The organism is Vibrio echinoideorum (assembly GCF_024347455.1).
In the GTDB taxonomy this organism is placed as follows: Bacteria; Pseudomonadota; Gammaproteobacteria; order Enterobacterales; family Vibrionaceae; genus Vibrio; species Vibrio echinoideorum.
The window spans coordinates 287,991-403,333 of the sequence record NZ_AP025484.1; the positions used below are offsets into that span (position 1 = coordinate 287,991).

99 protein-coding genes, 6 tRNA genes, 3 rRNA genes and 1 pseudogene (1 of these 109 only partly in view) are annotated in these 115,343 nt (G+C 43.4%); 51 read left to right on the plus strand and 58 right to left on the minus strand.

What is annotated here, in order from left to right:
* Nucleotides 1–32: 32 nt before the first annotated feature.
* The 3 genes from OCV36_RS17575 to OCV36_RS17585 form a co-directional block, all read right to left on the minus strand.
* Nucleotides 33–395 carry an MmcQ/YjbR family DNA-binding protein gene (locus OCV36_RS17575; RefSeq protein WP_135457101.1) on the minus strand — a complete coding sequence of 121 codons (363 nt, stop codon included), beginning with the start codon at nucleotides 393–395 and terminating at the stop codon, nucleotides 33–35.
* Between the two features lie 66 nt (nucleotides 396–461).
* A complete protein-coding gene (locus OCV36_RS17580; RefSeq protein ID WP_017075912.1) occupies nucleotides 462–1,187 on the minus strand; it encodes a sulfite exporter TauE/SafE family protein in 726 nt (241 codons plus the stop codon).
* A gap of 225 nt (nucleotides 1,188–1,412) precedes the next feature.
* Nucleotides 1,413–2,618, minus strand: coding sequence for an MFS transporter (locus OCV36_RS17585; protein ID WP_135457103.1), 1,206 nt, complete (start codon nucleotides 2,616–2,618; stop codon nucleotides 1,413–1,415).
* 29 nt (nucleotides 2,619–2,647) lie between these two features.
* Here OCV36_RS17585 and OCV36_RS25485 point away from each other — a divergent pair, with 29 nt between their 5' ends.
* On the plus strand, nucleotides 2,648–2,797 hold the full coding sequence (locus OCV36_RS25485) for a hypothetical protein (RefSeq protein ID WP_186437217.1): 150 nt from the start codon (nucleotides 2,648–2,650) through the stop codon (nucleotides 2,795–2,797).
* Nucleotides 2,798–3,257: 460 nt separating this feature from the next.
* Nucleotides 3,258–3,872 carry a YitT family protein gene (locus tag OCV36_RS17595; RefSeq protein WP_029222369.1) on the plus strand — a complete coding sequence of 205 codons (615 nt, stop codon included), beginning with the start codon at nucleotides 3,258–3,260 and terminating at the stop codon, nucleotides 3,870–3,872.
* Nucleotides 3,873–4,007: 135 nt separating this feature from the next.
* Here the strand turns inward: OCV36_RS17595 and sigZ are convergent, their stop codons facing one another.
* Together sigZ and OCV36_RS17605 are read right to left on the minus strand one after the other, a co-directional pair.
* Nucleotides 4,008–4,637: an RNA polymerase sigma factor SigZ gene (sigZ, locus tag OCV36_RS17600; protein WP_135457105.1), complete on the minus strand. Its 630-nt coding sequence runs from the start codon at nucleotides 4,635–4,637 to the stop codon at nucleotides 4,008–4,010.
* Nucleotides 4,621–4,917 (minus strand): ArsR/SmtB family transcription factor, encoded by a 297-nt coding sequence (locus tag OCV36_RS17605; protein WP_004733042.1) that lies wholly within the window; start codon nucleotides 4,915–4,917, stop codon nucleotides 4,621–4,623. The genes sigZ and OCV36_RS17605 overlap by 17 nt, the downstream gene beginning before the upstream one ends.
* Before the next feature lie 232 nt (nucleotides 4,918–5,149).
* On the opposite strand from OCV36_RS17605, the gene OCV36_RS17610 reads away from it, so the two are divergent.
* On the plus strand, nucleotides 5,150–6,250 hold the full coding sequence (locus tag OCV36_RS17610; protein WP_135457107.1) for a permease: 1,101 nt from the start codon (nucleotides 5,150–5,152) through the stop codon (nucleotides 6,248–6,250).
* Between the two features lie 88 nt (nucleotides 6,251–6,338).
* Here the strand turns inward: OCV36_RS17610 and OCV36_RS17615 are convergent, their stop codons facing one another.
* Nucleotides 6,339–7,541, minus strand: coding sequence for a hypothetical protein (locus tag OCV36_RS17615; protein ID WP_135457109.1), 1,203 nt, complete (start codon nucleotides 7,539–7,541; stop codon nucleotides 6,339–6,341).
* A gap of 251 nt (nucleotides 7,542–7,792) precedes the next feature.
* Nucleotides 7,793–8,392, minus strand: a complete 600-nt coding sequence (gene trmY / locus OCV36_RS17620; protein ID WP_054546299.1) for a tRNA (pseudouridine(54)-N(1))-methyltransferase TrmY — start codon at nucleotides 8,390–8,392, stop codon at nucleotides 7,793–7,795.
* 257 nt (nucleotides 8,393–8,649) lie between these two features.
* Between trmY and OCV36_RS17625 the strand changes: the two genes are divergently transcribed.
* From OCV36_RS17625 to OCV36_RS17670, 10 genes are all read left to right on the plus strand, one after another.
* Nucleotides 8,650–9,174, plus strand: a complete 525-nt coding sequence (locus OCV36_RS17625; RefSeq protein ID WP_135457111.1) for a DUF3087 family protein — start codon at nucleotides 8,650–8,652, stop codon at nucleotides 9,172–9,174.
* Nucleotides 9,175–9,761: 587 nt separating this feature from the next.
* Nucleotides 9,762–11,316 (plus strand): 16S ribosomal RNA (locus OCV36_RS17630).
* A gap of 123 nt (nucleotides 11,317–11,439) precedes the next feature.
* A tRNA-Glu gene (locus OCV36_RS17635) sits at nucleotides 11,440–11,515 on the plus strand.
* 20 nt (nucleotides 11,516–11,535) lie between these two features.
* Nucleotides 11,536–11,611 (plus strand) — tRNA-Lys (locus OCV36_RS17640).
* A gap of 26 nt (nucleotides 11,612–11,637) precedes the next feature.
* Nucleotides 11,638–11,713 (plus strand) — tRNA-Val (locus tag OCV36_RS17645).
* A gap of 25 nt (nucleotides 11,714–11,738) precedes the next feature.
* A tRNA-Ala gene (locus OCV36_RS17650) sits at nucleotides 11,739–11,814 on the plus strand.
* Nucleotides 11,815–11,879: 65 nt separating this feature from the next.
* Nucleotides 11,880–11,955 (plus strand) — tRNA-Val (locus tag OCV36_RS17655).
* Nucleotides 11,956–12,373: 418 nt separating this feature from the next.
* A 23S ribosomal RNA gene (locus OCV36_RS17660) occupies nucleotides 12,374–15,267 on the plus strand.
* A gap of 134 nt (nucleotides 15,268–15,401) precedes the next feature.
* Nucleotides 15,402–15,517 (plus strand): 5S ribosomal RNA (gene rrf, locus OCV36_RS17665).
* The 16S, 23S and 5S rRNA genes sit together here with 6 tRNA genes alongside, the layout of an rRNA operon.
* A gap of 104 nt (nucleotides 15,518–15,621) precedes the next feature.
* Nucleotides 15,622–15,712: transfer RNA gene (locus OCV36_RS17670), tRNA-Ser, on the plus strand.
* A 200-nt stretch (nucleotides 15,713–15,912) separates the two neighbouring features.
* Here OCV36_RS17670 and OCV36_RS17675 read toward each other — a convergent pair.
* The 5 genes from OCV36_RS17675 to OCV36_RS17695 all read right to left on the minus strand — a co-directional run bounded on the left by OCV36_RS17675 (nucleotide 15,913) and on the right by OCV36_RS17695 (nucleotide 21,692).
* Complete coding sequence (locus tag OCV36_RS17675) at nucleotides 15,913–17,235, minus strand: CoA-disulfide reductase (RefSeq protein ID WP_135458375.1); 1,323 nt, start codon at nucleotides 17,233–17,235, stop codon at nucleotides 15,913–15,915.
* A 77-nt stretch (nucleotides 17,236–17,312) separates the two neighbouring features.
* On the minus strand, nucleotides 17,313–18,719 hold the full coding sequence (locus tag OCV36_RS17680) for a cation:dicarboxylate symporter family transporter (RefSeq protein ID WP_135458373.1): 1,407 nt from the start codon (nucleotides 18,717–18,719) through the stop codon (nucleotides 17,313–17,315).
* 37 nt (nucleotides 18,720–18,756) lie between these two features.
* Nucleotides 18,757–19,140 carry a RidA family protein gene (locus OCV36_RS17685; protein WP_135458371.1) on the minus strand — a complete coding sequence of 128 codons (384 nt, stop codon included), beginning with the start codon at nucleotides 19,138–19,140 and terminating at the stop codon, nucleotides 18,757–18,759.
* 24 nt (nucleotides 19,141–19,164) lie between these two features.
* Nucleotides 19,165–19,830 carry a helix-turn-helix transcriptional regulator gene (locus OCV36_RS17690; protein WP_181257031.1) on the minus strand — a complete coding sequence of 222 codons (666 nt, stop codon included), beginning with the start codon at nucleotides 19,828–19,830 and terminating at the stop codon, nucleotides 19,165–19,167.
* A gap of 527 nt (nucleotides 19,831–20,357) precedes the next feature.
* Complete coding sequence (locus OCV36_RS17695; protein ID WP_135458369.1) at nucleotides 20,358–21,692, minus strand: MATE family efflux transporter; 1,335 nt, start codon at nucleotides 21,690–21,692, stop codon at nucleotides 20,358–20,360.
* A 321-nt stretch (nucleotides 21,693–22,013) separates the two neighbouring features.
* On the opposite strand from OCV36_RS17695, the gene OCV36_RS17700 reads away from it, so the two are divergent.
* Nucleotides 22,014–23,129, plus strand: coding sequence for a hypothetical protein (locus tag OCV36_RS17700; protein ID WP_135458368.1), 1,116 nt, complete (start codon nucleotides 22,014–22,016; stop codon nucleotides 23,127–23,129).
* A gap of 59 nt (nucleotides 23,130–23,188) precedes the next feature.
* Here the strand turns inward: OCV36_RS17700 and OCV36_RS17705 are convergent, their stop codons facing one another.
* Nucleotides 23,189–24,208 (minus strand): helix-turn-helix domain-containing protein, encoded by a 1,020-nt coding sequence (locus tag OCV36_RS17705; protein ID WP_135458366.1) that lies wholly within the window; start codon nucleotides 24,206–24,208, stop codon nucleotides 23,189–23,191.
* A gap of 93 nt (nucleotides 24,209–24,301) precedes the next feature.
* Between OCV36_RS17705 and OCV36_RS17710 the strand changes: the two genes are divergently transcribed.
* Nucleotides 24,302–25,687, plus strand: a complete 1,386-nt coding sequence (locus tag OCV36_RS17710; protein WP_135458364.1) for a serine hydrolase domain-containing protein — start codon at nucleotides 24,302–24,304, stop codon at nucleotides 25,685–25,687.
* Nucleotides 25,688–25,753: 66 nt separating this feature from the next.
* Entirely contained in the window at nucleotides 25,754–26,545 is a 792-nt protein-coding gene (locus OCV36_RS17715; protein WP_135458362.1) for a hypothetical protein, read from the plus strand.
* Between the two features lie 74 nt (nucleotides 26,546–26,619).
* Here OCV36_RS17715 and ppsA read toward each other — a convergent pair whose 3' ends face one another.
* The gene (gene ppsA / locus OCV36_RS17720) at nucleotides 26,620–28,992 is read right to left on the minus strand and encodes a phosphoenolpyruvate synthase (RefSeq protein ID WP_017076551.1); all 2,373 of its coding nucleotides are present in this window, start codon (nucleotides 28,990–28,992) and stop codon (nucleotides 26,620–26,622) included.
* A 178-nt stretch (nucleotides 28,993–29,170) separates the two neighbouring features.
* On the opposite strand from ppsA, the gene ppsR reads away from it, so the two are divergent.
* Nucleotides 29,171–30,004, plus strand: coding sequence for a posphoenolpyruvate synthetase regulatory kinase/phosphorylase PpsR (gene ppsR / locus OCV36_RS17725; RefSeq protein WP_017076552.1), 834 nt, complete (start codon nucleotides 29,171–29,173; stop codon nucleotides 30,002–30,004).
* A 113-nt stretch (nucleotides 30,005–30,117) separates the two neighbouring features.
* Here ppsR and grxB read toward each other — a convergent pair whose 3' ends face one another.
* The 3 genes from grxB to OCV36_RS17740 form a co-directional block, all read right to left on the minus strand.
* On the minus strand, nucleotides 30,118–30,750 hold the full coding sequence (gene grxB, locus OCV36_RS17730) for a glutaredoxin 2 (RefSeq protein ID WP_135458360.1): 633 nt from the start codon (nucleotides 30,748–30,750) through the stop codon (nucleotides 30,118–30,120).
* 280 nt (nucleotides 30,751–31,030) lie between these two features.
* The gene (locus OCV36_RS17735) at nucleotides 31,031–31,189 is read right to left on the minus strand and encodes a hypothetical protein (protein ID WP_017076554.1); all 159 of its coding nucleotides are present in this window, start codon (nucleotides 31,187–31,189) and stop codon (nucleotides 31,031–31,033) included.
* A gap of 164 nt (nucleotides 31,190–31,353) precedes the next feature.
* Entirely contained in the window at nucleotides 31,354–32,334 is a 981-nt protein-coding gene (locus OCV36_RS17740) for a Gfo/Idh/MocA family protein (protein ID WP_135458358.1), read from the minus strand.
* Between the two features lie 208 nt (nucleotides 32,335–32,542).
* On the opposite strand from OCV36_RS17740, the gene OCV36_RS17745 reads away from it, so the two are divergent.
* Nucleotides 32,543–33,025, plus strand: a complete 483-nt coding sequence (locus tag OCV36_RS17745; protein ID WP_102553217.1) for a GNAT family N-acetyltransferase — start codon at nucleotides 32,543–32,545, stop codon at nucleotides 33,023–33,025.
* Nucleotides 33,026–33,027: 2 nt separating this feature from the next.
* On the plus strand, nucleotides 33,028–33,798 hold the full coding sequence (locus OCV36_RS17750; RefSeq protein WP_135458355.1) for a L,D-transpeptidase family protein: 771 nt from the start codon (nucleotides 33,028–33,030) through the stop codon (nucleotides 33,796–33,798).
* Nucleotides 33,799–33,866: 68 nt separating this feature from the next.
* On the opposite strand, the gene OCV36_RS17755 is transcribed toward OCV36_RS17750, so the two are convergent.
* The 4 genes from OCV36_RS17755 to OCV36_RS17770 form a co-directional block, all read right to left on the minus strand.
* Nucleotides 33,867–34,604: a sulfite exporter TauE/SafE family protein gene (locus OCV36_RS17755; protein WP_102553208.1), complete on the minus strand. Its 738-nt coding sequence runs from the start codon at nucleotides 34,602–34,604 to the stop codon at nucleotides 33,867–33,869.
* 160 nt (nucleotides 34,605–34,764) lie between these two features.
* The gene (locus OCV36_RS17760) at nucleotides 34,765–35,484 is read right to left on the minus strand and encodes a glycerophosphodiester phosphodiesterase family protein (RefSeq protein ID WP_017076559.1); all 720 of its coding nucleotides are present in this window, start codon (nucleotides 35,482–35,484) and stop codon (nucleotides 34,765–34,767) included.
* A 224-nt stretch (nucleotides 35,485–35,708) separates the two neighbouring features.
* Nucleotides 35,709–36,311 (minus strand): 2OG-Fe(II) oxygenase, encoded by a 603-nt coding sequence (locus tag OCV36_RS17765; protein ID WP_102553206.1) that lies wholly within the window; start codon nucleotides 36,309–36,311, stop codon nucleotides 35,709–35,711.
* Between the two features lie 170 nt (nucleotides 36,312–36,481).
* On the minus strand, nucleotides 36,482–37,519 hold the full coding sequence (locus OCV36_RS17770) for an L-dopachrome tautomerase-related protein (RefSeq protein WP_017076561.1): 1,038 nt from the start codon (nucleotides 37,517–37,519) through the stop codon (nucleotides 36,482–36,484).
* 357 nt (nucleotides 37,520–37,876) lie between these two features.
* On the opposite strand from OCV36_RS17770, the gene OCV36_RS17775 reads away from it, so the two are divergent.
* The gene (locus OCV36_RS17775) at nucleotides 37,877–38,665 is read left to right on the plus strand and encodes an MBL fold metallo-hydrolase (RefSeq protein ID WP_135458353.1); all 789 of its coding nucleotides are present in this window, start codon (nucleotides 37,877–37,879) and stop codon (nucleotides 38,663–38,665) included.
* A gap of 70 nt (nucleotides 38,666–38,735) precedes the next feature.
* Here the strand turns inward: OCV36_RS17775 and OCV36_RS17780 are convergent, their stop codons facing one another.
* Both OCV36_RS17780 and rimK read right to left on the minus strand, forming a co-directional pair.
* Nucleotides 38,736–39,164, minus strand: a complete 429-nt coding sequence (locus tag OCV36_RS17780) for an ATP-dependent zinc protease family protein (RefSeq protein WP_017076563.1) — start codon at nucleotides 39,162–39,164, stop codon at nucleotides 38,736–38,738.
* A gap of 32 nt (nucleotides 39,165–39,196) precedes the next feature.
* Nucleotides 39,197–40,102, minus strand: coding sequence for a 30S ribosomal protein S6--L-glutamate ligase (rimK, locus tag OCV36_RS17785; RefSeq protein ID WP_017076564.1), 906 nt, complete (start codon nucleotides 40,100–40,102; stop codon nucleotides 39,197–39,199).
* Nucleotides 40,103–40,704: 602 nt separating this feature from the next.
* Here rimK and OCV36_RS17790 point away from each other — a divergent pair.
* Nucleotides 40,705–42,489 carry an SgrR family transcriptional regulator gene (locus tag OCV36_RS17790; protein ID WP_135458351.1) on the plus strand — a complete coding sequence of 595 codons (1,785 nt, stop codon included), beginning with the start codon at nucleotides 40,705–40,707 and terminating at the stop codon, nucleotides 42,487–42,489.
* A gap of 165 nt (nucleotides 42,490–42,654) precedes the next feature.
* A complete protein-coding gene (locus OCV36_RS17795; RefSeq protein WP_135458349.1) occupies nucleotides 42,655–43,716 on the plus strand; it encodes an MBL fold metallo-hydrolase in 1,062 nt (353 codons plus the stop codon).
* A gap of 196 nt (nucleotides 43,717–43,912) precedes the next feature.
* On the opposite strand, the gene OCV36_RS17800 is transcribed toward OCV36_RS17795, so the two are convergent.
* Nucleotides 43,913–44,338 (minus strand): MarR family winged helix-turn-helix transcriptional regulator, encoded by a 426-nt coding sequence (locus OCV36_RS17800; protein WP_016769096.1) that lies wholly within the window; start codon nucleotides 44,336–44,338, stop codon nucleotides 43,913–43,915.
* Nucleotides 44,339–44,436: 98 nt separating this feature from the next.
* Between OCV36_RS17800 and OCV36_RS17805 the strand changes: the two genes are divergently transcribed.
* From OCV36_RS17805 to OCV36_RS17820, 4 genes are all read left to right on the plus strand, one after another.
* The gene (locus OCV36_RS17805) at nucleotides 44,437–44,928 is read left to right on the plus strand and encodes a DUF2798 domain-containing protein (protein WP_135458347.1); all 492 of its coding nucleotides are present in this window, start codon (nucleotides 44,437–44,439) and stop codon (nucleotides 44,926–44,928) included.
* Nucleotides 44,929–44,962: 34 nt separating this feature from the next.
* Complete coding sequence (locus tag OCV36_RS17810) at nucleotides 44,963–45,268, plus strand: DUF3861 domain-containing protein (protein WP_135458345.1); 306 nt, start codon at nucleotides 44,963–44,965, stop codon at nucleotides 45,266–45,268.
* A gap of 207 nt (nucleotides 45,269–45,475) precedes the next feature.
* Nucleotides 45,476–46,240 (plus strand): hydratase, encoded by a 765-nt coding sequence (locus OCV36_RS17815; RefSeq protein ID WP_135458343.1) that lies wholly within the window; start codon nucleotides 45,476–45,478, stop codon nucleotides 46,238–46,240.
* Between the two features lie 230 nt (nucleotides 46,241–46,470).
* Nucleotides 46,471–47,829 (plus strand): Na+/H+ antiporter NhaC family protein, encoded by a 1,359-nt coding sequence (locus tag OCV36_RS17820; RefSeq protein WP_135458341.1) that lies wholly within the window; start codon nucleotides 46,471–46,473, stop codon nucleotides 47,827–47,829.
* A gap of 148 nt (nucleotides 47,830–47,977) precedes the next feature.
* On the opposite strand, the gene OCV36_RS17825 is transcribed toward OCV36_RS17820, so the two are convergent.
* Nucleotides 47,978–48,538, minus strand: a complete 561-nt coding sequence (locus tag OCV36_RS17825) for a cysteine hydrolase family protein (RefSeq protein ID WP_135458338.1) — start codon at nucleotides 48,536–48,538, stop codon at nucleotides 47,978–47,980.
* An 89-nt stretch (nucleotides 48,539–48,627) separates the two neighbouring features.
* Here OCV36_RS17825 and OCV36_RS17830 point away from each other — a divergent pair, with 89 nt between their 5' ends.
* Together OCV36_RS17830 and OCV36_RS17835 are read left to right on the plus strand one after the other, a co-directional pair.
* Entirely contained in the window at nucleotides 48,628–49,608 is a 981-nt protein-coding gene (locus OCV36_RS17830; RefSeq protein WP_135458337.1) for a GlxA family transcriptional regulator, read from the plus strand.
* Between the two features lie 112 nt (nucleotides 49,609–49,720).
* On the plus strand, nucleotides 49,721–50,788 hold the full coding sequence (locus OCV36_RS17835) for a helix-turn-helix domain-containing protein (protein ID WP_135458335.1): 1,068 nt from the start codon (nucleotides 49,721–49,723) through the stop codon (nucleotides 50,786–50,788).
* An 8-nt stretch (nucleotides 50,789–50,796) separates the two neighbouring features.
* Here OCV36_RS17835 and OCV36_RS17840 read toward each other — a convergent pair whose 3' ends face one another.
* The 4 genes from OCV36_RS17840 to OCV36_RS17855 form a co-directional block, all read right to left on the minus strand.
* Nucleotides 50,797–51,822, minus strand: a complete 1,026-nt coding sequence (locus OCV36_RS17840; RefSeq protein ID WP_135458333.1) for an alpha/beta hydrolase family protein — start codon at nucleotides 51,820–51,822, stop codon at nucleotides 50,797–50,799.
* A 125-nt stretch (nucleotides 51,823–51,947) separates the two neighbouring features.
* A complete protein-coding gene (locus tag OCV36_RS17845; RefSeq protein ID WP_449364431.1) occupies nucleotides 51,948–53,144 on the minus strand; it encodes a multidrug effflux MFS transporter in 1,197 nt (398 codons plus the stop codon).
* A gap of 337 nt (nucleotides 53,145–53,481) precedes the next feature.
* Nucleotides 53,482–53,862, minus strand: coding sequence for a hypothetical protein (locus OCV36_RS17850; protein WP_135458331.1), 381 nt, complete (start codon nucleotides 53,860–53,862; stop codon nucleotides 53,482–53,484).
* Nucleotides 53,863–54,068: 206 nt separating this feature from the next.
* The gene (locus tag OCV36_RS17855) at nucleotides 54,069–55,781 is read right to left on the minus strand and encodes an RluA family pseudouridine synthase (protein ID WP_135458330.1); all 1,713 of its coding nucleotides are present in this window, start codon (nucleotides 55,779–55,781) and stop codon (nucleotides 54,069–54,071) included.
* A gap of 298 nt (nucleotides 55,782–56,079) precedes the next feature.
* Here OCV36_RS17855 and OCV36_RS17860 point away from each other — a divergent pair, with 298 nt between their 5' ends.
* Nucleotides 56,080–56,532 (plus strand): NUDIX hydrolase, encoded by a 453-nt coding sequence (locus OCV36_RS17860; RefSeq protein ID WP_135458328.1) that lies wholly within the window; start codon nucleotides 56,080–56,082, stop codon nucleotides 56,530–56,532.
* A gap of 48 nt (nucleotides 56,533–56,580) precedes the next feature.
* Here OCV36_RS17860 and OCV36_RS17865 read toward each other — a convergent pair whose 3' ends face one another.
* Complete coding sequence (locus tag OCV36_RS17865) at nucleotides 56,581–57,006, minus strand: bifunctional diaminohydroxyphosphoribosylaminopyrimidine deaminase/5-amino-6-(5-phosphoribosylamino)uracil reductase RibD (RefSeq protein ID WP_135458326.1); 426 nt, start codon at nucleotides 57,004–57,006, stop codon at nucleotides 56,581–56,583.
* Nucleotides 57,007–57,131: 125 nt separating this feature from the next.
* Here OCV36_RS17865 and OCV36_RS17870 point away from each other — a divergent pair, with 125 nt between their 5' ends.
* On the plus strand, nucleotides 57,132–57,257 hold the full coding sequence (locus OCV36_RS17870; protein ID WP_261887540.1) for a hypothetical protein: 126 nt from the start codon (nucleotides 57,132–57,134) through the stop codon (nucleotides 57,255–57,257).
* Here OCV36_RS17870 and OCV36_RS17875 read toward each other — a convergent pair.
* From OCV36_RS17875 to OCV36_RS17915, 9 genes are all read right to left on the minus strand, one after another.
* Nucleotides 57,243–57,791 carry a nucleotidyltransferase family protein gene (locus tag OCV36_RS17875; RefSeq protein WP_135458324.1) on the minus strand — a complete coding sequence of 183 codons (549 nt, stop codon included), beginning with the start codon at nucleotides 57,789–57,791 and terminating at the stop codon, nucleotides 57,243–57,245. The two genes, OCV36_RS17870 and OCV36_RS17875, sit on opposite strands and share 15 nt — an antisense overlap.
* Nucleotides 57,792–58,079 (minus strand): putative quinol monooxygenase, encoded by a 288-nt coding sequence (locus OCV36_RS17880; protein ID WP_135458322.1) that lies wholly within the window; start codon nucleotides 58,077–58,079, stop codon nucleotides 57,792–57,794.
* Between the two features lie 916 nt (nucleotides 58,080–58,995).
* Nucleotides 58,996–59,853, minus strand: a complete 858-nt coding sequence (locus OCV36_RS17885) for a hypothetical protein (RefSeq protein ID WP_017076580.1) — start codon at nucleotides 59,851–59,853, stop codon at nucleotides 58,996–58,998.
* Nucleotides 59,853–60,707, minus strand: a complete 855-nt coding sequence (locus OCV36_RS17890) for an ABC transporter ATP-binding protein (protein WP_102552750.1) — start codon at nucleotides 60,705–60,707, stop codon at nucleotides 59,853–59,855. The genes OCV36_RS17885 and OCV36_RS17890 overlap by 1 nt, the downstream gene beginning before the upstream one ends.
* A complete protein-coding gene (locus OCV36_RS17895) occupies nucleotides 60,704–61,075 on the minus strand; it encodes a GntR family transcriptional regulator (protein WP_135458320.1) in 372 nt (123 codons plus the stop codon). Before OCV36_RS17895 ends, OCV36_RS17890 begins: the two co-directional genes overlap by 4 nt.
* A 308-nt stretch (nucleotides 61,076–61,383) precedes the next feature.
* On the minus strand, nucleotides 61,384–63,126 hold the full coding sequence (locus OCV36_RS17900; RefSeq protein ID WP_135458318.1) for an EAL domain-containing protein: 1,743 nt from the start codon (nucleotides 63,124–63,126) through the stop codon (nucleotides 61,384–61,386).
* Between the two features lie 786 nt (nucleotides 63,127–63,912).
* The gene (locus tag OCV36_RS17905) at nucleotides 63,913–64,392 is read right to left on the minus strand and encodes a type II secretion system protein (protein ID WP_017076585.1); all 480 of its coding nucleotides are present in this window, start codon (nucleotides 64,390–64,392) and stop codon (nucleotides 63,913–63,915) included.
* A 222-nt stretch (nucleotides 64,393–64,614) separates the two neighbouring features.
* The gene (locus OCV36_RS17910; protein ID WP_135458317.1) at nucleotides 64,615–66,624 is read right to left on the minus strand and encodes a putative bifunctional diguanylate cyclase/phosphodiesterase; all 2,010 of its coding nucleotides are present in this window, start codon (nucleotides 66,622–66,624) and stop codon (nucleotides 64,615–64,617) included.
* Nucleotides 66,625–66,740: 116 nt separating this feature from the next.
* On the minus strand, nucleotides 66,741–67,298 hold the full coding sequence (locus OCV36_RS17915) for a hypothetical protein (protein ID WP_135458315.1): 558 nt from the start codon (nucleotides 67,296–67,298) through the stop codon (nucleotides 66,741–66,743).
* 535 nt (nucleotides 67,299–67,833) lie between these two features.
* On the opposite strand from OCV36_RS17915, the gene OCV36_RS17920 reads away from it, so the two are divergent.
* A complete protein-coding gene (locus tag OCV36_RS17920) occupies nucleotides 67,834–68,523 on the plus strand; it encodes a response regulator transcription factor (protein ID WP_029225272.1) in 690 nt (229 codons plus the stop codon).
* Nucleotides 68,516–69,865: a sensor histidine kinase gene (locus OCV36_RS17925; protein ID WP_135458313.1), complete on the plus strand. Its 1,350-nt coding sequence runs from the start codon at nucleotides 68,516–68,518 to the stop codon at nucleotides 69,863–69,865. Before OCV36_RS17920 ends, OCV36_RS17925 begins: the two co-directional genes overlap by 8 nt.
* A 275-nt stretch (nucleotides 69,866–70,140) precedes the next feature.
* On the opposite strand, the gene OCV36_RS17930 is transcribed toward OCV36_RS17925, so the two are convergent.
* Entirely contained in the window at nucleotides 70,141–70,677 is a 537-nt protein-coding gene (locus OCV36_RS17930) for a GNAT family N-acetyltransferase (RefSeq protein WP_135458310.1), read from the minus strand.
* A gap of 224 nt (nucleotides 70,678–70,901) precedes the next feature.
* Here OCV36_RS17930 and OCV36_RS17935 point away from each other — a divergent pair, with 224 nt between their 5' ends.
* Nucleotides 70,902–72,167: an HD-GYP domain-containing protein gene (locus OCV36_RS17935; protein WP_135458308.1), complete on the plus strand. Its 1,266-nt coding sequence runs from the start codon at nucleotides 70,902–70,904 to the stop codon at nucleotides 72,165–72,167.
* Between the two features lie 191 nt (nucleotides 72,168–72,358).
* Here the strand turns inward: OCV36_RS17935 and OCV36_RS17940 are convergent, their stop codons facing one another.
* The 4 genes from OCV36_RS17940 to OCV36_RS17955 all read right to left on the minus strand — a co-directional run bounded on the left by OCV36_RS17940 (nucleotide 72,359) and on the right by OCV36_RS17955 (nucleotide 75,102).
* Complete coding sequence (locus OCV36_RS17940; protein WP_167853055.1) at nucleotides 72,359–72,808, minus strand: PTS sugar transporter subunit IIA; 450 nt, start codon at nucleotides 72,806–72,808, stop codon at nucleotides 72,359–72,361.
* A complete protein-coding gene (locus tag OCV36_RS17945; RefSeq protein WP_135458304.1) occupies nucleotides 72,805–74,061 on the minus strand; it encodes a PTS ascorbate transporter subunit IIC in 1,257 nt (418 codons plus the stop codon). Before OCV36_RS17945 ends, OCV36_RS17940 begins: the two co-directional genes overlap by 4 nt.
* A gap of 10 nt (nucleotides 74,062–74,071) precedes the next feature.
* Nucleotides 74,072–74,341 (minus strand): PTS sugar transporter subunit IIB, encoded by a 270-nt coding sequence (locus tag OCV36_RS17950; RefSeq protein ID WP_017076594.1) that lies wholly within the window; start codon nucleotides 74,339–74,341, stop codon nucleotides 74,072–74,074.
* 284 nt (nucleotides 74,342–74,625) lie between these two features.
* Nucleotides 74,626–75,102, minus strand: a complete 477-nt coding sequence (locus OCV36_RS17955) for a hypothetical protein (protein ID WP_135458381.1) — start codon at nucleotides 75,100–75,102, stop codon at nucleotides 74,626–74,628.
* A 611-nt stretch (nucleotides 75,103–75,713) separates the two neighbouring features.
* On the opposite strand from OCV36_RS17955, the gene OCV36_RS17960 reads away from it, so the two are divergent.
* The 8 genes from OCV36_RS17960 (at nucleotide 75,714) to OCV36_RS17995 (ending at nucleotide 86,320) form a co-directional block, all read left to right on the plus strand.
* Entirely contained in the window at nucleotides 75,714–76,922 is a 1,209-nt protein-coding gene (locus OCV36_RS17960; protein ID WP_017076597.1) for a NupC/NupG family nucleoside CNT transporter, read from the plus strand.
* 349 nt (nucleotides 76,923–77,271) lie between these two features.
* The gene (locus OCV36_RS17965) at nucleotides 77,272–77,541 is read left to right on the plus strand and encodes a hypothetical protein (protein ID WP_017076598.1); all 270 of its coding nucleotides are present in this window, start codon (nucleotides 77,272–77,274) and stop codon (nucleotides 77,539–77,541) included.
* A gap of 113 nt (nucleotides 77,542–77,654) precedes the next feature.
* Nucleotides 77,655–79,103, plus strand: a complete 1,449-nt coding sequence (locus tag OCV36_RS17970; protein ID WP_135458302.1) for a TolC family protein — start codon at nucleotides 77,655–77,657, stop codon at nucleotides 79,101–79,103.
* The gene (locus OCV36_RS17975) at nucleotides 79,100–80,383 is read left to right on the plus strand and encodes an efflux RND transporter periplasmic adaptor subunit (protein WP_135458301.1); all 1,284 of its coding nucleotides are present in this window, start codon (nucleotides 79,100–79,102) and stop codon (nucleotides 80,381–80,383) included. Before OCV36_RS17970 ends, OCV36_RS17975 begins: the two co-directional genes overlap by 4 nt.
* Nucleotides 80,384–80,385: 2 nt before the next feature.
* Nucleotides 80,386–83,574 (plus strand): efflux RND transporter permease subunit, encoded by a 3,189-nt coding sequence (locus OCV36_RS17980; protein WP_135458299.1) that lies wholly within the window; start codon nucleotides 80,386–80,388, stop codon nucleotides 83,572–83,574.
* 174 nt (nucleotides 83,575–83,748) lie between these two features.
* Nucleotides 83,749–84,459, plus strand: a complete 711-nt coding sequence (locus OCV36_RS17985; protein ID WP_135458297.1) for a response regulator transcription factor — start codon at nucleotides 83,749–83,751, stop codon at nucleotides 84,457–84,459.
* On the plus strand, nucleotides 84,456–85,709 hold the full coding sequence (locus OCV36_RS17990; RefSeq protein ID WP_135458295.1) for a sensor histidine kinase: 1,254 nt from the start codon (nucleotides 84,456–84,458) through the stop codon (nucleotides 85,707–85,709). The genes OCV36_RS17985 and OCV36_RS17990 overlap by 4 nt, the downstream gene beginning before the upstream one ends.
* Complete coding sequence (locus OCV36_RS17995) at nucleotides 85,709–86,320, plus strand: class I SAM-dependent methyltransferase (protein WP_135458379.1); 612 nt, start codon at nucleotides 85,709–85,711, stop codon at nucleotides 86,318–86,320. The genes OCV36_RS17990 and OCV36_RS17995 overlap by 1 nt, the downstream gene beginning before the upstream one ends.
* A 142-nt stretch (nucleotides 86,321–86,462) precedes the next feature.
* On the opposite strand, the gene OCV36_RS18000 is transcribed toward OCV36_RS17995, so the two are convergent.
* Nucleotides 86,463–87,665 (minus strand): DUF3541 domain-containing protein, encoded by a 1,203-nt coding sequence (locus OCV36_RS18000; protein ID WP_135458293.1) that lies wholly within the window; start codon nucleotides 87,663–87,665, stop codon nucleotides 86,463–86,465.
* A 285-nt stretch (nucleotides 87,666–87,950) separates the two neighbouring features.
* On the opposite strand from OCV36_RS18000, the gene OCV36_RS18005 reads away from it, so the two are divergent.
* Nucleotides 87,951–89,306 carry a diguanylate cyclase gene (locus OCV36_RS18005; protein ID WP_135458291.1) on the plus strand — a complete coding sequence of 452 codons (1,356 nt, stop codon included), beginning with the start codon at nucleotides 87,951–87,953 and terminating at the stop codon, nucleotides 89,304–89,306.
* 163 nt (nucleotides 89,307–89,469) lie between these two features.
* Nucleotides 89,470–91,035, plus strand: coding sequence for a DEAD/DEAH box helicase (locus OCV36_RS18010; protein WP_135458289.1), 1,566 nt, complete (start codon nucleotides 89,470–89,472; stop codon nucleotides 91,033–91,035).
* Between the two features lie 656 nt (nucleotides 91,036–91,691).
* Here the strand turns inward: OCV36_RS18010 and OCV36_RS18015 are convergent.
* Nucleotides 91,692–93,125: a DUF3612 domain-containing protein gene (locus tag OCV36_RS18015; RefSeq protein ID WP_029225275.1), complete on the minus strand. Its 1,434-nt coding sequence runs from the start codon at nucleotides 93,123–93,125 to the stop codon at nucleotides 91,692–91,694.
* Between the two features lie 268 nt (nucleotides 93,126–93,393).
* Between OCV36_RS18015 and OCV36_RS18020 the strand changes: the two genes are divergently transcribed.
* Nucleotides 93,394–93,990, plus strand: a complete 597-nt coding sequence (locus tag OCV36_RS18020) for an aldolase/citrate lyase/malate synthase family protein (RefSeq protein WP_135458287.1) — start codon at nucleotides 93,394–93,396, stop codon at nucleotides 93,988–93,990.
* Between the two features lie 152 nt (nucleotides 93,991–94,142).
* On the opposite strand, the gene OCV36_RS18025 is transcribed toward OCV36_RS18020, so the two are convergent.
* The 6 genes from OCV36_RS18025 to OCV36_RS18050 all read right to left on the minus strand — a co-directional run bounded on the left by OCV36_RS18025 (nucleotide 94,143) and on the right by OCV36_RS18050 (nucleotide 101,044).
* On the minus strand, nucleotides 94,143–95,159 hold the full coding sequence (locus OCV36_RS18025) for a GGDEF domain-containing protein (RefSeq protein ID WP_135458285.1): 1,017 nt from the start codon (nucleotides 95,157–95,159) through the stop codon (nucleotides 94,143–94,145).
* Between the two features lie 501 nt (nucleotides 95,160–95,660).
* Nucleotides 95,661–95,873, minus strand: coding sequence for a transcription antiterminator/RNA stability regulator CspE (gene cspE, locus OCV36_RS18030; protein ID WP_102553711.1), 213 nt, complete (start codon nucleotides 95,871–95,873; stop codon nucleotides 95,661–95,663).
* 359 nt (nucleotides 95,874–96,232) lie between these two features.
* Nucleotides 96,233–97,510 (minus strand): cytosine deaminase, encoded by a 1,278-nt coding sequence (locus tag OCV36_RS18035; protein WP_135458283.1) that lies wholly within the window; start codon nucleotides 97,508–97,510, stop codon nucleotides 96,233–96,235.
* Nucleotides 97,511–97,519: 9 nt separating this feature from the next.
* Nucleotides 97,520–98,758: a cytosine permease gene (codB, locus tag OCV36_RS18040; RefSeq protein ID WP_032497875.1), complete on the minus strand. Its 1,239-nt coding sequence runs from the start codon at nucleotides 98,756–98,758 to the stop codon at nucleotides 97,520–97,522.
* 718 nt (nucleotides 98,759–99,476) lie between these two features.
* On the minus strand, nucleotides 99,477–100,700 hold the full coding sequence (locus OCV36_RS18045; RefSeq protein ID WP_135458281.1) for an HlyD family secretion protein: 1,224 nt from the start codon (nucleotides 100,698–100,700) through the stop codon (nucleotides 99,477–99,479).
* Nucleotides 100,694–101,044 carry an MFS transporter gene (locus tag OCV36_RS18050; RefSeq protein ID WP_102553707.1) on the minus strand — a complete coding sequence of 117 codons (351 nt, stop codon included), beginning with the start codon at nucleotides 101,042–101,044 and terminating at the stop codon, nucleotides 100,694–100,696. The genes OCV36_RS18045 and OCV36_RS18050 overlap by 7 nt, the downstream gene beginning before the upstream one ends.
* Before the next feature lie 133 nt (nucleotides 101,045–101,177).
* On the opposite strand from OCV36_RS18050, the gene OCV36_RS18055 reads away from it, so the two are divergent.
* Nucleotides 101,178–102,185: an AraC family transcriptional regulator gene (locus OCV36_RS18055; protein WP_135458279.1), complete on the plus strand. Its 1,008-nt coding sequence runs from the start codon at nucleotides 101,178–101,180 to the stop codon at nucleotides 102,183–102,185.
* Between the two features lie 8 nt (nucleotides 102,186–102,193).
* Here the strand turns inward: OCV36_RS18055 and OCV36_RS18060 are convergent, their stop codons facing one another.
* Nucleotides 102,194–103,123, minus strand: a complete 930-nt coding sequence (locus OCV36_RS18060; protein WP_135458277.1) for an urea transporter — start codon at nucleotides 103,121–103,123, stop codon at nucleotides 102,194–102,196.
* Between the two features lie 70 nt (nucleotides 103,124–103,193).
* Nucleotides 103,194–103,853 carry a pyridoxamine 5'-phosphate oxidase family protein gene (locus tag OCV36_RS18065; protein ID WP_135458276.1) on the minus strand — a complete coding sequence of 220 codons (660 nt, stop codon included), beginning with the start codon at nucleotides 103,851–103,853 and terminating at the stop codon, nucleotides 103,194–103,196.
* Nucleotides 103,854–103,943: 90 nt separating this feature from the next.
* Between OCV36_RS18065 and pdxR the strand changes: the two are divergent.
* Nucleotides 103,944–105,437 (plus strand): annotated as a pseudogene (pdxR, locus tag OCV36_RS18070) (MocR-like pyridoxine biosynthesis transcription factor PdxR).
* Nucleotides 105,438–105,517: 80 nt separating this feature from the next.
* Here pdxR and yjeH read toward each other — a convergent pair.
* Nucleotides 105,518–106,783: an L-methionine/branched-chain amino acid transporter gene (gene yjeH, locus OCV36_RS18075; RefSeq protein ID WP_135458274.1), complete on the minus strand. Its 1,266-nt coding sequence runs from the start codon at nucleotides 106,781–106,783 to the stop codon at nucleotides 105,518–105,520.
* Between the two features lie 244 nt (nucleotides 106,784–107,027).
* Here yjeH and OCV36_RS18080 point away from each other — a divergent pair, with 244 nt between their 5' ends.
* The 3 genes from OCV36_RS18080 to OCV36_RS18090 all read left to right on the plus strand — a co-directional run bounded on the left by OCV36_RS18080 (nucleotide 107,028) and on the right by OCV36_RS18090 (nucleotide 109,250).
* Nucleotides 107,028–107,489, plus strand: coding sequence for an Lrp/AsnC family transcriptional regulator (locus tag OCV36_RS18080; protein WP_029225160.1), 462 nt, complete (start codon nucleotides 107,028–107,030; stop codon nucleotides 107,487–107,489).
* An 84-nt stretch (nucleotides 107,490–107,573) separates the two neighbouring features.
* Nucleotides 107,574–108,494 (plus strand): LysR family transcriptional regulator, encoded by a 921-nt coding sequence (locus OCV36_RS18085; RefSeq protein ID WP_135458272.1) that lies wholly within the window; start codon nucleotides 107,574–107,576, stop codon nucleotides 108,492–108,494.
* Nucleotides 108,495–108,635: 141 nt separating this feature from the next.
* Nucleotides 108,636–109,250 carry a LysE family translocator gene (locus OCV36_RS18090; protein ID WP_029225158.1) on the plus strand — a complete coding sequence of 205 codons (615 nt, stop codon included), beginning with the start codon at nucleotides 108,636–108,638 and terminating at the stop codon, nucleotides 109,248–109,250.
* Nucleotides 109,251–109,343: 93 nt separating this feature from the next.
* On the opposite strand, the gene OCV36_RS18095 is transcribed toward OCV36_RS18090, so the two are convergent.
* Together OCV36_RS18095 and OCV36_RS18100 are read right to left on the minus strand one after the other, a co-directional pair.
* Complete coding sequence (locus OCV36_RS18095; protein WP_135458270.1) at nucleotides 109,344–110,507, minus strand: alpha/beta hydrolase; 1,164 nt, start codon at nucleotides 110,505–110,507, stop codon at nucleotides 109,344–109,346.
* A 48-nt stretch (nucleotides 110,508–110,555) separates the two neighbouring features.
* Nucleotides 110,556–110,786 carry a hypothetical protein gene (locus tag OCV36_RS18100; protein WP_135458268.1) on the minus strand — a complete coding sequence of 77 codons (231 nt, stop codon included), beginning with the start codon at nucleotides 110,784–110,786 and terminating at the stop codon, nucleotides 110,556–110,558.
* A 275-nt stretch (nucleotides 110,787–111,061) separates the two neighbouring features.
* Here OCV36_RS18100 and hcp point away from each other — a divergent pair, with 275 nt between their 5' ends.
* Both hcp and OCV36_RS18110 read left to right on the plus strand, forming a co-directional pair.
* Nucleotides 111,062–112,723: a hydroxylamine reductase gene (hcp, locus tag OCV36_RS18105; RefSeq protein ID WP_017075855.1), complete on the plus strand. Its 1,662-nt coding sequence runs from the start codon at nucleotides 111,062–111,064 to the stop codon at nucleotides 112,721–112,723.
* 122 nt (nucleotides 112,724–112,845) lie between these two features.
* Nucleotides 112,846–113,925: a hybrid-cluster NAD(P)-dependent oxidoreductase gene (locus OCV36_RS18110; RefSeq protein WP_135458266.1), complete on the plus strand. Its 1,080-nt coding sequence runs from the start codon at nucleotides 112,846–112,848 to the stop codon at nucleotides 113,923–113,925.
* Between the two features lie 263 nt (nucleotides 113,926–114,188).
* Here the strand turns inward: OCV36_RS18110 and OCV36_RS18115 are convergent, their stop codons facing one another.
* Nucleotides 114,189–115,343 carry the 3' portion of a glyceraldehyde-3-phosphate dehydrogenase gene (locus OCV36_RS18115; protein ID WP_017075853.1) on the minus strand. The gene runs 282 nt beyond the window's last position, so only the last 1,155 of its 1,437 coding nucleotides appear in the window; its start codon lies off the right edge, out of view — the gene reads right to left on this strand; its stop codon occupies nucleotides 114,189–114,191.

The window sequence follows — 115,343 nt, forward strand, 5'->3', positions numbered from 1 at the left end:
AGAGGGCTCAGATTAGCAATACGTGATAAACGTTATTGATTGAGCCCTAGTTCTGCTTGTTTCTTTTTGGTTAGCCCTAATGAAACAATTCGGTGTGATTCAGTGATGTAGTATCTCAGCTCCTCATCCCTTTCTGATGTGCTTTCAAAAAGTTGAATCCACTTCATTCCGCGCGAAGCAAAGTAGGGCGCGGGTTTATAGCCCAGTTCCTCCTTCAGAAAGTCGAAGTTCTGATCGGATGCCTTAAAGATAAACGCAGGCTCGTCGTTAGGCCCCCAACCACCAATCGCAAACACCTTCCCACCTACTTTCCAAACGTGAGAGTTATTCCACTGCATCACATAGCTGGTGGCAGGTAGTGACTCGCAGAATGCATTGAACTCGTCGTATGTCATAGGAGTGTCCTTTCAATAGATGGGTGTGTTGGAACGGTTCTTATTTATCAGTGTTTTCGTTATGAACTAGCCTGCTAAGCCCTGCCAGATAGCAGTAAAGCCACTGATAGAACATAACAATAAAGAACCGATACGTATCTTCTCTTTTGGAATGCTTTGCGTTGTCATTAACGCCACTTTGTAACCCAACCAAGCCGCAGGAAGCAACGGGATTGTGATAATCAAATGGTGCATCGTGAAGAAGCCAATTGGGATCTGTACCAGTAATGAAATGATAGAACTAAACACGAAAAACGCAGAAAGGTTACCACGAAGTTGATTGGCATCTTGGTGCTGAAGTAGTAACGCCATTGGTGGACCACCAATACCTGAACTGGTGCCAAAGAATCCTGAGAAGAATCCAGCAATGCCCATCTTGGTCGGTGTTGGCTCTAACCTAAACGGCAGCAAGCTGACAATCACCGCAAATACCACTAATAAGCCTAACCACAGAGACAACACGCTCGTTGAAACCATCACTAACAAAGCACCACCTGCAATAGACCCCGGAATGCGTCCAAGCAGTGCAATTTTTAATCCGCCGATAGAAATGTTTGCTCGGTGTTTAAACGCATTGAATATAGAAATGAACAGGCCAACGAGACAGATAGGCGCGGGTACGTAGTCAGGTGAGACTAAAAACAGCAGTGGGGCTGCCACAATAGCCAAGCCAAAGCCGATTGCGGTTTGCACAAACGAGCCGACAAAAATGAGTGCCATCGCGATAAGTACTGTCTGATCTATGTATTCCATAAGCCTGCGGATTAATTTTAAAGGAGCTAACGAATACTATAAATTAAAACGAAAAGAATAGTCTTATTATTCAGTGAGGTTTATGCAAATATCGACCTTTATTATTGTCGATATAACGGGCAACGAAAAAGAGAGCGAATACCTCAGGATGTTATCCTTCAATACTCACTCTCTTTATTGGAATGACTGTTGGTTTTTAGCTGATGGGGGAGTCAGCGTTAAACGTTAAGCCATTGCCAATTTCAGGCGTTCAATAGGCTTGTCATTAATTGGTAAATGGATAAGCGCAGCCGCAAATGCCAGTATCACTGTTGACCACCAGATTGGCTCGTAAGATCCGTAGTAATCGTAAATACGACCACCAACCCAAGCGCCTAAGAAACTACCCACTTGGTGAGTAAAGAAAACCAAACCGTACAGAGTAGATAGGTAACGCGCACCGAAGATCTGACGAACTAGTCCAGAGGTGAGTGGTACCGTTCCTAACCAACAGAAACCAATCGCCGCACCAAAGATAGCAGCCGTTGATTCAGTTACTGGAAGAGTCACAAACGCACCAATAACTACAGTACGAACTAAGTACAGTGCCGACATTACATGACGCTTGCTGAACTTATCGCCCATCACACCCCAGAAATAAGACCCGAAGATGTTGAAAATACCCACATAAGCCAGTGCCATTGCTGCACTGCTCGCGGGTAGGTTTTTGTCGGCTAAGTAGCTCGGTAAGTGCGTTGCGATGAACATCACGTGGAAACCACAAACGAAGAAGCCTGCGTGAATTAACCAATAACTTTTGTTCGAAAATGCTTCAGACAGCGCTTCTTTTAGTGTCTGAGTGTCTTCTACTTGTTTATTGGTTGCCGACTTCGGCGCTCGCATAAACAGGGCAAAAGAGATCATGAAACAACAAAGCACGCCAAATACTTGCATCGCACTTTGCCAGTCGAATTCGTTCAACATGTATTGTGCACCTGGAATCACAGCGAACATGCCAAACGAACCTGCTGCTGTGGTTAAACCAAATGCCTTAGCCGCGTGCTCTGCAGGTACTACTTTTGCTACTGCACCTAACACGATCACATAGCTTGTCGCACTCAATCCAAGGCCAACGAGTGCGCCCAATGAAACGTAAAGCATGCTTGATTCGGTAGAAATTGAGGTAAGAAGTAAACCCAAACCGTAAGCACATGCGCCAGCAATAATGATGCGTCTTGCTCCCCATTTGTCTGCGGCCATACCCACAAAAGGTTGGAACACACCGAACAGCAGGTTTTGTAGAGCAATAGCGAAGCTGAAAAACTCTCGCCCCGTGCCGAAATGCTCTGAAATTGGCATCATGAAAATGCCGAATGATTGTCTGATCCCTAGACTGATAATAAGTGTGCCGATCCCAAGCCATACCAGTAAAGGAAAACGGAAAATGCTCATTCTAATACTCTTAAATTAATGGTGGTGATGTGAGTGGTCTTGCGCTGACATGTGTTGGTCAGTCATCTCATGGTGATGTTCGTGTCCAGAATGCTCATGCGCTGACTGCTGGTGGCATCCACTGCTCACGGCATGCTGAGCCAAGAGATCAATCAATGGCTGACTGTGATGCACAATAACCAAACTAATGACGAGGAATAGCGTCATTCTGGCCAGTTGGGCAAAAAGAGATTGTGAAAACATAAGGTGTTTACATGCGCTCAATGTTGTAAGAAGTCGCGCATCATAATGACGAGTAGTGTATGTATCAAATGACCTTTTGTGATTTAGTCTATGCGTTTTATGCATAGATTTAAGCATCGTTAGAATTAGGGCGAAACGTGACCAATAAAGAGGAAAACTCGAAGCTCACTCATTCAGTGATAGAAACATGCAATTAATAATGAGAGCCTGACTTCAGGTTTTTAACTATCTGTTTAATTGAAGATTTCACAAAACTGTAAAAACTAATATACAAACTAATCACTAAGTAACATTGGCCGTTCACTCGACTTATCTGTCAAACATCGTAAATTTGGGCGTAAATCGTTTCAAAACTACTGAAATGCGATGTTCAAAGATTCAGGGAGAGTCATTCACATGGATAAAGATCATAATCTTCGCGAAAACTTACTGGCACTGCTCTTAGGTAGCGCACTGGTTTCACTTGGCGTTATCTTTTTCAATCAAGTCGGTTTGCTCACCGGAGGCACGGCTGGTCTAGCGATCTTCATTACCAAAGTAACAGATCTAAGTTTTGGTCAAGTGTTCTTCGCGCTCAACTTACCTTTCTATATTTTGTCGGTTGCTCGTATGGGCTGGCGTTTTACCATCAATACCTTTATCGCGGTTTCGATTGTTTCGTTCGCTGTGGACCATTTGTATCACGTGATTCAGATTGCCGAAATTCATGCACTGTATGCAGCTTTAATCGGTGGTGGCTTGATTGGTACCGGCATGCTGGTGATCTTCCGTCATAAGATGAGTTTGGGTGGCTTCAACATTTTGGCGTTATTCTTACAAGAACGTTTTGGTATTCGAGCGGGCAAAGTTCAGATGGCGTTAGACTGTACGATTGTAGTGCTTTCACTGTTTATTGTTGACGTGTCACTGGTTCTATTGTCTGTGCTTGGTGCGATAGTCACCAACTTGATTCTAGCGATGAACCATAAACCGGGGCGCTATCAACCGGTCGTCAAAGCGGAAGCAGCGTAGTAAGTGGAAGCAGAGTAGTTAGGTTCGCTCAAGCACTAGGTTAGCTTAAGCAAAGTGATTTGCAGATTATAAAAACAACAAAGCCAGCATCAATTGCTGGCTTTGTTCATTTCAATAACTATTTCGATGTAGCCATTAGCAGTTGCTGCAATCGTTGTCTGGCTTGAGCTCGCAGTCAATCACATTGCCTTGTTGATCAAGTGACAGGTTACAACACTCTTCAAACAGGTTTTTAAGATCCCCGCGACTTTTCTGAACACGAGACTTAACGGTCGAGTAGCTGATGTTTTGAGCCTCTGCGATCTCTTTTTGGCTTTGGCCTTTGATGTCGACAGCAAGCAGTAATGATGAACTTTGTTCAGGTAGCGCCTGAATAAAGGGTTCAATACATAATGAAAGCTTCTGTTTGAACTCAGAATTGTGGTCTAAATTGGTAAACCATAGATCTTCAGCATCAATTTGGCTGTCACGTTGTTGTCTAGCATGCTTACGATAGAAGTCGATAATGGTGTGATTGGCTAATTGGAATAGCCACGATTTTACGCTGCTTGTATCTTGGACTTTGTCTAGGTTTTGATAAGTCTTAATCAAGATCTCTTGAAGCAAGTCGTCTACATCGGCGGTGTTGCTCACCTTAGAATGCAAGAATGACTTTAACGCTTGCTGATACTCAGCCCAAACCTGTTCTAAGTCCAAAGATGCCCTATTCAAAGATGCCCTATTCAAAGGTGCTCCGTTCAAAGGTGCATTAGTTGCACTGTTCATTTACGCAACACTCGTCTTGTAAGAAATCAATCACGCCTTCTAGACATTCATACTCCGCCACGCAGAATAACGTTCTTCCTTCTCGTCTTTGGCTGATTAGTCCTGCCGATGCCAAGCTTGATATGTGGTGAGAAAGGGTAGACCCCGGAATTCCGAGCTCTTCTTGTAAGCCGCCAACCGCAATGCCTTGGTAGCCAGCTTTAACGACACTCTTATAAATAGTTAGGCGAATAGGGTGACCCAACTCTTTAAGTGCTTTCGCAACGACTTCTAAGTTCATATTAACTCCTCAAGATTTAATTTCGATATTAGTCGAAATATAGTCCGAATACAAATGTAAAAATAGTGATTCTATAACTTATTGAAAATTATTCCTTTTAAAAGTTAATTCGATTTTTATCGAAATAAATCTTGATCTGTTATGAAATATTTCTATAATTCGAGAATATTCGAAATTAAGGGTTGGTTACTTTCCTCATAGAGTCCCGCCTTAAATCCAGTTTGGAGTTATTATGAGCAATGAAATGTTAACAATGCTAAAAGACGCACTTGATATGTTCGCTTTCTTAGCAGTAGAGCTAATCATCCTTTTTTTGGCGATCAGCTACATTGTTGGGATTCTGCAAGAGTTTCTTACGCCAGAAAAGATTCAATCTATCTTGAGCTCACGTAACGGTAAGGGCTATGTGGTTGCAGCACTATTGGGTGCGATTACGCCTTTCTGTTCATGTTCGACGATTCCTTTCCTAAAAGGATTGCTGCGTGCAAGAGCAGGTTTTGGTCCAATGATGGTGTTCCTATTCGGTAGCCCACTCTTGAACCCGGTGATCATTGGCTTGTTCGTGATTACGTTCGGCTGGCAAGTAGCTGTGTTCTACTTCTTAGTAGCAATGACGGTATCGGTAGTGGCAGGTTACGCACTTGAGAAGCTTGGCTTTGAGCGTTACGTAAAACCTGAAGCTTATGAATCGACAAGTTCTTCTTCAAGCTGTGGGACTAGCTGTGATGATTCTGCTCCTAAGAAAGCAGCGCCAGCGAAGGAAGAATCTTCATGTGGTACAAGTGCATGTGGTGAACCTGCACCTGTAATGGCTAAAGAGACATCTTGCTGCGATTCGAAAAAAGAAGAGCCACAAGTTACTGTTTCATGCTGCTCAACGGATGGAAGCGCGACGGCCGAAATCGTAGAGAAGAAAGAACCTAGCCGTTGGATGAGAATTTGGTTCTCAACTTGGAAAGACTTCAAACAAGTATTCCCTTATCTAATGATGGGTATCGCGATTGGTTCATTCATCTACGGCTTCATTCCTACAGACCTCATTGCACAGTACGCTGGTGAGGGTATGTGGTATGCGATTCCTGTAGCGGCTGTGATTGGTATTCCACTGTACATTCGTGCTGAAGCGGTAATTCCATTAAGTGCTGCTCTAGTTCAGAAAGGTATGGCGTTAGGCTCGGTAATGGCATTGATCATTGGTAGTGCCGGTGCAAGTTTGACAGAAGTTATTCTGCTTAAATCAATATTCAAAAATCAAATGATTGCAGCATTTCTATTCGTTATCCTAAGTATGGCGATGGGTGCAGGTTTCCTATACAGCTTTATTTTTGCTTAATAAAAAATAGCAAAATAGCAAAATAGAAAGATAGATAGCAGAAAAATTAAAGAGCTCACGATTGTGAGCTCTTTTCTATACCGGTGACCTATATAGAACAGGATAGCGCTGCGGATATGCCTTTGGTTGCGAATGCATTAGCTGAAAGTACATCGCAATGATGACGGTTAACAGTATCTCCGTAACTGTTGGTTATGCCTGGAAACTGGAATCGATACATAGGAATTCCAAATCGTCTTTCCTTTTGTTGGCCAATCCTATTCTTACCAGTCCATAACACTCGGTTCTTAGCGGTGTAAGTGATTTTGTGCATTGCATCAAAATGTTCTTCATGACGTTGCATTTGATCGTACAACTCGACAACGCGTTGTCTGGTGAAGTTTAAAGTAGTCGATGGTTTTAGCTTTGTTCCCCAACCAATTAATACTTTCTCCATAAAGTCTCGGGTGACCAATCCCGGCCCTGTGAGTAATCCACTGCCTTTGCTACCGCCAGAGGTATTTGCATTGCCTACCAAAGTTGAATGTCGGCCAGGCATAAAAGTGGTGTAGTACTTGGTTGAACTATCTAGTCTTGGCATCCGTGCTTTGAATGCGAGTGAACGTTCATCTTCCGCAAAAACACACACCAGTTGTTTTACATTCTTACCGAGTGATTTGTAGTCTTTGAATGAGTTTAGTCCGCCAGGAACAGGATCACAGGCAAAGATGTTGACGGAGATATCGCGAAGCTTCGGGTCTTTTAGCATGCGATTGGCAAGTTCGAAACAACTGACACCACCACGACTCCAACCGACAATGTTTACCTGACTGATTGGTTTACTTTGGCGCTCTAGAGCTAAGTTTTGTTGTCGAGCAGCAAGACCGTGTTTTAAATCTGCTGCGAGCACCTTTGATTCTTTTACCCATTCTTGATATTGCTTGTTAGCGGCAAACGGCCATGCTGATTTTTCAGGACGAGTTTCACTGAGTAATCCTTTCGCTCGTGTTACGTAGTCGTTTTTATCTTTTTGAGTCCCGCGCATAATATTAAGTACATGACGCATGTTGCTATCGATGCCTTTGCCTTGCAGCGTTCCTCTAATCGTTGAATACGTGTCGTCTTTGGCTTGCTTCAACCATTCGTTTTGGTTCCCACTACCAACTCCATCGACTTGAATGTAGTCGATCATATCTCTGCCCGTTGCATTCTTCGCGAGCGTCGAAATCAATTCGCCAGAAACATAGTTTTTATGATTGTTGTCTTCTGAGTTTGAGCCTGTGCCACAGAAGAATACGGTTAATACGCTCATCCTTTGCCTTTAACGCGATTAATTAAGATTGGAATCAGTATAGAAGTGATATGAGAAATTTATAAGATTGAATGAGTTAGAGAGAGGCATTGCTCCGAAATTCGATGCAACGAAGTGGAACTCGACCTAATAATTACAGGGAACTATGAAGTAAACGGAAAGGAAATTGAGAACGTTATGGAATGCAAACAAAAAGCCCGACAGAATGCCGGGCTTAAGAACAAGATTATGTTTGAGGTAATGATTAAAAATCAAAAGCCTCTTATATCTAGCTCATTGTTGATCAATACAACACACTGAGAAGCAAACAGCATGTTTGGACCTAAGCTGATTTTCTCTGTCCCTAAACGCTTTAAGCTGTTGTAGCTTTTCTTCGGCATAGGGATATGGTCAGTTAGAAGGAAACATGGGTTTTCCGCAATCTCGGCATCACGGATAAAATCGCCTTTCTTATCCATCATGTACAGCTGATGGTCTTCAGCCAGTTCTTTAACCAATTTTTCAAAGCTCATTGTACGAACAGTGATGCCAGCTTCAACCTGACGTGTCTGTTCTTTTGTCATACCTTGAGAAGCGTCAACCGCTCTTACTACCGCTGATAACAATGCCGATTCATGAAAGCCACCAATGTTGGTGATCTCGTTTGAATCGAATGTAATGGTACGTGAAAAGTCTTTAGTACTTTCTAACACAAGGTGCACGGTCACATTCTCACGGTGAGATTGAGCAACGAAGATCGTGTTCATCAGAGTATGAGCCAGAATCTCGGTATGAGCATCTTGACCAACACCTTCTAAGATAAGTTTACTCTCTGTAGGGGCTGCGCGAGCGCGTAATACAAATGAACGCATGGAATGTACCTTGTCAGTATGTGATAAAGTGAAACAGGCTTTATCAACATGAATTGATGAATAACCAAAATTTATGGCGGTATGTAACTCTTTTCTATTAATGAAGTCAAATGGAGTTATGTATAGTACTGATCAGAAGAACTCTACGTATTAAATAGAGAGTGACCACATTACAAGATGGTAAAGGTTGAAGCGACCCAAGGTTTACATAGATAGTATGCGCAAATTATCAGGTGACTTACATAAGGAAGTAGTCGATGAAGTTACAGAAGATTAATAAAGAAGAATATAAAAAGAAGATGAACCTACTGTTGGTTTCATTGGTTGGGTCACTCGCCTTGTTTGCCATCGTATTCGGTAGCATTCTGATTGAACTTTTTGGTTCAGTTGGATCAGTTACTGGGGAAGCGACAGGCAATTTCCATTTGAATGTACTCGGGGTGTTTTTATCAGTCGCACTGAATGCCTTTATCGCGAGTCGTGTGAAAGGGCATGATTACTTTAAGGAAGCACTTTATGTGTGGAACCTTAAACAAACTCACAATCAAATCTATCGCAAGCTCAAGCGTATTCAACCGAAAGCTGAGCAAGGCGATCGAGAAGCACTGACGATCCTTTACTTCTATTACACTACGCAAAAACAGGTATATGACCTAGATAACAATACATTGACGATAAAAACGGTTCAGCAATCGCTAGATAACATAGTGGAGCTGAGTGAAAAGTGGAGTATCGAACTGGATATAAAGGCATTTTCGAAAGATCTAGTCGCGAAATTCTAAGTTATATGCTCTTGATTGTATTAACTTTGGCCTATGAAAGAGGGTTTTGACGTAAAAGTAGACGCTTAAGCAACTTTTTTGAATTTTTATCAAAAAATGGGTTGCCATGTTTACGATGATCTCTATAATGCCGCCTCACTGACACGGCAGACGCCACAAGGCTTCAGCGGTAATCAGTAAGACGGAAAGTTCGAAAGAAATTAATTTTAAAAAGTGTTTGACACTTAAGATTAAATCGCTAGAATTCACGTCCGCTTTCAAGGGTTTCTTTGTAAAAAGAAAGTTTCGACAAGCAAAGCTCTTTAACAATTTAAACCTATCAATCTGTGTGGGCACTCGTTGATGAATATCAAAACGTTTTATCCTTTGGGTAAAACAGTTACTTCGGTAACAAACTTGATTTCAATGAGCTGAGTGACCAATACGAATAATTACTTTCTATATAGAGAGGGGTTATTTGGCACAGTCAATTCATTACCATTCTGTTGGAATGGTAATAGCTTTAGAATTACATGTTCTTTGTTTATTTTCGAATAGGCGAATGAATATTAGTTTTGAAGTCAGTATTCGTTGAGTCACAAAATCTTAAATTGAAGAGTTTGATCATGGCTCAGATTGAACGCTGGCGGCAGGCCTAACACATGCAAGTCGAGCGGAAACGACACTAACAATCCTTCGGGTGCGTTAATGGGCGTCGAGCGGCGGACGGGTGAGTAATGCCTAGGAAATTGCCTTGATGTGGGGGATAACCATTGGAAACGATGGCTAATACCGCATAATGCCTACGGGCCAAAGAGGGGGATCTTCGGACCTCTCGCGTCAATATATGCCTAGGTGGGATTAGCTAGTTGGTGAGGTAATGGCTCACCAAGGCGACGATCCCTAGCTGGTCTGAGAGGATGATCAGCCACACTGGAACTGAGACACGGTCCAGACTCCTACGGGAGGCAGCAGTGGGGAATATTGCACAATGGGCGAAAGCCTGATGCAGCCATGCCGCGTGTATGAAGAAGGCCTTCGGGTTGTAAAGTACTTTCAGTTGTGAGGAAGGGTGTGTAGTTAATAGCTGCGCATCTTGACGTTAGCAACAGAAGAAGCACCGGCTAACTCCGTGCCAGCAGCCGCGGTAATACGGAGGGTGCGAGCGTTAATCGGAATTACTGGGCGTAAAGCGCATGCAGGTGGTTCATTAAGTCAGATGTGAAAGCCCGGGGCTCAACCTCGGAACTGCATTTGAAACTGGTGAACTAGAGTGCTGTAGAGGGGGGTAGAATTTCAGGTGTAGCGGTGAAATGCGTAGAGATCTGAAGGAATACCAGTGGCGAAGGCGGCCCCCTGGACAGACACTGACACTCAGATGCGAAAGCGTGGGGAGCAAACAGGATTAGATACCCTGGTAGTCCACGCCGTAAACGATGTCTACTTGGAGGTTGTGGCCTTGAGCCGTGGCTTTCGGAGCTAACGCGTTAAGTAGACCGCCTGGGGAGTACGGTCGCAAGATTAAAACTCAAATGAATTGACGGGGGCCCGCACAAGCGGTGGAGCATGTGGTTTAATTCGATGCAACGCGAAGAACCTTACCTACTCTTGACATCCAGAGAAGCCAGCGGAGACGCAGGTGTGCCTTCGGGAGCTCTGAGACAGGTGCTGCATGGCTGTCGTCAGCTCGTGTTGTGAAATGTTGGGTTAAGTCCCGCAACGAGCGCAACCCTTATCCTTGTTTGCCAGCGAGTAATGTCGGGAACTCCAGGGAGACTGCCGGTGATAAACCGGAGGAAGGTGGGGACGACGTCAAGTCATCATGGCCCTTACGAGTAGGGCTACACACGTGCTACAATGGCGCATACAGAGGGCAGCAAGCTAGCGATAGTGAGCGAATCCCAAAAAGTGCGTCGTAGTCCGGATTGGAGTCTGCAACTCGACTCCATGAAGTCGGAATCGCTAGTAATCGTGAATCAGAATGTCACGGTGAATACGTTCCCGGGCCTTGTACACACCGCCCGTCACACCATGGGAGTGGGCTGCAAAAGAAGTGGGTAGTTTAACCTTTCGGGGAGGACGCTCACCACTTTGTGGTTCATGACTGGGGTGAAGTCGTAACAAGGTAGCCCTAGGGGAACCTGGGGCTGGATCACCTCCTTATACGAAGATAGTCACGATGAGTGTCCACACAGATTGATTAGGTTTAGAAAAGCAAAGAGAAGAAGAACTCCCAAGGTTCTTCAAAGTTTGTTTCTACTTTTTAAAGTAGAGATAAATTGCAGTGTCCCGTTCGTCTAGAGGCCTAGGACACCGCCCTTTCACGGCGGTAACAGGGGTTCGACTCCCCTACGGGATACCACTTCCTTCAAGAAGTAAAAAGGGTCGTTAGCTCAGTTGGTAGAGCAGTTGACTTTTAATCAATTGGTCGCAGGTTCGAATCCTGCACGACCCACCATTTCCTCCCAAGGAAATAAAGATTTGGGGCGATTAGCTCAGTTGGGAGAGCACCTGCCTTACAAGCAGGGGGTCACTGGTTCGAGCCCGGTATCGCCCACCATTTCCTCCCAAGGAAATAAAAATATGGGGCTATAGCTCAGCTGGGAGAGCGCCTGCCTTGCACGCAGGAGGTCTGCGGTTCGATCCCGCATAGCTCCACCATTCTTTCTCCATGAAGAATGGCTTTTATTTTCACTTTTTGAAAGTGAAGACAAAAGAACTATCATGGGCGATTAGCTCAGTTGGGAGAGCACCTGCCTTACAAGCAGGGGGTCACTGGTTCGAGCCCGGTATCGCCCACCATCTTTAAACATTCTTTGATGACAACAGTCTAATGAGAGTTTTTAAAAATGGTTTTGAAAGTTTAAAACTCGAAAAACTCTTGCTCTTTAACAATTTGGAAAGCTGACTGATTTGAATAACGAAGTTATTTAAATCAAATTTAAAAGTTCTCAATGTTTATCTGCTCTTATTTAATAAGAACGGCATAAACACAACAAACACATTCAAGTGTCTTGTATTCGAATGATCAGAAATGATTGTTCATTTTTTGATTCTACTTTTTATTAAAAAGTGGAAACAAGAAGTAAATTGAGTCCGGCAAACAGTTATCAGGAATTAACCCTTCTTGATGACAACCAAAAACCTTGGTTAGTTGCCATACTAGTTTGTTTTCACTTTTCAAAAGTGAAAGTAAAACAGAGACCCTTTCGGGTTGTATGGTTAAGTGACTAAGCGTACACGGTGGATGCCTTGGCAGTCAGAGGCGATGAAGGACGTAATAACTTGCGATAAGCCCAGATTAGGTAGTAATAACCTTTTGAGTCTGGGATTTCCGAATGGGGAAACCCACGTGCATAAGCACGTATCCTGTTGTGAATACATAGCAACAGGAGGCAAACCGGGGGAACTGAAACATCTAAGTACCCCGAGGAAGAGAAATCAACCGAGATTCCGAAAGTAGCGGCGAGCGAAATTGGATTAGCCCTTAAGCTTTTAATGATGCAGGTGAAGAGTCTGGAAAGTCTCGCAATAAAGGGTGATAGCCCCGTAACCGACACATCATAATCAGTGAAAACGAGTAGGGCGGGACACGTGATATCCTGTCTGAATATGGGGGGACCATCCTCCAAGGCTAAATACTACTGACTGACCGATAGTGAACCAGTACCGTGAGGGAAAGGCGAAAAGAACCCCTGTGAGGGGAGTGAAATAGAACCTGAAACCGTGTACGTACAAGCAGTAGGAGCACCTTCGTGGTGTGACTGCGTACCTTTTGTATAATGGGTCAGCGACTTAATTTTAGTAGCAAGGTTAACCGTTTAGGGGAGCCGTAGGGAAACCGAGTCTTAACTGGGCGTACAGTTGCTAGGATTAGACCCGAAACCAGGTGATCTAGCCATGGGCAGGTTGAAGGTTGAGTAACATCAACTGGAGGACCGAACCGACTAATGTTGAAAAATTAGCGGATGACTTGTGGCTAGGGGTGAAAGGCCAATCAAACCTGGAGATAGCTGGTTCTCCCCGAAAGCTATTTAGGTAGCGCCTCGGACGAATACTACTGGGGGTAGAGCACTGTTAAGGCTAGGGGGTCATCCCGACTTACCAACCCTTTGCAAACTCCGAATACCAGTAAGTACTATCCGGGAGACACACGGCGGGTGCTAACGTCCGTCGTGGAGAGGGAAACAACCCAGACCGCCAGCTAAGGTCCCAAAGTATAGCTAAGTGGGAAACGATGTGGGAAGGCTCAGACAGCCAGGATGTTGGCTTAGAAGCAGCCATCATTTAAAGAAAGCGTAATAGCTCACTGGTCGAGTCGGCCTGCGCGGAAGATGTAACGGGGCTAAGCTATACACCGAAGCTGCGGCTACGTACCTTAGGGTATGTGGGGTAGGGGAGCGTTCTGTAAGCCGTTGAAGGTGGTCTGTAAGGGCTGCTGGAGGTATCAGAAGTGCGAATGCTGACATGAGTAACGATAAAGGGAGTGAAAAACTCCCTCGCCGGAAGACCAAGGGTTCCTGTCCAACGTTAATCGGGGCAGGGTAAGTCGACTCCTAAGGCGAGGCCGAAAGGCGTAGTCGATGGGAAACGGGTTAATATTCCCGTACTTCTTACAATTGCGATGGGGGGACGGAGAAGGCTAGGTGGGCCTGGCGACGGTTGTCCAGGTTCAAGTATGTAGGCGGGTGGTTTAGGTAAATCCGGACCACTACTAACGCTGAGATACGATGTCGAGCTACTACGGTAGTGAAGTCATTGATGCCATGCTTCCAGGAAAAGCCTCTAAGCTTCAGATTGTAAGGAATCGTACCCCAAACCGACACAGGTGGTCGGGTAGAGAATACCAAGGCGCTTGAGAGAACTCGGGTGAAGGAACTAGGCAAAATGGTACCGTAACTTCGGGAGAAGGTACGCTCTTATCAGTGAAGTCCCTTGCGGATGGAGCAGACGAGAGTCGCAGATACCAGGTGGCTGCAACTGTTTATTAAAAACACAGCACTGTGCAAAATCGTAAGATGACGTATACGGTGTGACGCCTGCCCGGTGCCGGAAGGTTAATTGATGGGGTTAGTCTTCGGACGAAGCTCTTGATCGAAGCCCCGGTAAACGGCGGCCGTAACTATAACGGTCCTAAGGTAGCGAAATTCCTTGTCGGGTAAGTTCCGACCTGCACGAATGGCGTAATGATGGCCACGCTGTCTCCACCCGAGACTCAGTGAAATTGAAATCGCTGTGAAGATGCAGTGTACCCGCGGCTAGACGGAAAGACCCCGTGAACCTTTACTACAGCTTGGCACTGAACATTGAACCTACATGTGTAGGATAGGTGGGAGACTATGAAATTGCGTCGCTAGATGTGATGGAGTCGTCCTTGAAATACCACCCTTGTAGTTTTGATGTTCTAACGTTGGTCCCTGAATCGGGATTACGGACAGTGCCTGGTGGGTAGTTTGACTGGGGCGGTCTCCTCCCAAAGAGTAACGGAGGAGCACGAAGGTGGGCTAAACACGGTTGGACATCGTGTGGTTAGTGCAATGGCATAAGCCCGCTTGACTGCGAGAATGACAATTCGAGCAGGTGCGAAAGCAGGTCATAGTGATCCGGTGGTTCTGAATGGAAGGGCCATCGCTCAACGGATAAAAGGTACTCCGGGGATAACAGGCTGATACCGCCCAAGAGTTCATATCGACGGCGGTGTTTGGCACCTCGATGTCGGCTCATCACATCCTGGGGCTGAAGTCGGTCCCAAGGGTATGGCTGTTCGCCATTTAAAGTGGTACGCGAGCTGGGTTTAGAACGTCGTGAGACAGTTCGGTCCCTATCTGCCGTGGGCGTTGGAAAATTGAAAGGGGCTGCTCCTAGTACGAGAGGACCGGAGTGGACGAACCTCTGGTGTTCGGGTTGTCATGCCAATGGCATTGCCCGGTAGCTAAGTTCGGAATCGATAACCGCTGAAAGCATCTAAGCGGGAAGCGAGCCTTGAGATGAGTTTTCCCTGGCACTATAAGTGTCCTAAAGGGTTGTCGTAGACTACGACGTTGATAGGCAGGGTGTGTAAGTGCTGCGAGGCATTGAGCTAACCTGTACTAATTGCCCGTGAGGCTTAACCATACAACACCCAAGGGGTTTTGTGGACTCAGATGTACCAGACCTTGAATGCGTTTGAAGAGATATAACTTTTAAATAAGCTTTCCAGATTATTTTTCCTTCAGTTTTTAAAAAACTGAAAGTAAAAGCAAAATTTGCTTGGCGACCATAGCATTGTGGACCCACCTGATTCCATGCCGAACTCAGAAGTGAAACACAATAGCGCCGATGGTAGTGTGGGGTTTCCCCATGTGAGAGTAGGACATCGCCAGGCTCCTATTTATTTTCACTTTTTAAAAAGTGAAGACAAAAGGTATCGTTATTTGCATAGCAAGTAACAACTTCAACAGTGCACAAATCTGTTGATGACAATTTGTTGGAGGGATGGCTGAGTGGTCGAAAGCACCGGTCTTGAAAACCGGCAACCGTTAATAGCGGTTCTAGGGTTCAAATCCCTATCCCTCCACCACCATTGAAAAGCCCGTTGAGAAATCAGCGGGCTTTTTTACGTTTTAAATTTGGTAAAAGAACGTTCGAATACTTCGAAACAGCAGATTATCTGTTGATTCAACATCTGTGTCTTGTCGTTAAGCACTAAAAAAGCAGAGCGTAATCACTCTGCTTTGGTGTTTGATCGAGTGTTTCTTGGAATGTGTGGGTAAAGTGTGCCTATTTCGCTACATTACCAGCCACGTTTAGAGCATCCCAAGTACGTGCGAATGGTGGAGCGTAGCAGAAGTCCATGTAACCAAGCTGTTGAGTGGTCATCTTCGCGGTGATAGCGACAGCAAGAGCATTGATACGACCTACCGCTCCTTTCTTACCCACGATCTCGCCACCAAGTAGAACCTTAGTTTTTGGGTGATAAACCAGTTTTACGTTGATGTCTTCTTGACCTGGATAGTAATCGGTTTGGTTTTTATCTGAAATGGTCGATACTTTCACATCTAAGCTGTGTTCTTTAGCTAGAAGTTCAGATACGCCAGTACACGCTAGTTCATAATCGAGTACTTTCAAGCAAGACGAACCTAAGAAGCCTGATATATAAGTGTCTTTACCTGCGAGCTTGTCTGCCATCATGCGTGCTTGCTTATTGGCTGTGGTTGCTAATGGTACATAAACTGGTTTGCCTAGTGCCATATGATGGACAACTGCACAGTCGCCAACAGCGTAGATGTAAGCGTCTTCAGTAGCACCATATTCATTCACTAACAGAGCGCCGTTTGTTGTTTTTGGTAATTCAAATGCTTCAGTGTTTGGTTTGAAGCCAAGTGATAGGATCACGATGTCAGCCTCTACAGAACCGTTATCTGTTTTTACGATGTAACCACCTTGCTCAGCATCACGAATAGCAGATACGCTGCAACCGGTTTTAAGCTCTGCTCCTGATTCACGAATCGCACCTTCGACTACATCAATGATTTCTGGGCTGAACTGACGGCTCATGATGTGCTGTTCACGCTCAATAATCGTCACTTGCTTGTCTAAGCCATGTGCCGCATCAAACACTTCAAGGCCAATAAAGCCTGCACCAATAATACATACTCGCTGCTTGTTATTGTCCTTTAATGCTTCTTTAACTGCTAAGCCGTCTTCCATGCTTGTCAGCGTATATACGTGTTCTGGATTGAATTCACCGAATGAAGGCACAATTGGACGTGCGCCTGTCGCAATCACCAACATATCGTAATCGATAGTGCTCTCTACGTTTTGGTGACGCACCGTAATTTGTTTTTCAGTTCGGTCGAACGACACCATTTCCGTTTCTACACGAACATCTAAACCAGATTTGATAGCTTGCTCTGGCGTACGAGAGATCATTCGTTCTGTATCATCAAACATGCCGCCCGCAAAGTAAGGTAATCCACATGCACCAAATGAGATGTAACTACGCTTATCTAGAACGATGACTTCGTCTGATGGCTGATTACGTTTGTACTTTGCTGCGAAACTCATACCAGCGGCGCTACCGCCTATAACAACAACTTTCATATTTACTACCTAAATAACCTGAACTCAGGAAAAACAGAAGAGCACTCAAGTGGAATGCTCTTAATTAAGTTTGAGAATTATACTGCTGCTTCTTTTGCTGTGGTTGCACTCACGTCAGCGTCGTATTGTTCAGTGTTTAGTGAACCGTTCTTCTTAGCCGTTAGTACACCAGACAACATAGAGCCAGAGATGTTTAGTGCAGTACGCGCCATATCAATCAGTGCTTCAATAGACACTAGAATCGCAACCACTGTGATATCTAGCCCCATGATGGTTAGTACAGCTACAGCTGCGAACGTTGCACCGCCACCGACACCTGCGATACCGAATGAAGCAATTGCGATAACAGCTATCAGTTGTAGGATGAAGCTTAAATCTACAGGCATACCCATGACTTGTGCTGCCATAATAGCGAGCATTGCTGGGTAGATACCCGCACAACCGTTTTGGCCGATACTGGTACCAAATGTCGCTGACATGTTTGCGGTTTCTTCATCTACACCTAGGCGCTGAGTTTGTGTTTCAACGTTTAGCGGGATAGCTGCCATGCTTGAGCGAGAACCGAAGCCGAACACCAACACTGGCCAGATTTTCTTCATGAACTTAGCAGGAGAAAGACCGAACATTGACACCATGACGAAGTGGATGCCGAACATTACGCCAATTGCTACGTAGCTTGCTAGAAGGAAGCGGCCCATTTCAGCTAGTGCGAATAGGTCATTCGTCATCATGAACGTGGTCATCAGAGCGAATACACCGTAAGGCGTTAGCTTCAGGATTTCACGAACCATTGAAAGAACCACTTCTTTTGCTGCATTGATGAAATCAACGAAGTTTTGTACTTTCTCTGGCTTACGGTTTTTCACTTGAAGGATACAGAAGCCTAGGAACATACCGAACAGTACAGTCGATAGCGTAGAAGTACGTTGAGAGCCGGTTAGCATGTCGAAGATGTTGGTTGGAATGATAGATAGAGCCATACCAGACAGGCCACTACTTGCCATTGCATCTTGTGTTGCTACCAGTGAATCACCACGAGCTTCAATTGCACTGTTTGTGCCGATAGTGCTTACTAGCGCGTTCGCATCGATACCAAATAGGTAAATACTTGCGATACCAACTGCTGCTGAGATTGCACAAGTGAAAAGTAGAATACCGATGATTTTTGGTGCAATACGAGATAGCGCGCCGCCGCCTTCAACGTTCATGATCGAAGAGATCATCGCCACAAATACTAGCGGGATAACGATCATTTGTAGAAGTTTGATGTAGCCTTTACCGAACACGGAAATCAGTTCAGCAAAGCCTGAGGTTGCTACGTTACCGACACCGAAAACAAGTTGAATTGCGCCACCGAACAGTAAGCCAGCAGCAAGCGCACTCAGTACGCGGAAGTTAAAACTTTTCTTTTGCTTTTTGAAATTCGACAACAGTGCGTAGAACCCAAAGAACAGTATGCTTAAAGCAATAAATGAAACGCTCATGAGAATCTCCTATGATACCCATTAATACCTAAGTCGGTTATTTTCTGTATGCGATGGCTTCAACTTCAACCAGTGCGTCTTTTGGTAGTCGTGCTGCTTCAACACAAGAGCGAGCAGGTGCGTTCTCTGTACCAAACACTTCGGTGTACACTTCGTTAAAGGCTACGAAGTTTTCCATGTCTGATAGGAAGCAGGTTGTTTTCAACACTGTGTCTAATCCCGCATTGCTGGCTTCTAATACGGCTTTTAAATTTTCAAGAGACTGACGAGCCTGCTCTTTAATACCGCCCTCAACAAACTGCATGGTTTCTGGAACGAGAGGTAATTGACCTGATGTATAAACCATGTCGCCGTAAGACGTACCTTGTGAGTAAGGGCCGATAGCTGCAGGTGCTTGTTCAGTGGCAATGATCTGTTTCACGATGTAACTCCTAAATTATTGGTTTTATTCTGATTTAAATTCACGGATAAACTTGTAAACCGCCTGTCGGCTGATCCCAAGTTGCTCTGATACTTGTGTAGTCGTCTCTTTTAGCTCAAATACGCCGTTATCAAATAAACAACGAATGATGGCTTTATTGCGACCTTTGGAAGAAACCGACTCGTCTTGATCAACCTCTTTAATGGTTGAACTCAATGCTTGTTGAATCACGTCGTTCGCATTGTTGCTGAATGTCTCGCTGACAATGGCTTGCGGCACATTGCATTGCGGCATCAGCGTTTTGACGATTTCTGGGAATGGGAAAGATAAGTTCATGTTGATACACAGCATGCCGATCGGCTTTTGTTGCGGACCAGCCAATACACAGGTAGTCGATTTCAGTAGGGACCCGTCTGCTGCGTTGGTGAAATAGCTTTTTGGAGAAACTTCGCCAGTTTTCTCGAATGCACTCCACATGCGTAAACCTAAATCGGTGATCGGTGAACCAATTTCACGCCCCGTATGATGACCATTGACGATCTTCACGACTGAGTTTTCTAAGCTTTCAAATGAATGGATGACTACTTCACAGTAGGGGCCAATCAAATCGGCAATCGTGTCTGCCAAGCGGAAGTAATTGCTTAAGCACTCTCTGTCTTCATCGGTGAATCGAACTTGTTTTACATTCATGATTTCGGTTTACATTTTTGAACTCAATGACTGAAATCTACTCCTTTGGTGGTATTTCGGCAAGATGCAGTAAACTTCTGTAAACCGACAAAAAGCGTTCAAAACATCAACAAAAATCAAAATTAAGACCTAAATCAAGAGTGGAATTTGAACAAGATCACTTAAGGTAGCCAAATCAGGTTTAATTTCTTAAACCCTATCAAAGTTTACATATTTAAAACCAAAGGCTGCGTTTTTGAATGTTTAGATGATCTAGAACAAGTTCTAAAGGGTGCTTAAAAATTGGCTCGATTGATGTTTTAGATGAATGGCAATTAAGCATTCGTTCCGAGAATAAGATGATGGTTGATTGGAATTTTGTTCAATTGAAAGCAAGGCTGGATTAGAGAGGTTATATTCGTAAAAGGTGGTCATCGGAAGGGATGTAAATTAGAACTTAGGTATTAAAAAAGCAGCCTAAGTGGCTGCTTTTTCGTTCAATAATTTTCTGGTGGTTTAGCTGGTAAGCCGTTTAGTTCGCTAACTGGTTAATTAGCAAGTTTAGCCTCGACTTGCCCAAGTGCGCGTTGGTACATAAACCATGCACATGTTCCGGCAAGCACATTACCTACCATTGCGCCCCAGAACAGGCCTTCAATACCAGCAAGCTGCGAACCAACCCATAAGCAAGGTAAGAAGAAAGCGAACAGGCGTAGCGCTGAAATCGTCAAGGCGGTGTAAGACTTACCCAGAGCGTTCGAGACAGAAACCATCAGCATACAGATTCCCAGTGGCCCTAAGCTAATAGGCACGATCAGTAGGTGATAGTTCAAAATCGTCGATACTTCGCTTTCACTGGTCATAAGGTTTGCTAGCCCACCAGAGAACAACCAAGTCACTAACGCTATCACCAACTGGAAACCCAATACGAACATCACTGCAATCTTAACGAGCTTACGTATGTTTTCGAGGTTGTTCTCTCCTAACATGCGGCCAATCATTGGAGGCATCGACATAGTAAGTGCTAACACGGCGACAATCGAGAAGAATTCAAAACGTGAACCCAACGCCCAAGCAGCAACGGCAGCGGTGCCATAGCTAGCAAGCAGCTTAGTGGCAAACATTGATGAAACGGGTGGCAGCAGCTGACTGATCATCGCTGGTCCCATGATGTTACCAATGGAGCGAACACTCTTACCAATGTTGAGATCGTGCCAGTCAAATGTCATCCAATGTTTCTTAGTTACCTTAGGAGCAACGATAAAGATGCCCGCACCGAACGCTAAAATGGTCGCAATGGCTGCTCCATTGATGCCCATGTCGAAAGTAAAGATGAAAATCGGATCCAATATCAAGTTGATGATACTGGTCGCGATCATCATTGAACCGGGCAGCATGGTATTACCATTGGCACGACACACACTGTAGAAAAAGTAGAGCAGTGCACCTGTCCAAGAGCTGGCTAGCCAATAGATCCAATAAGAATCAATGATCGGTAATACCGTCGGTGGCGCATCCAACAACTGTAAAATTGGCCCCCGAAGCAGATAAATGATGACTGAGAAAAGCGCGACACTCACGCTGCCCATCGCAATCACTAATCCACCAAGCTGCTTAGCGTAGCGCGTTTCATTCGCGCCAATGGCTCTTGCAATTACCGCGGTTGTTGCGATTCCTAGCCCGACCTGAATACCAATGATGATCATCTGTATTGGAAGTGTAAAACCTTGAACAGCGAGCGGCAGCACACCCAGTTGGCCAATAAAAGCACTGTCTACAAGCTGGAAGCTCATAAGGGAAAGCACCCCAAACAGCATTGGCCATGTCATTGTATAGAGTTGTCGGCCAAGAGAAGGCGAGGGAGTTGCGGTAGTAGAATTCATAACACTCTTATCGGTCTTGAAGTTAGGTTTGTGTTGGTGACAAACTTCTCAATGAAGAATTGCGTAAAGGATAACGTAAGGTCAGCCCGATACCAATAATTGTTACCGGATCTCGGCATATTACTTAACTTCGAATTTGGCAGAGTTGGTGCATTCTGTACTGTGAGTTTAGGGAAGCATCTCTCAAACCTTATTTATTTTATAGGCTTATCGTTGTTAGCTAATGTAATTATCAAATCCATAAACTAATATCGTTGGAGAGAAAGGAATTGCGAGTCAGCAAATACAGTTTTAAATGCATATTTAAGAGGGAGCTAAAATATGCCGACAACAGAAGAAATTCAGATCAGCCAAGATCAAATCAGAAAGAACAAAGCAAACGTACTCGCTAAGATAAATCAGCAAGGGATCATGTCTCAAGGGTTTCGTTTGGTTAACGTCAAAGATTACCAGCAGAAACTACAAGCACTGAAACAGAAAGTGGAAAACTTCGAGTACATGAATGCCGCTAACCAGCAGCAAGATCAAGTTATCCTCGACATCATGACTCAAAAAGAGAAGATCCATAACTATTTGGATGAATCATCGAGTCAAAACTTGGCCAGCGGAAACCTCGATTTTGGTTCTCGAAATCAAGTCGCCAATGCCACGCTCAAGAAGAAGCAGCTTTTCATGATGTTTATGGAAACGGTCGAAGCTCAAGAGGCTCTAAAAGAATATGCAGTTAAAGTGGCCTCTGTATGTAATGGAACTGTAAAACAGCCTCCGGGCGCTTACCTAGGGGTGAAAGATTTTCATGGTGCGCTAGACAAAATTACCAATCGTAAGCGTAACTATGATATTGGTGATCTGAAAGACGCGGCGCGTATGACGATAGTGTTTGAAACCTCGCAAGATATGGTCGCTGCAAAATCCATTATCGCCTTGTCGACAGAGTTCGATAAATTAAAGCACCACCAATCAGCAATGAAAGATCGTTATGGAACCAGTAAGGGTCAAAACGCTAAATTCAACTGTGGGGCGACAGACGCAGGTTATAAAGATATAAAGTTCTTTCTAGAGATGGAGAACGGACATATTGGTGAGCTTCAACTTAACACCAAGAATATGATGGTAGCCAAAAAGAATGGCCATATTATTTACGATATTCTACGTGACGGCGGGACGTTAGATAAGCCTTTCACTATTACTAATACGGAAGTCTTAGCAAAAGTGTCTCGGAATATGAATGAAAAATGGTTCAATTTCATGAATACCCGAGTTCCAAAAGCGAGAGAAGATATTGCAAAAGTTCGACTGTTGGTAGACCGTCTGAATGGTAACCTTACAAAAGGCATAAACTCTTTGCTCGTTAACTTAGACGATATCAAAACACTTTCTGCCGTTAGTATATATATCTATGAGCAGGGCGATAACGCTAGGGCTTTACTTGATTAAGTAGCCGAGTCGTTGTGGTTATTCATCGCATAGAAAATCCGGATATAAAGCCGGATTTTTTACGTTAGAGCATGATGGGATGTTTCTTGCCTTTCTGCTGATTTTTGGAGAGAGTGGCTGCGCCTGTACTCTGGCGCTGTGATGCCAACCCAACCTTTGAAAGCACGATTAAAGTTGCTCAAATCACTGTAGCCAACTTGCCAGCTGATCTCTTGCACCGAAAGATCTGTTTCTTCGAGCAACTGTTTGGCTTTCTCTTCTCGAACCTGTTCTTTGGCTTTTTTAAAGAAGATATTTTCACTCTTTAGATTTCGTTGCAGTGTTCGTTTTGTCATTCCCAACATGGTTGCAAACCACTCTATGTTAAACCAAGGCAAAATTGCGTAGGTCTGGATTAACGTTTCGACTGACTGGTACCAATTTAATTCGCTGTCTTGCTCTGTTATTGCACGATAGTCATCAGGTAATGGAATCGTAATCGCCCCATATTGTTGTTCAAACTGAATATCAGAATTAAAGAAGTGTTTAGGTAATTTACGAGCCTTGTTGTTTGTAGAAACAAGCTTAGCGTGTGATGGCTGCCATCTGCTGTCTATAAATTTACGGCATAAGCTAATTACAGTAAGGGATCTAAACCACTCGGATTGTTCAAAACCAGATGTAGATGGGTGATAACAACTTCGATGGCATAGCCACCACAAGCCGTCTCTATACTCAGTCCATATAGTGACGTGGTTGTTCAAACTAGGCATTTCAGCGATCAAACAACGAATGGCTTGCTCTAACGATGTGCATTTCTCTATCTCATGGTGTAGCTGTGGTGACAGTTGTTCCAGAGACGTTTTACGACCGACCTCAATCCCTATCGAATAACCAAATTGACGCTCAAGTCCATGAATGAAGCGAATCAAATCTTGCGTAGGAAGCCACTGATTAGATTGTGTTAGCTCAAGTGGCAAACCACATTCTATAGCGACACCGCGCCAATCAAGTGCTTCTTTATCGCAATACGCAATGTATGGGGCAATATTACTGGTAGAGCTCAATAGTATGTTAGTGGTGCGCGATGATGCTTTCATTGTTGTTAGTGCTTACCTATAAATGTCACCAAATGACCTAATTAAGTGTAGCGTAACTCAATATACTTTTCCCAACCCAAAGAGGAGAAGAATATGAAACTTACACCCATTGCCCTAATTATTTCATCACTCACGATTTCATCGCTTGCTGTGTCATCACTTGTCTTCGCAGAGATGGCTTTTGCAGAAAACCCAGTAGAAGCCGCGCTTAAGATTGAAGGCGCGCAGGTTATTCTACCTGTAAAAGATGCTCACCAATCTTTTTCTCCTGACTTCGTTGATTCTGCCCGCGAAAACTTCAATAACTTCCATTGGCAAATGGGTGGAGACCACAGTGTTTACTACAACATGCACATGAGTGAATTCATGCCGACAGCTTTTGCTGCCCCGAATGCTGAATACAAACCATTGGTTAAAAATATCGATTCACGCCTTGCTAAATTAACGGTAAACACCGAAACCAAAGGTGAGTTGACGATGGAGCAATACCTAGCGGACGAGCAGTTCCGAACTCAAGGTTTCATGTTAATTCACAAGGGTGAAATTGTTTATCAGGCTTACCCAGGAATGAGCCCAACAGACACCCATGTTTGGGCATCAACAGCAAAGACGACGGTAGTCGCAGTAGTCGCAATGTTGGTTGAAGAAGGTAAAGTCGATCCTGAACAAGACATTACTTATTACATCCCTGAGTTAAAAGGGAGTAATTGGGAAGATCTCACTGTCCATCAAGTGCTCAACATGTCGACTGCGTTAGACAACGAAGAAACGCTTGAATCGATATTGAATCCGGACTCTGACGTAGTACGTTTTTTTGCTGCGTCATTCAATTCACCAAGAGCAAAAACCGGTGAGATGGAAACATGGATGAATGTTGCAAAAGGGGCTCAGAAACTGGAGGGCGAGAAAGCAGGTGATCATTTCCGCTATGCCTCAATCAATACCATGGTTTTGACCAAGCTAGTAGAAAACATTGAAAACAAGACTTGGACCGAAGTCTTTGAAGATCGTGTTTGGTCTAAGGTACATGCCCGTCAGCCTATGCAGTTCAACCTAACGCCAGATGGAATGGCGATTGCCGTCGGTTTGGTTTCGACAACAGTAGAAGATATGGCGCGCTGGGGCACTCTGTTTACGCCAAGCTGGAAAGCGGTGGCGGATGAGCCTGTCATCTCTCAAGCCGTAATTGATCGTATTCGCAATAGCGGGGATCCAAAAGCCTTCGTAGGCACTAGCAAAGAGAGCGGTTCTGTTCATGCTTTTAACGAAAAGGCCGACTATAACGCTTATCAATTCGACTATATCTTCAATGACGGTGCGATGTCGAAAAGTGGCAACCTTGGCCAGTTTATTTATATCGATCCAGATCGTGATTTTGTAGGCGTGATGTTCTCAACCAACCCATACCATTCAGGTTTTGGTGAGAATAAAGGCCCGGCACTAATGCGCTCAGCAGCAAAACTACTTGCTGACAAGTAATCTATTTGTTACCTAACAGGATGTTCCAGGCTTCAAGGAGGAAGCAAGCGACTTTCGAGAGATATAATGAAAAAGTTTGCTCTATTAATCCCGTTGAGTTTAGGTCTAACCCTTCCTGCACATGCAGGTTCAGATTCCGAACGTGTTATCGATCCTGCTGATGTCACTAAAGTTTATACTCAAGCTGCATTGATGTTGAATGGTAGTTCAGATATCCAATTTCAAGGGCAAGTTTCTGGCGGTTTAGAAAACGGTCAACAGTTTGCCCTATTGGCTGAAGGGACGTTTGTCGATGAAAGCAACACAGCGCTTCGCGATCCAGACAAATTCGGTACAGAGTATAGCAACTCTAGAATCCAGTACTTCCACGTCTTTGAAACGGGGACTAAAGCTACGCCTAAAGTGGGTCTTTCATTAGATTATATTAATACGCGCAACAGCATTAAAAATGACTTATTGTCGGTTGGCGGTGTTGTTGCGATTAACCCAGCTTATACCGGTGGATTTCTTGTATTTCCAAGAGCAGGGTTGATGACAGGTAGCATGGAGATCCCTGGTGTTACTTCATCTAAAGATGATTTAACGGGATACTCGCTTGGTTTGATTACCGCGAAGCATCTCGGTGACTCTGGCGCCTATGTGTCTTTAGTACCTGAGTGGCAGGATCTGTCTGGTGATGATATTGACATGCAAAACTTCTCATTTAAAACATCGTTAAATGTGCCTATGAACACTGCAAGAACTTGGTGGTTGAATACGCGTTATGACATTACCAAAGCGGATGTTGATGTGAAAGGTGTGTCAATGCCGAATGGTTGGCAAACCGAGGCTTGGGTTGGTGTGAGATACTACTTCTAGCGATCTAATTAGCAAATAACCTAAAAAAGCCAGTCATCGTGACTGGCTTTTATCGTTTAGGTACGCGTGAAGCGTTACTTATTGGCGACGTTACCAAGCTTCAACCACGTGTCGATAACCGTATCTGGGTTTAAAGAAACAGAGCTGATGCCTTGTTCCATTAACCACTCGGCTAGGTCGTCATGGTCAGATGGGCCTTGGCCACAAATACCTACGTACTTACCCGCTTTCGCCGCTGCATCGATAGCCATTTTCAGCATCGCTTTAACTGCAGGGTTACGCTCGTCGAATAAGTGAGCAACGTCGCCTGAATCTCGGTCTAGGCCAAGTGTCAGCTGTGTCATGTCGTTTGAACCGATAGAGAAACCATCGAAGTACTTCAAGAACTCATCAGCCAAAATCGCATTGGATGGAAGCTCACACATCATGATGACTTTCAGACCTTGGTCGCCACGACGCAGGTTAAACTTAGCCAGAATGTCGATAACCGATGCCGCTTCGCTTGGAGTACGAACGAATGGAATCATGATTTCAACGTTCTTCAATCCCATTTCGTTACGAACACGTTTCAGCGCCTGAGTTTCAAGCTCGAAACAGTCTTCAAAGACTGGAGAGATGTAACGAGATGCACCACGGAAGCCCAGCATTGGATTCTCTTCATGTGGTTCAAACGTTTTACCGCCAACAAGGTTACTGTACTCGTTCGACTTAAAGTCAGACATACGTACGATTACACGCTTAGGCCAGAACGCAGAAGCGATGGTCGCGATGCCTTCCGTTAGCTTGCTTACGTAGAAATCGATAGGATCTTTATAACCACGAATGCGTTGGTTGATTTCTGCTTTGATCTCATCCGTTTGCTCATCGAAGTTCAGCAGAGCTTTAGGGTGAATACCGATCATCTTGTTGATGATGAATTCAAGACGAGCAAGGCCAACACCTTCGTTCGGGATTTGAGCGAAGTCGAAGGCACGATCTGGGTTACCTACGTTCATCATTACTTTAGTTGGCAGCATTGGTAGCTCATCAACCTCAGAACGCTTGATCTCAAAGTCGAGTTCACCTTGATAAACGTAGCCAGTTTCGCCTTCAGAGCATGATATGGTCACGATATCACCATCGTTCAGACTACTTGTTGCTGTCCCACAACCTACTATTGCAGGAATACCTAGCTCACGAGCAATGATTGCCGCGTGACAAGTACGGCCGCCACGGTTAGTCACAATTGCAGAGGCTTTCTTCATCACAGGTTCCCAGTCTGGGTCTGTCATGTCTGTTACCAGTACATCACCTTCTTGAACCAATGACATTTGGTCTAGAGAGTCAACTAAACGAACCGGTCCAGAACCGATACGTTGACCGATAGCACGGCCTTCAACCAAGACATCGGCCTTGTTGTTTAGCTCGTAACGCTCGATAACGTTTTGGTCGCTTTGAGAACATACGGTTTCAGGACGAGCTTGAACGATGTAAAGCTTGCCGTCGATACCATCTTTTGCCCACTCGATGTCCATCGGACGTTGGTAGTGCTTCTCGATGATCATCGCTTGTTTTGCTAGCTCTTTGATCTCTTCATCGTTCAGTGAAAACTCGTTACGCTCTTGAGTATCCGTGTCGATGATATCAACTTGTTTACCGATCTCTTGGTTGGTTGAGTAGATCATCTTGATCAACTTAGAACCAAACGTCTTTTTAACGATAGGGTAGTGACCCGCTTCTAGCATTGGCTTGTGAACGTAGAACTCGTCTGGGTTCACAGCACCTTGTACAACCATTTCACCTAGGCCCCAAGAAGAGGTGATGAACACTACTTGGTCGAAGCCTGACTCAGTATCAAGCGTGAACATAACGCCTGAAGAAGCTTTGTCTGAGCGAACCATACGCTGGATGCCCGCAGACAAGGAAATGCCTCTGTGGTCAAAGCCTTGGTGTACTCGGTAAGAGATAGCGCGGTCGTTAAACAGAGAAGCGAATACGTGTTTAGTCGCTTCGATAACCGCATCGATACCTTTCACGTTAAGGAAGGTTTCTTGCTGGCCTGCAAAAGAAGCATCTGGAAGGTCTTCTGCCGTTGCAGATGAACGAACCGCAACAGACAATTCTTCGTTGCCTTCAATCAGTTCGCGGTAGTTATCACGGATATCTTGCTCTAGTGATTCTGGGAATGGTGCGTCTAGAACCCATTGTCGAATTGTTGCACCTGTCTTACGCAGTGCGTCAACGTCTTCAACATCAAGCTCATCAAGGAGTTGGTGAATGCGCTCATCAAGACCTTTGTAGTCAAGAAAGTTGTTAAACGCATAAGATGTGGTAGCAAAACCATTAGGTACTGATACGCCAGCGTTGGCTAGGTTAGAAACCATTTCGCCAAGTGAAGCATTCTTACCGCCGACTTTGTCGACATCTTCCATGGAAAGGCCATTGAACCATAGGGTGTTATTTTGCATTTATTTCTCCAGAAACATAGCAAGCATTGTAGGGATTTAAAGGCAAACGATTACGTATCAGTTTAAAAAAATGTAAATTATTTTCAAAAGCTGTGGGGGACGTAATAGTCAGCAGGGTTTTGTTATATATATTATGGTTACCATCCTACTCAAAATAATTTTAAATATTAAATAAAAAATGCAAATTGATATTCAAAGTCGTGATGTATTCTATGTTTCTGATGGAACGGCCATAACATGTGAGACTTTAGGGCATGTTGTTCTAGGTCAATTTCCTTTCAAAGCTAATGAAAAAACCTTTCCGTTTGTGGAAAGTGAGGACAAACTTTCTGATTTATTAAAAGAGATCGAAATTTCGTATCGTGATACCGGGTTAGAACCGTTGGTGTTTTTTTCGATTGTGATTCCCGATATCAAAGCGAAATTGCTTAAGGCACCAGCTCACTGTTATGACGTGTTGGAGAGTATCGTTCAAAAGGTTCAGGATGATATCCAGATGGCACCGGTTCCTAAGCTACAGCGATCACGCAGTGTGAATAAGGATTCGGTAAAGTATTTCGATCGTATTGCCGCGATTGAGTACACGCTGGCTCATGATGATGGCATCACGCTGAAAGGGCTAGAAGAAGCCGATATCATTTTGCTTGGTGTTTCTCGAAGCGGTAAAACACCGACTAGCTTGTATATGGCGATGCAGTTTGGTTTACGCGTGGCGAACTACCCATTTATTCATGATGATTTAGCGCGCTTGAAACTGTTGCCAGAGTTTGAGATTTATCGACATAAGCTGTTTGGCTTAACCATTGATGCCGAAAGGTTGACTGAAATTCGTGAGAATCGTTTAGCAGGCAGTGAGTACGCGAGTGACTCGCAATGCTTGTATGAGTTACAAACGGTAGAGGCGATGTTCCGCCGAGAAGCGATACCTTACATCAACACGTCCTCGTTATCGGTTGAGGAAATTTCGACGAGAATCTTGGAGCGTACAGGGTTGAGAAGACGCTTGCTCTGATAAAGGGGATTGAACCTTTAAAGAAACGAGAATCTCATTCGGTGAGATTCTCGTTTTTATTTATTTATTACTTGTTATTTTTTAACGAATTAACGAATTAACGAATTAACGAATTAACGAAGCAGCGATAGCTTAAGAGCTTCGCTTTGCTGTTCTAACCAACGTTCAAGCGCTGGTGGCCATGTGATGCTTGGTTCAACACAGAAACCGCGCAGCATGGAGAAGTACACTGCTTGATCAATAAGCGGTAGCGACGACTCACCATTTTCTAAGTTCAGCAGAAGCTCGGCATCTTTCAATAATGGATTAATCTGTTCAACGAATTGCGGTGTTTGCTCAATCAGTTTGTCGAAGTTGAGTTCTTCCGTCTCTTTGCTCGCGCGCCATGCAGCTTTACTTGCTTCGGATTGGTATTCAGCAAGATCCAGTTTCCACCAACGTGGCAGACCGATGCGCTGACTTAATGGGAATGCACGGCTTTGGAACAGAGTGACTTGTTCAGATGGTACACGTTGTTCATCACTTGATTTCAAGTCCATGAAATAAGCGATGATATCTAAGCTTTCCGCCATGATAGAGCCGTCGTCTTTCTGTAAGACTGGCACCATCTTTTTACCGATCAAATCGATAAGGGTTTGGGCATCATCATAATCCACAGAAATAAGATCGATATTCAAGCCTAGAGATTGAGCGATGTAGGCAACTCTTGCACAGAAAGGGCAGTGGTCGTAAATGTAAAGCTTCATAGCTTCCCTCAGTTCATGGTCATTATAAGTATAAGATGATGCTAATGTAGCAGAAGTCCGAGCCGACAATAAGAGCTTGGCTTAAATAGTCATTGATTAGTTAGGGCGACCATCGTTACAAGCGTCTAACCCGATGGTAAATGAACATAGCCGGCAAGGGGGAATTACAGGCACAAAAAAGGCTTTGGCTGCTCACTCTAATGCAGAAGAGTGAAGCTAACCAAAGCCTTAATTTTGTTACCTTTAGCAGAGTGACAACTAAAAGAGCAGAGTGGTTAAACTATGCTTTTTTAAGGTCTTGCGCTGGGTAAGTAAGCGTCATTGCGCCTTCTACCGTTGTAACGTGAACGTAGCCACCACCAGCACTTAGGCCAGTCACTACCATTTCACCAAGATCAACACCTTTTGTTGCTACAACGCGATCGTCAACTGAAAACACTTTACACACCTTCAATAAATTAAATAAGTACGACAGATATCGAAAGCGGATTTAAACAGATGACTTTCGAATCAACTAATCCGGTTATTTGTCGTAAGGATTAAATTTGGTTGTGAGTAAATTGCGATGTCTTAAAAATCAGCTTGTTAACTTACCAAAGGAGTCTATTTATCCGCAGGATAAACGACACCAACTTGCTGGCGCATCTCTGTAATTAACTTGGAAACGGTTAAAGTACGCTTTGTTGTTTGAGCCTTGGTTACTTGATCGCCACGAATGCAATCGGCAAAAGCTTGCGCTTCGTAGCCCATCGAATTCTCACTTTGGTGTTGAGTGAGGTTTTCAACACTGCCGTCTCGGTAGCGGATTTTTACGTCTGTGCACTCGGCAATATGATCGATGATGATCGCTCCGAGTTCGCCTTGGATCTCACTTGGCGCGTAAGAGTCGCTGACTTTGGAGTGAGCAAGCGTCACGTCAAATTCAGGGTACTGGAAGATCGCGCAGCCATGAGCATCAACACCTGACTCCAACAGCTTGGCTGAAGCTTGTGCGTTTTCGGGGTTACCAAACAGAGCAACCGTTGCTGCGACGCAATAGAAGCCAATATCGACCAATGAGCCGTTAGAGAAAGTTGGGTTGAAGGTGTTTGGGTTTTCACCGTTAAGGTATTTCTGATAACGAGATGAATATTGGCAGTAGTTGATGTGCGCTTTATGCACCTTGCCGATTTTTTCTAATCCGAGTTGGATCTGTTTAAAGTTCGGTAGGAACTGAGATTTATATGCCTCAAACAGCACGACGCCGTTTTGCTCCGCGACTTCAAACATTCGAGTCGCTTCATCAATATTCGACGCGACAGGCTTTTCACAAATGACATGCTTGCCGTGCTTCATCATTAAAATCGATTGCTCACAGTGCATTGAGTTTGGAGACGCGATGTAAACCGCTGTTATTGTGCTGTCACTGGCTAATGCGTCGAGTGAGTCATAAGTCGTTTCAACGTCAAATTCTTGGGCGAACTGTGCCGCGCTGTCTAAGTTTCGTGAATAAACCGCAGCAAGTTGCATCGATTGAGTTTCATGGGCAGCTTGAACAAACTTTTGTGTAATCCAATTGGTTCCAATTACAGCAAACTTAATCATATAGGTATCCAGTCGTTAGTGTATTGATTCTGCAGAGATAGTAGCACTCACGTCATCGAATGTGCTCGAGAATTGAGGAACAATTGTTATCCAAAGGCTGCCTTATATTAGCAATAGGGTGTAATTTAGCGTACTCGGAATCGGCTACGACGGTGCATAATGAAGGCATTTTTGCTAAGGTATTATGGAATTCAAACAAGGTAATGATATGCAAGTTCGGACAGCCAAGGTAACTGATATTCGCTCTATTTTAGCGCTTTCTGAGCAGATAAACCGCCAACATCATCTTGGCGCACCTATGGTGTTTGCACCACCGTCACGAAGCTTTGGAGACAGTGAAGAGTATTGGTTAGGGCTGATGATAGACCCGCAGGGCTCCTTCTTTGTTGCGGTTAAAAACGAACACGTTGTTGGTTTTCTTGCCGGCAAAGTGACGCAGAACAAAGGGGTGAGCTTTATTCAATCGCATAAGGTCGCGCGGGTGAATACGATTGTGGTTAGCGATGAAGCTCAGAGTCAAGGTGTCGGTAAGGCGTTGATGAAGTCATTCAACCAGTGGTCACAGGCTAGAGGTGCGATAGAGCTTCGTTTGGAAGTGATGGAGTTTAACCAGCAAGCTCAGAGTTTCTATGAGTCGTTAGGAATGGAAACTCAATCGCGAACCATGTCTATGAGCTTAGAGGAGATTTAGGCGTGCGGTTGTTTTTATCTCTATTTACTTACTTAGTTTTGTCGACGCAGGTTTTATATGCCGCGGCGCCTCCAGCCTTGGATGAGTCTGTCATTGGGCAACAGTTAATTGTTGAAAAGATTGTTTCTGATGCAACGGCCATCGAAACGATTGTGTTTGAGTCTGCCCCTTCTCAATCTGAGCGTGTTCCAACATCCCCAGTAACCTCGAATTCTTTTGCTGATGGTTTTCTTGAAAATGATGCTATTGAAGGTAAAGTTAACGAACAAATCGCCCTGCAATCTCAAGGAACATCCCGCCGAATTTATACGACTCCAGATATCGACTCTGCAATAGATCCACAGTTACAAATGGTAACTTTGGTTAAGGTCGATAAATCTAAACGTAGGATGTATCTGCTTAAAGGGGATGAGGTCATTCAGGAATTTCGCATCGCGCTAGGCAAGAAGCCCAAAGGACACAAACGTTTTGAAGGGGATAACCGCACGCCAGAAGGTCAATATCAACTTGATTACATTATGGAAGATTCTGAATTCTATCGCTCAGTACACATTAATTACCCACGTTCAACCGATAGACAATGGGCAAAGAAACACGATGTCGACCCAGGTGGGAATATTAAAGTTCATGGTATTAAAAATGGTGAATTGCGTTCACCTAGTTTTATCCAAAGCTTTGATTGGACGGATGGTTGTATTGCACTGACCAACCAAGATATGGATCAGTTTATCGAGTTAGTTAAAATGGGTACTCCTATCCATATTGAATGGTAGCACCCAGATTGTTTTTACTCGTCCAATTTAGACTTTTACTAATCTAACTTAAGTTTCACTTACCGAGCTTAGATTAACACTCGCCCTGCACTGAATATGGCAATCACCAAAAGCAATGCAATAGTGACAGGCTTGAATTTCTCTCCGCCAAACCTTTCGAACAATTTAGATCCGACATAGCCACCAAACATGCTGCTTGGCAAAAGTACAATCGTAATCCAGACCACATCACGGTCGACTAAGCCCGCTATCGATGCTGAAACAAACGCACTCGAATCTGCTAATACAAAGAACGCGATAAGGCCAGCTCTGGCAATGTGAGGCTCTACTGGGCTTGCTAGTGCATGCGTTCCAACCGGAGGCCCAGACATTGAAGCCGCGCCGTTCATTACCCCAGCAAGGCTGCCGAGAATATAGGGCGCAAACCTAGGTTCGCTTTGATACTGAAAGCCTTTGTAGATCATAAGTGCAGACGCAAAGATAAAAGCGCTGATGATCAAGATGATCGTGTCTTGGCTAACCGATTTGAGCAAGAGTAAGCCGACTGGAGTGAAGGCTAAACAAGGGATAAACACCTTTGAAACCCAGCGCCAATTAACCTGCTTTCGAACCTTTGGCAGCAATTGAATATTGCCGAGAAGGTCGATCAACATGAAAACAGGGACCAGTTCGATAACAGGGACGAACAACGCGCTTAATGGCAATGCCACTAAGGTGAAACCGAAACCTGAAAAGCCACGAACAATAGCGGCGAAAATGAAGATTGCACCCAAAATTGGGAAGGTTGGACTAAAAATGAGATCCATAAATTAAGTAACCAATGAAGCTGTCTGTATAGAGCGAGCTAATGAAACCAAGTGAGTAGCGGAATGTACTCCTACTCACTTGTGTTTGCTACCTAATTTTCAGGTTTATTGGGGTTAATTTTGATGTCTCTTGAGGCGTGCTTTTGCGGTATTTACGAGGTCAATTTATAAAGTTGAATTGATTCGGAAAATCAGTAAATACAGCGTCTACTTTTGATAAAAGTCTGAAGTGAGACGGATCATTGACGGTGTAGCACCATGCTTGAATGTTTGCTTGGTTGAGCGTATCGAGATCGCTCTGGTTCACATGTTCATAGTTCATGTGGCAGCTGAACGCTTTGACCTTATCGATAAGCATCAGGTCGGCTTGAGTCAATTGTTCTGTGATCACGCCAACTCGGTATCTCGATAAGTGGTGAGCCATTTCAGCAACGACTTGGTGACTGAAGCTAGACAGTAAGATCCTATCGGTATCCAGCGTTGAGCGGATCAATTCTGTGTGCAGAAGATCGACCACATGAGGTGCTTGGTGCTTACTATCGACCTTAATTTCCAGGTTAACACTAAGATCATGCGCTTCAACCAAGCTCAGCAGTTCTGTTAGAGTCAGTATTTTTTCACCTGCAAACTGTTCCGATTTCCAGCTACCAAAATCTAACAGACGCAGCTCTGCCAAGGTGTGTTCATCAACACGGCCTTTACCATCACTACAACGTTCTAGTGTGTGATCGTGACAAACGACAAGTTGGTCGTCGAGAGTGACTTGAATATCCACTTCGACCCATTTCAAACCGAGTTTAACGGCCTGTTCAATGCTTGCTTTGGTATTTTCTGGGTGAGTACCTGCCACACCACGATGACCTACGATGATAGACGACATAATTAATCCTTCTTTAAGACGCATCGTAAATATTTATTAAATATCAGTTTTCTCTATTACGCCAGAGCAATCGTGAAGCCAAATAGCCGTGTTGTGACTCTGCTAATGAAAGCGGTTGATTAGACTTGTCACTTATTGTGATTCTTATCTACGAAAAAGCCTCTCGATGGAGAGGCTTTCGATGAAATAGGCTCTGGATAAGATAGAGATTGGGTTGGCTTAGCTTAGTGTGCGATGTCCAATTGGTTGTCTTTCACGCCGTTAATTCGGAACCAACCAGCTATACTGAATCGCTCTGTGTTGGTTGGCAGAACCTCGTGTGGGAACTGTTCAGACAAGAATACCAACAGTCGACCACCCTTTGGTGGAATGGTCGCAATGTGATTGTCTTTTAGATCGTAAACCACGAGCTCTCCTGCGTCTTCCTCTGACCATTCGTCATTCATGTAGAACACGGTAGTTAGACGGCGGTTTTCATTGCCTTTGAAGCAATCTAAATGCTTCTGGTAGAAGTCGCCTTTTTCGTATTTCGCAAAGTGCGCTTCGTACTCGAACAGACCCAGAAAGAACGCTTGGTTTGCTTCTAAACGGATTTGTTCCATTTTGTCTAGGAACAAAGATGCGGGTTCGCCCATATCGCGGCGCACCCACTGAATTTTGTCACTACGAATCGTTGTTTCTCTTGCTACTTCATCATTACGGCCGATCCTAGCCTTTTTCCAGTTCTCTGGAATGCAATCCCTCAATGCCACCACTTCTTCTTGAGTTAAGAAGTCATCCCAAACGAAATAACCTTGGGTAGAAAGAGCATCGATTAATTGGTTCATGTATAGCACTCAGACAATAAAATAGAGGCGCATATATAGTCCGAATAACTCGTGCTAACAAATCACGTATTTTGTCGTCACGACTAATGTTGATAGTTTGCTGGTGAAGATAAGAGAGAGGATCAACCGAAAAGAAAAGTGAGCCAATTTAAAGGCTCACTTCTGTTGGATTATCGTCCGGTTGTTCCTTTAGCTAGTGCTTTGATTCGGACGACTTCGAATGGTCGAGTACCAGTATCTTTACCGTTGTTTAATGCAGCCGTTCGATCAAGTTGATTGACCGTTACGTAAATATAACCGTCAGGGCCAAATGACATGCCATCAGGCCAAGTTTGGTTGTCTGATAGTGTGGCAATAATTCGGTACCCTTTTGGTGTAGATACACCAATTGCATTACTCTCTATATCAGTAATATAAACGTTCTGATCACTGTCTACAGTAATGCCATCTGAATAAGGTTTATCAGCGTATTTTTTAATATTGGTTGCGACTGTTTTACCATTATTATCAAACTCACTCGCTTTAACACGGTAAATTGTATGGCCGTTGACAGCGCCGAAATAAACCCATTCATAAGATGGATCAATCGTGATTGGGTTTAACGCAAAACCGGTTTTACTGTCAGCTCTCATAGACGGGTGATTTTCTGCTACTCGTACAGCTTCCCCAGTATTGAGGTCAACGGTTACAAAGGCTGGAATGGCTTCACTTTTTAGATCGTTCTGGGTCATATCAGCAATGATAATACGTTGTCTTTTTTGGTCTAAAGCAAAGTCTTGTAGGAAGCTTGTCGGTTTTAAAACTGAATCCGGTATTTCAATCGTTTTTACCAACGTTTCATTGCGAGTATCCCAGCCCGTTACGGTATGAGTTGCTAGATCGAGAATCCATGCGACTCCGTTGTCATCGGTACGAATAGCAATGACGGCTTTAAATAGAGAGTCATTACCTTGTGCATACTTCATCGTTGGGTATGGGGTCTGATTTCCTGCCACGCTTAATTCGATTACTTTGGTCGAAGGGTGGTCGAGTGGATGAACGCTCAGTAATAAACGTCCATCCGGTGTAATTGAAGGGTTTCCCGGACGTTCAGTCATGGTCGCAACAACCGTTGCTTGTTTTAGTGTTGGCATGAGTTCTGTCGCAGCTTGCGCATAAGTGGATAAAAGAGTGCTCGCAAGAATTGTGTTGATTATTGTTTTTTTCATTGTGTTCCCCTTGATAATTGACGCAAATGTTACCAATGGGTTAATAATCATCAACAGTGCTGCATTTGTTACACTTTCAAAATTATTTTGATAATAGACTTAAATTTCTTCTTTAAGATGCATAGTGTTTTCAAGAGTGTTGTGAATTTAATGCTTTAAAATCAGCATGATTGCAAATTCTCCTGTCATTTAAGGTTTTTTTTATTCAAGAAGTAGGCTCGTCTTTTGTTATCTGTATCCGTAATTCTGCGTTCAAAAAATCATATTTTATTTATCTTTGCTATATTCTGGTTAGACCACTTGTTACTGGATTGTTAGTTCTATCCAGTAGGCAGGGATAAAAAATAGGAATACCGTTTGCAACTTCATACCATTAAAGGCTATATCCAAGACATATATCTCGTAGAGTACCCAGACAAGTTGCTCTTGCTAGATGGCGCTTGTCGGGCAGATATCCCTCATCTCAGATCTTTCATTGAAGACCAGCTCAATCGCCAATTTAATGATTTACATACAGTGGTGGTCACGCACATGCACCCTGACCATGCAGGGGCAGCGCACAAGCTCAGACAATTGACTCATTGTAATTTGGTCGCAGCGAATCGAGATAGGGATTGGTATCACGGTGTTGATGGGGTATTGATGCACCTTGCGGACCTTGCGTTGGCTCGATGGATGGCAAATCGATTGGGAAAACCTAAAGCGAATCTGTGGTATTCAAGAAAGTTGAAGCCGGATTACAAGCTGTCGGATGGAGATAGCATTCCGGGGTTTGACGACTGGTTAGTTCTGGAAACGCCAGGCCATACCGACAGAGACCTTTCCGTCTATTGCCCATCGCACAGTGTCGCGTATGTGGCTGACCTGATGGTGGACGTTAAAAAGAAGTTGATTCCACCTTTCCCCATTTTTCATCCTAATAAATATCGAAAATCAGTATCTCGTATTTATGACCTACAGGTCGATACCTTGCTGGTGGCACATGGTGGGCAAGTGGATTTCAATGAAAAAGCCTTTGAACACTTACTGATGAGTGCTCCAAGAAGACCTGTTACTCATTGGCGTGTGACTAAAATCAAACTTAAGGGCTTGATTAAATCGGTTTGGCGGTCTGGTTATAAAGATAAAAACAGTCGGCACAAATGATAAAGGCCAGTCTTTAAGACTGGCCTTTATGTTTGCGTTGTTGAACCACTAAAGCCGTGGAGCGGCTAAGTTAGTGAGTAAGTAGAAACTCACCCGCTGGATCAACAATCACTTTGTCACTCATACCCTGACGACCAAGCAACATCATATAAGTCATATCTTGACGGTTACTGAGTGTGAGGTCGATAAGCCATTGCTTACCGCCAATACGCAATAATGTTTCAATCACACAGCGAGTTTCTACTTCACCGTTGGAAGACTTGATATTCTTGCTCGCTTTCAATTTAGCCGTGCAACGAATCGTCTCTTCTAGGTGATAAACATCTGGGTGCAAATCGAATTCTACGAAACGCTCGCCATCTTCTTTAAAACACAAAAGGTTGTCTACGTGTAGAGAAGACGTTTTAGCCCCCGTATCAACACGTGTATGTAGTCCAGTTATCCCTAACTCTGGTAAGCAAAGTGCTTCAGTATTCCCTATGATCATTTTATTGTTCATGTCATTTCCAATCATGAGTAAATGGCTGTTAATTAGCCTTTTCCACGAGTACGGTTAGCGTTTGGTTTTGCATTTTTTTCGATACATTCGAAAATCATGTTTGCTACATCTTTGCCTGTCGCTTTCTCAATACCTTCTAAGCCAGGAGAAGAGTTAACTTCCATTACAACTGGGCCATTCTTAGATTGTAGAATATCAACGCCACATAGGTTTAAACCCATGATTTTCGCAGCATTGATTGCTGTAGCGCGCTCTTCTTTGGTTAGTTTAACCAGTTGAGCTGTGCCTCCACGGTGCAAGTTAGAGCGAAATTCACCCTCACCAGCTTGGCGTTTCATTGCGGCAATCACTTTATTGCCAACAACAAAACAGCGAATGTCGGCGCCATTTGCTTCTTCAATGAACTCTTGAACCAAGATGTTCGCTTTTAAGCCCATGAATGCTTCGATAACGCTTTCAGCTGCTTTGTTTGTTTCTGCTAGAACAACGCCGATACCTTGAGTACCTTCAAGAAGCTTGATGACCAGTGGCGCGCCACCTACGTTTTTGATCAAGTCTTGAATTTTGTCTGGGCGGCTAGCGAAACCTGTTTTTGGTAAGCCAATACCTTTACGAGACAACAATTGCAGTGAGCGCAGTTTGTCGCGAGAACGACTAATAGCCACTGACTCATTGATACAAAAAGTGCCCATCATTTCGAATTGGCGAACAACCGCAGTGCCGTAAAAGGTAATGGAAGCGCCAATACGTGGGATTACAGCATCGTATTGAGGTAGCTCTTCACCCATGTAGCGAATCTTCGGATTGTTACTCGCGATATCTATATCACAGTGCAGCGTGTCGATAACATCGACATGGTGACCACGAGCTTCACCTGCTGCTTTTAAGCGAGAAGTAGAGTATAGATTTTCGTTGCGAGAAAGAATTGCGATACGCATGGCGTTTCCTTAGTTAATACCTGATTGGTAACTGCAAATAAATGAGTTGTTAGCTGAGCTTTCAGTTTTTCTGAGGCTCTTTGCTTGCTTCGGGGCGAACCTTAAGGCTTTTCGTTTAACTAAGAAAACGAATTAAATTTGTCGAGTCGATAACGGAAATTTATCAAGTGTGTGAGCTATTGGTACAGCAGGGTTGAGAGGGTGTTTGGAATGGAAAAGCGAGTTGAGACCTAACTCATATTGGGGGTAGGAGCCTATTAGGTTGCACTCAACTCGCGTTAACTCGGTGCTAAAAAGTGTACTAATAACGCCAGTTACATAGCTCTATAAGTGTTCGTAGTGCTTCTCTTTCGAGCTTGCTACAGGTGCTTTTTAGCTTATTAAGATAGTATTTTCTCATGATGATTACTTCTCTTGTATTAGGCTTTGGTAGGAACTTTGAGTTCCTTGCTGACCTACTAATTATGGTTGTTTAATAGGAAGTAATAAACAGATGGGTTTTTATTAAAGCGTTCCTATTTTTGTCTTTTATCGTCACTTTAAGACAAATGTGTTTTATAATTGGCTTTATGAGGAAAGGTTATTTCTAAAAGGTTCATTATTTGTCTGATCTAAACATGATGCGTTACTACACAAGGCTGGATTCGTTCGAGCCTAACATCTCACACTCGGTTACCTTGACTGAGGTTGCAGACAAGCTGTTTACTAGTTTGCGCCATGCGCGAACCTTGTTAGGCAAGATGCATCAGGCTGAGTGGGTAGTGTGGGAGCCTAAAGTGGGACGGAATCAACGTTCTAACCTGACATTACGTTTTAGTAATCAAGAAATGACTCAACATGTTGCCAGTAAATTGATAGAGCAGGGCAAATACGAAAAAGCACTTTCTATTTTGGAAGATGACCGGGCTGTATTTGGCGCTCTTCTCCAAGAAACTTCCGGTGCGACGATTCGAGAAGGGTTACTGCACGTTCAATTAACTTACAAACGTAAGTTTGAGGACTTGTTCCCGCATCATATTCACCGCAGTAGTGAACGGTTTTTGATCAGGCAAGTGTTCAGTTGCCTAGTCACTTGTAATGGCAAGGGGAAGTTGAAGCCTGAACTTGCACATCATTGGGAATATGATTCTGAGAAGTTGGTTTGGACTTTCTATTTGCGCCCCGGTCTCACTTTTCACGATGGTCAACCCGTCGACGCCAAACAGCTAGTATCGTTGTTTACCGCTTTACAACCGCTACCTTTCTATCAGACAGAGCTAGCTCATGTTGCTTCGGTTTACAGTGAGCAGCCGTTAAGGATCAGCTTCCAACTGACCAAGGCCGATACTGGTTTTGCTGGCTTGCTTGCTGGCGTTAAGTATTCAATTCAACCTGCTGCCCAAGTGACCCGTGAGCCATCGCCATTAAATTCGGTATCTCATGCTGTTATTGGAACAGGGCCCTTCAAAGTGGTTGAGACCAATAATGAACGTATCAAACTCGCGGCATTTGAACATTATTATGGCTGTCGTTCTTTAACGGATGAGGTCACCATTTGGCAATTTGAAGAATCAATGTCGGGCAGTGCTCGTTTTGATGACAGCCAAATGCAAGTGTCACCTTATGAAGACTCGTCTTGTTTTCATCAACTCGGAAAAAGCGATGCGGAGCTGGTGTCTGCAGAGACTGATGGCCTTCGTAGCCGGATCGAAGATGGCTGTTTGTTTATCCTGTTCAATCAGAACTCAACGGCAAACTCGTTGAGCGATGAGCAGCGTAAATACCTCTCCGGGCTCGCCAGTCCGCAAGCTATTTTGTCTCAATTGGAACAAAATCAAGGGTTGTTCAGCGTGTCTTTAGCTCAGAATATATTGCCAAGCTGGCAAAAATTGTATCGAACGCCGTCGAAAGAAGTTCAACTACCTAAAAAGATGACCATAGCCGTTTACAATTACTACGCCCTATATAGATGTGCTATTTGTGTATCTGACATATTGAAACGATATGGTGTCGAAGTTGAGGTAAATACCTACAGTTTTCGAGAACTGGCTCAGCTATCTCAGAGTGGTGACCTTAAAGAAGACTTGGTGTTGTGTAACCTCAATCTCGATGACAATGCACCTTCTTCACTGTTCTCGTGGTTGATGAATGATCCTGTTTTGCACTCTGCACTAGGAGAGATGAACAGCGATTGGCTGAAGCAGCGCTTAGATCATCATAAGGCATCGGTTGAACTGCCGAATTACTTGGCAGAGTTGGAGCCCGTTGCATCGACGCTGATCTCGGATTATTGGTTAGTGCCTATGTTCCATCACCTACAAACCGTGCGTTTCCAAGGTATTCTGAAGAATGTAGCCATCACGAACTGGGGTTGGCCAGATTTCAAGAATGTATGGTCTGCGGATTAATATTTCTAACTAAATAGATTCACTATTCTTTTCTAGCCGATCTCGGCAGGTCCACATATAGCCAAAATATAAATTACACTAACCGGTTTACTTTTTCGTTTTGCTATGTAAACTAATCAGTGTAGTTTTTGCGTTGGGATAGACCCAATGATTAAAGAGATACCAATGAAAAAATATCTATTACCGATTTTAGGAGTACTTGCCGTGGTCGCTATCGTAAGCACAGGTTCACAATCAAACGACAATCTAGATAAGCTTCCGAAGAAGTTTATTAACAGTGAGTTGGAATACAAATCGGGTATGTCTGATATTTTTTCAATCTTGAAAGCTTACGTGACTGTGGAAAGGAATGAGCCGGTGCCACGAGCTGCATTGCCTCTGAAACCGATGACAGCCGAGCAACTGATCGAAGAACAAGACGATGTTGCTTACCGCTTGGGTCACTCTAGCGTGATGATGAAGCTGGATGGCAAGCTAGTGATGACTGATCCTGTGTTCAGTGATCGCGCATCGCCAGTGCAATGGATGGGGCCAAAGCGCTTCCATCCAACACCAATCTCATTACAAGAACTGCCTGATATTGATGTGGTAGTGATCAGCCACGATCACTACGACCATTTAGACAAAGGTGCCGTAAAGGTATTAGCAGACAAAGTAGGGACATTTTTGGTGCCACTCAGAGTCGGTGCTCTACTAGAAAAGTGGGGCGTGGATAAAGCAAAGATAATTGAGTTGAACTGGTGGGAGTCGGCAACCGTTGCTGATATCGAGTTCACTTTGACGCCGACACAACATTTTTCTGGGCGTGGCTTACTTGATCGTGACCAAACACTGTGGGGGAGTTGGGTCATTAACGCTTCAGATAAGAAAGTCTTCTTTAGCGGTGACTCTGGTTACTTCAACGGCTTTAAAGAGATTGGTGAGCGTTTCGGACCGTTTGATTTAACCATGGTTGAAACGGGCGCGTATAATTCACTCTGGGCGGATATTCATATGTTCCCAGAGCAAAGCGTTCAAGCGCACATTGACCTTAAAGGTAAGGTGATGATGCCAATCCACAACAGCACGTTTGACCTTTCTATGCACGATTGGCAAGACCCAATGGAGCAAGCACTGACGATAAGCAAAGAGCGAGACGTGAAAATGGTGAGCCCTGTGATGGGTGAACGCCTAGTGATCGCAGAGCCAGTCCCCGTTCAAGCGTGGTGGAAACTAGCATCGAATTAGAGCTGTTACCTAATTAGAACTGGCATCTAATTAAAACGGTCATCTAAGTTAGAGGTAGCCATACCGCTAATCTATATCAAATCAGCTCATACAAAAAACGCCACCGATCGTACGATTCGGTGGCGTTTTTTTCATCTTTCTAAAGATCGGCTTTGTTTCAAAGAGCCGATCTATTTCTAATCACTCATTCTCTAGATCAGTTTTCTAGATTGTGAGCCATCTTGCTCGCGATCTTTCGAAACTGTTCTAACTCATCGTCGGCCATGCCTTTGGTCATTCTCTTCAGCATTTCACGATCAATATTCGCGACCTTATTCATGATCTCTTGACCCTTATCGGTCAGAACCAATAACTGGCTGCGCTTGTCTTCGGGATTAGGCGATTTCTTCACAAGTTCCTGACTGATCAACGCGTTAACGAGCCTAGTGACTTGCGCCTTATCGCGGTTTAGGAAGTGTGCAATATCAATAGAAGTACATGGAGACTTCTTGGTAATGATCTTCATTACACGAATATTCATTGGCGCGATGTCAGAGTCCAAACTCTCAATCTGTTCACTCATTTGACGTTTCAAAGAGTGTACCAAACGAAAGATGGATTCTAGCGATGTGTTATCAGACATAAACGATCCTTAGAAATCTAGTTGACAATATCAACCACTTTATTTATAGTTGACATTATCAACTTAATTGTTCGTAAATTCAAGACAGGAATATAGATATGACGATTCAAGCAACATTAACGCCAACTCTTCCTGAGCAAAAAGCCACGCCTGTATTGCACAAAGCTTTGGTCATGATGAGTTTAATGCTGACGATTGGCGGCAGTTTAACAGCGGTTATGACTTACATGAATGTTGGATTCGGTGAGGCATTCATCGGCAATTGGCTATCATCGTTAGCGCTTGCTGTCGTGATTATGATGCCAATCGGCATAGTGATGATGACTTTGGTGACTAAAGTCACTGCTAAGGCGTTGCCCAATTACGGCGAGAAAGCTCGCAACCTAATCGTGGGATTGATTATGGCTTTTATCATGGAGTCCATCATGGCATTTGTAACAGCGGCAAATAATATTGGATTTTCGGATCCATCGGCGTTTACCAGTGGATGGTTTAATGGATTTATTGCTGCGCTTCCTATTGGCCTTACGATCATGGTCGTGATGTCGATGACGGTTAAACCTAAGCTCGAACGATTCATGAAGAGCTAGCCAAAATAATTTTTAAGCATTGCAGGAGATCCACATGACAGCACTCACAGGCAAACACAATAACTACCGTATCACTATCGAAGAAGTGAACATCAAAGAAGATCGTGAACTGCAAACCATGCAGTTTGAAATTGAAGACAGAGAGAATATGTTTGCGATTGTTGAGAAGATCAAACAAGACAGCGGCTTAGACGAGCAATCAGCAACGCGACTAGGGGTGAGCATTCGATTACTCGGCCCAATGATGATGCAAGACAGAAAGCACCCTCTGTTTGTTGATTTCATGCCTCATTTCAGAAACTTCATGCAGAATCTGAAGAAGACGTTAAAAGGGCAATAAAGCCTAGTCATCAGTAGTACGCTTAGAAAGCCAGTAATCAATTTACTGGCTTTTTCCTTATTGAAATCAACATAGTTTTATGTAGTTACGTTTAGAATATGCGAAAATTGATGGTTGAATTTTCGGTGTTGGTTCGTTGTTTAATTGTCTATTCAAGCTTCAAGAAATCCGATATTATACTGGTCATAAAACTAAAGGTGGTATTATATGACAAATGTATTTGAGCAAGCAGCTGAAGAACTGCTGAGTCGCCGCGTCGCGGGAACTAAAGCACCAAGATTGGACGAACAGTATCGTCCGAATAACTTGGAAGATGCGTTGAAAATTCAAGCATCAATGATTGACCTTCAGAGCGATAAAGTAGGTGGGTGGAAGTGTTTACTGCCTCTTGCTGAAGAGAAGTTTATTGTTGCGCCTATCTTTTCGGGCAGTATTCAACAAGGTGAGGTTTGTGAACTGTTTGCAGACAACAACGTTGTTCGTGTAGAACCTGAAATTGCTTTTACTCTTGCAAAGAGCCTGCCTGCAAACCCAGAAGGTTACAGTGAAGAGCAAATCAATGAAGCGATTGGTTCTTGCCATATGGCTCTTGAATTAATGCAATCTCGCTTTGCTGATGACAGCGGTGCCGAGTTCTATGAAAGACTTGCTGACGGCCTAGTAAACCAAGGCTTGTTCATCGGCCCTGAGATTGATCGCGAAAAAGCGTTCACCTCTGCTGAGATCAGTATTGAAGTAACTCAAGGCGAGCAAGTTCAAGCATTTGACGGTAAGCACCCGAATACACTGCCACCAAGCCCAATCTACTGGCTGATTAACTACATGACGCGTCGTGGTGTTGATTTCCAAGCGGGTGAAGCAATCATCACGGGTTCTTACTGCGGTATCGTAGAAATGGAATTCGATAAGCTAACGACATTCCATTACCAAGATATTGGCGAATACCAAGTAACGTTTAAGCAGAAACGCTAATTACGTTTACCTGCTAAGTTTACAAAAACGCTAGCTTCTATTGGCGCACTATCTATTATCGAAAGGCTATTTACTGACTAGTAAATAGCCTTTTTTATTAAGTGATGTTCAATAGGGTTCTTATTACTTTGCATTTAATTGGGCGCTTAGACGTTTAGACGTTTAGACGTTGACAAGTTCTAAGTGTGACATTAGTCTCTCTTCTCCCTGTTCTATTGCGTTGTCGTTCCATGTCTAATTCGAAAAATTCTAATGCTGTAATTGCACCTTCTGCAGTTGCACTTATCCCTCTGATTGTTTTCCTTTCGCTGTTTATTGGCGTAGGTACGTACTTGTCCTTGCAAGGCGTTGACTTTGCGTTCTATCAGCTTCCAGCTCCGATTGCGGCTTTGCCTGCGGTGATGTTGGCGCTGTTACTAAGCAAAGATAAATTGAACCGTGCTATCGAGCAATTCCTGAGTGGAGTCGGTCACAAAGACATTATTGCAATGTGTATGATCTACCTATTGGCGGGTGCTTTTGCGGCTGTGGCTAAAGCGTCTGGTGGCGTTGACGCGACCGTAAACCTTGGCCTATCTGCTATTCCAACCAGCATGATTCTGCCGGGTATCTTCCTTATTTCTGCTTTCATCGCAACAGCAATGGGCACTTCGATGGGTACCATCGCTGCGGTTGCACCTGTGGCGTTAGGCATTGCAGATTCAGCAGGCATGAGCATTCCACTGACAGCAGGTGTTGTTTTGAGTGGTGCGATGTTTGGTGACAACCTGTCTATCATCTCTGATACCACCATTGCCGCGACACGTTCGCAAGGCTGTGAGATGAGAGATAAGTTTAAAGAGAACATCCGCATTGCACTTCCAGCTGCTCTTATCGCGATTGTTATCTTTGCTTTTAACAGCACTGCAACTCAGGTTCCTGAAACAGGCCCAATCGAGTGGCTGAAAGTACTGCCGTACATCACTATTTTGATTCTTGCTGTATCGGGCATGAATGTGTTCGTTGTGCTGACAATTGGTATCTTGCTGGCGGGTGGTGTAAGTCTAGGTTCTGTTGAGAACTACGGTTTGACCGATTACGCTCAAGATATCTATGCTGGCTTTGGCAACATGCAGGAGATCTTCTTACTGTCGATGTTGATTGGTGGTTTGAGTGAGCTAATGCGTCGCCAAGGTGGACTGGCGTTTCTGACTAACTTAGTGAGCGGTTTGATTCGTGCGTTTGGTTCTTCACACTCTAAGCAAGCCAATGGCAGTGCGAGTGAGCTCGGTATTGCTGGCTTGGTATCAATGGTGAACCTATGTACGGCAAACAATACGGTAGCGATTATTGTATCTGGCAGCGTGGCTCGCCAATTAGCTGAAGAAAATAACGTGTCTCCACGTCGCTCTGCCAGCTTATTGGATATCTTCTCTTGTGTGATTCAAGGCGTACTGCCTTATGGTGCGCAGGTGTTGCTATTAGGTTCAGTATTTAACTTGTCTCCCTTGGATATTGTGGCTAACTCTTACTACTGTTTTGCTCTTGCGATCGTGGCTGTGTTTGCCGTGTTTATCAAGCATCCAGCGCGCCAAGTAGCTAAAGCTTAGTACCAACTTATCAAGCTTAGTCATCATTGATTTCGATAGAAGGCTCCGCAAGGAGCCTTTTTTGTGCCTGTTCTGAATGGGCAGACAATTAAGGCTTGATTTGAGGTTAAAGAAAACCGCCTGTGAATGAAGGCGGTTTTGAATTTAGTTAAAGCAGGTTCTCAAGTTCATTCGCGGACGCGACATTTGCATAGCCAAAGCTAAGAGCAACCATAAATGCAGCGTGGACATGCGCTGCTGACACGGTAATGCCGTTGAATTCCATATCTAACGTTGTGCAAGCGTCGTGCGCTACATGGCACTCATAGCCTAAATCGGTAGCTGCGCGAGTTACAGCATCAATACACATGTGGCTCATTGCGCCGACAATGATCAGTTTTTCAATTCCTTTTGCCTTCAGTACTTCGTTCAGCTCTGTTTCTCTAAAGCTGTTTATTTGATGTTTTACAATCACAAGTTCACCTTCTTGAGGTGCGACACTGTTGTGGATTTGAGCACCGTTTGAGCCCGGCTGGAAGAAGGGCGCCTCATTGGTTGGGAACTCATGACGAACATGAACAATAGGAAGCTGTTTCTTTCTAAATGCGGTTAGTAATTGAGAGCCTTTTTGGGCTGCTTTTTCTGTCTCAGACAGCGGCCATTTCGCTCCCTCGTATGAAGGGAAGTAGTCATTTTGAAAGTCGATAAGTAGTAGTGCAGTGTTTGTCATAGTCCATACCTTTGTATTTAGTGTATTGCGGTGTAGGAATATTATGAATACTCTGTATTTTTTATCGCACGTCAAAAATGACAGACTATATGGCAATAGTGACAAAATCAGTAATGGTCGAAATCATCGACTATCCAGGTTCTCTTCAGAGTGCAGTGTTCGGGGTGAAAGAGTTTCTTCAGATGGCCAATAGCCTTGATCCTTCCAATGAACAGGTTCAGTTTCATGTTGAGATTAAGCCTCACGATGACTTGGCTTGTTCAACCGGCCATTCAATAGGCACCTTACAAGACAGTTCAACCTTTGGTTCAAAGGCCGATATCATTTTATTGCCGCCAAACTTAGATGGTCGCTACTACCTAGAGCCGGATGAAAGGCTGTTAGATTACCTTGTTGAGTCTCATCAACGAGGGTCGATACTGTGCTCGGCATGTGCGGGCGTGTTTATTTTGGCGAAGACGGGGCTACTGCAAGGTCGAACCGTGACAACCCATTGGCAAGCACAACAAAAGTTCTCGGCTCTCTATTCGGACATCGATGTCGATATCGACAAAATCTTGATTGATGACGCTGACATCATCACAGCTGGTGGTTTGATGTCGTGGATGGATCTGGCTTTGTCTATCCTGACAAAATACACGACTCCGACCAATACTCGTAATCTAGGTAAGTATCTCGTACTTGATACTGGGTTGAGGGAACAGCGCTATTATCAGAGTTTTACGCCGAATTATGCTCACGGTAATGACAAGATTGTATCGGTGCAGCACTTTATTCAGAAAAACTACCACTTATCTTTAACTCTTGATCAGTTGGCTGAAGAAGCGTTCATGACCCGAAGAACTTTTATCCGTCAATTTACTAAAGCAACTACCTTTACGCCGATCAATTACATCCAACATGTGCGTATTCAAAGTGCCTGTGAACTACTGGAAAGTTCTCATAAACCGGTAGATCAAATCAGCTATTTAGTCGGCTATGAAGACGTAAATAGCTTTCGAAAAGTCTTTTTGAAAATCATCGGCTTAACACCATCAAGATTTCGTTCTAGATTTCTCGCCGAGGAATGATTTACCATGGATTGATAGTTAATACCTATCGTTCAGGTTCGCGTGGTCGTTTTGTTCGTATCTGCCTGCGACTTGATATTTAAATTATTTTTCCTCGAACCTAAATGGAACTTTGATGCTCGCGATTCCTTTGCCATTCGTTGCTGCTCTGCTGTTATTCATCACGGCCGTTTTACTTCGATATCGTTACCCACAAACAAGTCAAAAATCATTTTTGTTTATCATGTTGTGCGCGTTAATGATTACTGTTGTTGGGTTACGTTGGACGGTGGATATCGCATTGTTTCGCTTCCTACAGCCAGTTCTAGGGGCAAGCGTACCTGCAACAGCATGGCTTTGCTTTGCGGGGGCTCACCGAAGTAAACCCAGCGCACATTTTCATTGGTTAGGTCCAGTGGCTGTTCTGATTGGCTCACTTTTTTATCAACATATTTGGGGTGGGGCGATAGATATATTGCTGATCTCGCTATATTTTGGCTATGGCTGCTTGTTGTTGAAATCATCGTTTAACTTTCCAGAGCACGTTAGACTGAGTGATGTATTGAATGTGTTATATGCTGAGCGTGCGGCTGGTGTAGTTCTGTTGTTTTCAGCTCTAGTGGATGGCATTATCTCGTATGATATTTTGCTGCTCAATGCGCAACACACTGATTTGATTCTATCCGTTAGCTACTTAGTTCTTATCCCCGCGATTGTAGGGGCTGTGATTGTTGTCAGCACTAGTACGTCTCCTGATCTGGAACAAAACCAACAGCAGAATGAACGTCTAACGTTGACTTGCTTAGCTGAAGACGCTGGTACGCTTGTGACATCATCAATAAGCTTAAAGGAAGGTGAAGAAGCCACACAGATCGTCGCTAAGTTTGATGAGTTGATGAAAGATCATCAGGTGTTTAAAGATCCTGATCTGTCTCTTAACCGATTGGCGAGAAAGCTCGGTATTCCGGCTCGGAAAGTATCGTATGCGGTTAATCAAATCCACCACGAGAACCTTTCGAAGGTGATCAACACCTATCGAATAGAACATGCCAAGACTCTATTGAAGCACAGTGATAGAACGATCACGGACATCTTTCTCAGTTCTGGCTTTCAAACTAAATCTAATTTCAATCGAGAGTTTTCGAGAATAACGGGGCAAACTCCGAGTGAGTATCGGAGCTTGCCAAAAACATCAGCTTGAGCGCGTGTTTACTGTTCTAGAAAGCTAACGATGTCAGATAACACCTGTTGATGAAGTTTTTTGCGTGTGGTCTCTACGCCATCTTTACAAATAATACCATCGCCAGGGACTTCTTCTTCAAGCATCGCTTCTGCCCCAGGTTTGCAGCTTTGAATGAAGCTGAAATGGGTAGCGCTTTCATAGACCTTATAGCGTCTTAAATTAAGGGGCATGTGCTCTGCAATGTAGCCAGACTCCAAGGCTTGAGGTAAGTCCCCAATATCAATACCAGCGGCCAATACTAGGGTTGGTACATTGACGTCATTTAGGCTGCGTACTGAAAAACTCCGCGCAAGCCCTAAATCAAGACTTACAACGCGCTGTATTCTAGGATCTGAAAGGTCTTTATTGTTTGGCTCTGTAACTTGAATTTTTGACAGCCCTAACTCTGCAGAAAGCCCACAGGTACGCGGGTTAGGGTATTTTAGGCACTCAACCTCTAAAGCTGCTCTATCGATTTTCGCCCCCGCTAATTGCATCACTGTCCAACCTCCCAATGAATGCCCGATTGCCGAAATTTGGTCAGTATTAATGGCGTGTTTCCACTGAGCTTCGGTTAGTAGGTGATTAAGGATTCGTGTGATATCGCGAGGCCTTTCCCACCATTTGGCCGCCTGCTGAGGCGATTGGTTATAAGTCGTGGTTCCCGGATGATTAGCAGCAGCGACGATGTATCCGCGATGGGCAAGCTCTGTCGCTAACCAATTTTGATTGCGCCAGTTTCCTCTATAGCCATGCGACAACAGTACTACGGGGAATTTTCCTTGTTGGAGTTTGGCTCCTTTTATGACCTTGGTACCGATAAATGCTGGATTGTCCCCAATAAGAACAGTGTCTGAATCGTCTAAAGTTGGATACCAAATTGCGGTGTTGAGTGGGCGTTCTAGATTATTAGAGGTATTGGGTAAGGTGATTTGGGTGAATCCAACACTAGAAGCGAGGGCCGAAGTGCAAATAGAAAGTAGAATTGCGAACAGTAAGTGTGTCCATTTCATGGGGTTTGCTCCAATTGAGGTCATTGGAGCTAATATGCGTTAAAGCTAGGTATAACGAGACCTCAAACACGATCGAGGACGCCCTAAATCGTGTTTGAGTACAAACTTAGCTATTTTGGATGTGCCTAATTCAGTTTCTTAGTCACGAACTCTTTGTTTCTGACCATTAGCCACATTAATCCGCCTAGAATTCCCACCGATAATTGGATAAAGCCTAGGTTTTCAATTAGAGAATCTGGGCGTATTGAAACCAACACCATGCCAAGTGAGCCACAAATCATGCTGAAGAACTGGATCAGTGCGACGGCAGAACCTGTGTCGTGATCTTGCTGATTTAGCATTAAATTAGTGCCGGGCACTCTCATTATGATGGCCATTAAAGTGGCGGGAGCTGCGATAAATGCGAAGAACCAAGGTGACAATCCACCTACAGTTAGCGTGAAGATTCCTGCGATTGCCAGTAGAGCAAAACACCCTGTAATCACTTTTTGAACTGGCATTCGATAGGACAACTTCATATAAATGGTTGGCCCGAATGAGGCGCACAACGCATTAAATGCGAAAGCGTAGCTGAATTGCTGCTCGGTTAATCCGAAGTCATTGATGTAGATATAAGAGCCGGCGGCCAGAAAACCCATCAGTGCCATTGGTGTGATAGAGAAGATCACCAGCAATTTGACGAAAGATCGGTTTTTCATGACCACGCCCATTCTTCCCCATGAACGGAACATAGAACCTTGGTACTTGGTTTCGAGCGTCTCTCGATAGCAGCAAGCTAATACTGACGCGAACGCACCAAAAACAGCGAGAGTGACGAACATCATTCTCCAAGACGCGATTTTCAGTAGGAACGCCCCAAATACCGGCGCGACCATTGGCGCGATGATCACCAGTGACATGATGGTCGCCATGATCTTTTCACGTTCTCGGCCGTCATAAAGGTCTTTCACGATGGCGGTTGCGATAACGGTGATGGCACTGCCCGCAAAAGCTTGGAATATACGAGCACCAATTAACTGCTCGATGCTATTGGTCATGGCACATATTACACTTGCCACCATATAGCTCGCTAATCCAATCAATAGGATCGGCTTACGACCAAACTTTTCGCTGAGCGGCCCCCAGAACAACAGACCGAAGGCATAGGTAACGAAGTAGCTGCTCAGGGTTAGATTGACCATCGATTGGTCAGTGTTAAACACCTCTACCATTTGTGGTAGTGCAGGTAAATAAAGGTCGATGGTCAATGGAGGAAACGCACTGATGATGACGAGGAAAAATAGCATGCCGGTTTTACCCAGTACTGGTTGTGGTTTCTTCAAGGTATCTCCCTGTTATCCAAGAAAGGCGTTTATTCGATAGGATATTGGTTTACAGAAGGTTTTAAGCACTTCAGACATGAAGGACGGATTCACTACAGAATGTAGTGAACAGACTTTAAGAGCTTGTCTTTGTGCTTAATTGTATTACAAAATATTATCACTTTTATGGATAACGAGTTCAACCAGTTAGTGGTAGGGATAGGCTGTAATAGTCACGGTACATTTTAATTACTAGTGACCTTGTATTCGCTAGTGGCCTTGTAATAGCTGGTGACATTGTAATGGCTAACGATATTGTAATACTCAACGAAACCACAATGCCCAACGACTTGGCTTGTTATCTTTTCTTTGGGCGTTTTTCGACTAAGCCGTTGCGCTCTAGACCACGTCTTACGCTGCTGCAAAGTTTTCCAAAGCGACGCAGTTCTTCGAAGTTAGGGCCTTGGCCAATCAAAATGTTGTGTTCCCAATACATCAATTCGCTGTCGACCATTTCTAACAACTTTTTAGAACAACCAGAGCAGTTGCCTTTTGGCCCACAGATAAACGTCTCTGATTCATATAGAGGGAGTTCGTTTTTAACTTCTTCAATCAAGCTCAGCATTGCAGAGTTTAAGTCTGGCTTTTTAGTGATGATTGGTTGTAAGCCAGATGCTTGTGCAGTAGCTAAAGGTGTAGGTGGTGTGTTCGATTGCAAATTCAAAGCAGCTGATGACATATCAAAGGCCTCAAGGAAAGAAGAAGTGGAGCATGCTACTCGTCACAAGAAAATGAACCTTGATGTAGTGCAATAAGCGTGGATAACTATCCGAAAGAGGTAGGAGTCACAAATGGTTGTGACTCCTTTCTATAAAGCGCGGAACTGCCGAAACTAATTATCAAAATGTGCAGGTGAGAACGCGTTATTAAGGAAAGCGAGAGCGTTTAGAACTCTGCGTCGAACTGGAACACCATCCACTCTTTTGTCACTGGGTGGTGCAGAGCAAGCCTTTCTGCATGTAAGTGCAGTCGGTCGGCTTTGTTGCCATACAGTCCATCACCCAAAATAGGCATGTTAAGCCCTTCTTCATGTGAACAGTGAACACGCAATTGGTGCGTACGACCCGTTTTCGGGTGCAGATAAACCTTGGTGGTGTCTTGGTTTCGCTCAATCACTTCCCACTTGGTTTCAGCGTGTTTGCCATGTTCAAAGCAAACAATCTGACGAGGACGATCGTATAAGTCACCACGCATTGGCAAGCAAACATAACCTTCATCTTGATCTAAAACGCCTTCAATCATTGCTACGTATCGCTTCTCAACTTCACGAATAATGAATTGCTTCTGTAAGCTTTTGTTCGCGCGTCGTGTAAGAGCGAATATCAAGATGCCAGAGGTGGCCATATCTAAGCGGTGGATAACAAATGGCCCTTCTACATTAGGGTGCATTTCTTGAACACGTGTGTAGGCCGAGTCTTTAATTGTTTTTCCCGGTACTGATAGAAAACCTGCTGGCTTATGTACCACGACGATGTGCTCATCTTGGAACAGAATATCGAGGTCTTTACCTTCTGCTGGGTTTTCTAACAATGGGTTTGGATCCACCTCAAGGCCTTTCATCATATGGCCGAGAATCGGAACACATTTACTCTGACAAGAGGCATAGTATTTCTTGTGCTTGCGGATTTCTGATTTCGGGGAACGCCCCCACCAAAATTCAGCCAATGCCAATGGTGTGTAACCGTTCAAATACGCGTATTGCAGAAGCTTTGGTGCGGCACATTCGCCAGAACCTGCTGGTGGTATCTTGTTGGGGGTGTCTTCAAAGATCTGGTTAAGATCTTCAATGTTTCCTTCCGCATTCTGGAAAGCGTATTGTGAAAACAGTTTGTGTTGGAGCTGATGAGAAAGGTGTGCTCTTTGCTCTTTGAGTTCTGCCAGTTGAGTGGTGAACACATCAACTTTAGTTTGCAGTTCATTCAGAATTTGTTCCCAGTTGAGCTTAAGATATTTCTGCTGATTTTTGTCGGCAACACTGGCCTTGTTTAACTCGTTATTCAGTTGTTCAAAGGCCTGCTCATCAAGGTTTTCTTTACCTTGCTCACGTTGTTCTTTGCGTGTTTTTCGGCCTTCAATAATCAATAGACGTTGAGCTTCAATTTCTTGCTCTGCCTGTGCTTTCTGTTGTGCTAATTGTTCACACAGCTCAAGGTATTCAGCGTTCACTTGCAGCGCTTTAAATTTCGCATTCACAGCCATCATGTCGGCCGTGTCTTGATGGAAAAAGCTATCGCTACTTAACATGTCAAATACAGGCGGTACAAAGTGAGGCAATAGGTTTTGGTCGGCTATTTTCCCTGAAAAAGCAGAGAAATACCCCAATTCACCTTCGGGGCTTTTCACCAATAACACACCAAACATCTTGCCGCGGCCAGCGTCAGACTCTAACCCGAAGTCATGTTGCCAATCGGTTTGTGTCTCTAGGTATTGTTGAAGCTGGTGTGAGGCGAATTCACACAATGGATGCGGCTCGTAATAGAACGGGAAGGTGAAACGCTCAGGCAACGAATATGACTCGATCGGCTGTTGAAAGCGAGTGAAGCAATCCTCAGGTGTGTGGCTATTGTCTGAAGCGTGCGTTGGTTTTGATGAGTGCATATTATTGTCGTCTTACTACTTATATCGTGGTGATAAATGGCTGTGAGTCTACTGTGTATGATAAAAGAGCTCTGAAACACAGTACAAGGCGGCGATTCTACTCTTTATCGAAAAGCGCCTCAAATAAGAAATGGCTCAATGACTAGATACAACAACTATGGTCTGCAATGCAAAAATCACGAGTAAGGCTTGATAACCATAAATTGATGGGTGGCTTCTCGTTTTTAATCATAGAAGACAATTTAGAAAAAGAACGATGTTAGCCTTGCCGCTTTCTTGTTCCAACTAAGGTAACGTTATGATTCCACTTAATACTTCCATCGTGGCTGGTGTCGCTCTTTCTGAGATCGACGGACAAACGAAAATGCTATTAATGAAGCGTGTGAAAGGCGAATTTTGGTGCCACGTCGCAGGCTCGATTGAGGCGGGTGAAACAGGCTGGCAAGCCATCGTTCGTGAGTTTGAAGAAGAAACCCAAATTGAAGTGGAAGCCCTGTATAACGCGCAGTTTCTTGAGCAGTTTTACGAAGCTCACGTTAATGTGATTCAGTTGATCCCTGTTTTTGCAGTGATATGCCCACCGAATCAAGAGGTAGAGCTGAATGATGAACATACCGAGTATCGTTGGTGCAATTTAGATGAAGCGAAAGCGTTAGCACCGTTTCCAAACCAACATGCGGTCTACGATCATATCTGGTCGTATTTTGTCGATAAGACAGTCAATCCGCTTTACCGAGTGAAGCTGAATTAGCGTTACCCAGTTAATAGGTCAATATGCCAACTGACCAAAAACGACGAGTTAAGACTTACCAAGATACGGGATTAGAAAGGCACTCACTTGTGCTTGGTATAACCCTACATCAACCTTCACGCCATGCGACTCAAGTATCGCAACACCACGACCATTATTACGAGGGTCTGGATCTAGCATCGCCACTACAACATGTTTGACGCCTGCTTTAACAAGAGTGTTGGCGCAAGCGGGTGTTCTGCCTACAAATGAACATGGCTCTAATGTTACGTAAGCGGTAACGCCTTCCATTTTTCCATCATAGTGATTCAAAGCTTCGACCTCGGCGTGGTTTCCCCCGACCTTTTGTGTGTACCCAACAGACACTACCTTAGCGTTCTTAACCAAAACACAGCCCACAGGCGGGTTTGGTTGACAATCGGGTAGGGCTTGGAGCGAAGCTTCAAGAGCTTGCAGCATGTATTGTTGGTTCATGGTCGTTACTCAGTATGACGAGAGAGCGCAGCAGTTAGTGACCGCGTGCGGTTGATGACTTGGTTAGTTACTAACTTACTAAGCTAATAAGTAATAAGTAATAAGTAATAAGTAATAAGTGGGGCATGTTCGATCTGATTGGGCTTTTAGTCAATGGTTTTAGCTGTAGAGTCGACCGATTTACCGGAGAAGCCGAACTCGATTTACCTGCGGATATTATTGAGTTAAGTGAGGCTCTACTCAATATTTAATTTTGGCCAATGGATTAGCCAGTTTTTAGATTGGACTCTTTGATCAAACACGGCGCGACTGCGATTAGGGTTCGGTGTGATTTTTAAATCAAACAAGCTCTTTAAACCAAAAGCAGAAATACATTCGATCTCCCCTGTGAGATTTTGCTGTACGGCAACCGCTGTCTCTTTTTCAGGCCAATAACTCATCGCATCTAATGAGCTTGAGTAGGGTTTGTCGCCATTTCTGATGTGCATGCTGGCTTGATTGCGAACTTGCCAATTTAGTTCAGGTAACCGTTGTTTAAGCAGATCCTCGTATCGAAGACCCGATTCGTAGGAGGTATCAATGGGATCAAAGTAGATCACATCAATATCATTGAGTGGAGTCGGGGAGTCAAAGTCATGCAAGTGATCCCAAACGAGATTTCTCACAAAGCCTGCGGCGACATAGCACTGTGGCAAACCCAGTTGACATACACACCCTAAAATCTGCATTCGCAAGGGATCTTGTTTGGTCAACCTGACAACGCTGTTAGCGAATGGCTCGGACATTTATGAGGTGGTAACGTCGGTTATTTGATAATGACGAGTCACGTTCTTTGAGATGTCACCCCACTCAGAAGCTTTTACGCGCTGTTGATGGGCTTCGAATGCCTCTCTACTGACGAATTCTTCATACACTTCAAAACGATGAGGTTGAAGTGTGCTTTGACTGACTCGAAACACGATACAACCAGGTTCTTCCAGTGTCAGTTCTTTGTGTACAACCAAGGCTTGTGTGACGGCTTCGAGGTCTTTGTCTGGCACTAGAATATGCCCTTGCAGAATTACTTTACTCATAATTACGTCCATTTAATTTTATTCATTACGGCTTTTTTCTATCAAAAGCTCTATCCGTTACAAACATAATCCCATTTTGATGTTGTGACGTACAGGCTAATGTGGCGATTATTTGTTCGCATTGAATACAGTGCTGGTTACAGCGTAACTTTAGAGGCGATGTGAGCAATAAAAAATAAGACGTTGGAACTAAATCCGCGTTGGTCCGGTCTATTAAATACGTATCATTGAACTGTATTGATACTGAAATGAATTTGTCATCTGAGAGAACTAATCTAAATCTCGAACAACGGCTTAAGATATTAAATTGAGCCATAGTTGATAACTAGGTCATACTTTAATGTAAATGGTACTCAAAACTCTATAAATTTTGTGATTTGTATCATTGATCTGGACATCAAACACCGTTAGATTCGAATGGTTGGCAATAAAAATAGCTCATGAAGAGCAGTTAAAGAAAAGGAAATATCCCTTATGAAAAAAATGAGAAGAGCACAGCTTCATCGCGTTCGTATCCAATACTGGAAAGACACAGCGAAAGAAGCTTCAAAGAAATAAGCTTTAAATCATAAAGCTTAAAAATAAAAAAGCTGAAAAGCTTAATCAAATGTAAAACGTAGCAAATCGATTTCATTAGCACTCTCAAGGACCTTCATCTGGTCGGCGACTAAAGAAATCATCCCCCAAAGAGCTGACAGGCATTAATAATAATGCAATTCAATGTCAGCTCATTAATACCTCCTCTTAGATTCTCTTGTTGCTTCACTCTGTTACTCCCAACTAAAACCTCTTTGTCCCTTTGTTCTTGTTACCCATCTCTGTATTCGCAAAGTCGTGATCAAAAAAAGCTCCCGATTTCTCAGAAGCTTTGATTTTAGATTTAGTATCTGATGTTATCCGATAAGGATAGATGACTCTATCGTTGGAACAACGTCTTCAAGCTTACATCGTCCGTTCTATTCAATTTAAGGCTCAGTAGATAACCACCAACACCAATCAATGCGTAAATACCTAAAGATAAGATAGGCGCTTCTGCAATCGCGCTGAATGGGTTGCTTGCTATGAGCACATTCATTGGTAATGACGCGATAAGAGATAGGAAGTCATTGATGCCATAGAACCCAAACACGGCGACAGAGAGGAACTTAATCGCATAGCTTGAGATGAAAATGACAAGCAGCGGAGAGTTCACCAGCTGCGAAATAGCTAGAGTGACAGTTGCCAGTGGCAATAAAACCAGTGCAACTAACATCATTCTTCCAAAAAACACGACCCAGTTACTCAGCACATAAAACAGAGATTGCTGCTCAACCAATAGTGCCAGTTGTTGCTCACTTGAGACGTTCAATATCCAGAATAGAAAATCTGCGAACAGTACTAACAACGCACAGATAGCCGGAATAACCACTAAACCGAAGCCTAGCTTCACGCCGTGAGTCATTGCGTTGGATACCGGCATACTTCTCCAAAACATTGAACTGCCTTCTTGGCGTTCTTTACGTAGCGTTTTAGGGATATATAGCGTCGACAGGATCAGTGAAATAAGGCCCGCGCCGAAGTAAATCACTGAGTTGAGATCTTGTGCGAACTCTCTGTGGATGTCGCTCACGTCACCGTTCACTTGCATTTCGAAGAAAAACTCATGTTGCGCTGCGCCATTAAAGAACAGACCAACGAACAGTAAGAAACCACATAATGCGACAAACAAAGGCAATCGAGTGTTAACTTTATGCTCGATGAGTTCTTTTTCTAGCATGTAAAAACTTGGATGCATTATGCCTTCTCCGTCTGTGTTGCAAGGAATAGATCTGCGAGACCAACGTTATAGATGTTACCCAGTGATTCAACCTGCGCTTTGTATTGACCTTCTAATAGCCACTTAGTCGTCCCTAGCCCTGATTGTGAGGTCAGTGGGTTGAGTTTTTGAATCTCGCTTGAATGGTTGTTTGCGACTTCGATAATGAAATAGTCGTGCTCGATGTCTTCCATGCTCTTTTGTAGTACACAATGACCTTGCTTCAAAATCAGTACATCCGTTAATAGGTGTTCAATTTCTGAAACCTCATGGCTCGCAATGATCATGGCGCGTTCGCCATCGTGGAACCATTCTAATAGGTGGCGATAAAAAGTATCGCGGTACAGCAAATCTAAGCCCAGCGTTGGCTCATCTAATATCAACACTTGAGTGTCAGTCGCGATGATGATCGCGAGATGAAGTTGAACTTTCATCCCTTTAGAAAGCTGTTTGATCTTAGAAGAGAGCTTAATGTTGGTGCTGCTTAACGTCAGCTCTGCTTTTTGTTTGTTGAAGCTAGGGTGCACACCTTGTGTGTATCTAAGCAGCTGTTTAACGGTCATCCACTCTGGTAACACGTTAACATCTGAAATATACGATAAATGCTGCATGAGCTCTGCGTGCTGGTGGATAGGGTGGTAGCCGTTTACTTCAATCTCACCTTGATAGTTGTGGCCACCAAGCAGTGATTTGATCAGTGTAGATTTACCCGCGCCATTGTGGCCCAGAAGCCCAAGTACTTGCCCTGGCTTTAACTCGAAGTTGATGTTCTCGACACCCACTTGGTTCGAATAGGTTTTGGTTACGTTTTTCACTGAAAGTAAAGTACTCATGACTTGTCCTTTATATGTTGTGCTAGCTGTTTCACGAGTTCTTCGACACTCATATCAATGATGCGTAGCGTCTCAGCGATGGCTGGGATCTGGGTGTTGATGAATGATTGGTGCGCAGACTCTTTCAATTTTTGAAGTGCCCCTTCAGCCACATACATGCCTTGGCCACGCTTTTTCTCTACCAAGTCTTCATCCACCAGTAACTGATAGCTTTTCATGACAGTAAGGTGGTTGATCTTGAGATCAGCGGCAACAGCACGCACTGAAGGTAACGCTTGTTGCTCTAACCAAACACCTTGAAGAATTTGGTCGCTGATCTTTGTAGCAAGCTGCCTAAAGATCGGTTGATCGTCTTTCCATTCGGTCATAATTAAAACTGCATGGTGTTATACATGTGTATAACACTAACCTATTTGTTAGAATTGGCAAGCTCTTTATTGGTCTTGAGAAGGTAAACCTATTAGAAGTATTTGATGGTAGAGGCTTGGAACGAGGAGAAGATGTTGAAGTACCTGTCATTTCACTTCGACTTATCGTTTGGTTATCATTTCGATAATCTGTTGTCGCTTGATGAAAGGTTAGGCATATTTCCTGTGAGCTCTGAAGCAGTCGCCTTTAGTACGTAATTTCAGTTGGCTAAATTGAGCTCACAGGTAGTTAAGTTTGACGAAAGTGATCAGTTCGTTGTGCTTTGAGGTCTGCTGTATAAGTAACCTTGATGTAAGTTGTAGCCCAACTGACACAAGATATATTGTTGTTTGCGGGTCTCTACACCTTCGTAAATCATCGTGATGTTTGATAGTCGCCCAATTTCTGAGATGTTGAGTAACACACCTTGATGGTGCTCACCCGATTCAATGTCTTTGACGAAACAACGATCCAGCTTCAAGTACGTTGGATCAATAGCACTAATGATTTCGATGTTATTGTTTCCTGTACCAAAATCATCCAATGCGATTGTAATACCTAATTTTTTGATTTCTTTGATGTTATCGATGACTTCGCATCCGTAGCCGATATTCGAGTATTCAGTGATTTCGACAACAAATTCGTTCGCCTCCATTGCCATTAGATGTTCTTTAACCTTTTCAAAGTTGGTACCGACTAATGAACTTGGACAGACATTGACACCATAAATTTCGTGGCTGTTATGCGACTTGGCATTTCTGACCGTTTCAATGATCAAAATAGTATGGAAGGTGAGTAAATTGGTACGTCTCATGGTATCGATGAAACTCAAGACTCCGACGTTACGCACTCTAGTTAACAATTCATAATATAAAACGCTGTTGTCTTCAGTGTTGATGATCGGCTCTTCTTCAAAAGAAATGTGTCTCCAACGAAGCATATAAACGACGAAACCAACAATATAAGAGTGATAAAGCAGTGTTGCTAACAAAAGCGAGAGTGCGACCCACAGTACAACAATGTCATCGCTGTAAAATGTGATAGTTGCACCAGTAGGTAAAGTGGTTTGATAAATCGACTGACTGTTTTCACCTAAGTAAAGAATATGAAAACCATTCTTTTGGATGGCAACTGAATCTACAAGTAGTGGTAGCAATGAATTCCTGTAGCGGGCTTCGATAGCGCGTTTAGATATACGTGCGATGAGATCTATATCTTCTTCAGGGGATGAAAAGCGCGAATAAGCAAAATCGAGACTGTCGTAAAACTCGTCAATTTTATCGAGGTCTACCATCTTTGAGCGTGTAGTGGAGATGTAGCATGAACCGCGTGGGGTTGTCATGACAAGCGAGTCAAGGTTGAGTGAGTGTCTCATCGCGTGCACGGCACCTTCGCTTTCGCAGCCATAACTCATGACTTCTTCCGCTATTTGCTTAGTATTTTCACTGTATTCGTCTGCAATTTTCGTCGTATAAAGGATTTGGAAAAGGTAGACAACGAATAAGATAAACGAAGAAACAGTGAACACGAGAATCAAAGCTCTGATGAAATCTCTGTGGTAAGTGTTAAGCATCAGCTTTAACATTTCGATGTGGTTAGGCTTGAATTGATTGATGTTGTACTTGGGGGCGATGCGGTTTGTTGAGCTTTTATCGAGGTCAATGAAGTAGCCAACCTTATAAAGGTTAGATATAAGTTCATTATTGTTATTAAATTTTGCTTTCTCACATAGACTTCGATATTTCTTCCGTATAGAGGCAATAATATTTTTCAATGCGTATAAACTGAACTCTTCATCAAAATGTGCTTTAAAAGATTCCTCTACATCTCTAGCAGATTGCGGGTTTGATATTGATGAGTTTTCAATTAAGTATTTAAAAACAAAGCTCTCTTTACTATTGAGGCTTTCCTCTGATATCTTATTACTGTCGATCTTGATATAAATCTTTTCTTCATTATAAATCAGTTGCAAGCTCTCATTATTGTTGTTTATATTGAAAGAATAGTGCATAGCTCAACTCCTAAGCGATAGTTATTATATTTACGTGATTGATATGTAATGACTGGGATTTTAAATCAACCCAAGAGTCCTTTCTAAATAACATAACTAAAATGTCACTATTTCCTCTCAAGATGTTGATACTAATCGCAGAATTTGGATTTCAATTAAAGGTTATAGAGATGCTCATCCAAAACTTGAATTTATAAATGAAAGTCGATGATTTACAAGGGATAAAGGGGATTTATCTCTTTGTTTTAGAATTTATCCATTTCACACCTTACATTTCATAGCTTTCACACTGAAGTTTAGGGCTTGCTAATGTAGGGTTTGTTTTTATTCTTTAGGTCTATTGGTATGTGAGATTTATCAGACGTTTTCAAGATAAAACCAAATTGTTAAGAATGACAACCTATTCATAATATATAAATGATCTTATAATTTGATGGAGAGGTAAGTCGATATTTATTGATGTAAATATTAATAGCGAGTGGTGGAATGATTTTTTATTTGGATTTTTTGATGAAATCGATTGGTTTGTCTATTTAGCCCGATTTATAGTGATATGAAGGAGAAAGGTTTTTCCATTTTTACGTAAAGTATTTTTTGGATGTATTGTTAACAGTATATTTTTTAGTATTTTAAGAAAAACCTCCCCCATGTTTAATGTTTTGGACTTTTCCCATATTTAATATATTTGGTTACCTTTTAATTAAATAATGGTTTTGTCAGTATGTCGCTATTTATATTGGAGGGTAGTCACAGTCTTTGAGTTAAGATCTGTTGCTTAATTACTGATTAACATGCTCCATCAAGAACAACAATTTGTGGTTCTTTTTCTGGTTGGTAAAGAACCTGGCAGAAATCCCCTTCAGGTGAATAGGTGTAACTGTCGGTATCAAATGAGATAGCGGCTACCCTCTCAGCGTTGCTGTCTGGAACGACTTCCTTGTTTATCACGTGAAGCTCGGTTCTATCGATGTTTAACAACCTTCTCAATGAGTCGACATAGGCTATCGGATAACCATGACAAACGTAGTAGGTTTCAACTTCTGTTTTCTCAACATAGTTACATTGACCCTCGACACCCGCAATGGCTGACTTAGCGTAAATCATGTCGATACCAGTACGCAGGTTACCTGCCACATCGTGAATTTTACTTGCGCGCGCATTTCCTTGTATGCCTAAGAACTTCACCATCGCAGCGGCAGAAACTAGGCCTAGAATGGCTAAGCAGATGATAAGTTCCAATATAGTGAAGCCGCGCTGTGTTCTCATGTTGACTACTTTTGTTAATACTATTAAGGACTTGGCATAGAGTAATCGAAAACGTTATGCCATTACAGTTTGTAGGTATAAGTGCCGTACAATATTTCTATTGGTTATTTTAATTATTTTCATTTAAAACAACAGGTTAGGTTTATTTTCAGTGGCTTTATCACAAATGTAAGCTTGTGTAAGCATCTGTGCTCATATCTAAATGGTAAGAAGCGTTATTTATCATTGCTTTAAGCCTTGATTTTCGGTCAAAAATTGGCTTTCCACTTGGTTTGAAGGAATAGCTTTGCTGAATAAAAAACCTTGTAAGTACTGATAACCACATTCGATTAAGAAAGCTTTCTGCGTTTCTGTTTCGACTCCCTCTGCAATGACTTTGAGCCCTAATTTTTCACAAATTGCATGGGTAGCTTGAACAATCGCTTTACTCCCTTTGTGTGAGCCGTGGACAAAGCTCTTATCGAGCTTAACGGTGCTAATGGGCAAGTCATGGAGCATCGAGAGTGACGAGTACCCCGTGCCAAAGTCATCAAGGTGAAGTTCAACCCCTAGTTTAGAAATGTCACTTAATGCTTGTCTAACTTCACCGTGTTTAAAGATCATTGAAGATTCTGTGATCTCAAGAGCGATACTTTGAGGTTGTATATTATAAAAGTTGAGCATCGCTGATAGCTGTTGGGCGAAGCTGGCGTGCATCTGGATACTTGAGATATTGATGCTCATCATTAACTGGTTATCAAACTCTCGATGCCACATCGATAGCTGTTTAAGTGCAGAATTGAGAACCCACTTTCCAAGCGGTACTATCTGCCCGGTCTCTTCCGCCAAAGTAATGAACTCATCTGGAGCTATGTTACCCAAGTCTTCATCGGACCATCGGAGCAGAGCTTCAAATCCTTTCACTTTATCGCTGTTGGTGTTCATGATCGGTTGGTAATGCAAAGTGAGGTCATCATTTTCTAAGGCTTGGGCCAAGCGATGACGGATTTCAACTTTGCGATGAAGAGTTTGCGCTAAGTCAGGAGTGAATGTCTGGAAGCGGTTTCGACCGTTAGCTTTGGCAATATGCATCGCCATACCCGCTTGCTTCAACAATGATTCTTGATCGACGGCATTATCTGGGAAATGTGCGGTACCGATACTGCACCCCACAGACAGCGTGCCAATACCACTGATGTGGAAACTTCGGTTTAGTGCGTCAATAATGCGAGAACAGAGTAGCGGGATATTGTGGTTACGGCAGTTATGAGCGATTACGATGAACTCATCGCCCCCAAATCGACCGATCATGCAGGTTTCGTCGACCAGTTGTTTAAGACGTTCACCAACTTGTTTGAGCAGTTGGTCACCTGCACTGTGTCCGTAGGTGTCATTGACTAATTTGAAGCCATCAAGATCCACAAACATTAATTCAAATGGCGCACGATAGGCGATGCTGGTTTCTAATAAGTTAGTGATACCCCTGCGATTATACAGTTCGGTTAAACAATCGTGTTCAGCGTTGTATTTTGCTTTTATTAGGCGCTCTTTCTGCTTTGTTGTGCATGTAAGGTTCAACAGTAATTCACTTTTATCGAATAGCCATTTGCCTTGAACATCAAAGTGATGAGTCTTTTCATCAATTTTGCAGCTGACTTCCTCTAATACCTCGCCTCCCTTACGTGCGTAAAATAACCACTGTGCAGCAATCTCTTCGCTTGAAACGAAATCAGAGAGGGTGGTGAACGGGCAACCATAGTTTTGATAAAATGCTGAGTTAGCACTCACTATCTTCCCCGACTTATCAAATAAGAGGGATAGATTCGCACCGTCAGAACATGCCAGATCATGCTTGAGGCTACCTTCTTCAGCAATGACTTGAACCAGCATTCCAGTGCGGCCATCGGTCAATGGGATTCCTGAAAATAAACACAATGCCCGCTTAGAAATGTATTTGGGCGTAAAATTCCACCATGTTTTGATGCTTTCATGACGTAGAAATTGTCTTTGGTATTCTTCCAATGTCGCTTCGATCGCTTTAGACATCTCGATGCCGAAATCGCGAGATGTTAGTTCAAATAAAGATTCAGACTCCCAGAGAGGGAGGGCGCTGCTGTTTGCCCAAGTTATTCTCTTATTATCAATGTCATATATCCAAATAGGACACTTGAGATGTTCGAAAGGTTGATAACTGGTCATCATGTTGAACTCTGCATACTGATATTCTGGTCGAACGACGTTTACTGAGCTTATCCATTCAGTTGGTCGCTTATCGAATTGGATTCTGACGTTTAATAGCCAGTAAGAAACCGTGTGTTAATGAAAATAACGTCTTAAAGAAAAACATTATTTTCAACAAGAAACACGTGTTAAAGGCTTAGAGATCGGATGATCTTGGTCACTTTACCTTTTGGACTGGTTTTAATGACATAGCCTTTCTTGTCTTCAAACATCTCACCATCGATGAAGTGCCATCCATTTGCGTTTTCTATGATTTCTTTGGGGAAGTTATCGTCGAACATAGAATGGTTTGGGTACACCGTTTCAATGGCTTCGAACAACAGTTGAGCTTCATCTCGATTGGTAACCACAAAGCCCTCTTTTAGGCACATAGTTAACTCTGGCAGAGGTTGAGTGGTAAAGGGTTCTGTCATTGAACCTAATACACCGTTATGTGAGTAAAATCGATATGAGCCAGAGCTGCTCTCGCTGCCGTCTGGTGATTTAATGTAAGGTGTCGCGTTATAGAAATCACAGGTAAAGGCCATCTTTTGAATAATGCTGCTTTGTGGGACGACTTGAATGTCTATCCAAGACCTAACTTGCTCTTGAATCTTGTTGGCCATTTCTTGCTTATAGGTATCAGCCACTAAAGGTGTTGAGACGAAAGCAACAGCGGTCAGTAACAATGGAAGCGATTTTTTCATTTTAAAGTGGCCCAGTGAGGAAAGTAATGATTGCCAGATATTGGTTCTACTTATTATTGGGTTGGATGTTACTTGAAGAATATATGGCTTAACAGACTCCACCTTACGTTCAGCAATCTAAAGCACTGCTTCCAAGTTGAAGCAATCGTTTTCTTTATGTTTTGGTTGTTGTTGGTTAGCGTTTTAATCTTTTAATGTGAGGATTTCTAGTGATATTAACCAGCATATCATTAGTGTATGGATGGTTGGTTCGAACGGGTTTTGTAAACATCTAAAATGTAAGTGTAAGTAAGAAAATAAAGCAAATGTAAGGGGCGTAAAGCCACTTAAAACTGGAGAAGATATTCGCTCTGAACTGCGATATTTACGTAAACTAGGGCGAACTGATAGCTCGTCGCTATGTTTTGTAAATGTATATTTACAAAAGCGATCATTATGTTTTGCGTACGGTAAAATTAATGCTCTAATAACAGCATTGAGGATATATGAGCAGTATATATACTGCCTTCGCTTTTAATAAATACGGGTGATAGGAATGTCGAAAACCAAAGTGCTCATTGTCGAAGATGACCAAGAGATAGCTCGTTTAACCACACTTTATCTCGAAGCTGAAGGTTACAATGTTAGCGTGGTTCATGAGGGGAATTTGGCTCTTGATGCAATCCGAAATATCGAACCAGATTTAGTTTTATTGGATTTAATGCTCCCTGGTATGAACGGTGCACAGATTTGTCGTCAAGCTCGTGAGTTTTATAATGGAATGATCTTGGTACTGACGGCCTCTGCTGATGAAATGAGTGAAGTAAGTTTATTCAAATTTGGTGCCGACGATTACGTCGCAAAGCCAATTCGTGGTCATGCCTTATTAGCGCGAATTGAAGCGCTGTTACGTAGAGCTTCCCCTGTTATCACCGCTCAAGAAATAGCCCCTGAAAAGCAATGTGATATTGTGATCAATACGACCGCCCAAAGTGCCACTCTGTATGGTCAGAACCTCAAACTTACTTCTGCTGAGTTTGAAATCTTAAATCTTCTGGTTAATAACATCAGTCAAGTCGTTACTCGAGACCAATGTTGTCAGCTATTTAGAGGGATTGATTACGCTTTTAATGATCGTTCTATTGATATGCGAGTCTCCGGTTTAAGACGAAAACTACGCATTCACGCAAAAGACAAACAGTTGATCCGTACGGTTCGCAATAAGGGGTACATGCTGGTTGCGTAAGTTCATAACGGCGAAACTTCGTTCTGTTTCGATGTTTGCTCGATTGTATCTTGGGATTGTGGTTGGTATGTCGGCAACGATCTTTTTGTTTGTGAACCTAGGTGAAGGGCACATGCGAAGAACCGAGATCGAAACTTTCTTAAATGATGGTATTTACTTCGTTGAGCAGTATACCCGTCAGCACAATCAATATAATTCACTGTATAAAGAACTCGATAGAACAGGCTACCAACAATTTTATATCTTCAATTTACGCCTGTTAGATAATTGGTCGGGAGAGGCTCCCTGCCAACGATGCGAGTTATTTACCACTTTAAATGGTGTACCCATATATCTCAGTGATAACGATCTGTACTCGGCGGTGTTTCAACTTCCAAATTCTAAATTTAGTTTCGCGTTCAGTGAGGTAGGGGATTTTTTCTCTCCTGAAATTGAATGGTATGAAGATTCAGAAAGAAACTTTCTACTTGGGCTTTTGTTCGCCATTATTGTCGCGATCGGCGCAAGTGTTTACTTACCTGTGAGGCGTTTTCAAGAAAGAATCGAGTTGCTGGTTGAGAAGCAAAAACAGTTTGGTCGAGGGAAACTCAGTACTCGTTCTGATCTAGACGACATTCATCCTGTGTCAGATTTGGCCAGCAGCTTTAACTTCATGGCTGAAGAGATCGAGAGCAAAGTGAAACAAAGCCACATCTTTGCTCAAGCTATTCCACATGAGGTGCGCACCCCGCTCAGTCGTATTCAGCTGGCGACCGATATTCTAAGAAGGGGAGCCCCCGACCATCATCAGGCGCTTTTCGATGATATTGATACCTACATTGAGGATATCAACGATCTCACTTCAGAAATTATCATGCTGTCGAAGTTGAATGTCATGGATAACTCATTCTTTGAGCTCGTTAAAGTGACCTCTGACCTTCATGAGTACTGTCTCGATCGTATTCGTTACTCTCAGTTAGATAATGTGCTCTTTGAATCCAAAGTAGGGCAAGATTGCAAGATTAAGTGTGATTGCTCAATGGCACGTTTGGTCTTCGATAATATTCTCAAAAACGCGGGTAATTACACGCGTGATGAGGTGTGGATGACACTGGATGAGAATTCAGAAAATTGGTTAGTGGTTATTGAAGATAATGGTTCTGGAATTCTAGAAGACAGTCGTGATGAAGTGTTTCTTCCGTTTTCCCGTCTAGATTCAAGCAGAACCTCAACAACGGGTGGTTTGGGGTTAGGCCTTGCTATTGCTATGTCGGCCGCTAAAAAGCTTGCTTGGGATATCAAAGTTGACAATAGCAACTATGGCGGTGCTAAGTTCAGTATCGTGATTTCGAAGGTACAGTAAGCGGGTCTATTTGCAGACATTTACTCGCGAGTAAAGATTGTATGTTAGCTGATACTGTTCATATACAAGTTTCCAACGTTGATATACTCGTTTCTAACGCTAATATATTAGCTTCTAACGCGTATGTATTAGCTTCTAACGCGTATGTATTAGTTTCTAGCGCTGATGTATTAGCCTTCAACACCTATCTATCAGCGGGTAATGCTTAGATAAATGAAAGCCACGGTTGATGCCGTGGCTTTCATTTATGTTCTACATAGAAATGGCGAGTGTTGTTATCGCTTCGAGCGATGAAGTCCATAAATAGCATGGTCTATGATGCGACCATTCAAGTTCTCGTTACAAGTGATGATGCCTTCCAGTGTGAAATGTAAGCGCTCACAAACTTTACGGCTACTCATGTTCTCAGTGGCGGCTGATATCTCAATCTTTTCCATATCTAACTCATTGAAAGCAATATCAATCAGTTTTTTAACCACACGAGTGACGATGCCTTTGCCTTGTTGAGTCTGTGACACCCAATAGCCAATCGTTACCTTCCTGGTATTGTGGTCGATGGTATTGAAACTGCAGTTACCGACGATCTTCCCTTGATACACGATGGCACATGTCATGCTTTTCCCTTCAGCATAATCGTGTAACGAACGCTGGATAAAAATCCTAAAGTCTTGCTCTGTTTTACAGTGCGGTGGCCATGCTAACCATTGGCTAAGGTATTCATTTTGGCTTTGTGAATAGTCAGCGTAATGGGTAGCAAAGCTTTCTTCGACCAATGCGATGGAGAGTTCTTCGTCTATAACAGTTTCGAACATACGTGTTTTTGTCCTCGGTTGGTTTGAAAATGTACGATTAACAGCAGGATATAATGTCGCATAATAAACAATATGCAACAACTTGTAGCGCGAATATTACGTGATACGTTAGTTCTATCACGAAACTCGTTAAACCTTACAATAGTTGTGTATATAATCATTAGCTATGCATTAGTATTGGCATCCTAAACATATAAAAACTATAAAAATGCTAGGCTTAAATAATGATTCAACATTGCCAGAATGTAACCGTAGACCTTAGAAAGGCTCTATTTGGTATTGCGAAGGCGCTTGATAACGTCGGTTTTGAAAGCAAAAATCATGGACAAAGGGTGGGCTACATCGCGTATCGATGTGCTCTGAGTGTCGGATGGGAAGAAGAACAGGCGCAACTTGCGTTCTCATTGGGGTTAATTCACGACTGTGGTGTATCGCAAATTGATGAGCAGCTCAGCCTGACTTCAGGGTTTGTTCCAGATGCGAGCTATCACCATTGTCAAAAGGGTTATCAAATCCTAAAAGAGTGCCCGGTTCTTTCTATATTCGCTAAGCCGGTGCTTTATCACCATACCCCTTGGGTTGAGCTTAAGGCGATGCCGATCAGCGAGTTAGAAAAGGAGTTGGCTGCGATTGTCATGTTAGCAGACCGGGTCGACTACCTTTACGGCATCACTTCTTCAGATCGGTATGGGAACCTGACTCCAGATGGCAAGGCGAGCATTATTGAATGCTTGACTGAACAAGTGGATGAAATGTTCGAAACCAACCTCGTTCAACATATGTGTGAATTGGTCGATCTGGATGATTTTTGGTTTTCGATGGAAATACCCTACATCGAAAATATGAGGGATAACTTTGAACCGGTGCCCTTCTTTTCTCAACAAATGTCATTGGATGAGACGGTTGCCTTTGCTGAATTTATTGCCAATGTTGTTGATACAAAGAGTTCATTTACTTTTAAGCACTCCTTAAAGGTAGGCCAACTCTCTGAGTACTTAGCCAAGCAACTGGGTTATTCATATAAAACTCAACGAAAGCTCTATTTAGCAGGGTTGGTTCACGATATAGGTAAACTGCAAACGCCAAATAACATTCTGCATAAGCCGGATTTACTGACTGAAGAAGAGTACTGTTGTATTAAGCGGCACGCGACGGACACTCGATTTGCATTGCAGGAATTATTTAGTTCTCCACAAATTTGTCAGTGGGCATCCAATCATCATGAACGCTTAGACGGTTCTGGCTACCCTATGGGAAAAACGGCTGAAGAGTTAGACCAACCGAGTCGGATCGTCGCAGTGGTAGATGTGTTCCAAGCATTATCTCAATCACGCCCTTATCGTGCAGGTATGACGTTAGAACAGACGATGGCTATCTTGAGGGACTACGTCGATAATTATAAGTTGGATCGAGAAGTGTTTGAGTGCCTTGAAAAACACGCACAATACTGTTTTGAATTATCGACTGATAAAAGAATGTTTGCGTTTTAACGCTAGTGAATGCTTATTGGTTGTGAGGCGTTGGTGTGATGCACTTGTTCGCCATGCGTTTTCAGTCATGTTGTTAGATAAATGACTAAGCACCAGAAAAAAAAGCGATAGCCTCGGCTATCGCTTTTTTAATGGGGGCTTTCAGGAGCTAAACATCAGCAAGAGCTAAAGGTTAAGACCTAAAAATTGAGCTAGTATCGCTTTAAGATCTCGATGATCTCTTGTTCTGTTTCCGCTGCGATGATGGCATCAATGTCTTCATCATTTTGGAACAGCTCTGAAAGCGCCATAATGGTATGGATATGGCTATCGGAATCCATTGCCGCCAGAGTAATCGAGAGGTAAACGTCACCGTTGTCTTCTGATTCTAAATCGACACCGTTTTTGAACACCGTCAACTGAAGAGATGCTTCGTTTACGCCGTCTTCTGGGCGAGCGTGAGGCATCGCAATCTTTGGTGCTAGAACATAGTACGCGCCAATGTCTTTATGCTTTTGCTTAATCGCTTCAACATAGCTTGCTTCAATTTTGTTACTTGCTAGCAGTGTTGAACAGGTCACATCAAGCGCAGCATCAACCGTTAGGTTCTCTTCAGAGTTGATGATAACGCCTTGGTTACCAATTAAATCGAACAGGCTCATGAAACAATCCATCCTAGAATCAGACCAACGACACCGAAGTCAAAGTCAGCAAATGTTGTTGCTTCAAGACCGAGGCCACCAAGAACTGGAAGTAGAAGCATTGGTAGGAAAGAGATACATAGGCCTTGAGTGAAAGAACCTAAGATAGCACCACGTAGACCGCCAGTTGCATTACCGTAAACGCCAGCTGCACCACCTACAAAGAAGTGTGGAACTACGCCCGCTACAATGATTGTCCAACCAAGTGCGCCTTGTACTGCCATTGCTAGTAGACCTGCTGCGAAAGAACAAAGGAAGCCGATAAGTACCGCGTTTGGTGCTACAGGGAATACCATTGGGCAGTCTAGAGCAGGTTTTGCGCCTGGTACTAGCTTGTCTGAAATACCTTTAAATGCAGGTACAATTTCAGCAATCAACATCTTCACACCTTGCAGTACGATGTAGACACCACCAGCAAAGATAAGAGACTGCATGAAGGTGAATACGACCCAGTTTTGACCGCTAGAAACCGTTTCTACAAACTCGCCGCCAGCAATAATAGATGCAAGCATGAAGAAGATAGCCATTGTTGTTGCAACAGCAACCGGCGTATCACGTAGGAACATTAAGCTTTTTGGAACTTGGATATCTTCTGTTGTTTTCGATGTGTCACCGAATTTGCTACCAATGAAGCCCGATACGATGTAAGAAAGGGTAGAGAAGTGACCGATAGCAAGTTGGTCTGTACCCATTACTTTTTCAGTGTACTTCTGGCCCAATGCAGGCATCACAACCATCAGTGTGCCGACAAGAATTGCACCAATAGCCACTAAAACGGTTCCTTCGATACCAGCTGAAGACAGAATAACTGCCACTAGCATCGACATAAACATGGTGTGGTGACCCGTTAAGAAAATATATTTTAAAGGAGTTAAACGAGCCAATAAAATATTCACAACAAATGCAAAGAACATGATTAGAGCCATTTCATAACCGAATGCTTCTTGTGCTAATGCAACAATCGCTTCGTTATTTGGAATAACACCATGTACACCGAATGCTTCTGTAAATACAACTGAGAAGTTATTTAGAGCGCCAACAAGAGCACCAGCACCAAAACCTAAAATTAGGAAACCCATTACAGTTTTAATGGTGCCTTTTAGAATGGTAGAAATATCGGCTTTCTGAGCAACAAGGCCAATGAAAGCAATTAAACCTACCATGATTGCTGGCTCTTTTAATAAGCCGAGCATGAACTCGAAAAAGTTTTGCATAATTTTGACCTTACATGAAAGTTTTTAGTTGTTCTTCGATTGATGCTTTGTCAAAAATATTTTTAAGGCTGATGATGTTTTCTTTTCCGCCTTCTTTTAGTTGGTTTGCAATGTCTGTTGCTGCTACCCAAATATCAGCGTTGCTTGATGCTGCAGATGATAGATCTTCATGATCAATTTCAGCTTCGAAGCCAATTTTTTTAGCCACTTCTTTTACTGCCATTTCCATCATAAGTGAAGTACCAAGGCCGTTACCGCAAACTACAAGGATCTTTTTCATAATATTTGTCTCAATTGGATTTTAAGGGTTGAGAAACTTTGTTCTCTTATTGTGTGGAATCATAGTAATGGAAATATTGGCATTTCAATAAGATCTGCATCACAAAGTCAAAATGAGATTGTGATGAAGATCTCGTTAATTTGTAGCAAAGATACAGAGTGAGACTTTGATCAAATTTAACTTTTCACTCGAATATGCAACGTATTTTATTGTGAATGGTGTGCTTAATTATTTGAGGCGTTAGGGTATAAATGTCGAGAGGATTTATTGAGGAAAATGAGAAATTAATCGTATCTGCCGTAATCGGTAAGCATTTTCTTAAGCATGCTATTAACGTCTTTGGTCTTCTTACTTCTTTTTGTTAATTGGCTAAGAGAGGTTGGTTTTGGTGTTTCAATTTTTTCGTTATCAACATATTCAACTTTGTCTTTCATTTTTTGTACTGCAGGTAATAGCATGCGAATCTCTTCGTTATTAGAGTTCGTCAGTACAACAATATTTTCAGACTCGACTTGCGCGATAGTCAGAATACCATGTTTTACGGATTCAACTTTTTCCCCAATCATAATTGACTCAGGAGCTATTGAACGATCGGTAAGTTGACCTGTACGTAATTTAGCCGCACTGATAGCGCGGATATTTCCGGTATTTTCAAACGCAACAATAACAGTATGAGTATTATAATATTCAACTACTGTCACATAGCCATGTCTATTTGTTTTGAATCTAGCTCCATTGTTCATGTCGTGCGGAGCTTCCATTTTTTTCACGTGTGTCCTCTCTTAGTCTCGATGGCTGTTATATCTAATCAGCTCTATTAGTTTTTATAGATAATGAGTTGGTGAGATCATACAAAGTATATACGTATCTAAACTTAAGATGAATCTTGAAGTACCGTGAAATGAGGCAGAGCACAGAAAAGGGATAAGAATCACACAGAATTAACCGAATGATTACGTTCGTGCCTTTAAAGGCTTAACAACCCAAATTCAAACTCATACAGCTTGTTTACAGCTTATGAAGCACGTAAATGATGATAAACACCGCGTTTTGTTTAATCCTTGACCGCGCGATCGTTTGCGTTAAAAATGTGATGAAAGTCTCACTTAACTGTCTATACTTCTCTTCCGGTTTTAAGCCGGTGCTTAGCCAATACAAGCCGTCACATGGATATGTGAATGACCCCACGGACCGGACCAGCTACGTTCCACTGCTTGTATAAGGTGATCTTTACATGAACAACTCGTTGTTACATTCGCTAACGTTGTTAGCTCCTTCATCGCGTAGCGTTTTGCTTGCGGTTCTTTGTCCTATTCCTTTGATGTCATTCGTTTGGCTCATGTTTACTCTTTAAGGATTACTAGGACACATTATGAATATTCTATTTGGTTTTGTCGGTGTTCTTTCACTGATTGCTTGTGCGTACCTGTTATCTGAAAGTCGCTCTTCGATTAACTGGAAAACAGTGTCTCGAGCATTACTACTTCAAATCGGTTTTGCCGCCTTGGTATTGTACTTCCCGTGGGGACAATTGGCGCTAACGAGCATGAGCAATGGTGTTTCAAGCCTACTTGGTTTTGCGGATGCTGGTATCGCTTTCCTATTCGGTGATCTGGCTACTGAAGGTTTCATTTTCGCGATTCGCGTACTTCCAATCATTATCTTCTTCAGTGCTTTAATCTCTGCGCTATATTACTTAGGCGTCATGCAAAAAGTGATTCAAATCTTGGGTGGAGCAGTGCAAAAACTGCTTGGGACAAGTAAAGCTGAATCGCTGGTAGCAACCGGTAATATTTTCCTTTCTCAGGGTGAGTCTCCTCTTCTTATTCGTCCATTTTTAAAGTCTATGACTCGTTCTGAACTGTTTGCGGTAATGGCAGGCGGTATGGCATCGGTAGCTGGTAGTGTGCTTGGTGGCTATGCTGGCCTTGGTGTTGAGCTTAAATACTTGATCGCAGCAAGTTTCATGGCGGCTCCGGGTAGCTTGTTGATGGCGAAGATCATTGTTCCTGAGCGCAGTACGCCTAGCGACTATGAGCATATCGAGCTTGATAGAGCAGACCAAAGCAACGTGATTGACGCATTGGCTAGCGGCGCGATGAACGGTATGAAAGTCGCAGTAGCGGTAGGTACTATGTTGATTGCATTCGTGAGTGTGATTGCCATGGTGAACACGGGCCTAGAAAGCCTAGGTGAAACGTTCGGTTTTGCTGGCATTACCCTGCAAGCTATCTTTGGTTACCTGTTCTCACCACTAGCATGGTTAATTGGTATCCCGAGTGATGAAGTGTTAATGGCAGGTTCTTACATCGGTCAGAAAATCGTAATGAACGAGTTTGTTGCTTTCATCGACTTCGTTGAAAATAAAGCGCTGCTATCTGAACACAGCCAAGTGATTGTGACTTTTGCTTTGTGTGGTTTTGCTAACATTGGCTCTATCGCGATTCAACTGGGTTCGATTGGTGTTATGGCGCCAGAGCGTCGTGCTGAAGTGGCAAACTTAGGCTTGAAAGCGGTGGCGGCAGGTACGTTAGCAAACTTAATGAGTGCTTGTTTAGCGGGTATCTTCATCCTGCTTTAAGTCGCAGTCAGTGATTTAGCCCACTGACACAAGTTACAAAATAGAAAGCGGACACATTTCTTGCGGATTAAACGTAAGAGGGTGTTCGCTTTTTTGTACCTGTTGATTAAGCATAACCAAGCTTTCGTTAACCATTGTCGCTTGTTATGGCGAGTAAAAGCTCACTCTGAAGAGTAATAGAGCCAGTGGCTTTTATCCGATATACTTGAATATCATTAGGTTGCGATTAATAGCATTCGGCTTCGATTAAGAACTCCGGTTTCGATTAAGAATATTCGGTTTCGACTAAGCACATCCGCTTTCGACTAAGAATAATGGCAACCAAGCCCAATAAATCAAAGGTTTCCCCATGAACATGCGCGTTCTCATCGGTCTTATTGCCACCTTCATTGGCTTGTTTGCGATGGTTTATCTTATTGCTGGTGGTACTCAGTTTCCTGTCTACCAGTGGCCACAAGAGGCTTATCTCGGTTTGGTCTTCAGCATCGTATGGGGCACTGGCGTCGCAGCATCGGTGGCGTACTTCTTCTCGGCATTGGTGTTTGTGACTATCGCGGTGGTTTGCTATGCGATTGGTTATAAGATCGGTGGGCTCTTTTCTAGCAAGTCAGAAGCATAAAACAGAAGTTTAAACGTACACTTTTGCATTTTCTTTTAGGGTTAACGTTCGCCTTAACCCTCTCTTAACCTCAAACTCGTTATCTTGTCTCCATTCTTACAGGAGACAAGAAGATGAAATTGAATCTTCCTTTAAAACATTCCCTTATTTCACTTGCTCTGATTGGTTTGATCGGTTGCACCACAACCAGTCAGGCTGATTATGTTTCGTTAGCTGAACAGAATACCAATCAGACACAACAAACACTGCTTGCGCAGTTGATACAGCAAGCATCAGCCGAACAAGCCTTTAATAAACAAACCTCTAATAAACAAGCACTAGAGGCTGAGAATCTGCAACTTACCGATTTAGTGAATACCCCAGAGCTTGATCTTTATATCGAGCGTGCGCTTCAAAACAGCCCGAGCCTTCAACAAAGTATCACTGCCTTAAAAATAGCGTACGCGCAACAAGGTGTGACGTCAGGCGACCGCCTACCGACTGTAGATGCGAGCTTTTCTGGTAAAGCTGACGAGGGCACCAACGGCTCAAGCACGACTGAAACCTACACCACCGAAGTGACCGTCGGTTGGGAATTGGATCTGTGGCAGAAGTTAGCAGACACAAACAACGCCGCATTAAAAGATATCGCGACGTCTCAAGCTAACCTTCAGGGCGCTCAAGATCTTTTGGTCGCGAGTGTGATGAGAGGTTGGCTTGATATCAGTTTGAAGCAGCAGCTCGTCGATATCGAAACGCAGCGCTTAGTGATTCTAGAAAACAACGAAGAGCTTGTTCTTGAGCGTTATCGCGCAGGGCTAGGCAGCCTTGAAGATCTTGATAACGCGAAAACAAGCAGCGCATCGACTCAGGCAACTTTAGCTGATTACCGCGAGCAGCTTGCACAAAGCCGACGTGAATTGGTTTTGTTAACCGGGCAGTGGAGTGGTGAATCTGATCAAGCTTCATTAGCTGAACTCGGTTCATTTCCAACCATCATTAACCCGCTAGACAACATGCCGACGCAAGATCTAGCAGGGCGTCCGGATCTGCAAGCGGCTTTCTTTAATATTGAAGCGGAAACACTACGTGCCGATGCCGCATACAAAGCGATGCTGCCGTCGATCAGCTTATCTGCAAGCCTAACCGATATGGCGGAATCTCCGAGCGAAGCGCTGCTTACCGGGCCTTTGTGGAGTGCGCTTGGCCAAGTATCGGCACCACTGTTTCAAGGTGGCAAGCTGAAAGCCCAAGCAGAGATTGCTGACTTAACCACAGAAACCAGTTACTGGGCTTACCAAGAAACATTGCTTAGTGCGGTAAATGAAGTGGAGAACGCGATGGGTCAAGAGTCGTCATTAACGCTTCAACAGCAACACCTAACGAATGCCTTGGTGAGCGCACAACGCAGCTTCACCAGCTATGAAGAGAAATACCGTCAGGGTTTGGTCGACATTTTTGATCTACTTACTGTTCAGCAACAAACCTACGACCTTGAAGCGCAGCTTACACAAACCATTTATAACCGTCTCGTAAACCGAATTGATTTAGGCCTAGCTCTGGGCTTGGGAGTATCTTCATGAAACTGAACACCATCACAATTGCCATCACTCTAGTGGCTGGTTCAAGCATCTTTGCTGCCCTTGCTTACAACGGTTCTCAAGTGGCTCCTGCTCCTCAAAAGGCGAATGAACTAACGGTTTCCGAGCCTCAGGCTATGGCTGTTGACACTAAGTCTATTGAAACTATGTCTGTTGACACTCAGTCTCTCGAAATGACGCCTGTTGAAACGACAATTTTGTCTGCATCGCAACAGCAACAAGTGTCAGTGGTACTTGCCACTCTTGGTGACTACCAAGCAGAGGTCGTGGGCTACGGAGAAGCGAAGTCGCGTTACGAATTGATGTTTTCAACGGAAGTTGGTGGCCGAGTAGAAACGATCAGCTCGCAGTTTGAAACTGGACAAGTGATTAGCGAAGGTGACGTGATCGCTAATATCGATTCGACCAGTTACCTACAAGCAGTGACGCAAGCAAAGGCCAATGTTGCTCAAGCTCAACTGGATTTATTGGAAGAGCAAAGACAAGGCGAACAAGCTAAGTCTGAATGGCAACGCTCTGGTTTGTCCGGCGAGCCTGATTCGCCTTTGGTATTGCGTAAGCCCCAATTAGCACAAGTTACCGCAGCTCTAGAAAACGCCAAGTTAGAACTAGTTAAGGCTCAGCAAGACCTCGAAAAAACAACATTAGTTGCCCCTTTTGATTCGTTGGTTGTGAGCCGTGATGTTCAACCGGGAAGCTATGCACAAACGGGTACCCAGATAGCTACTTTATACAGTATCGATGAAGTTGAGGTTTCTGTGCCCCTGTCTGAAAGCCAATGGTTGAGCTTACCGAATAGCGATAACACGCAATTGAAAGTACAACCGTGGTCCGTAACGTTGTCGAGTTCTGATGGTCAATACCAATGGCAAGGTTATGTTGAACGAGTTGAGCAACATTTGCAGCAAGATACTCGTCAACGTTCGTTGATCGTGAAAGTCGATAATCCTTTGGAACAACAGAAAGATCTTTATCCGGGCACATTCGTTAAAGCAACGATCTCGGGTAAGCAACTCACTCAATTGTGGGAACTGCCCGCGTCTGCAATTTCACAGCAGGGCGACCTGTGGTTTGTTGATGCAAATGGTCAACTGTCTAAATTGAATGTGGATGTTGAGTTTGAGAAGGGCGGTTTGATTTATGTTGATCCAAGTAAATTAAGTAATCAAACAATATCAAATGGCAACAGTATTCAAATAGTAAAACGGCCTTTGAGTAGCTTCAAAACTGGCATGACTGTGCTGGCTAAGGCTGAGGGCTAATCATGTCTAATGAGCTGAAATCTAACAACCAAGCGAATAGTAACCAGACGTCGAACAAGCCGCATACGGGCGCAATCGCATGGTTTGCAAATAATTCCGTGGCTGCGAATCTATTGTTAATCGGCGTAATTATTATTGGCGTGTTATCGCTTAACTCATTACGTAAAGAAGCGTTCCCAAGTCTTGAACCCGATGTCGTGACTGTTTCTGTTACTTACGACAGTGGTGACCCAGTTCAAGCCGAAGAAGGCTTGGCAATCAAGATTGAAGATGCGTTAGAAACAGTGCCTGGAATTAAGCGTATAACGTCAACCTCTGATGCGAATGGTAGCCACATTTCGATTGAAAAAACGAGCGCCTACAATCTCGATACTTTGTTGACTGACGTGAAGACCAAGGTTGATGCGATTAACAACTTGCCTGCTGACGCTGACAATCCTGTGATTGATAAAGCCCGAATGCAAGATCATGCGTTGTGGGTTCAGCTCTATGGTGATGCTGACAGGGCGACACTACAAAGCTTAGCTGAGCAATTGAAGTCTGACTTATTGAGCCAGTCTGCGATTAGTGATTTGGAAATCAAGGCTAAGGCCGATCCAATGATCTCGGTCGAGGTCGATGAGAATAAACTACAAGCATATGGCTTAACACTGACTGACGTATCTGAAGCTATCAATGCGGAATCGTCAGCTGCTATTTCAACGAGCCTTCGTAATGGTGAAAAAACCGTTCGTTTGAAGGTATCTGAGCAGGCGTATGAACTGCAAGATTTCAATGCAATTCCGGTTATGACGGCGGCTGATGGTACGCAAATAACATTGGGTGACATCGCTGACGTTGAAGACATGTTTGCTGACGATACTTTCGTTCTATCTCGTTACAACCAGCAAAACGCTATGGCAATTGAGATTGTAATGGATGAGTACGGCGATGTTGTTAGCATCGTTGAGCAAGCTCAGCAAGTGGTCGAACGTTGGGAAAGCAACAACATGTTGCCAAACGATGTAGAGATCGAAACGTGGTACGACAAAAGTACCATGATCAAAGATCGTTTAAGTCTATTAGTGAAGAATGCACTAACGGGTATTGCGTTAGTGTTCATCGTGTTAGCCGTATTCCTTAATGTTCGTGTCGCTTTCTGGGTGGCTGCAGGTTTACCGTTTGTATTCTTTGGCACCATGTTTTTCATGACAGATACCTTCATGGGTTTAACCATCAATGAAATGACGACCTTTGGTTTCATTATGGCGCTCGGAATTGTGGTCGATGACGCGGTGGTGGTAGGAGAAAGTATCTATTCCACACGCAAAGAAGAAGGGGACTCGATAGGCAGTACCATTAGAGGAACCATGAAAGTGGCGTCACCAACTATATTTGGTGTGTTAACGACCGTCGTTGCCTTTCTAGCATTGGCCAATGTTGAAGGTAAAATGGGGCAGATTTATGCTCAATTTGGCACCGTCGTTACTATTTGCTTGTTGCTGTCATTGGTTGAATCAAAGTTCATCCTCCCATCGCATCTGGCACACATAAATACTAAGCGTAGTGACAAGAAGGGATTGTGGGCTCGCATTCAACATGCCGCGGATTCCGGATTAGGTTGGTTTAACAAACGTATCTATTGCCCGGCTATTGAATGGGCACTAAAACTGCGTTACGCCGTGGTAATGGTTTTCTTGTCGCTGCTTATCTTGGTTGCTGGGCTACCGATGACGGGTGCGGTTCGTGTGGCTTTCTTCCCTGATATGCCGGGTGACACCGTTACAGCTGATATGTCGATGCAGAACGATGCCAGCTTTGGTCAAACACAGCAAAACTTGTTAGTGCTTGAAGCGGCAGTGACGGAAACTGATGAAACACTGAGAGCTCAATATGGCGCTCAAGGTGAACCATCAGAACTGCTTAGCCTTCAAGTTATCGCGGATGCAGATGATTCTGGCCAAGTGAGAATCGAATTGGATGGTGACAGTGTTTATACGTCGAACGAATTTGCAGATTTGTGGCAAGAAACCGTTGGTCAAATGGAAGGCGTTAAGAAACTTAAAGTTTTGTCTAAAATTGAAATGGTCGACAACTTCAAAGTTGAGCTGAAAGCGTGGAATGAAGAATCGGTCACGGCTGCGGGCAATGAGTTTTTAACCAAACTTCAATCGATTGACGGTGTCAGTGGTATTGATCATAACTTGGACCTTGGTGAGCCGCAGTATCGCTTTGAATTAACACCACAAGGCCGTGCATTAGGTTTTGATACCGCAAGCCTTTCACAGCAAGTACTGCAAGCGTTTGGCGGCGATATTGTTCAGCAATTCCAACGTGGTAAGGATGAAGTGAAAGTTCGAGTTCGCTATCCAGAATCTGATCGTCAAACCATTGCTGATATTAAGCAATCTAGTGTGAGAACCAACGATGGTACGGTTGTGCCTTTGAGTACGGTTGCTGAAGTACATTCAGATTACCAAGTATCAGAGATCACACGTATTGATAGCCAACGCGCGGTTTACATCAGTGCAGTATTGGACAAAGACGTCGTTGCACCTGCAGAATTGGTTCATCAACTGCAAGATACTTTGGTTCCCGATTTAGAAGCGCAATATCCAGGGTTAACGGTCGATTTTGCAGGTGAAACCGAAGAGCAAGAAGAGACGGCCAGCTCAATGATGAGCATGTTTGTACTCGCGATGATTGCTATCTATACCTTACTTGCTATCCCATTGAAGTCTTACATTCAGCCAGTGATCATCATGACGGCAATTCCATTTGGTATTGTGGGTGCAATTTTAGGACACTGGTGGAATGACTTAACAATCAGTATCCTATCGTTAAACGGTATCCTTGCGTTGAGTGGCGTGGTGGTGAATGACAGCTTGTTGTTGGTTTCTCGTTTCAATGAGCTAATCAAAGAGCAGGGCAAGTCGGTTCACGATGCAATTGTTGAAGCGTGTTCTGGTCGACTAAGAGCCGTGTTACTCACATCGGTCACCACGTTCGCAGGTTTGACGCCATTGTTGAGCGAAACGTCTTTACAGGCTCAGTTCCTTATTCCAGCAGCTGCTGCGTTAGGCTATGGTATTTTGTTTGCTACGTTCATTACGTTGATTTTGACTCCAGCGTTATTAATGATTCAGTGCGAAATTAAGTCACTGATACTTAAAGTGACTCATCGAGTTAAAGGCGTTGAACAAACCGCTTAATAAAGGCTAGGCTAGATGCTATTAAGATTAAGATTAAGATTAAGATGATATAGCTTGGTGGCATCTAGGTTAAAGGTATTTGGATTAATGCTTGCTGGCTTACTCTAAGCGGTATTAGCCTGTTTATATTCACTAAAGGTTACCCCATTACAGGGAATAATAGAGGTCGTCATAATGGCAGAATCCGCCACCAATAAACTCACAGATAAACTTCAACTGCTTTTGGTTGAAGACGACCTCGATTTGGCTACTGCGGTTATTGATTACCTAGATCTGGAAGATATTCAATGCGACCACGCGGCGAATGGATTAGCTGGACTCAATCTCATTGAAACAAACCGCTATGACGCGGTGATCCTCGATCTTAACTTACCAAAAATGAACGGCTTACAAGTCTGCGAAAACTTAAGGTCACAAGGCATTGATACGCCAGTATTGATGCTCACAGCGCGGGATACCCTTGACGACAAGCTGACCGGTTTTTCCAAAGGGGCTGATGATTATTTGGTGAAGCCGTTTGCAATGGAAGAGCTGATTGTGCGAGCACAAGTCTTGGCAAAACGGCGCAGTGGTCAGGTAAGCCGCTTATCCGTTTGTGATTTAGACATCGACCTTAAACAACATCAAGCTTGTCGTGCTAACTCCCCTTTGAAGCTTTCACCGACAGCTTTGAAAATATTAGAAATATTGATGCGATCTAGCCCCACCCCAGTTTCGCGAGAGACGATCATGCAAGGTGTGTGGGGGGATGAACAACCGGACAGCAACAGCTTAAAAGTACATATCTTTAATCTGCGTAAACAAGTGGATGGCGAGCAAGAGAATAAATTACTGCATACCATTGCTGGCAAAGGATTTGCGATTAAGGAGTTACCAGAAGGATGAAGATTAGGCCAAGTTTAAGAATCTACGTTTTGCTGGCGATTCTGGTCACGGGAGTGACGACCATTCTGGTGCTATCGGCATTGAGCATAAACTACTTTATCTCGGGTATGGATGTGGCTATGCGTGGCTCTATGATTGCTCAAGCTCAGCAAGAGGTCGTGAAGCCCGGTAAGTCGGTGACCAATCAAGAGTTTACGGTTGCAACGCAATGGAGCGATTTACCACAAGGTATTCAATCTCATATTGAGCAGAGTAATGTTGAGTTAAACGTCATCTCAAAAAAGGTTCTTGGCAAGTCAATCTTCGCACCGCCAAAAGAGGGTTACTTTGTGATGAAAGTGATGAAGGGAGATGAAGAACGCTATGTTTCAGCTGTGTTTGACCAAACACGGGATCATTTCTTAGAAGACAAAGCGCTTCCTCACTTTGTCACTATCTTGTTGACTGCGTTAGCCGCGATTGTTTTGTTCTTTGCCATTTTAGTTTTGATACTTCGCAAGGTCGCATCGCCCGTTGAACAGCTAAAAAATTGGGCTAAGTCGTTAGATAAAGATAACCTCAACGAGCCAACCCCAGATTTTCATTTTAGTGAGTTGAACACCTTAGCTAATATCATTCGCGATAGCTTAAGCTCAGTTCAAAGTGGTTTAGAGCGAGAGCAAAAGTTTTTGGGTTATGCCAGCCACGAGTTACGCACACCCATTGCGGTCACAAGAACCAATAGTGAGCTGCTAGAGAAGTTGATTCAAAAGGGCAAGAGCCCAGAAAAGCAGCTTGAAGTGATAGACCGAATCAAGCGCGCTGGTTTCACCATGACAGATTTGACTGAAACCTTGTTGTGGTTAACTCGACAGCAAGATAAAGACCTGCCCGTGGAGAGCACTCATCTTGGTGAGCTACTGCAACAGATTAACCACGACTTAACCTACTTACTGAGTGGAAAGGCTGTGATTGTGAACCTTGAAAGCGACGATACGCGCTGTGAGTTACCACTGGGGCTAACTCGCATTGTGCTGACCAACTTGATTCGAAATGCCTTTCAACACACTGACAGCGGTACTGTGGATATCGTCCAGTCGGGTTCTAAAGTCACTATAGTTAACCACAATACCGATGGCACTATAGAAGATAATCATTTGGGCTTTGGCTTGGGTCTTGAGCTAACTGAAAAGCTGCTCGCGCAATATCAATGGCAATACCATAACCAAGAGTTGGCTGGTGGACGTGAAGTGTGGGTGGATTTCTCGTAATGCACTGGCGCGACCGTTTTAAGGTGTATTGGTATCATCGAAAGCAGACTAATCGTTGGCAGGGCGATAAAGCTAAGTCTTTAGGTTGGACAAGCGAAGAGAGCCAATTATGTCGCTTCGAAGTTATCGCTCGCTCGGCCGATTTTGAGAAGAAAAGTGTTTTGGATTTGGGCTGTGGTTATGGAGAGTTGTTTGAACTGCTCGATAGTATCTATCGCATTCAATCGTACACTGGAGTTGATCAACATGCAGACTTTCTTAAGAAGGCAAAGCAAAACTACACCGAAGCACGCTGCGAATTTTTATCGGGTGATATGAGTAACATGAACCTACCAGCCCACGATATTGTGGTCGCCAGTGGTTCACTGAATTACATATCACGTGACTCTGACTACCTGACCAATATGATTACTCGTATGTTTGGATTGGCGAATCAGACCGTGATTTTTAATCTTCTGAATTCAAGCCAATATCCTTCTCGCAATACCTTGATGAGTTACCACCCTCAAGGTGTCTATCGTTTCTGTAAAACGCTCTGTGAGGATGTCTCTTTAATAGAGGGCTACGCAGAAGGGGACTTCACAATAGTGATGAACAAAATTACGCCCTGAGCCTGAGCCTGAGCCTGAGCCGAGTGATGTTGTAGTAAGCACTAAAAAGCCGCAGGCCTCGAAAGGTATGCGGCTTTTTTAGCTTCTATAGACCACTTAGGTATCGCTGCTTATTTAAAGCACGTTATTTGCTCTACCGTTGTTACTTATTGAGCGATTGGTTTTTAACGAGTCCGTAAGGGATGTTAGTAAACACTTTAGGGTTGCCTTCATAAGTCGGAGCCTCGTTCACTTGCTGCCAATCGAGTAGCATGATTGCTAACACGTTGCGGTGTTCACCGTATTCAAGATCAAAATCGCCAGTGATCGAAGGGATCATGCCGTGGTCCTTGTCGATAGATGCTTGGATTGCGAGGCGGGTTTTCTCTACAACTGGATCATCTTCTAAGCCAGCGAGTAAGAAGGTTAATCCAACCTCAGCAATCACATCTTCTTTAGCGCGCAGCAGAATCGTATCGATGTTTTCTCTAAAGTAATCGTAGATCCATTGGTGATCGTGTTCGCTCACTTGATGCTGATAGTACTCTGAGTCGCCAAAGATGACGTGTGTCATACCATAGAGTTTATTGCCGTATTGCTGGCTTGAAAGCTTCTTGTCTTTTTCGTCGGGGTACGCTTTTTGGAAGGTGTCGATGAACTCATCAACGACATCTTGTTCTCCCAGTTGGCGCAACCAGTAAACTTGATTAGCTAATTGAGCCGCCCATGCCTTTATCATGTCTTCATTCGTCACGTATCGAGAAAAGTCATAACGACGAATGATTTCACGAAGCTTGGCATCGTTGTTGTGTTCTAACCCGTATTCATTGGCACGCGCCATAGAGCCAAGGAGATCAACACCAAGATAAAGGTATTCTGGCATGTGCTTGGTGATGTTGTAACGTCGAACACTGCGTTCATCGTTGTCGCCAACATAGGAAGCAACTCGTTTTTCTGAGTACAGTACAATTTGTTCGGTGGTTTGAACATCATTCGACAGGGTGCTGAGCTTACTTGCTACGCGTGCCATATCACTCCATACCGCAGCCGAATATTTATCGTCTAATGTTTGTCGATACATACGCAAACCATAGTGACCCTCTTTGAAGGCGGGCAGGGTATAAAGTTGGCTTTCGTAGGTAGTACGAATGAGGTCTGCAGATTGTTTGAAAGACTGTTGCTGAGAATGAAGATAATCAGCTGGTGATTGAACACTTGGTACGCTTGTTGCTTGGTTATTCTCTTGTATGTTAACAGTTCGCTGTGTGTCGAAAGCCGCTTGCGTATCAGAAGTAGCTTGTGCGTGAACCGCAACTGTAGCTGAGGCTGATAATAATGTGCACAGAGTTAGCGTTTTTAGCTTCATGTTCGTAATGTACCAAGCTGATTAGTGGTAAGTATAAAATAACACTGATGAATCCATTAATGTAAGGTTTGGGTCAACACAATGTTAGCTTTATAAGGTTCATTAAGGATTTTTGATTTAGTAATCAGTGTCATTAATTGGCTATGGAGTGATGAATAGCTCAATAATGAATGGAGGCCTGACGTTAAGTATGGATTTTTAACGACTGGGCGGCATACTTAAAGAGTAAGCCAGAAATGAGCCAGTTAAGGCAGTAAACAGAACAAAAGTGTTAGAGGTTCGTGAATGCCAAGTCGTTCTAGCAAGCAGTGGCCTGCCAAATTGTTATCTTTGTTGTTTTTCTTATCGGTAGTGAGTGCTATCGAGTTTTTTCACGCCAAGCAGTTAACTTTCCTTAAAAATGAATCCTATTCAGAGGCAAAGAAACAGCTATCTATTATTCGATCTCGTATAGAAGCGACGATCGTCTCAGACATGTATGTCCTCAACAATTTCTCTACTCTTGTGACCATCAACCCAAATGGTGACCAAAAAGGTTGGGATCAGATCGCGCAAAATATTATTCGAGATGGCTTTCATATTCGATTGATCGGCCTAGCCGAAAACGATGTACTTAATTTCGTTTATCCAATGGAAGGCAATGAGCAGATCCTCGGTATTGATTACCGTGACTACCCAATTCAATGGGAGTCGGTTGAGATCGCTCGTAATATCGGTAATACATTTATCGCTGGCCCATTTGAGTTATTCCAAGGTGGTCAAGCGTTGATTACACGTACACCTATCTTTAGAGATCCTCCCTTCAACCAAGATTATTGGGGTGTGTCGAGCGCCGTGATTGACTTAGATGAGTTGTTTGAAGATGTCGGTGTTGGCAAGATTGAAAAAAAATATGAATTAGCAATACGTGGAGCAAATAGCGCAGGAAAAGAAGGCGCCGTTTTCTATGGCAAGCAAGATGTGTTCAATAATGCTTTTACGACTGAGCAAGTAAACTTTCCATATGGTGGGTGGTACCTTGCCTTATCCGGGAATGAACATGTTCTCATGGATGTGCCTTGGTATCGAATCCAAATTGTCAGGCTAGTGGGTTATACCCTTATGCTTGTTCTTGCGATGGCTTTCTTTACCATCTATCGACTTTATCGCATTGCAGATAGTCGCTCAATGCATGATGAGTTGACAATGTTGCCTAACCGCCGTTATTTCATGTATAGCCTCAAGCAAGCGTTCAAAACAGTCAAAAAGCAGAAAACAAAATCCTTTGCTGTGGTTAACATTGATCTCGATGGTTTTAAGGCGATCAATGATACTTATGGTCATGTCGCGGGCGATAAAGTTTTAATTGAATGCGCCAAGCGAATAAAGAGTAAATTGCGTACTTCTGATATTGTCGCAAGGATGGGCGGAGACGAATTTTTAGTGCTGTTACCTCGCATTGTCGATGAGCAACATGTGGCATCGATTACGAAGAAACTGCAATGTGCGATTTGCGAAATGCCGGTTGTCTATGAATCACACTCGATCTACCTGAGAATCAGTGTCGGTTGGGTGAGTTATGACGATAGCTTCAATGATGTGGATGGTCTTTTGAAAGCCGCTGATGACAAAATGTATCAACAGAAGCGTCAAGTTATCTAAGTTGAATATGGTCAATGATTAGAATTTAGTTGCTGAATGTGGGGAAAAGCCTCAGAATACCGCGCTTTGCTTCGTATCAATGATTTGATAAGCAAAAGCTGCAGCAATACGCCTTCACGGGGTGTTGCTCATACTAAATGTTATTCAACTGAGAAAATAATTTATGAGTTTTACCTCCCTTGGCCTTTCTGAACCGATTCTTAAAGCTATTGAAGCACAAGGTTACGATAAGCCATCACCAATCCAAGAGAAAGCCGTACCAGCTGTCCTAACGGGCAAAGATGTTATGGCCGCTGCTCAAACCGGTACAGGTAAAACTGCAGGCTTCACGTTACCTATTCTTGAAATGTTATCAAAAGGCCCTCGCGTACGTCAGAATCAAGTTCGTGCATTGATATTAACACCAACCCGTGAGCTTGCTGCGCAAGTGAATGGCAGTGTAGTTAAGTACGGTATCAATCTACCTCTGACTTCTACGGTTGTGTTTGGTGGCGTGAAAATTAATCCACAGATGCAAAAACTGCGTAAAGGTAGTGATGTTCTGGTGGCAACACCGGGTCGTCTACTTGACCTATACAACCAAAATGCAGTGCGCTTTGATCAGCTAGAGATCCTTGTGTTAGATGAAGCTGACCGCATGCTAGACATGGGTTTCATTCGCGACATCCGTAAGATCTTGGCTTTCTTGCCTAAGAAACGTCAGAACCTATTATTCTCAGCAACTTTCTCAGATGATATTCGTGGCTTGGCGAAAGGTTTAGTAAACAGTCCTGTTGAAATCTCGGTAAGCCCTGCGAACTCAACAGCACCAACTGTTGAGCAAAGCATCTACCCAGTAGATAAAAAGAAAAAAAGCGCAATGCTAGCGAAGCTGATCAAAGATAATGATTGGCGACAAGTGCTCGTGTTTAGCAAAACGAAACATGGCGCGAACAAGCTTTCACACTTCCTTGACGAGCAAGGCATCTCAGCGGCTCCTATTCATGGTAACAAGAGCCAAGGCGCGCGTACTAAAGCCCTAGAGAACTTCAAGACGGGTAAAGTACGAGTATTAGTCGCGACAGATATTGCAGCTCGTGGTATCGATATTCCACAGTTGCCTCAAGTAGTGAATTTCGACCTTCCAAACGTATCAGAAGATTACGTTCACCGTATTGGCCGTACTGGCCGTGCTGGTGAAGTTGGTAAAGCAATTTCATTGGTTTGTGCTGATGAAGTGAGTGAACTCTTTGGTATCGAACGCCTTATTCAACAAGTGCTTGAGCGTCGTGAACTTGAAGGTTTTGCACCAGTAAACAAGTTGCCTGAATCTCGTTTGGATGCACGTCCAATTAAGGCTAAGAAGCCGAAAAAGACACGTGAACACTCTGATGGTCAACGTTCTGGTGAGAATGCTCGAGGTCACAAACCAGCAGGTAAAAACAAGCGTCATGTCTCTGGTTCAGGTTCTGCTCCTAAGCGTAAGCCAAATGCGAACAATCCTAACTCAAGCAACAAAGCCTCTGAAAGCAACTCTTCAGTCTCAGGTGATGATAAGTCTTTAAGAAACAACGGCAGCAACTATAAGCGTGGTAATGCTGGTGGAAGCGCTGAGAAGAACACTAACTCAGGTGGTAAAAACGGTGCTGGTCAACCTAAGAAGTCAGGTTACGGCCCAGGACGTTCATCAAACAAACCGTCTGGTAGTCAGCCATCTAGAAATCGTTCTAAGCCTGCGGCTCAAAAATAGAGACGAGCTCAGTTTAAGTTGATTATTGCGAAGGTCGTTTTTGAGAAAACCTCCTTCTGTAATTAATAGTTAGAAGCTATAAATTAGACGTTAGAAGTTTTTAATAGAACCCAATGAAACGCGAATGTTGATATTCAATGTTCGCGTTTTTTTATACGTATAATATGTCAGTGCTATGGGTTTGTAGGTTCGAGATAAGCTAGGTAAATGGAAGAATGCAGGTCCAGAGAGGATTAACTAAACCTTAAGAATTGTTTAATAACAACATAATCACTAGCGTTTTTGTTTTATTTTGCAATTTGCAATTCCACTTTGCAAAATAAACAGTAATTTGTGTCTAATACGTGTCCAGATGCGTAGTAAATACGTAGTTGAAAAGTTGGCACGCATGCTGCATTAGTAATGGTGACCCTTCTTAAGCCGAGGGTCACCTAGCCAACTGACGTTGTTAGTGAACCCATATTGTTCACACAAAATATATGACCAATCACCTTTATTGTGATTGGTTTTTTTTTGCCTGAATTTTGAGTTCTATTAGCTTTTACTAAGCTCATGAATCAAACATAGCAAACAAATTAACTATGTTTTTATTTGAGAGCGTGTTTTGATTTGAGAGCATATTGTTGCTTTGCTGCATTAGACTCGCTAGAAAGTCGTTAATCCCCACCACATTTTGAATAGCAGCTTGGTTGGCGTGGACATTCTCCTCCTCTGGAGCAGATAAGCCTAGCCTCTGTCTCTATCCCACGTTCAATCCAATTTATATTTAGAATTTTGGCTACTGTCGTGAGATCTTTCTTGATGTTACGCGGTATTACTACCGAACCACCATTGCTGACGCATGACGCTTTAAGCTGCTCTGCGATGTCTCTTGAATTACCACCTTGAGCATCAATCGCTGGGTTTAAGTCTATACCAGCACATAACACGCGATTGTTACCCGCTGGATCCGTCATATTGATGGATTCACAGCAGTAGATTCTTGGCTCATCTCCCACATTTAAAATGGAGATCTGAGCTGAGCTACCCGCTCGAGGCTCTGATAATCGACGGAACACAGCCCAATGTTGACATGGGTCGGCGACCGTTCTCATATTCCCCCAAGGCAGTGGAATCCCGTTCCCGCGGTATACCGCCTTGAGTTTCCCCGGCCCATAAGCATCAAAGTAGTGCCAGTGAGGGTAGGGCGATACTACCGTCATTCTTCGCATCGCAACAGAGGGGGAAACCCCTGCTCTTTTGTGAACGTCGATTTCGTAACCAGTACGATCAAGGAGTTGTCTAAATGGGACTTTCGGACACAACAATGCACCAGCAAAGAAGCTAGATTCAAAGTCTCGCCACGCCTGTAGAATATCTTGAGAGTTCAGCTGTGAAGATCCTGAAACCTGGTTGTCATCCCATGTGTTGTTGTTACCGACCGACAACACACTCTTTAGGCCTTCTTTGCTATGCAGAATGCAATGGCCGATATAAACCGAGAGATCGTATTTCAGACGAGTTGGGTACTCTTTGAGAATTTCATTCAAAAAGATTGTACCTGGAGGTTCAAAGAATGAGGTGACCAACTGCTTAGCATTAATTCCGAGTTCATCGACAACGTCTTGCGGTGTGCGTGTAACCCAGCGAATGTTTATTCCAAGGCTTCTAGCGATGTCTATGAGGTCCTCTACGCTGAGATTAAGGCGTTTTAAGCCTACCTCTTCTGCGGCGCGCTCAAGGTCAGGGAAGTGGTTCTGGTTGCTCTCTTGGTGTGCTCTAATCAATAGGTGAGCAAACTGGCGACCAGATATGCCAGTTTGTGACAACATCTCAGGTATCGCAATTTGCAATATGTCATTGGAGAAAAGAAAGCTAGGCTCAAGCGCCATACCACTTATCCCACCACGGTTTCCTTTGTCAGGGGCGATGGCTTGTTGTTCAGATTCGTCGTCGAGGAACCACATTGGACTTTTCTGAAAAACTTGTGCGATCACCTCCAACATATCGATGCTTGGGACTCGCTTTCCACGCTCAATCATTGAAAGGTAAGAAACGGAAGGTGCATATTCTGGGTCGATTCTAATACAACGCGCAGACAGGTCTTCCATCGTTAAATGGTTACGTTTTCTTAGGTTACGTATTTTAGTACCTAGGAAATGCGACTGACGAACTAAACTTTTTGACAAGGCCATATTTGTAAAATTCACATTGTAAAATTTTTGTTGTGAAATTGTATGTAAAAAAGCGCTAATCTACAAACTAAGCAATTCACAAAATAACAAATAAATTAAACGTTAGTTTGGAATAATTGCTCTAGGACACATTTTTGCTGTAGAAATCGGTGGTTATCACCGGACTGGTCAAGAGGGAAAGACTATGAATATGCTTACATTCGATAAAACAGAAATCCAAAAACAATCAAAACCATTTATCGCTGAAGCTGTCTTTGCCGTAGAGACAATCAGTGCAAACCAGCAAACTGAGAAGCAAGTTAAAGCAAAACAACTTCTTGATCGATTATTCCCACTAGAGAATGGATCGCACCAAGACGTAACTAGCTACGTAGTCGATTACCGCCATATCATGGCTTACTTTAAAGATGGTCAGCACAGCGGCCTAAAGCATCCTAAACAGTTTGTAGCGTACATGGGTGAGAAGAATGACCCAGATTCAATCTTGTTTCGAGATGGCAGTGGAAGCCACCTAGAAGTGATGTTTGGTTGCCATAAAGGGACAGGTTGCATTGAATTGATAGAGATTGATGATATTCAACTTGAGTCTTGCACTACCTTTGGTCAATCACCAATGGAAGCAACGACTACAATGCGTGAAGAGACCATTGCTGCAATGCGCCACTGGATAAGTTTGATTCAAGGTGATGCGAAGGGTAAGCCAAAAGCGTGCAGTGAAGACAAAGAGTTTAGAGCAAAGAGCGGTGAAGATTACTGCTTGAATTACTGCTACCAACTTTAATGGTACACACTAGTCGTTGTTAAAACCGATACATCCTATCAACAAAAAAGCCCCAAAGATTAACGTACTGGTTAGTCTTTGGGGCTTTTTGCTATTTTTCACGCACGCATAATACGTCACTGTCTTTATTTGAGTAGAGTTGTACTCAAATCTTACAGAGGCATGACTCGGTTACGGCCAAGTGATTTAGCTTCGTAAAGTAACCTATCAGCTCGTTCAATCAATGATTGGGCCGACTCACCTGGTTGAAGCTCCGCTACCCCAAACGACGCAGTAATATTGCCGACCGATTTTCCACTGCGGCGATCTTTAATCGATAGCTTTTCTAGAGATCGTCGGTTGGTATCAGCAAGCTGGCGAGCAATGCGCAAAGATTTGTTTGGCACGATGAGAGCGAATTCTTCACCACCAAATCGATAGGCAGAAATACCTTCTCGGCAACTTAATTTCAGTTTACGAGCAATTCCTTTAAGGACCATGTCGCCAAACAAGTGACCATAGGTATCATTGAAATTTTTAAAGTGATCGATGTCGAGAAGAATTAAACACAGAGATTGCTTCGCTTCACATAAGGTTTCTATATCACGATCGAAAGAACGACGGTTGTATAGTGTTGTTGTGCTGTCAAAGAGTGCATCTTTCTGCACTTCAACCAGCTGAGTTTTAAGCTTAGTGATCTCTGATGTTGCCGTGTTCAGTTGAGAATTTAGAAATTGGGTTGAGTGGCGAATATTGCGAGATTCTGAAACAAGCTGACGAACCAAAGACATAACTTCATCGATAGACAAACTGTCATTATCAACACGAGCCAAATCCTCGAAGCTTTTATCGATCATGTCGGAGAAAGCTGAGGTGTCGGTGAGGGTATCGTTCATTGAATTAGAAACTTCAGAAACTAACAGTTCCAAATTAGCGCGAAGATCGTTGATGTTAGTTTCTGATTTGCTCGCAACATAATTGTTGTAAAGCTGCTCACCAACAGCAGGGGGACAAATGCCGTAGTGTTCTAAAATACCATCCATGTCTTGAGTCAGCTGTGGGATAGCATTATCGACATAGGTGTACCAAAGTGCGTAATTTGCAGGTGTGGTGGACACCCTGTTCTTCATCATAAGAGGCACCGCTTTTTTTAGATTAGCGGTGGATTTCTGAAATTCGTCTTTTTTCATTATTTTTACTGCAGATACCAAACTAGCTCAAGCCACTTGCGGACAAGGTTAGCGGATTTCGATGACCTTTGCTTTAAAAATTATATGATTAATGGATGAGGGTTGGATAAATCACTCATTTTTGTTATGAATATCGATTGCGCATTGATAAGCAGCACGTAATGGATTGTTCTTTAACCATATTTTTGCTCGCTTATTTTAGGACAAAGATCGGATTTTGTTCCGTAACTTTAAGTAAGCATGAGTATTGGGCTCATTTAGCCTTGAAGACATTAAAAGGTGAGTGTTCGAATAGATTTACGTGCTGATAGTAAGAGTAAATTGAAGGTAGAGTTTTGATTAGCGAAGCTTGAGTGGTTAGGAGTATGCAGATTGAAGCTTATATCGAAAAAGGAGGACAGGGGAGAAAATATTTATGAGCGGATATATTATTTATGAGCAGATATAGAAAAGCGCCGATAAAAATCAGCGCTTTAGAATTTTTTTAAGCTAAAAGCTTAATTAGCTAGCAACAACGTTTGCTGCTTGTAGGCCTTTTTGACCGTTTTCAACTTCGAAAGAAACCTTTTGGCCTTCTTTCAGAGTTTTGAAGCCTTCAGACGCGATAGCACGGAAGTGTACGAATACGTCAGCGCCGCCGTTGTCTTGAGAAATGAAACCGAAACCTTTCTCTTCGTTAAACCATTTTACAGTGCCAGTATTTGTGTTAGACATAATTTGTCCCTTATTCATAAATTTTTTAATTGTTGATTGCATTACTGCAATGCGCTGATAATTGAATTATTTAATATTGCTAAGAAATAAGGAAAAACTACTTACAAAAACGGGTAACGATTTTACATGTCAATTTTTTACTATTCATCTAACTTAAATAACTCCGGCTAACAGAGCGAGTGCATGTTAACACAGTCTTTCGCGATGTACACACATAGTTTTAAATTTATGTGTTTTTTTGTCATATCGTGCGAGCCTACAACAAACACACTGATTTAGTGATGGTTTTGTCATCTCGTCAAACATGATAGAAGAAAAGGAAAATATCAGTTTCCTCCTCTTCATTAGTATAGACGATATTAACGCTTGAAGTTGATATCTTCTATTTGATCCAAATTAATTTTTGTTCTCGCTGGTTGAGTCTCAGCGATCACCTTACCGTGACGTACAGAATACTGCACAGGTACTTGGCGGCGGACAGCATCAAAACCATTGTCAGCAGGAAGAATCAACAAGCTACCAGGCTTACCTTCTTCAATGCCGTAGTTGTCTTGGATATTCAATGTACGAGCAGAGTTTGTGCTGATTAAATCAAGTGAGTTGTTGATTTGGTCGTAACCCATAACCTGTGTTACGTGTAGCCCCATGTGCAGAACTTGAAGCATATTTGCGGTACCCAATGGATACCATGGGTCAAACACATCATCGTGGCCAAAACAAACATTGATATTAGCCGCCAGCATTTCTTTAACACGAGTCACGCCGCGACGTTTCGGGTAATCGTCGAAGCGACCTTGTAAGTGAATGTTCACTAAAGGGTTTGCAACGAAGTTGATACCAGACATCTTTAATAGACGGAATAGGCGAGATGCATAAGCACCGTTGTACGAACCCATAGCCGTGGTATGGCTCGCGGTTACCTTCTCACCCATTTCAAATTTATGAGCTAAAGCTGCAAGTGTTTCAACGAAACGAGATTGCTCATCATCGATTTCATCACAGTGAACATCGATTAAGCAGTCGTACTTGCGAGCAAGCTCGAATACATAATGCAGAGATTCAACACCATACTCACGAGTGAATTCGAAGTGAGGGATAGCACCGATAACGTCAGCGCCGATCTTCACTGCTTCTTCAAGTAATTCTTTACCATTAGGGTATGAAAGAATGCCTTCTTGAGGAAATGCAACGATCTGGATATCGACCCACTCTTTCATCTCTTCGCGAACTTCAACCATCGCTTTTAAAGCGACTAATGTTGGGTCAGACACGTCGACGTGAGTACGTACGTGCTGAACGCCGTTGGCAATCTGCCATTTTAGTGTTTGTTTCGCACGAGATTTTACGTCTTCAATCGTTAGCAGTTCTTTACGCTCAGCCCAACGCTCAATACCTTCAAACAAAGTACCAGAGATGTTCCAATTAGGTTCACCCGCCGTTTGCGTAGTATCTAGGTGAATATGCGGTTCACAGAAAGGAGAAACTGCAATGCCACCTTCAGCATCAAGGATCTCACCTTGATGATTGATTGGCGCGTCATTATCGAGAATGCGAGAAAATTGACCATTTTCAATCAGGATTTTTTTCAAGCCATCTTGGTCTTGAAGCTTCGCGTTCTTGATTAATAAGGTTGTCATAGTGTGTCCTTAAGCGGCCTGAGATTTCAGAGCGTTTTTATTCAATAGAGGGTTAAGCACGAGGTAACTGATCGCACCACCAAACACGGCATTCAAAGGAACGATGCCAGGAAGGAAGTGACCAGCGGCAACGCCTGTTGCTACCGCGATAATGCCAGCCCAGTTAACGGTTTGGAACTCTGCTTTTGCAAAATCTTTGTAACGTTTACGGTTCGCAAAGAAGTCGGCGATGATTACCCCACCAATGGGTGGAATTGCCAGCGAAAGGAAGGTTAACCAACCGACGAAGTTGTTGTACAGCCAAAGCGCGAAAATCGTACCCACGATGCCGTTGATGATAGACATTGTAGTACTTGAGCGGCCAGTGATGTTGGATAAACCAAGACCTGACGCATAAAGTGCGTTTTCATTGGTTGTCCAGATGTTCAAGCCTAGAACGATGATGGCTGGAAGCAGAAGACCTTGTGCGATCATGACATCTGAAATGTCAGCATGACCAGTTGCCGCTGCACCTGCAGCACCAAAGATAAACATCAGTGAGTTACCAATAAAGAACGCGACCATTGTGATTAACACGGCGCTCGCTGGTTTTTTACCAAAACGAACGAAATCGGCAGTTAACGTACCCGCACTGACGAATGAACCCACAACCATTGCTAGCGCCATAGAGAAGTCCATTGGTGTTTCTGGTTCAATCAGCTGCAACTGTTCCAAACCACCAACACTGTCAACGGCTGTTAACACGGAATAACCACCCAGAATCGCAATCGCAGGAACGGCAATCGCTGAAAGCACCATGAGCGCTTTAATACCGAAGTACACCGTACCCGTCATTAACAGCCCTGACACAATGATCAAGGTGTTGGTATCAATCCCTGTCGCTTTTTGTACCGGAATGGCAAACATAGCGACGCCCACACCAAACCAACCGATTTGTGTGCCACCAAGTAGAGCTGAAGGAAGCCATGAGCCTTTAGTACCGAATGAGAAACGAGCGAGGAGGTGAGTAGAGAGGCCAGTAGAAGAGCCGATGTAGCCAAGACAAGAAGTGTAAATACCAAGAATTAGGTTACCGATGAGAACGGCGAGGAAGAAGTCGTTGAATGAAAGACCAGTCCCGAGTGAACCACCTGTCCACATACTTGCAGAGAAGAAAGTGAGTCCAAGCATTACCATGGTCAGTGAAGCGACTCCTTTTCTCGCCGATGTAGGAACCGGCCCTAGACTGTAGTTATTATCAGCAGCCATTTTTTACCTCCGCAAATGATCAAAATTAGAATTAACGATCGCCGTATTGCAGGCAAACGTGCGCATTATGGTGATATAAATGACGCAGTCAATGCTAATTTTGTCAATAAAAGCAGTTTGGAATCAGTTATTGAACTAAAAGTAATATAAAACATGAGTTTATAATTTGTATTTTTTTATTAAAATAAATAGAAAACGTTTTCTATAACGCATCAGGTATCTGTTGTTTATGGTTGGCTATGAATGTTGATTATTATACTTATGAATGGGTGTCTGTATATTGGGCGGGCGATATTTCTTAAATTGCAGGCAAAAAAATGGCCAATCGCAATAATCGCAATTGGCCTATATATATCGTGAACAAGAAAGGTTCACTAACAACGTCAGTTGTCTAGGTGACCCTCGGCTTAAGAAGGGTCAATATATACAATGCAGTTAGTGTGCCAACTTTTAAAACGACGATAAATGGGTGTTTTATAGCAATCTGGTGCGTATTTAAGCGTTTATTTCGCGTTTTTGTAATGCTCTGTTGCGTTTTGCAATTGCGTTTTGCAATTTGTGGTAATTACGTGAGGGTAAGGTTGGTGAAGCGATTACCGAATGTTGCTTAATTTTTTGACTTCTGTGGTGTTCTTCTTGCAATTAATGGTGAAATAAACAAAAAGCCCGTGCGATCTCAGATCTCACGGGCTTTGTATTGTTGCATCTAAGAGAAGTGTTAGATGGAGTAGAAGAAGTACAATTGAGACTTCATTCGAATGATGATTCCTCGTATTACGTCTAGGAATGCCATAAAGCTAATTGGCTTCTCACCGCTGACCCAAGCTAGTCCAACAGAGCCGACAGGAATATCGTAGTCTTCCGCTTCGTCAATTCTTAAGCGAACAAAGTGATGCTTGTTCTGAAGGTTTCGACCTGTGGTTACACGAACCTGTTCATCAATACCTAATAAGCTAGCTTGTGCTTCACCTGTTGCTTCAACAATGCCTTCAACGGTTGCTGAGAATATTTTTCCTGGGTATACCGCAGTAGCAAATTCTGCGGGCTGGCCCACTTTAATATTACGAATTGCTTGGTGATTGACTCGCATCAACACGTACTTTTCTTCGGTATACATCTGGATACGAGGCATCATTGAGACTCGTTGACCCTCACGAAGGATAAAGTTCGTCACAAAGCCATCGGTCGGCGCTGTTACTTTGGTGCTGTTAAGGTCCCATTGTGCTTGCGCCAGTGTTGCCTTGGAAGAATCGACCTCTGTTTGTTTCTTGCTAACGTTGGTTTCAGCTTTGTGGATGTTTAATTTCGCGCTCTCGGCATCGACTTCTTTTTTACTGAGTTGAGATTCCAGCGTGGTGACATTGTGAGTCGCTAAGTCTACCTTCGCTGTTTGTTGGTCGATGTCAGTTTCAGTAATCGTATGTTCTACGACACTATTTTGTTTCTGGTAACGATCGAGAGTCTTAGATTGCAGTACTAAGTCCGTCTTTGCTGACTCTATCTGTGCAATAGAAGTTTTAATGTCTTCAAGCGCCGACTGATAGCTAATTTTAGCAATGCTGACTTCTTGGCGAGCAGTGTCTAAAGCGACTTCCGTTGATTCAAGTTGAACGCTTGCTTTGTCTCTCGCAATCACATACTTGGTGTCATCAATTTCGTAAAGAAGTTGCCCTTCAACCACATCTTGGTTTGGGCTGATGTGAACCTTGGTGGTTTTCCCTGTGACTGCTGTTGAGTCTGGACGTAATTGAATATGCGGAGATTGAACAACTGAACCACCCGAGAGATCCATAGGAGTGAAGTTGATTAATCCAACCCAAACAAACATTAACCAAGACGTGCCCCCTAGATAAGCAAACGCTTTGGTACCTTTGTTCCAAGGCATACCTACCAATCTCAGTAAGTAAATGAACAGTGCCCAAATAGCTAAGCCTTCTAACATACTTGGTTCTCCTCATTTTTATCACTTTGTTCTGGTTGAACGTCAGATTTAGTGGGTGATTTCCATGTGTCTCTTAGGTTAATGATGGCTTTTTCCATATCGACAAAGGCCAAGATAACGGCAAGTACCCATACCCAGTGCCATATAAAACCAATCCAAGTTAATGCGGTGATTAAGCCGAGTTGTTGGTGCTCTTTGCTATGAGCTTTATTGATTGGTAATTCATGCACACGCCAGAACCCATAACATGCAGCAGCGATAGTTGCGATCAATACAACGCCTGCTACGACGTGTAGAGCGGTATCGGCGCCGGTTCCGACAAATGGGACACTTACTAAACTCATTGATAAATCCTAAGTTAAATGATGCACCGAGTGTGATGGGTGTAGGATTTACAAGTTGTAAATTTACTAATTACTTCGATAATGCTATCTATATGATTTGATCTGTCATTGAATTTATAAAGGTCTGCCATTAATGAGTAATTGTAACTTCTTAAGAGCGTTAGGGATTTTGGGAATCTATCGGTACGCCGTGACGAATCCTATGGTTAATGCGGACAGTTTGGGTATTCCGAAGTCTGTATTTAATAATTCAATGAACCTTATTCCAGTTAGTGAAGTCGACAAATGGTTTGGCTTGTTGGAATTACAAACCAATGATCCGGATATCATTTTGAAATTGGCTGATCGAGTTGATATTGAAAGGTTAGGCCCGTTAACTAATTGGTTTTTTTCTGGGCATGATCTTGCTTCGACGATCCGTAGAGTCAACATCGGACTTCATTGTTTGCAGTCGGGTGCTTTCTTATACGGCGCGCAGGTAGGGACAATGATTAAATGGTGCTACGACAACCCTGCGTACTCAGAAACGGGTAAAGTGCATGACTCGATAAGAGTCGCAATTTTCATTATGAAGATTTTACGTCGATATTTAGGTGATGATTTTAAACCCGTAGCGGTTTCAATTGCAGGTCGTCGAGAGAACGTTGACCTCTACCATGAATATTTCGGCTGTACGATTCAATGGGGGCAGCCTCGCACAGAAGTTTGGATCCCTAGTGAGTCGAGGTTATCCATCAATCAATCACCATCGAATAGTAAAACAAATCTCGCGATGAACTTTCATGACTTGGATAACTATCTCAACATGCCCGACGCAGAGGACGAGCACAAGGTGACCTACGAGATGATTAATTACAGCCGTCATTTCGGGTTGCCAACTCTACATAAAGTCTCCAGCTTGCTAGGATTGTCGGAGCAGCAATTCCAACGAAAACTGCATAAAGCTGGCGTTAATTTCTCAACAATTATGGGTTATGCGTTGAGTAATGTTGTCGTTGAATTGTTGATGTATTCAGTACCGATAGATGAAATTGCGAAGAGGTTAGGTTACACCAACGTCGCGAGCTTCAATCGAATGTTTAAAAAACACCGAGGCTTAACGCCAAAGCAATATATTGAGCGTTTTGATAGTGAGTGCTGATCATCACTTCATTCGTCTTTGGCTCGCTTTTTAAAGTGAGTGGCTAGGTAAACGATAATCCAGGTACTGAGGATAAAAGGAGCTGTCAGCGGCAGTAGTGACAACTCATGAAAGCCGAGCGTGATGAGACAACTTAGAAGCATTCCTAATAGGATTAAGGCCCATGGGATTCGTGGATACAGTACAAGCGCAAGAGTTGCAAGGATGGCGTTGTACCCATAAAGACCTTGGGCTACCAGTTCGTTAGAAGCACCAATCATCTTACTAAAAATGGTGCTCATTATTACTGCTAGCACAACCCAAGTGGCATGCTTTAGGTTGTTAAGCGCGATGGCGATTAAGATAACGAGCCCTGACAACGCATTTTCGATGAAGCTGACTTGGCTTATCCCTTTTAGCCATAGGGTCACTACTGACGGCAGGTTGAACCACGAGTTTGTCTCAAAACTGATTATTGGCATCAGTGTGGAGTTGGATGTAGAAAATGCCGACAGGTCGAAGATTGATTGGGTCGCATAAATAAGCCAAGACGTAATAACAAAGGCACTGGTGTAACCGCGATACTTCTTAAAGCTAAATACCACACTGGCAATGGGTACGGTAAGTAATGCACCTAATATTGTCACTAGAGTCAACAATGGTGTGACACCAAAGAAGTTCCCGATAAATAAACCAATTAAAGCCCCATTTAGCGCATACATACCACTATCAATATCAATATCGTCAGCTGGTTTGTTGGTGTTGATAAAGGTAAAGATATAGAAGGCCAATGCATAGCTGCAACTGGCGCCAAGCAGGGTAAGGAAAGCCAGTGCAAGTGATTCAATAGAGATAGCAAGAAACAACAGAAGTGACGTCATGATAGACGGTGTGAAATAGACTTGCCCAATACCATTGACCAAGCCTTGAAGTGGGAGAATGTCCTTATTCTTCTGCATTTTCTGACTATGTTAAATTTTTGACAAGTCAGATTGTATACAATTTTATCGCATTGACCATTATAGAATACTAATTCTGATACCAACGTTCGCCATAGGCTGCTTGGTAGTCAGGTTTATCGACAAGACCTTCCTGTTCTGGAACCGTCTCTAATGGCCCAACAACGGTGCGATAAGGCAATACGCCTGCCCAAACAGGGGTATCCATGTCGGTTTTATCATCATTAACCCCATGCTTACCAATTTTGACGGAGGCTTCTGTTAACGGTATCGCTAATAGTTCGGTCGCGGTGAGCTCTTTCTCATTACTGAGCCTGACTTCATCGGTTCTGCCCGGTGCTATTTGCTCAATGAAGATGTTCAATAAGCGATCTTTTTCTTGGTTGTCATCAATTACAGAGAAAGACCCGAATACCACCGCTGAACGGTAGTGCGCACTATGATGAAATGCAGAGCGAGCCAACACCCATCCATCAAACAAAGTGAATGTTAGGCAGGTTGGCTCTCCCTTTTTTAGGCCTTTCAATAATCGGCTGTTTTTAGCGCCATGGATATAGACTATGTCGCCCACTCGCCATGCGAGCATTGGGATAACCATCGGACCTTGTTCACCTTGTAATGCGATGTGTGCGATTAAGCTCTCGTCGATGATTTTATGCAGCTTCTCTTGTTCAAATACGGCCTTATGAGCCCCTTTTTTAATCGTGGTTCTTTTCGTGTTAGATAACATAATCGCTCCTTAATCATTGCCTTTTGATTAATGTAGCGATTAACTGGTCTATTAAATAGAGCCACTTTTAAACACTATTTGGATCCAGTTATGCAGCCTATTGATGTCGGTGACCTAAAGTTAGACGAGCAACATGACACGCGTCAAACCGCCTTATTTCACGCGATCAGAGAGAAGATCGTTCACGATTTATGGAGTAAGGGCTGCAAGTTACCTTCAACGCGTAAGCTAGCCGTTGAGTTATCGGTGAGTCGAAATACGGTGATTTACGCGTATGAACAACTGGTCACCGAAGGCTATATCGAGAGCAAGCAAGGTTCGGGCTTTTATGTCTCAGTTGAACAACCGGAGCACTTCCTAAGTTTGTCTCATCTGAGTAAACCTATGCCTTTGGATACACAAGTTACTCTAGACGCGCAGCCTAATACGAAAGTTAATAAAGATGCGAGTTAGTCAAGTGGCATCAGAACCGTACCTAATGACATCAATCGCAATTTTGCACCGGGTGTGCCTGACCTTGATGCATTCCCTTTTGCTAAATGGCAGAGGCTGCTGCAACGTCACTCGACGCGTCAGAACATTGCGGGCAATCAAGATGTTCAAGGGAGTTTGGCTTTGAGAGAGGCGTTAAGTGGTTACTTGGCAAGTAGTCGTTCGGTTCGCTGTCATGCCGATAGAATTATTATCACAGCAGGTGCACAGCAAGCAATCTCAATAGGTTTAATGGCGACCTTGGGGATGGGCGATAAAATTCTTATGGAAGAGCCTGGTTACCGACAAGTACATAAAATTGTCGATTTATTGAAGCTTGAATTAGACGGTGTAAGTGTCCGAGAGAAAGTTGGGCTCGATATTGAAAAAATTCTCGCCTGTGATGCTAAGGCTTTGTATGTCACTCCTAGTAATCAATACCCGATGGGCACAACGCTCAACACTGAGCAACGGCTTAAACTCATCGATTGGGCCAACAAACATCAATCCTGGATCATAGAGGATGACTACGACAGTGAGTTTCAGTTTGCTCATCGACCTTACACCAGCATGCAAGGCTTGGCAGGCAAGTTAGGGTTCGATGACCGAATTATCTATGTTGGCTCAATGAGCAAGGTGATGTTCAATGGCCTTCGTTTAGGCTACTTGGTGGTGCCAGCGCAATTAGTTGCTAAGTGTCTGGAGATTAAAGACGCGCTCAGTGGAGACACGGCGTCTCATACACAAGAAGCTTTGGCGGATTTTGTTCGCGAAGGCGATTTATTGCGTCATATTAGAAAGATGCGTCGTTCATACAAACTCAAGCATGAAGCGATGATAGAAGTGATTAAAAGTGAGTTTCATGACGATCTTGAAGTGATTAGTCAAGCGGCAGGGCTACATGTGACCGTGAAGTGGTATCAAGGCATATCTGAACAGGAGTGGAGTCGTAGAGCGGAGCAAGAAAATATAGTGATTCGACCGTTTGATTTTTATGAATATGGGTCGAGTACTGCGCGTGACTGGAATGCCGTGGTATTGGGTTTTGGTAACATCCGTTTAAATGATGTAAAGCCGAAGATCAAAGAGATCGCTCGGCTTTTTTACCAATAGTGTTGTGAGCTTTACCAATAATTGCTATGGGTTTAACGGTAGTTTTTGTGGTTTTACCGATATTTGTCGTCAGCTTTATCTTACAACTTGTCGATAGAAACCGTCGGCTTACCCAACCATTTACGCCAAGGGAGTGACAATGTCACAAAAACAATGACAGCATAAAGCATCGACCAACTTAAGCAGATAAACACCAAAGTACAGATAACCAATGAAACCATCGCTGTGTATCTAGAAACGCCAGTGAGTAATCGGCAAGCCGCTAACATTGCGAGCAGATAAACTAAAACAAAAATACCGTTAGCGAGCTTGAGAAAGAACTCCAGATCCAAATCAGATAGTTCGCCAATTACGCACGAGATAAGCGCAATAAAGCCAATGGCTAAGGTTGGGTAAAGAGGTACGCCATGGCTGTTAAGCTTTGCCATTCGACTTTCAGGCCTGTGTTGACGAGCCTGAGCCCAAACCATACGAGACAAGCTTTGAGTGTAAAGGTTTAGGCTTGCAAAACATGCAAAGAATCCTAGGACACTGATCACCGTTTTAAATCCATTTCCAAACAGTTGCTCGGTCACCCATGGTATTGAAGTTGCGTCAAATTCAGGAGAGCCATAAGCGCCCACTTTGATGATCACCACTGAGCACGCCCAGTAGACGATACCCGCAACAAAACACCCTGCAATGATCGCGATTGGAAAATCACGTTGTGGATTTTTAAATTCTTCCCCCATGTGAGCAAAGGCTTCTATCCCTACAAAGCACCAAAACATCACCGCAAGCGCCGCTCCAATTGACCATATTGAATCTGATGTGATGGCTGGAATCTGGATGTCGGCCGGTGTAATGTCTGCTTTCCAAACGAAAGCACTGACCAACGCAAAGATCGAGAGTGCAATAATAGTTTGGAGTCGGCCAGATGACTTACTGCCCATAAGGTTAACCACAATAAGCAGTGCAACGGTAAAGAATTGAGCTCCAAGAGGCGTATCGAGTGGCGCAGGTAATAACTGTTGAGCGAAACCTCCGGCTAAGGCAATTGCGGCTGGGATTCCTACAGGAACAACACTCACGAATAACCACGCCACGCTGGTTTCTAATCGCTCGTTGAAAGCCTGGCGAACAAAATACGCTGTGCCACCTGCATTGGGGTAACGCTTTCCCAATGCTGCAAAGGTTAGGGCGATTGGACAAATGGCGATAAACAGAATTAACCAAGCTAACAGTGATAACTGCCCTGCGATTCCTGCTGCGATAGCTGGAATCATGAATAACCCGGTACCTAACAAAGTGGTCGAGAGTTGTCCGATTCCTGAGATCAACGTGATCTCTTGTTTGAGTTGCGTCATTCGCTGTCCTTGCTGGTAGTGCGGTGTTGTCGTTACTTAAAATGGAGGTGCAGAGTGCATACTCTGCATTGTGTTTGAAAGCATACATTGTCGCTATCAATAATACAGCTAGCGAAACGTCTTAAGACACCGTCATTTTAACGGTATTAACTCGATTGAACGTGAAAGTGTTGGCTGTTCTATCGAGGGGAATTGTGTCAAATTAGTCTCTATAAATAGAACAATAATGGAAGTTATCGCAATCATGGATAAATTTGATCGCCAAATTTTAGATATCCTCAAAATTAACGCTCGATGCTCGGTGAGCGATATTGCTAGAGATGTGAGCCTTTCTCGCTCTGCAGTCAATGCCAGAATCAAGAAATTAGAAAACGATAAGGTGATTACAGGATACTGCGCGCAGATAGCAGAACCTGATCAGCCTAAGAATGTGTGCGCTTATATTACATTGAAGTTTGATCTATCGAGCAGTGACCATAGTTGTGAGTCTTACGCGAAACGTATCCAGAGTATTGATGGTGTCCAGTGGTGCCATTCAATCAGTGGAGAGACTGATATGATGTTGTACGTTGAAGTGGAGAGCATGGAGCGTTTGAATCAAGTCCGCGATCAATTGCAAAGCTACTCAGACCTACGTCACCTCATGACGCATACAGTTTTGACTGAGTTTTTTAACAAACAGAATTCGCAAGGTCATCCATGTTAGGTCTTATCCATTATGCTAGGAACTTTAATCTTGTTAGGATCTTTAACCTTGTTAGGGTCTTTAATCTTGGTAGGAGCCTAAATTTTGCTCGGGAATATTAATTTAAATTTGCTGCGTTCTCTGCATGTGCTTCTTGAAGAATGTCATGTAAGCCGATCTGCTCAGCGCTTGCATATCACGCAATCGGCGGTGAGCCGTCAATTAGCTCAGCTTAGGGATTTATGTGGCGATCCTTTGCTTGTTCGTGATGGCAACAAACTGGTTCCTACCAACCGTGCTCTGTTGCTTAAAAGCAAGCTCGATGACTTGTTGGGCGAGTTCGACCATCTATTGGATGATAAACCCTTTGAACCACAAGACTGGCAGGGTGAATTGGTGTTGTCTTCCAGCGATTATGTTGCTCAGTATATCCTTCCTGTCATTGTCTCTGAAGTCTCCAAAGAAGCCCCGAATATTAATTTAGCTTTCCGTTTGTGGCAGCCCAATTATCTTGAAGCACTGAACGAGTTGGGTATTCACTTAGCTTCCAGCATGTTTCCCCAAAAGCCAGAGCACGTATCGAGTATTAAGCTTGGTGAAGATAAATCGGTATGCTTGATGCGCAAATCTCACCCATTAGCTCAGCAATCGATTTTGAGTGCAGAAGACATCGTTAAGTACTCACACATTAAAGTGACGGGTGGGGGAGATAAAGACAGCTACGCGGACATTGCATTAAAGAAACAAAGTCTCAAGCGCAGAGTTGCTTTGCAGGTTCCGTTTTTCTCGTCGGCAGGCACGGTGTTGATGCAAGACGATTATTTAATGATTGTGCCTGAACATATCGCTTATAACTTGGGGCGACACCTCGATACTACTTACTTTTCTTTGCCGTTTGATACTGAAATGCATACCTATTGGTTAATGTGGCACCCCAAGTATGACAATGACTCTGCACACAAATGGGCGCGAGAAAAGGCATTCCAAGCCATGCAAAAGTCGAGTTACAATATCAGTATGATTTAAAATCATGCCTATGATGAAAATCTTTGATTTCAAATTATACCTGCTGCGAATTATGGTAAGTATTAAGTATTAAGTATTAAGTATTAAGTAATAAATGTAGAGCGTTCAGTTGGAACGCATTGTTTTACTAGGAATGGAATGATGACAGTAACAATTTGGTTTTCTTTATTAGCGATCTGCTTATTGGGTGCGATGTCTCCAGGCCCAAGCTTGGCAATGATTGCTAAACATAGTTTGGCTGGTGGTCGCATGAATGGGCTTATCGCAGCTTGGTCACACGCTGCTGGCATTGGCATTTATGCGTTCGCAACGATTGTCGGTTTAGCGGTGTTACTTGAACAATCTCCGATGTTATTTAAGGGAATCAGCTTAGCGGGTGCCGCGTATTTACTTTATCTTGGCGTGAATGCGCTACGTTCGAAAGGTGGCGTTGCAGCGAAACTGGAAGCGGGTGAACAGATGAGCTATATGCAGTCTGCTCGTGAGGCTTTCTTGATCTCTATCTTGAGTCCAAAGATCGCGCTGTTTTTTATTGCTTTGTTTAGCCAGTTCGTAGCTTTAGGTAATGAACTCACCAATCAAGTTATTATTGTTTCAACACCACTGATTGTTGATGGCCTTTGGTATACCTTTATCACACTGGTGTTATCTAGTCCGCTTATCGTAGAGCGTATTCGCTCGAAAGCGCAGCTTATAGATCGACTTTCAGGTGTGGTTTTGATCCTGCTGGCTGTTCGTGTTGTCTGGATGATATAGCGACAGCTAACCTTATATCGAAAAATGATATTCATTAAAAAGGCTCACTAGACGTTATCTAGTGAGCCTTTTGTGTATTTAATCAAAGAGCTTTTAACCTTCAGAGTTCAGTACAGCATCAAGCTTAGCCATTGAATCCGAAAAGTAAGGGTTGTAGGTTAGGCGAGCATGGTTTTTCCCATCTTCAATGTATCCCCACGCTGAGTACCAAACTTCACTTGTCGCGTTGCACTGCTCTTCAAAGCCTTCAGCCTGCCCATTAGAACAGATCTTCTCACTACCATTGACTCCGTAGTACGGATTGCTAGGTGAGAACAACAAGCCCATGTGAGAACCATTTGAGATACGTTGCTCTGGAATCTTCATGCTGTATTGAATAGCGCGAGGATCCTCGAGTGCGGATTCTCCTTGCCAAACCAACACATTGTTTGGGTTAGGCATCGACTTAGTAAAGGCCTGTTGAACGAAGTTGGTGTCAATCACACTGTCGCCTTCACTCATCATAATAAACACCGGTTTATCGAAGTGCTTATCCTGTAGATCTTCGCGAACCACTTCTGATGTCTCGTAGTAAACGGACGCGCCGTTCATTGGTAGAGAGTTATAACGCAGTATATTGTCTTCAGGATCTTGATCAGCCCAAGTAACAAAGTAGCTTGCTAGCCCCGCGTATTGCACGGCTGATGAGCTCGGTTGAAACGCAGGAGAGAACAGTAATAACCCTGATATTTTTGGATCATTCATCGCCTGTGACGTTACGAGGTTCGCACCTGTTGAGTAGCCACCAAGCCACACGGAATCGTATTCTTGTTCTAGCAGCTTAGTATGATGAGCGACCACACCTTGCCAATCTTCCAAGCTTGGTTGCATTAAGTCGCCCACACGACTGCCATGACCGGGAAGCAATACCGTTCTCACAAGGTAACCTTGTTCTGCTAGATGCGTGGCGATGTCTTTAAATGAGTAGGGTGAGTCACCTAATCCATGAACTAACAACACGGCCTTCCCGTTCGGGGAAGCGGGTTGATATTCTGTCGGAGAATTAAGTTGAATCTCTAGTTGCTTATTTTCGGTCATGAACACGCGGTTTTTCAGCAACCAATCTTGAGTGTCGTTCACGTATGCGTCAAAAGTCTCTTGCTGATATTCGGGCAAGTTTGGAGAGGTTTCGTAAGCGGGTTCAATGGTCTCGCTGGAGCAGCCAACGAGACCGAAAGTTGTTAAGGCAATAAGCGTAAGAATTGTCTTTCTTGGCATTGTTTAATGTTGTCTCTGTCGTGTTTTGTCCTGAAGCAAAAGCTTAGACTATTTTTTGTTTGAAAGGTCTTCATATTCGCCTTCAATAACACCGGCATCATTGGTTGATGACTGACTAGTGTTCATATGAGCTGTGAAGCCTTGCTTTTTCATTTGATTCTGAATGCGCTTGCCAGTGATTAAAGCTGCAATAGCTAAAGGAATAGCAAGGATCAAGCTAGTGAATAGCGCCAATAGGCCAGTAAACAACGCAACAATCGTAACTAATATATTTTTCATATTCATTCCTCTTTTTCTATGTTGCTACTATATCGCTTCTATTCTGAACGAAACATGAACACTGTTAATTAATCTCAGAGAGTCACTATGACTCAGGTGTGTGTGAATTGAGGGTTTATATGTAGTCACAATCACGCACTAAAAATATGGATTTCAACTAAGTCATTTAAAATCAACAGCTTAAAAGTTGGCACGTTTGATGCTCTATAGAGTTTGGAATAAGTTACTGTAAGCAAAGTACTTACAGCTATTAAAAAATTACTGGGAGCCCCTATATGTTCTGTATTCAATGTGAACAAACAATTCAAACGCCAACCGTAAAAGGCTGTTCTTTCGCACAAGGTATGTGTGGAAAAACGTCGGAAGTATCCGATCTTCAAGATGTGTTGGTGTACTCTCTCCAAGGTGTTTCTTTTTGGGCTAATTTAGGTCGCGCTTGCGATGTTATTGATACTGAAATTGATGAGTGGGCACCAAAAGCGTTCTTCGCGACATTAACTAACGTTAACTTCGACCCTGCTCGTATCATTGAATTTGCACAGCAATCTCATGAATTCAAACAACGTTTAGAGCAAAACGTTCGTGCTGCTGCAACCTTGATCGGTTTTGAAATTCCAGCGTTATCTTCAGCCGCTCAATTCGAACTTCCAACAGATTCTTCAGAGCTTCTCGCTCTTGCGCCTCAAGCTGCGGTAAACCGTGGTCATGACTCTCAACATGAAGATGTGATTGGTCTTCGCCTTCTATGTCTATACGGTCTAAAAGGCGCGGCGGCTTATATGGAGCACGCTCGTGTTCTTGGCCAAACTGACAACGCTATTTTTGCTGAATACCACGAAATCATGGCATTTCTAGGTACTGATCCATCAGACCTAAAACAGTTGCTAGATACATCAATGCAGATTGGCTTGATGAACTACAAAGTAATGGAAATGTTGGATAAAGGCGAGACTGATACATTTGGTCACCCACAGCCAACAACTGTGAACGTAAAAACTAAGAAAGGCCACTGTATTCTTGTTTCTGGTCACGACCTGCATGATCTAGAAAAGATCCTTCAACAAACTGAAGGTAAAGGCATCAACGTTTACACTAACGGTGAGATGCTACCTGCACACGGCTACCCAGAATTAAACAAGTACCCACACCTTGCGGGTAACTACGGTAGCGCTTGGCAGAATCAGCAAAAAGAGTTCGCTAACTTCCCTGGCGCAATTGTAATGACGTCAAACTGTCTATTGAACCCTGATGTAGGTACTTATGCTGACCGTCTATTTACTCGTAGCATCGTAGGCTGGCCTGGTGTTGCTCACCTTGAAGGTGATGACTTCAGCGCTGTAATCGACTGCGCGCTAGAGCAAGAAGGCTTTAAACATGATGAGATCGAGCAAATGATCACTGTCGGTTTTGGTCGTAACGCACTGATGGAAGCGGCTCCTGCAGTCGTTGAGCAAGTGAAAGAAGGCAACATCAAGCACTTCTTCCTAGTGGGTGGCTGTGACGGTGACAAATCTGAGCGTAGCTACTACACAGACTTCACAGCACAAGCGCCAGAAGATTCAATTATCCTAACGCTAGCGTGTGGTAAGTTCCGTTTCAACAAAAACCAATTTGGCGATATTAACGGTATCCCTCGTCTGTTAGATGTTGGTCAATGTAACGATGCTTACTCAGCGATTCAGCTTGCTATCGCACTGTCTCAAGAGTTTGATTGTGGTATCAATGAACTGCCACTAACGCTCGTTTTGTCTTGGTTCGAGCAAAAAGCGATTGTTATCTTACTGACATTGTTTGCTCTTGGTGTTAAAGGCATTTACACGGGCCCAACGGCACCTGCCTTCCTAACTGAAAACCTACTAAAGATTATGCAAGATGAGTTCGATATGCGTTCTATCTCAACGCCAGAACAAGATCTTAAAACAATCTTAGCGGCTTAATTTAGGTCAATCCCAAGCCTCGTTGTTGTTTCGGTTCTTTCTAAGAACATACAACGACGGGGCTTTTTAGATTTAAATCTTCAGTCATTTAATCATTTAGTCATCAGCAAGGTGCGCGAACTATGTATGCATGGTCAGATAGCGATTCAATTAATTTAGTATGTTTAAAGAAATGGCATGAGACTGCAGATACGGTCAGCTTTGAGCTAGGCAGTATTCCAGAAGACCTACATTTCAACTTTAAGCCTGGGCAATTCATCACCCTAGGTTTAGATATGCCGACAAAAACTGACTATCGTGCATACTCTGTTGCTTCTTGTCCCGAAGATAACCGTTTGAAGTTGACAGTAAAGCGTGTTGACGGTGGTTTAGTTTCCAACTTTATTGTCGATGAGCTTGATGAAGGCGATGAGGTTTCAGTATTGAAACCTGCAGGCGCGTTCAACTGCATCGACTGCGTGCCAACAGAAACTAAAAAAGTGACGCTAGTGAGTGCTGGTTGTGGGATCACGCCTGTAATGGCGATGGTGAAATATTGGTTGTCTCAAGACAGTGGTATCGAAATCGACTTTGTTCATATGGCGCGCAATAAGCGTGAAACCATATACTTTGAAGAGCTTCATCAATTGGATGAAACCCATGCCAATTTCAACCTTAAGTTGTTGTTGAAAGACAATGAGGGTACTACGGTTCCTCAAGGTCGATTAGATAAGAATTGGCTAGTCAAACTGAGCCCTGACATCTTAGACAGAACCGTTTACCTATGCGGCCCTGTTGGCTTTATGCAAGATATCGAAAGCTACCTGAAAGAACTTGAGTTCAACATGGAAAATTTCTACCAAGAAAGTTTTACTCCCGCGACTCAAAGTAATAATTCACTAGCCAATAGCAATACTGCCTCAGAAGAATCACAAGCAGAAGCGTCTGCGGATTCGAATAGTGTCGTTAAGGTATTTGTACCTGCGTTCGGAGCTGAAGTTGAGGCGGAAGCTGGCACACCATTAGCAGATTCATTAGAAAAGGCAGGTGTTCCAATTATCATCGCTTGTCGCAGTGGTATTTGTGGTTCGTGTAAGTGTAAAGTTACTAAAGGAACGGTTGAGTCAAGCAGCCAAGAAACATTGACGCCAGAACAGATTGAGCAGGGTTACGTACTCGCATGTTCGAGTTCGATCCAATCAGATGTTGAGGTTGAGCTGTAACAGATGTGAAGTCTAGCTTTGTTAGAGTGATGAAGACAAGGTTGGCGGAATAGAGATCAAAATTAAAGTAACAGATGTAAAAAGGCCACTTAGATCAGATAGAGAGAGCAGATCTAAGTGGCAACCTTCCTGTTTATACGGGGGAGCAAAACAAGAAGGATTGCAAAGCCCATTACAGACTTCGCAGATATAATTATTATGTTGTGGAGCTGGTTACCTAAAACTGTTTATAGAATCTAAGGAAGTAATAGAATCTAAGCAATTTATACTTCAGGATATGTCTTGTAACGAACACCCATCATCTGCTCCATACAGTGAACAACTTGGCAGCTGTAGCCAAATTCGTTGTCGTACCAAATGTAGAGAACAGCGCGGTTGTCTTGCGCGATAGTTGCAACACCGTCAACCACGCCTGGATGACGAGAACCAACGATGTCTGTAGATACAATCTCAGTCGAATCTGTGTAATCAATTTGCGCAGACAAAACAGAAGATAGCGCCATTTCACGCAAGTATTCGTTCAACTCTTCTTTGTTTGTGCCTTTCTCAAGGTTCAAGTTTGCGACTGCCATTGAAACGTTTGGCGTCGGTACGCGAATCGCATTACCTGTTAGCTTACCTTCCATTTCTGGCATCGCTTTCGATACGGCTTTCGCAGCACCTGTTGATGTCAGAACCATGTTCAGCGAAGCGGCACGGCCACGACGATCACCTGAGTGGAAGTTGTCGATCAGGTTTTGGTCATTGGTAAATGAATGAACCGTTTCGATGTGACCAGATAGAACACCAAACTTGTCATGCACCGCTTTCAATACTGGCGTAATCGCGTTTGTTGTACAGCTTGCAGCAGAGATGATCGTGTCTTCTGGTTGAATGTCATTTTGATTCACACCAAATACGACGTTCTTGATTTCACCTTTGCCTGGCGCAGTCAGTAGAACCTTCTTCGCACCATTACACGCAACGTGTTGGCTTAGGCCTTCAGCGTCACGCCACACACCTGTGTTATCAACCACAAGTGCATTCTCGATGCCGTAAGCGGTGTAATCCACTTCTGCTGGCTTGTTTGCGTAGATAACTTGGATAAAGTTACCGTTAACGATGATCGCTTTACGTTCTTGGTCTACCACGATGCTGCCATTGAATTGGCCATGAACAGAGTCACGACGTAGCAAGCTTGCACGTTTTTCTAAGTCACCATCTTTACCGCCACGAACAACAATTGCACGTAAACGTAGTGGGTAACCTGGGCCACTTTTCTCGATCAATAAACGAGTCAGCAAGCGGCCAATACGACCAAAACCGTACAAGACAACATCGCGAGGTTCTGTCATCGCATCGCCTTCAAGCGATTCTAAAAGTGCAGTTTGTAGGAAATCATCCAACCCGTGTGTGTCTTCGCGATCTTGCCAGAATGT

Coding starts and splice junctions, on each gene's coding strand:
- OCV36_RS17575 (WP_135457101.1), bottom strand. CDS start 395: ATGACATACGACGAGTTCAATGCATTCTGCGAGTCACTACCTGCCACC.
- OCV36_RS17580 (WP_017075912.1), bottom strand. CDS start 1,187: ATGGAATACATAGATCAGACAGTACTTATCGCGATGGCACTCATTTTT.
- OCV36_RS17585 (WP_135457103.1), bottom strand. CDS start 2,618: ATGAGCATTTTCCGTTTTCCTTTACTGGTATGGCTTGGGATCGGCACA.
- OCV36_RS17595 (WP_029222369.1), top strand. CDS start 3,258: ATGGATAAAGATCATAATCTTCGCGAAAACTTACTGGCACTGCTCTTA.
- sigZ (WP_135457105.1), bottom strand. CDS start 4,637: ATGAACAGTGCAACTAATGCACCTTTGAACGGAGCACCTTTGAATAGG.
- OCV36_RS17605 (WP_004733042.1), bottom strand. CDS start 4,917: ATGAACTTAGAAGTCGTTGCGAAAGCACTTAAAGAGTTGGGTCACCCT.
- OCV36_RS17610 (WP_135457107.1), top strand. CDS start 5,150: ATGAGCAATGAAATGTTAACAATGCTAAAAGACGCACTTGATATGTTC.
- OCV36_RS17615 (WP_135457109.1), bottom strand. CDS start 7,541: ATGAGCGTATTAACCGTATTCTTCTGTGGCACAGGCTCAAACTCAGAA.
- trmY (WP_054546299.1), bottom strand. CDS start 8,392: ATGCGTTCATTTGTATTACGCGCTCGCGCAGCCCCTACAGAGAGTAAA.
- OCV36_RS17625 (WP_135457111.1), top strand. CDS start 8,650: ATGAAGTTACAGAAGATTAATAAAGAAGAATATAAAAAGAAGATGAAC.
- OCV36_RS17675 (WP_135458375.1), bottom strand. CDS start 17,235: ATGAAAGTTGTTGTTATAGGCGGTAGCGCCGCTGGTATGAGTTTCGCA.
- OCV36_RS17680 (WP_135458373.1), bottom strand. CDS start 18,719: ATGAGCGTTTCATTTATTGCTTTAAGCATACTGTTCTTTGGGTTCTAC.
- OCV36_RS17690 (WP_181257031.1), bottom strand. CDS start 19,830: ATGAATGTAAAACAAGTTCGATTCACCGATGAAGACAGAGAGTGCTTA.
- OCV36_RS17695 (WP_135458369.1), bottom strand. CDS start 21,692: ATGAATTCTACTACCGCAACTCCCTCGCCTTCTCTTGGCCGACAACTC.
- OCV36_RS17700 (WP_135458368.1), top strand. CDS start 22,014: ATGCCGACAACAGAAGAAATTCAGATCAGCCAAGATCAAATCAGAAAG.
- OCV36_RS17705 (WP_135458366.1), bottom strand. CDS start 24,208: ATGAAAGCATCATCGCGCACCACTAACATACTATTGAGCTCTACCAGT.
- OCV36_RS17710 (WP_135458364.1), top strand. CDS start 24,302: ATGAAACTTACACCCATTGCCCTAATTATTTCATCACTCACGATTTCA.
- OCV36_RS17715 (WP_135458362.1), top strand. CDS start 25,754: ATGAAAAAGTTTGCTCTATTAATCCCGTTGAGTTTAGGTCTAACCCTT.
- ppsA (WP_017076551.1), bottom strand. CDS start 28,992: ATGCAAAATAACACCCTATGGTTCAATGGCCTTTCCATGGAAGATGTC.
- ppsR (WP_017076552.1), top strand. CDS start 29,171: ATGCAAATTGATATTCAAAGTCGTGATGTATTCTATGTTTCTGATGGA.
- grxB (WP_135458360.1), bottom strand. CDS start 30,750: ATGAAGCTTTACATTTACGACCACTGCCCTTTCTGTGCAAGAGTTGCC.
- OCV36_RS17740 (WP_135458358.1), bottom strand. CDS start 32,334: ATGATTAAGTTTGCTGTAATTGGAACCAATTGGATTACACAAAAGTTT.
- OCV36_RS17745 (WP_102553217.1), top strand. CDS start 32,543: ATGCAAGTTCGGACAGCCAAGGTAACTGATATTCGCTCTATTTTAGCG.
- OCV36_RS17755 (WP_102553208.1), bottom strand. CDS start 34,604: ATGGATCTCATTTTTAGTCCAACCTTCCCAATTTTGGGTGCAATCTTC.
- OCV36_RS17760 (WP_017076559.1), bottom strand. CDS start 35,484: ATGTCGTCTATCATCGTAGGTCATCGTGGTGTGGCAGGTACTCACCCA.
- OCV36_RS17765 (WP_102553206.1), bottom strand. CDS start 36,311: ATGAACCAATTAATCGATGCTCTTTCTACCCAAGGTTATTTCGTTTGG.
- OCV36_RS17770 (WP_017076561.1), bottom strand. CDS start 37,519: ATGAAAAAAACAATAATCAACACAATTCTTGCGAGCACTCTTTTATCC.
- OCV36_RS17780 (WP_017076563.1), bottom strand. CDS start 39,164: ATGAACAATAAAATGATCATAGGGAATACTGAAGCACTTTGCTTACCA.
- rimK (WP_017076564.1), bottom strand. CDS start 40,102: ATGCGTATCGCAATTCTTTCTCGCAACGAAAATCTATACTCTACTTCT.
- OCV36_RS17795 (WP_135458349.1), top strand. CDS start 42,655: ATGAAAAAATATCTATTACCGATTTTAGGAGTACTTGCCGTGGTCGCT.
- OCV36_RS17800 (WP_016769096.1), bottom strand. CDS start 44,338: ATGTCTGATAACACATCGCTAGAATCCATCTTTCGTTTGGTACACTCT.
- OCV36_RS17805 (WP_135458347.1), top strand. CDS start 44,437: ATGACGATTCAAGCAACATTAACGCCAACTCTTCCTGAGCAAAAAGCC.
- OCV36_RS17810 (WP_135458345.1), top strand. CDS start 44,963: ATGACAGCACTCACAGGCAAACACAATAACTACCGTATCACTATCGAA.
- OCV36_RS17815 (WP_135458343.1), top strand. CDS start 45,476: ATGACAAATGTATTTGAGCAAGCAGCTGAAGAACTGCTGAGTCGCCGC.
- OCV36_RS17820 (WP_135458341.1), top strand. CDS start 46,471: ATGTCTAATTCGAAAAATTCTAATGCTGTAATTGCACCTTCTGCAGTT.
- OCV36_RS17825 (WP_135458338.1), bottom strand. CDS start 48,538: ATGACAAACACTGCACTACTACTTATCGACTTTCAAAATGACTACTTC.
- OCV36_RS17830 (WP_135458337.1), top strand. CDS start 48,628: ATGGCAATAGTGACAAAATCAGTAATGGTCGAAATCATCGACTATCCA.
- OCV36_RS17840 (WP_135458333.1), bottom strand. CDS start 51,822: ATGAAATGGACACACTTACTGTTCGCAATTCTACTTTCTATTTGCACT.
- OCV36_RS17850 (WP_135458331.1), bottom strand. CDS start 53,862: ATGTCATCAGCTGCTTTGAATTTGCAATCGAACACACCACCTACACCT.
- OCV36_RS17855 (WP_135458330.1), bottom strand. CDS start 55,781: ATGCACTCATCAAAACCAACGCACGCTTCAGACAATAGCCACACACCT.
- OCV36_RS17860 (WP_135458328.1), top strand. CDS start 56,080: ATGATTCCACTTAATACTTCCATCGTGGCTGGTGTCGCTCTTTCTGAG.
- OCV36_RS17865 (WP_135458326.1), bottom strand. CDS start 57,006: ATGAACCAACAATACATGCTGCAAGCTCTTGAAGCTTCGCTCCAAGCC.
- OCV36_RS17870 (WP_261887540.1), top strand. CDS start 57,132: ATGTTCGATCTGATTGGGCTTTTAGTCAATGGTTTTAGCTGTAGAGTC.
- OCV36_RS17875 (WP_135458324.1), bottom strand. CDS start 57,791: ATGTCCGAGCCATTCGCTAACAGCGTTGTCAGGTTGACCAAACAAGAT.
- OCV36_RS17880 (WP_135458322.1), bottom strand. CDS start 58,079: ATGAGTAAAGTAATTCTGCAAGGGCATATTCTAGTGCCAGACAAAGAC.
- OCV36_RS17885 (WP_017076580.1), bottom strand. CDS start 59,853: ATGCATCCAAGTTTTTACATGCTAGAAAAAGAACTCATCGAGCATAAA.
- OCV36_RS17890 (WP_102552750.1), bottom strand. CDS start 60,707: ATGAGTACTTTACTTTCAGTGAAAAACGTAACCAAAACCTATTCGAAC.
- OCV36_RS17895 (WP_135458320.1), bottom strand. CDS start 61,075: ATGACCGAATGGAAAGACGATCAACCGATCTTTAGGCAGCTTGCTACA.
- OCV36_RS17900 (WP_135458318.1), bottom strand. CDS start 63,126: ATGCACTATTCTTTCAATATAAACAACAATAATGAGAGCTTGCAACTG.
- OCV36_RS17905 (WP_017076585.1), bottom strand. CDS start 64,392: ATGAGAACACAGCGCGGCTTCACTATATTGGAACTTATCATCTGCTTA.
- OCV36_RS17915 (WP_135458315.1), bottom strand. CDS start 67,298: ATGAAAAAATCGCTTCCATTGTTACTGACCGCTGTTGCTTTCGTCTCA.
- OCV36_RS17920 (WP_029225272.1), top strand. CDS start 67,834: ATGTCGAAAACCAAAGTGCTCATTGTCGAAGATGACCAAGAGATAGCT.
- OCV36_RS17930 (WP_135458310.1), bottom strand. CDS start 70,677: ATGTTCGAAACTGTTATAGACGAAGAACTCTCCATCGCATTGGTCGAA.
- OCV36_RS17935 (WP_135458308.1), top strand. CDS start 70,902: ATGATTCAACATTGCCAGAATGTAACCGTAGACCTTAGAAAGGCTCTA.
- OCV36_RS17940 (WP_167853055.1), bottom strand. CDS start 72,808: ATGAGCCTGTTCGATTTAATTGGTAACCAAGGCGTTATCATCAACTCT.
- OCV36_RS17945 (WP_135458304.1), bottom strand. CDS start 74,061: ATGCAAAACTTTTTCGAGTTCATGCTCGGCTTATTAAAAGAGCCAGCA.
- OCV36_RS17950 (WP_017076594.1), bottom strand. CDS start 74,341: ATGAAAAAGATCCTTGTAGTTTGCGGTAACGGCCTTGGTACTTCACTT.
- OCV36_RS17955 (WP_135458381.1), bottom strand. CDS start 75,102: ATGGAAGCTCCGCACGACATGAACAATGGAGCTAGATTCAAAACAAAT.
- OCV36_RS17960 (WP_017076597.1), top strand. CDS start 75,714: ATGAATATTCTATTTGGTTTTGTCGGTGTTCTTTCACTGATTGCTTGT.
- OCV36_RS17965 (WP_017076598.1), top strand. CDS start 77,272: ATGAACATGCGCGTTCTCATCGGTCTTATTGCCACCTTCATTGGCTTG.
- OCV36_RS17970 (WP_135458302.1), top strand. CDS start 77,655: ATGAAATTGAATCTTCCTTTAAAACATTCCCTTATTTCACTTGCTCTG.
- OCV36_RS17975 (WP_135458301.1), top strand. CDS start 79,100: ATGAAACTGAACACCATCACAATTGCCATCACTCTAGTGGCTGGTTCA.
- OCV36_RS17980 (WP_135458299.1), top strand. CDS start 80,386: ATGTCTAATGAGCTGAAATCTAACAACCAAGCGAATAGTAACCAGACG.
- OCV36_RS17985 (WP_135458297.1), top strand. CDS start 83,749: ATGGCAGAATCCGCCACCAATAAACTCACAGATAAACTTCAACTGCTT.
- OCV36_RS17990 (WP_135458295.1), top strand. CDS start 84,456: ATGAAGATTAGGCCAAGTTTAAGAATCTACGTTTTGCTGGCGATTCTG.
- OCV36_RS17995 (WP_135458379.1), top strand. CDS start 85,709: ATGCACTGGCGCGACCGTTTTAAGGTGTATTGGTATCATCGAAAGCAG.
- OCV36_RS18000 (WP_135458293.1), bottom strand. CDS start 87,665: ATGAAGCTAAAAACGCTAACTCTGTGCACATTATTATCAGCCTCAGCT.
- OCV36_RS18005 (WP_135458291.1), top strand. CDS start 87,951: ATGCCAAGTCGTTCTAGCAAGCAGTGGCCTGCCAAATTGTTATCTTTG.
- OCV36_RS18010 (WP_135458289.1), top strand. CDS start 89,470: ATGAGTTTTACCTCCCTTGGCCTTTCTGAACCGATTCTTAAAGCTATT.
- OCV36_RS18015 (WP_029225275.1), bottom strand. CDS start 93,125: ATGGAAGACCTGTCTGCGCGTTGTATTAGAATCGACCCAGAATATGCA.
- OCV36_RS18020 (WP_135458287.1), top strand. CDS start 93,394: ATGAATATGCTTACATTCGATAAAACAGAAATCCAAAAACAATCAAAA.
- OCV36_RS18025 (WP_135458285.1), bottom strand. CDS start 95,159: ATGAAAAAAGACGAATTTCAGAAATCCACCGCTAATCTAAAAAAAGCG.
- cspE (WP_102553711.1), bottom strand. CDS start 95,873: ATGTCTAACACAAATACTGGCACTGTAAAATGGTTTAACGAAGAGAAA.
- OCV36_RS18035 (WP_135458283.1), bottom strand. CDS start 97,510: ATGACAACCTTATTAATCAAGAACGCGAAGCTTCAAGACCAAGATGGC.
- codB (WP_032497875.1), bottom strand. CDS start 98,758: ATGGCTGCTGATAATAACTACAGTCTAGGGCCGGTTCCTACATCGGCG.
- OCV36_RS18045 (WP_135458281.1), bottom strand. CDS start 100,700: ATGTTAGAAGGCTTAGCTATTTGGGCACTGTTCATTTACTTACTGAGA.
- OCV36_RS18050 (WP_102553707.1), bottom strand. CDS start 101,044: ATGAGTTTAGTAAGTGTCCCATTTGTCGGAACCGGCGCCGATACCGCT.
- OCV36_RS18055 (WP_135458279.1), top strand. CDS start 101,178: ATGAGTAATTGTAACTTCTTAAGAGCGTTAGGGATTTTGGGAATCTAT.
- OCV36_RS18060 (WP_135458277.1), bottom strand. CDS start 103,123: ATGCAGAAGAATAAGGACATTCTCCCACTTCAAGGCTTGGTCAATGGT.
- OCV36_RS18065 (WP_135458276.1), bottom strand. CDS start 103,853: ATGTTATCTAACACGAAAAGAACCACGATTAAAAAAGGGGCTCATAAG.
- yjeH (WP_135458274.1), bottom strand. CDS start 106,783: ATGACGCAACTCAAACAAGAGATCACGTTGATCTCAGGAATCGGACAA.
- OCV36_RS18080 (WP_029225160.1), top strand. CDS start 107,028: ATGGATAAATTTGATCGCCAAATTTTAGATATCCTCAAAATTAACGCT.
- OCV36_RS18090 (WP_029225158.1), top strand. CDS start 108,636: ATGACAGTAACAATTTGGTTTTCTTTATTAGCGATCTGCTTATTGGGT.
- OCV36_RS18095 (WP_135458270.1), bottom strand. CDS start 110,507: ATGCCAAGAAAGACAATTCTTACGCTTATTGCCTTAACAACTTTCGGT.
- OCV36_RS18100 (WP_135458268.1), bottom strand. CDS start 110,786: ATGAAAAATATATTAGTTACGATTGTTGCGTTGTTTACTGGCCTATTG.
- hcp (WP_017075855.1), top strand. CDS start 111,062: ATGTTCTGTATTCAATGTGAACAAACAATTCAAACGCCAACCGTAAAA.
- OCV36_RS18110 (WP_135458266.1), top strand. CDS start 112,846: ATGTATGCATGGTCAGATAGCGATTCAATTAATTTAGTATGTTTAAAG.